A 115,343-nucleotide genomic window follows, 5' to 3' on the forward strand; every position below is an offset into this window, starting at 1 on the left:
TTTTAAAACAGGGAGCCCAAGTTTTAAACCTAATATGTAGCTTAATGTAATACCTAACATCGCACCAGCCATCCCGCTTAAAAAAGCAGCAGTTCCTGACATAACTCCTTTAGAAACGTTATAACCAACGAAGGTCAATAAAAACTCGTCTGGTATCGGTAATCCAACAATTCCACCGGCCAACGCTATAATAATTCCAAAATACCCATAATGCGCGATTAACTCGCCAATATGTTGTTCCATTCGGAAAACACATCCTATGCACGATCGTTATTCCACATTGTGCCCTTTCTATCTTTCAGACAAACATGGTATACATATTCACTATACATTGTTTTTATAATGAACTCTACTTCTATCCATTCCTTTAGCAGGAAGAAAGTGAACCATTAATCAGTGGTGATTTGTTCATCCTCACTAATTTTTAGCACACACCAATTGCGTGCACGACTCCCTCCTACTTCCCTTGTATTCACCGCTTTTTGAAGTGCTAGTCTTACTACACGCAAATAGCGGGATTAAAAAATAAAAATTCATATGCTTGTTTTTTTGTTACAATAAAGGAAAGTTACTTTTCGCAACGGTTTAACTCTCAGGAAAAATGATATATCTAGCAAAAACATAGTTTGGTCGATATAATGCAACTTCTACCTATTAAAAGAACATACACCCTTTACATACAACATCATTTTTCTAAATTATACAGGGGGAACGAACATGACCATTGAAAATCAATTTATCCAAAAGGTTTACTATAAAACATTTTTAACAGAAGAAACTTCTACTCCAGTATCAGAAGTACTCGGTGAAGCATATATAAATGAATCTACAAATGAATTCTCCAACATTTCTAATATCCGCTTTGCTCAAGGTGAATTTTATTACCAAAATAAAGACTTTGAAGCAGCGATATTTAAATGGGAGAAAGTAAATAACGAACTTGCACTTTGGGCAACCAAAAATATTGCAGATTCTTATTTTGAACTAGGATTCTTGCCAAAAGCAGAAGAGATTTATCAATCTATTCAAACGGAAGATACAACTCTTACAATGGAAGTTTCCTTACAACTTCTTTCTCTTTACATCGAACAAGAACGTTTAGGTCTAGCATTTAAGACAATTAGTGAGGCTGTTGCATTTCAACCTGACTATCCTAATATCACTGCAATTGCTCGCTCATTCTATGAAAAACAAGAAGATTGGAATAACGCCATAGAACTTGCCGTTCAAGAAGGAATTCGAACAAAATCATTACACTGGTTCGATACTTTAATCAATTATGTGAATCAAGGATTCACGAAACAAATCAAACCAGAATATTTCTATGAATCTTTAAAAGCTTTATATGCAATTGATCAAGTCCAATTTAAAGAACTTGTTATTGCGCTTTGGAACAGCTATCAAAATGAAAACTTGTATCTACCTTGGATTCAAACAATAAATCATTTATTCTTACATATTGAAACAGACAACAATGACGATTGGCATGAAATTGTTGAACGCTATCAAGATACGTACTTTGAGTTAATTACTGGTGAGCATTTCATGCATGAAATGCAGGGACTTGTACCAGATTTATTAACAAATTGGTTTAGTTTAACAAAAGCAAAAGATGCCCTATTTGTCTCTGCAGCAGTGTTAGCATGGAATGAAGTTTCACCTACAACTTTAGAGTCATTACTCGTAAAAAGTGCTGGAGCCCTACTTTCTAATTCAACAGCTGAAACAAATGTAAATATGGAAACAGTTTCTCATTTATTCGAAATAATTGCTGTATGGGCTGAAAAAAACGATGTGGATTTAAGTCATCAATTTACGTTACTCGTTCACGAACTGTGTGATTTAAATGTTACACAATTACTAATAGCGGGAACTAGTGACCAGGATAAATCATCATTCATCAATTCAATACTAGGAGAGAACATCTTAACTGAGACTGTAACAACTCCTATTCTATTTAAAGATGATAGCCAAACTGAAATAACAGAATTCACAGCGTTAGATGTACACAATATACCTAGCTTTGATGAATTCCATCAAAGAATGGCTACACCTTCCGAATCAGAACTTGAGAAAAAATGTATAGAAATTAAGTTACCAAGTAGATTTTTAAGAAAAAATAAATTTGCATTTCTTGTTACGCCACCTGTTCAAGGGCAAGTGGATAAAAACAGCTCATATTTTGAATACTTACAAGCAGCAGATAGCCTTATTTACGTATTAAATTCTGCTTCACCATTACATGGTGAAGAACTTGATACATTACTTTATTTACGTGAACAAGTGCCGAATTTACAAATTCATTTCGTATTACACACAAATAATACGACCAATAATGAAAAACTAATGAGTAAGATTAAAGTCCATTTCCCAAATGCACAGTTCTTCCCATACTCTCCTTCACAAGAGAGTAGCCAGCAACTTGGAGACGTGACAGAGTCTATTCTTTCTAATCTAGCAGAACGTAACATGGAACAAGAACGTATAGAAAAACTAATATGGTTTACTCAAAAGACAATCGCATACCTTGTAAATGAACGTGTGGAGTTAGAAAATACATTAGTGAAATCCGTACGCTGGAATAAACATATCTCAGTTAAATTAAATGGATTTATTAACAACCTTACTGCTCTTGAAAAAGATAAAATTCGTTCTATTACAGAATCTTATCTTTTAACGAAAGAAGAAATCACACGAGATATCCATTCTCAAATTCCTGAATTATTACAGAGTTGTTCTGACCTTGTTCAAGAAGATAGCGACTTCAAATTAGTTCATGAAGAATTAAATGCTGCGATGAACGAACGAGTTCAAAAACATGTACAACAAGTGCTTCTTCCTAAATTTACTGGTTCTATTCAAGAGTGGATTGAAACAGCTCATAATGAATTTATTCAAGCTCAATCTTATTTAGATGAAATGAGTGAAACGTTTAATAAATTATATAAAGAAGAACGCATGAAACTTCCTTGTGATTTCAAATTACTAGATGATTGGCATCGAGATGTTGTACGCATGACAAATAGAATTACAGTAACGAACATCAATATTTTATTACGCTTTACACCGACACAATTTTTCTTAAAAAGTGCGGGAAAACTATTTGGTAACATGCAAAAAAATCAGTCTATGCTCGCAAACAAATATAAACAATACATTGAAACGGAAGACTATACGGAAATTGCTCAAACAATCTCAAAACAATTCTTCCTTCAATTTGAAGTATTTGAAGGCGCATTAGAACGAGATATCATGATGTTCTTTAAAGATCCACTTAGCATATTGAAACAAAATGTAGAAGCAGCTCAACTTGAAATACAGGAAGACGAGCAAACATTAGCAACATTAAGAAGCAACCCAGAAACTTATCACGATCCGTTAGCATTCTTTAAACTGCAACTATTGCAACACAAATTCGTTTTAAGTACAAACAAAAACAATGAAGACGTCTATGAATTTAATGAGTCTCCTACGATTTAACATAAAAAACCAAGCAAATTTCAGTTTGCTTGGTTTTTTACTTTAATTCATTATTTTCATATGTTCAATTGGATAATAAATTGCCGCTAATTCTCCTAATACATCTTCTCTATCAATAAGTCCCAAACCATTTCTACTATCTCTGCTTATTAGGCGATTATCTCCCATAACAAAAATCTTATTTTTAGGAACTGTAATTGGTCCAAAGTCCTCTGTTAAATTCATAAGTTTTTTTTCAGCTTGTTTTTTATTACTATACAAATACGCTTCCTGTGTCACTTCATGATTCACATATAATTGATCATTTCTCACCTCGATTACATCGCCAGGCAAACCAATAACCCTTTTCACATAAAAATTATCCGTCTTCACAACAATAATATCTTCTCTCCCATAACTTTCAAACTGCTTTGCTAACTTATTAACAATCAGCTTATCCCCATCTTGTAACGTCGGCTTCATGGACGCTCCTTTTACAGTCGTAGGAAAAAACACAAAAATTTTCGCTAAAAACACTAACAAACATGCAATTGCAATTGTTCCAAAGAATTCACGCAAACGTTTTTTCTTTTGCATCATTCCACCATCTCATCATCTTTTTACTTTTATTATAAGGAATTCAACAGCTAAATTTCCACAAAATTCTGAATTGCAAAATTGTAATATTACAAAATTTTAAATAATAATATTCAAAAATGTATTATTTTGATATACTATATCTTGCATTTATTATTTTATATTTTTATTTACTTAGGAGGACTTTTTCTATGAAAGTTATGCTTAAAAATGAAAATACCGGCCAAATTAAACAAGCAAAAATTGGTTTTAGTTGGACTGTATTTTTCTTTGGTTTCTTCCCTGCTATATTCCGTGGAGATTGGAAATGGTTTTTAATTATTTTAATCGCTAGCATGTTTACGTTCGGATTCTCTAACCTAGTCTTCTGTTTTATTTACAACAAGCTTTACATCAATGATTTATTAGCTCAAGGTTATAAAGCAGCTGATGAATATAGCCTTTCTGCTCTACAACAAAAAAACATCGTAGCATAGTAACAAAAAAGATACTCTCAAAAATAGTGGATAGACTATTTTGAGAGTATCTTTTTATATTCCCACATATACAATACACATTTGAGCCGCTACATATGTAAACCAAATCCAAAGTGGTTCATACTTTAATTTGCGCCCTCCAATATCTGTCACGCCTATAATAAAATCAGAAATCACAAATAGTAAACCACCAAAAGCCGGTATCCACCATATTCCTGTATTCTCATAGTATAGGGCGAATGCAAAGCAAGCCATTCCTCCAACCCACAATCCGTAAATTAGAGCTCCTATCGTAAACAATTTATCTTGTTTATCATTTCGTATAAAAAAGAACCATCCTATAATTAGAAAGAGTCCGTATACGAGTAAACCAATCCAAAAACCATTCCATGAGATGCCTGTTTGCAAAAATGCTTTTACATAAAAACAATGAGCAAGCGCGAAAGTAATCATTCCTCCAATTAATCGATGACCAATTGGAATCAAACCTGCCATAAATAAATCTCCTACAGTTGATAACGTCATACCTAGTGCAACCCACGTACTATACGCTACTGATGGATCTTGTAACCATATCCAAATTGCACTCCCTGTTAAAGAAAAACTAAGAATAAGACGCACCGCTAAAGGTAACGGCATCTTATTTCTTGTTTTTTTTGTCTGTCCTATTGCGTACATTGCACCAATAAAAAAAAGAATGATTTGTCCAATTAACACCATGTAAAGTAGATTCATAACATGTTCTCCTCAATAAATGCTTTTTGTATCTTTTTTCGTTACACCTAGTCTATTATCCTTTTTCTATATAAAAAAAAGAAGAACAGTACTGTTCTTCCATTGTAATCGTTTTCCTATTATCTATGCTACTTGTTTTTCGTTCGCCCTTTTCTGCTTAGCTGTCGTCCGATTCACCACGATAATTCCCGCGGCTACACATGCCAAACCGAATAATACAAATGAATGAATTGCTTCTCCTAAAATCATGCTCGATAACAACACACCAAATACGGGTATAAAGAACATGTACATTGATACTTTTCCAACCTTGTTGTACTTCATAATTGTATTCCAAATGCAAAATCCTGCTGCTGATAAGAAAGATAAATAGATAAGCATAAGTATTGCATGTACACTAAATGTAAATGGCATAACTCCAACTTGCAGAGCTCCTATACATAATAGCCCGATAGAACCAAAAATCATTTGGTATGCCGTCATATAGCCAATATCTAATGTTTTACTACCTTCTTTCGCCAATATGTTTCCATATGAATACAACATTGCTGCACTAAGAAGTAATAAGCTGCCGATTCCGAAATGGAATGACAAACTACCATCACTCGGTACATTTACTAAAATGACACCACAAAAGCCGATAGAGACCCCTATTATTTTTCTCATATTGAGCGCATCATCTTTATATAAAAAGTGCGCAAGTAAAATTTGAAAGAAAGATGATGTTCCTGAAATGATAGCTCCTTCAATGCCAGAACTATAACTCATTCCAATATAAAAACATATATATTGAAGAAATGTTTGAAATAAACCAATTTGTACTAACTGTTTCCCCGTTCCTTTTTTGAAGCTCATATCTTTTCCTAACACTTTAAAGAAGAATAAGAGCATAACTCCAGATAAAAAGAAACGATAACCAGCAAATAATATTTGCTCCCCAACTTCTTGTGGCTGAATTCCAAGTTCAGCATAACTTAATTTAATAAACGGGAATGCGCTCCCCCATAAAAAAGTCGCTACTATTGCAGCAATTAGTACGCCAATCGGATGGGTAAAAAATTTCTCTGTCTTCACTTGTTGTCTTCCTTTCCGATCTTTTTATGAACAATATTCATATATACCAAAGGAAGTGTGAAAACACAAGTTTTCAGTTTATACGCAAACAAAACATATCATCTAACGAAAACATATGCTATACTATAGAATAATTATAACATAATAACTATTAAAATCAGATTCAACAGAAATGCTGCTATCCATTATGGATGGCAGCTTTCGTCGTTTTATAGGGCTTTCGATTTTGATTCTTTTTCTCAATAAGAATTTGGAAGGAGCGAGTAGTAATGAACTCAGAAGTAAAAACATTACAAGTACAAAAGTCTATTTCTCATCCCTCTTTATGGGATACATTAAAGAAACATTATGAACTTATATTTGCAATCGCATCTGGTATTTTTATTTTAGCTGGTTGGTTATTCACAAAGAACGATGCAATGAATGTAGGCATTACTTGCTATATCCTTGCTTATATAGTTGGTGGATATGCAAAAGCGAAAGAAGGTATTGAAGATACCATTGAAGAGAAAGAGCTAAATGTCGAAATGCTCATGCTCTTTGCTGCTATCGGTGCTGCAATCATTGGCTACTGGGCAGAAGGTGCAATTTTAATCTTTATCTTCGCACTAAGCGGTGCGATGGAATCTTATACATTAAGTAAAAGTCAAAAAGAAATTTCAGCGCTTCTTGAGTTACAACCTGAAGAAGCATTACGTATTTCAAATGGAACGGAAGAACGTGTTCCTGTTGGACGATTACAAATTAACGACATTATTTTAATTAAGCCAGGTGAGCGCGTTCCTGCTGACGGTACGATTCATAACGGTGAAACAAATATCGATGAAGCAGCAATTACTGGAGAACCTATTCCAAATGAAAAAAAACATGGCGATGAAGTATTTGCCGGTACTGTAAATTTACGCGGTGCTATCGAAGTTAAAATTACGAAGCCGAGCGATCAAACATTATTCCAAAAGATTATCCGTCTCGTCCAAAGTGCACAAAGTGAAAAATCACCATCACAACTATTCATCGAAAAATTTGAAGGAACATATGTAAAAGGGGTACTACTCGTTGTTGCGCTTATGATGTTCGTCCCTCATTTCTTACTTGACTGGAGCTGGAATGAAACATTTTATCGCGCTATGATCTTACTTGTAGTCGCATCTCCTTGTGCACTCGTTGCTGCTATTACACCAGCAACGTTATCTGCAATTTCTAACGGAGCAAGAAATGGAATTCTCTTTAAAGGTGGCATACATTTAGAACGCCTAGCTTCAGTAAAAGCGATCGCCTTTGATAAAACCGGAACATTAACACAAGGTAAACCTACCGTAACAGATGTATATGTTCGAGAAAATATAACAGAAAAAGAAGTACTTTCTATTACAGCAGCAATTGAAAGTCACTCTACACATCCTTTAGCTGAATCTATCGTTAAATATGCACAACATGCGTATGACATTACATTAAAAAAACCAGAAAATGTTGAAGATGTAACTGGTTTTGGGCTAAAAGGAATATTCGAAAACAAAGCTTATAAAATAGGTAAAGCTGATTTTATTGGTGAAGAAACAAAGACATTTCATAATGGTATTTCTGTCTCACTTGAAAAAGAAGGTAAAACTGTCGTTTATATTAGTGATGAGAGAGGCATTCTTGGACTTATCGCTTTAAAAGATACGCTTCGCCAAGAAACAATAGCTGCTATTCGCGAATTACAAAGCATCGGTGTCGAAGCAATTATGATTACTGGAGATAATGAAGAAACAGCAAAAGCAATTGCCTCCGAAAGTAATATAAAGGAATATTACGCATCATGCTTACCAGAAACAAAAGTTGAAACAATTAAAAAGCTAAAAGAAAAATACGGGACGGTAGCAATGGTCGGCGATGGCATAAATGATGCTCCTGCACTCGCTACTGCTAGCATTGGTGTGGCAATGGGTGAAGGAACAGACGTTGCTTTAGAAACTGCAGACGTTGTACTTATGAAGAACGAATTATCTCGACTTTCCCAAGCAATCCGTTTATCAAAACGAATGAACCGTATTGTAAAGCAAAATGTAATCTTTTCACTAGCTGTAATTGCAATGCTGATTTGTTCCAATTTCATGCAATCTTTAGCTCTTCCATTCGGTGTTATTGGACATGAAGGAAGTACGATTCTTGTCATTTTGAATGGCTTACGATTATTAAAAGGAAACAAATAAAAACGGGTCCCTCATAGAGGACCCGTTTTTTTCTAGTGGTAGCTATTATGCCCGTTCGCACTACTACTCGTTTTATGCTTTGGATGCGAACTACTCTTTTGTTTATTGTTGTTTTTATTGTTGTGATTCTTTTTATTATTACTCATGAAATATCCCCCCTGTTCCCTTTTATTATGGAACAAGAGCTCACTTTTCATTACGGGAATTATTGTCACCCGTTCTATAATGATGGAGTAAACCATTAATTTCACCGCCAAGTAAAATTACCCATCCAGTTAAGTAAAACCATAGCATTAGAATAATAATACCACCGAGACCACCATATGTATTGGCGTAATTCGCAAACTTATCTACATAATAAGCAAATGAGTACGATACCACAATCCATCCTACAGTAGCAAATATTGCTCCTGAAATGACTTCTCTTCTTTTTAACTTTCGATCTGGTGCAAATGTATATAAAAAACTAAACAATGCAAATAGGACGAAGAAACTCGCTACTAAACGCGTAATACTCCACACGTAAGAAAAACTATCTGATAAACCAATTGCTTTAAATACCGCTGCCCCAATGACTTGTCCAAACACTGGAACAATTAGCGCAAACACAATCATAAAAATAATCGCTAATGTAAACACAATTGATAAAGCTCTCGTTTTAATAAAAGAACGTGTTTCTGTTACATCATACGCACGGTTAAAAGCATTCATAACCGCATTTACCCCGTTTGAAGCAAACCATAGCATTGATAATAAACCAAATGATAATAAACCACCATTTTGCTCATTTACAACTTTATCAACGTTTACTTCAATTAAAGACATTGCATCTTCTGGTACGTACGGTTCTAATAAATTGAGCACACTTTCTGTTTGAAGGTCAATGAATCCAAGAAGCGTAATTAAGAAAACAAGCCCAGGAAAAATCGCAAGCAAGAAGAAATAAGCGAGCTGTGCTGCCAAGCCCGCTACATCATCGCGCATCGTCCGGTCATACAAATCTTTACCAAACGAATAAGTACGATTTCTTCTCACCTTTTCTAAAATTTTTCTCATATATGTTTAAACGCTTTTCTTCTCTTCTTTATCTTGCTTCAATTCAATGTACGCTTCAGTTTTTTTTTCCTCTACATTAGAGTCTTTCATAAATAGTTCCCGCGCTTCTTTCATACCGCCATCTTCAGCAACTACTGGCTCTTCTTCTGCTTTCATCTCATCTACTTTTGAAGACACAGCTTGAATTTCAATCGTTTCTGGCTTCTCTGCTGACTCAACTTTTTTCTTACTAAAAATTTCTTTCGTTTCTTTTAATGTCTCTACAACAGACGGCGTCAACTTTTTAATTTCTGCTACTTTCGCTTTTACTACATTGAAGTCAGCGAGTTCACGTCCTTTATCTGTAACAGTTTGCACTTTTTCTTTGATTTTCGCATTTTCACCGATTTCAATCATCTTTGTTTTTGCTTTTTCCGCAGTATTTTTTACTTTTTCACGGTTTTCTTTCTTCAACATAGATACAGCTACACCTGCAGCTACACCAATCGCAATGTTTCGAGCAATATTATTTTTCTTTGCCATATTCCTTCACCCTTTCATTTCTTATGTTAGAAAGTATTTCTTTCTAAGCTTCCTCATATTCCTTGTTCATTTCGAATGAAAGCTAATAGCTTTGCACACCCTTCTGTTACAAGGTCATATACTTCTTGGAAATTCCCTGTATAGTAAGGGTCGGGAACGTCTGTCCAGCCACCGTCTGGAACAAAATCGGACAGCCTACCAATATAGCCTCCAGTTTTACCTAAACTTTTTAAATCTGCTATATTCTTGTTGTCCATGGCAATAATATAATCAAACTTTGTTAAGTCTTCTTTTTCTACTTGCCTTGCTTTAATTCCTTCAAAAGTGACTGCATTTTCTGTTAAAATTTTTTGTGTTCCTTTATGTGGCGGATGGCCAACATGCCAATCTCCAGTTCCTGCAGAATCAATGACAATTTTCTCTTCGAGTCCCTCTTTTACGACAAGATCTCGAAAAATCGCTTCTGCCATCGGCGAACGGCAAATGTTCCCAAGACAAACAAACAATACTTGAACCATATTTTTGTTTCTTCCTTTCTTGGTGCATTTCTTAATATATACTTATAGTATAAACAACCAATTATTAAATATAAAGGAAATCCCTACTAATTTAATAGGATTGAAAAGATTCATTAACGAAAATGATAAAAAATGTTAAGATATCCTTATGTTATTTTAAAGGGGGACACTTCGGTGGATTTATCCGTAAAGTCAGAAGAAAACGTTGAATATATGGTCGAAGCTATTAAAGAAAAATTACGTATGGTTAATGCTGGAGCGATGAGAGCTGCTAGCTTTAATGAAGAAATGTACGAAGACTTACGTGACATTTATGAGCATGTTATGAAACGTGAAACATTCAGCATTAGTGAAATGCAAGCTATTACAGAAGAATTAGGTACATTAATTAAAAAGTAAAAAGCCTCGCTTATGAGGCTCTTTTTTATTTCCAACAAATTCATGACAACTCTTCTCTTTCTCTCAACCAACTGTAAAATATTGTACAATGGAAGTAGAACCTCACCTTAGATTTTTTCTCCATACATACTACTCACAAATAATAGCAACACTACCATTGCTAATTGTTTTTACTGGAGGTGCTTACTTATGAGCAATTGGTACAGTAAGACGAAAGATCAAACATTAATCGACCTAGAAACAAACGAACAACACGGTTTAACAGATGAAATTGTAAATGAGCGTTTAAAGCAATACGGTTTTAATGAATTAGCTACAAAACAAAAACGCTCTTTATGGCAGCGTATTTTCGCCCAAATTAATGACGTCCTCGTATATGTCCTTATTATTGCTGCCCTTATTTCAGCCTTTGTAGGTGAATGGGCTGATGCAAGTATTATCGCGCTCGTTGTAGTTTTAAACGCTGTTATTGGCGTCGTCCAAGAATCGAAAGCAGAACAAGCTTTAGAGGCATTGAAAAAGATGGCGACACCTAAAGCTATCGTCAAGCGAAATGGTGAACTAAAAGAAATTCCATCTGAGCACGTCGTTCCAGGTGATATCGTTATGCTTGATGCCGGACGGTATATACCATGCGATTTACGACTTATCGAAACCGCCAATTTGAAAGTTGAAGAATCTGCTCTAACTGGTGAGTCTGTCCCTGTTGATAAAGATGCAATCTACCACCCTTCTATGCAAAGTGATGAGCAAGTACCATTAGGCGATCAAAAAAACATGGCCTTTATGTCTACTCTTGTAACATATGGCCGAGGCGTCGGTGTTGCTGTTGAAACTGGAATGAACTCACAAATTGGTAAGATTGCTACCCTTTTACATGAAGCAGACGATGATATGACGCCACTTCAAAAGAGCTTAGCACAAGTCGGAAAGTATTTAGGCTTTGTCGCTGTAGCTATTTGTATCGTTATGTTCCTCATCGGCTTTTTACAAGGACGAGATACACTAGAAATGTTTATGACTGCTATTAGTTTAGCCGTTGCAGCTATTCCAGAAGGCTTGCCAGCTATCGTTTCCATCGTTCTTGCAATTGGTGTGCAACGTATGATTAAACAGAATGTTATCATTCGGAAACTACCAGCTGTTGAAGCTCTTGGTTCTGTCACAATTATTTGTTCAGATAAAACAGGTACGTTAACACAAAATAAAATGACCGTTACTCACTTTTATAGTGATAACAAATACGATCACTTAGAAAATTTAAATGTAAATAATGATACGCAACGTCTATTGTTAGAAAATATGGTGCTATGTAATGATGCGTCTTACAATAACGAATCACAAACCGGAGACCCGACTGAAATTGCGCTTCTCGTTGCCGGAAGCACTTTTAACATGCAAAAGGATCATTTAGAAAAGATACATGAGCGCGTTAACGAGATGCCTTTCGATTCAGATCGTAAAATGATGTCAACCGTTCATACATACGATGAAAACTACTATAGCATGACGAAAGGTGCTATCGATAAACTCTTACCTCGATGTACCCACATATTTAAAAACGGTAAAATCGAGGTTCTAACAGATGCTGATAAAAATCAAATATTAGAAGCTGCCGGGGCAATGTCTCAAGAGGCTTTAAGAGTACTTTCATTCGCATTTAAACAATACAATTCAAACGATGTGGATATAGATCGTCTTGAAGAAAACCTCATCTTTATTGGTCTTGTCGGTATGATTGATCCACCGCGAACTGAAGTAAAAGATTCCATTACAGAATGTAAAAAAGCTGGTATTCGCACCGTTATGATTACTGGTGATCATAAAGATACCGCCTTTGCAATTGCCAAAGAACTTGGCATTGCTGAAGAAAAGTCTGAAATTATGATTGGAACTGAATTAGATAACATTTCAGATACAGAATTAGCAAATAAAATTAATCATTTAAATGTTTTTGCTAGAGTCTCTCCAGAACATAAAGTGAAGATTGTAAAAGCATTACGTGCAAAAGGAAATATCGTTTCTATGACTGGTGATGGTGTCAATGATGCTCCATCTTTAAAGCAAGCTGATGTTGGCGTAGCGATGGGCATTACAGGAACAGACGTTGCAAAAGGGGCAGCAGATGTCGTGTTAACAGATGATAATTTCTCATCTATCGTGAAAGCTGTTGAGGAAGGTAGAAATATTTATCGTAACATAAAAAAATCAATTCTCTTCTTACTCTCTTGTAACTTTGGAGAAATTATCGCTTTATTTTTAGCGATTTTACTCGGCTGGGCAACACCACTACGCCCTATTCACATTTTGTGGGTCAATTTGATTACAGATACACTACCTGCATTATCACTTGGGGTTGATCCTGAAGATCCAGATGTGATGAAAGAAAAACCACGACATGCGAAAGAAAGCTTGTTTAGTGGTAGCGTTCCTTTTCTTATTTTCAATGGGGCTGTCATTGGACTTTTAACGTTAGCAGCCTTTATCGCCGGGGCAAAATTCTATACCGGAGATACAAATTTATTTCCTCTCTTCCCAGAGAAAATTGATGAAGATGCTCTATTACACGCTCAAACGATGGCATTTGTCGTTCTTAGTTTTTCTCAGCTCGTTCATTCATTTAACTTGCGTTCAAGAACGAAATCCATTTTTTCAATTGGGATTTTTACAAATAAATATTTAGTCTTCTCCCTTCTTATCGGTGTTCTTATGCAAGTGTGTATTATCTCCATCCCACCTCTTGCAAATATATTCGGTGTACATGCATTAACGATGCGAGATTGGGGATTTGTTCTCTTATTAAGTATCATTCCACTTGTTGTGAATGAAATCATTAAATTAGTAAAGAGAAACTAAAAGGCAATGAGGATTATTCCTCATTGCCTTTTCATTTATTTCACTATTTGTGGGAGATGTCCCCGCCGATTAAAGTTTCACTTTATCCTTGTAATTCTTTTTTTATGTTCTCTGTTAACGTAGCCATACGCTTGCGGCTTTCTTCGCGCTCACGTTTATTTTGCTCTTCAATTTGTTGTGTTTCTTGCATACCTCTTGAAATAATGTTCCAAGTTTCCTCAAGTGTTTCCATCTTAATACTAGAAGAACCTGATAATCTCGCTACTTCCACACTTTGCGTTGCAATATTTTGTGCATTTTTCTTAAGTAATTCATTTGTGCGGCGATCAAGTTCAGCCATAGAATCTGCAACAAGCTTTTGACGTTTCGCATTTACCGCTTGAATAATACCATTTTTAAAGATAGGAATCGTTGTAATAAATGCTGTATTGATTTTACCAATTAATTTATTATTACCACGTTGAACCATACGAATTTGTGGTGCTGTAAGTAGCGCAACCATACGTGCTTTTTCTAAATCATCAATGCGCTGCTCTAAAATTTCAACAGAGTTTTTCAGTGATTCTAATTCAATACCTGCTAATTGGTCATTGTTACGCACACGCTCTTCGTACATTGGAACCAACTCTGTATTTAAACGCTCTAATAACATTTCCCCTGCTACCACATACTTTTCTAAGTCTAAATAATATTTTAAATTTTGCTCATATAAACCATCTAACGTACCGATTGATTTTTTCATTTCATCTTGATACTTTGTAATTTCTACGTATACTTTATCCATTTCGCGACCCATTGTTTGGTACTTACTAAAGATCTGTTCAATCATTTTATCAGCTTTTTTGAACATACGTGAGAAGAAACCGCTTTTCTCTTCCGCAAAGTCTTTGCTATCGAATCTGTCCATAATTTTACCAAGTTGTTTTAATAATTCTCCAGAGTCTTCTATTTTTGATAAAGACATTGTATGTAAAATTTGATCAGCGAAACGTGAAATTTCCATAGATGGTTCTTTTCCAAGCTCGATTAATTCTAACTGATCTTTAATATCTACTGCATTATAAATACGTTGTACTTCTGCATCTTGTCTAAGTTGTAAACGAACATCTTGTGCCGTTTGCTCATTTAATTCTGTTTTCGAATCTAGTATGACTGGGTTATTCATATGGCATTCTCCCTTTCCTTATAAAAATGGACGAAATAGTCCTTTTATTGTTTGTGATAAATTTTTATAGGCTGATGAGCCATGAAACTCAAGATCGAAATTAACTTCTTCAAGCCAATGGGAATCAAATGCTCCTGCTTCAATATACGGTTCAATATCATTTCTCCCCGTTGGATTAAAGTGGAATACATCTACCCCAATTTGATTTAAAAATAATAATAAAACAGCATCCGAACGGCTTAATTCTCCGCTCTTCTCATTATTAAATATAACAATTTTCGGTACTTCTTGCGAGTAATCAAATTTCTCAAGTTGCTCTAAAATGTTCGGCGGTATTTGAGAAAGCTGTGCGAAAACATACAGTGCTACATCTTGTTTCGTCTCTTTCGCAATGGGTTTACACATTTCACTCTCGCACGTATGGATGATTGCCTCTGCAATACCATGTTGCAATCCTTCTGGCAAACGTTTATGTGGCCACCAATGACTGTTCATAATTAAATCAGGGTGTAATTTCCCCCCGCGGTCTAACGCATCTCGGTAATGATATTGGAAATTCGCTTTTTGTTCTTTCGTAAACGGAAATGTATTAATTAATAAACTGTTATCAAATGATGTAATAGCCTTTAATCGCTGAAAATATTCTTTATCATTTTTTGAGACACCTGATATTTTCGCAAATAAAGAAGGGATATAAATGTGTTTATTTTCAACAAAGAATGTTGGACGCACAAATGCCTTTTCTTTCGTAATTAAAAAGAGTTCATCATACGTTGTTTTGAGCGTACGAGCTACAGGCGTATAGGAACGAAATTGCCATGGCTTGTACAGCAGTGAGTTATCATGGTGAAGTACTTGTTCAATTTCTTTTGAAGCCTGATACGCTACTGTCGCAACTCGCTCACGGCGGCGATCTGGAAATGGCTCAAGAGAAATCCGACCTGGATGAGACACAACAAAACTTCTTCCTTCCTCATCAACATTCTCAAATCCATCTTTTCCTTCTGGGTGATAATAAAGTACATCGCAACCGAGCATAATAAGAAAGTATAAGAAATATATACGGCTTTCCTGTGCATCACCGTACCAAATAATGCGCGGCATTTGTTTCTTATAATTAATCGTAGAGAACCACTTCGCTGCGTAATTGTCACTTAACTTAATCATATCGATTAAGAAACGACGGAATCCTTCTGTTTTTAATGATTGGTTATGTTGTTTTTCATACAATTTTAATACAGAAATAAACGTCGTATGTATATAATGCTGTAAGTCAGGATTGTCTACTTGTGGTAATAGTTGTTTTCCAGACAGATGGGCGACAAGCCTATTTACTGTAAGGCCATTCGGTGCTTCTTGATGTAATGTAAAAACCTCTTGAATATGGCGCAGTTTTTCGGGATCAATCACCTTATTTAAATTTTGTTCATGCAAAACCACGACCCCTTTCACTTCGCTATAATCAAATAGCTCATTGAAATATTCATCTACATCATTAGGAACACCAAGAATACGTGTTGCTATATAACTAAACTTCATCTCATTCTCTGTCAGTTCATATTGTGGGCGTTTTTCTAAAAGCGCTTCAAATTGCTTTAAATCTGATTCGTCTTTTAATGCACATGGTTGAAGTGTAAAACGTGAAAACACAACAGTTCACCTCCAAAAACATTTACTTTTTTTATAAAGTCTCTCTTCTATTATAAACTATTTTTAGTTATAAAAAATGGGCGCTCGCATAACGAGCAAACCCATTTCAATTATTTATGATTATTTTTAGTAGCTGCAACTTCTTCTTTAGCTTGTCCAGAATTCTTCATGTAGTGAAGTATAAACGTTGCTCCAAATGCTACAACTAAAATAATAAAGAATAGCTTATGGCTTACTTCAATATGAATAACAGACAATAACATTTTTGCTGCAATAATTAAGATTAAAATATATGCTGTCGTTTCAAGTTCTGGAATACGCTCTAACAATTTTAAGAATACGCCAGCGATACCACGCATCATTAAAATACCGAGCATTCCACCTAATAATAGAATCCAAACTTGATTTGATACACCAAATGCAGCAAGTACGCTATCTACAGAGAACGCGATATCCATTAATTCAACCATCGCAACTGTTCCCCAGAAGACACCAAACATTCTGAAGAGAATACTGTTTTGGTTCATACCATGAGCTTCTTCTTCTTCTGCATTACCTTTTCTTTTATCAATGAAGTATTTAACTGAAAGCCAAGCTAAGTAAAGTGCACCTAACACTTTTACCCACGCCAATTTAATTAAGAACATTCCAATTCCAATCGCAATAAAACGGAATACATAAGCTCCAATAAGTCCATAGAATAATGCTTTTTTACGCTTTTCTTCCGGAAGGTGTTTTACCATTACCGCTAATACAAGTGCGTTATCAGCAGATAACAACCCTTCAAGCACAACAAGTGTACCTATTAATCCCCAAGATACTGGATCTTGCAACACTTTAATCCACATGTCCAAGTCGAAAAACTGAGCATACGTATCAAGGATCCCTTGCAAAATACTCATCTTACCTTTATCCCCTATTCTTTGCTAGATTTATAGAAAGGTCAAAAAAAGGAAACGAATATCGTTTCCCTTCTTATGCATCCAAGCCATACGCTCTTACAAGCGCACCTAAGCCACCTTGGAAACCACTTCCTACTGCATTAAACTTCCACTGTCCATTATGACGGTATAATTCACAAAAGACAACTGCTGTTTCAATGGAGAAATCTTCCCCTAAATCAAAACGAAGAACTTCTTCACTCGTTTCTTCATTCGCTAAACGAACGAATGCGTTTCCAACTTGTCCAAAGTTTTGATTACGGCCTTCTCCATCATAAATTGTAACTGTAATAGCAATTTTGTGCACATCTGCCGGAACTTTCTTCAAGTCTACAACAAGTTGCTCATCGTCGCCTTCACCTTCACCTGTACGGTTATCCCCTGTATGTAGAACAGATCCACAAGGAGACTGTAAATTGTTATAAAATATAAAGTCAGTTTCCTTCGTGCATTTTCCATTCGCATCTAATAGGAATGCTGATGCATCTAAATCGAAATCTGATCCACCGTCATAAGATTTAATATCCCATCCAAGACCAATTACTGCTTTTGTTAAGCCAGGGCTTGTCTTACCTAAATCAATCTTCTGTCCTTTTTGCAATTGAATAACCATTTATATTCACCTCTATATTTTATATCTTAAAAAATATATCCATCAGTAAACACCTGTTTCACCGATAGATATATAAAATCTATTACTCTACATCTAAACCGAAATTATTACATAGAGACGCTAATCCGCCCTGGAATCCACTTCCGATTGCATTGAACTTCCAGTCACCTGCATGACGGTATAATTCCCCTACTACAACAGCTGTTTCAATAGAGAAATCTTCTCCTAAATCGTAACGAATTAACTCTGCATTCTTTTCTTCATCTAAAATACGTACGAAAGAGTTAGAAACTTGTCCGAAGTTTTGGCTACGACCTTCTCCATCGTAAATTGTGATTGAGAAACAAATACGTTCGATATGTGCAGGTACATTTTTTAAATCTACTTTAATCGATTCGTCATCGCCTTCACCTTCGCCAGTTCGGTTATCTCCTAAATGCTCGACAGCACCATTCGCACCCTTTGGGTTATTATAGAAGACGAAATCCTCTGCCCCTGAAACTTTACCGTTAGCACCTACTAAGAAAATACTAACATCTAAATCGAAATCGTTTTGTCCGTCATAACGATTCGTATCCCAACCAAGTCCTACAAGAACTTTTGAAAGACCTGGATTTGTTTTTGTTAAGTCTACCTTTTGTCCTTTTTTCAATGAAATTGATGCCATATTCAATTCCTCCTCGGTTTATTTTATTGATAACGTGATACAATCTCACTTAAGTTTTTATCTTGTGTGCCTTCTCCAACAGCTGAAAACTTCCATTCACTTCCGTGGCGATACATTTCACCTGCAATTAGAGTCGTTTTGCCAGCATAATTATCCGATAAATTATAGCGTGCTAATTCTTCACCAGTTTGCGGGTTTTGAATCCGAATATATGCATTACGAATCATCCCGAAATCTTGACGACGATTTACACAGTCATAAATATTTACAACGAATACTAAACGATTAATACGGCTCGGAACTTTATGTAATTCTACGAAAATTGTTTCGTCATCACCAGCGCCTTCACCTGTTAAATTATCTCCTGAATGAATAATACTACCACAAGTAGAAAGCTTGTTTCCGAAGTAAACTAAATCGTTTTTGTTTAAAAAGCGATCCCCTTCTAACATAACAACAGATGCATCACAATCTACATTCGGTTTACTTCCAAATAATGAAGACAGAAACCCACCTGATTGCCCAATTGGATCCCAGCCTAAGCCAACCTGTAGTTTTGCTACTCTCGGTTGTCCTTTCGTTAAATCGATCTTTTGTCCTTTTTCTAAAATAATAGGCATGAAGTTTCTTCCTTTCTACAAAGCATTTTCCTAATCGGAAAATATTGTATTCTTCTCTTATATTGTAGCATTATTTATCTATTGAGAAAAAGAATAAATTCTCAATTATATGAAAACACCTATATCATTTATTTATATTGATGTAAGAAGTGGTAAATCGAACCAATCATTCCTGCGTGATTACGATTTTGTGCGATTTTAATCTCGCAATTACTATAAATCTCAGGATTTAAATATTTTCGTACCTCTTCCTTTACTTCTTCTAAAAATCGATTACCTCTATTAGTAATCCCTCCACCAATAATAATTACTTTTGGATTGAAGATATAAGCAAGATTACTAATTCCAATGGCTAAATGTTTAAAGAATATTCGAACGGCATGTATAACTTCTTTATCCTTCTGATCATATAATTCAAAAATTTTTTCACCGTTCCAATTCCCGCTACCTTTATACTTCCGCACAAGAGAAATTAACCCTGAAATCGAGGCAACCTCTTCAAATTTTTTCCCTTCGATCAACATATTGCCCCATTCACCAGCACTAAATGAATGACCTCTGTACAGTTTTTTATTAATAACAATAGCTCCCCCTATTCCCGTTCCAAGGGTAAGCATAATGCAATTATTTTCATCTCTTCCAACACCTTGCCACATCTCTCCAAACAAAGCACAATTGACATCATTTTCAATAGATATAGGAACTTTTAATACAGCTTGTAATCTATCAATAATAGGAATACCAGCATAGCGTGGAATATGATCCACGCCGCCAGTTATGATTCCTCTATGAATATCTACAATTCCGGCTGTACTAATACCGATTCCAGAAACAACATGTTCATTCATTAATTGCACCGCCAAGCTAATAATCTTTTGAACGATTTGTTCCCCACCTAAATGGGCCTCTGTTAATGTAGTTTCGTGATTTAGTAATATCCCAGATTTTGAAATAATCCCATATTTAATCTGTGTGCCACCAATATCAAATGCGATATATTTTTTCACACTGTCACTTCCTCTAACATTATGAACTTCACTTTTCTGCATTGAAATGATGATGTTTTCCTTTAATAAGAGTTCACAAGATTTACAGATCCAGCTTTTACGTAGACACTGTTGTATTCTTTATTATCCGAGACAATTTCATAATACGATCCTTGTGGTGTATTAACTGTTTTCTTAATGGCTACCATAATGTTGCGAGATGTCATTCCAGTCTGACCTTCAGCCATACTTTTGAATATCGGAGAACCTGCCGTTAACGTTCCAAGTCGATATTTATTTAAATCTTTACTTCCATTCATTGCATCAATTCTATACATAAGCGAGGCAATTTGCTGTCCCCAATTTTCATCACTTGCATACATGACGTTCATTCCTTGTGCCTTATCTCCTAAGTTTCCACCATTATATGTATTTCCACTTGGATTTAAGTAATGCTTATCTATATATGCCGCACAAAAATCAATACCTTCTTCCCATGTTTTGAATCCAGTTGCACCATTGTATGGATCGGAATCTACCGCTCTAAAGCCAAATAAATTTTTCTTATCTTGCGCGATACGACTTGTTCCCCATCCTGATTCTAAAATTGCATGTGACACTAAGTAACCGGCATTCATCTTATATTTCTCTGCTGCACTTACAAAATATTTTCCTAATCCAATAAGTGGACTCTTTGCATTCGATTTACGTAAGAAATTATCAATTTCATCTCCTGTATAAGTAGATGTTGCACGAAGTGGCATATACTCAAAGTATTGATAACTATCTTGTCCTCCAATTTGCTTCTTATCAAAAGCCTCGTAACGCTCTCCTTCTTTTAAATGTTTCGGAGCATTACCAATTTGATACGTTGCATGTTTACCATTTTCCGGATTGTATACATAATGATATAACTTGCCATTTTTAGTTGCATAATACGACGTTTTCTCACCAGTCATTGTCGGATGTAATGTAACATCATTTATATTCACATAACCTGTCATACCATCAATTTGGACATGAATACGATCATCAACAGCTTTTACAAATTTCAGGTCAGCTCCACCCTTTACATATGTGAGCTTTTTACCCGTCGTAATATCATAAATATTAATAACACCATTTGCACGAACGAAACCTTGCTTCATATTTACAACTTTACCGTCACTTTTAATGTAAGCATCTTCTTTCATATTCTGCATAATTTGTGTTGCTTCCGCTTCATTTGGTTTTTGAACCTTTTGTGATGAGGTAACAATTTCATAAGAAGACGAACCTTGTTTAACTTTTAAGAACTGTAACGAAACATAACCCTCTCCGCCATTAAAACGGATTTTTGCCCAGCCATTTTCTTTTCCTATGATCGTAACAGTCTCTCCATTTTTCAAATGACCGACAGCTGCCGCACCTGTTGATGGACCTTTACGTACATTTAATAAAGACGCATTTACAACGGCTCGTTCTTCTATTACCTGTCCAGGGTTTGTTGGGTTTGTTGGATCTATGGAATCTTTACCAATCGTTATAAACTCTAACGACACATACCCTTCTTTTCCTTGATAGCTGATTTTCGCCCAGCCGTTTGCTTTTCCTAGTACTGTTACTTTTTCTCCATTTTTTAGGGTTCCTAAAATGGTGCTGCTCGTATTTGCCGCACTTCTTACTCGTAAGCTTGTCGCGTTAATCGTTCCTACTTCTTGCGTTCCATTCGTAATGTCTTCCGCTGGCTTTTCTTCTTGTTTTCCTGCTTCCAGCTTCACAAATTCTAACGATACATAACCTTCTTTTCCTTGGTAGCTTATTTTCGCCCAGCCGTTTGCTTTTCCTAGTACTGTTACTTTTTCTCCATTTTTTAGGGTTCCTAAAATGGTGCTGCTCGTATTTGCCGCACTTCTTACTCGTAAGCTTGTCGCATTGATCGTTCCTACTTCTTGCGTTCCATTCGTAATGTTTTCCGCTGGCTTTTCTTCTTGTTTCCCTGCTTCCAGCTTCACAAATTCTAACGATACATAACCTTCTTTTCCTTGGTAGCTTATTTTCGCCCAACCATTTGCTTTTCCTAGTACTGTTACTTTTTCTCCATTTTTTAAGTTTCCGAGGATCGAGCTACTTGTATTCGCTGCACTTCTTACTCGTAGACTTGTCGCATTGATTGTTCCTACTTCTTGCGTTCCATTTGTAATGTTTTCCGCTGGTTTTTCTTCTTGTTTTCCTGCTTCTAGCTTCACAAACTCTAGCGATACATAACCTTCTTTTCCTTGGTAGCTTATTTTCGCCCAACCATTTGCTTTTCCTAGTACTGTTACTTTTTCTCCATTTTTTAAGTTTCCGAGGATCGAGCTACTTGTATTCGCTGCACTTCTTACTCGTAGACTTGTCGCATTGATTGTTCCTACTTCTTGCGTTCCATTCGTAATGTTTTCCGCTGGTTTTTCTTCTTGTTTTCCTGCTTCTAGCTTCACAAACTCTAGCGATACATAACCTTCTTTTCCTTGGTAGCTTATTTTCGCCCAGCCGTTCGCTTTTCCTAGTACTGTTACTTTTTCTCCATTTTTTAAGTTTCCGAGAATCGAGCTACTTGTATTCGCTGCACTTCTTACTCGTAGACTTGTCGCATTGATCGTTCCTACTTCTTGCGTTCCATTTGTAATGTTTTCCGCTGGTTTTTCTTCTTGTTTTCCTGCTTCTAGCTTCACAAACTCTAGCGATACATAACCTTCTTTTCCTTGGTAGCTTATTTTCGCCCAGCCGTTTGCTTTTCCTAGTACTGTTACTTTTTCTCCATTTTTTAAGTTTCCTAGAACCGAGCTACTTGTATTCGCCGCACTTCTTACTCGTAGACTTGTCGCATTGATCGTTCCTACTTCTTGCGTTCCATTTGTAATGTTTTCCGCTGGTTTTTCTTCTTGTTTTCCTGCTTCTAACTTCACAAACTCTAACGACACATAGCCTTCTTTTCCTTGATAGCTGATTTTCGCCCAGCCGTTTGCTTTTCCTAGTACTGTTACTTTTTCACCATTTTTTAAGTTTCCTAGAACCGAGCTACTTGTATTCGCCGCACTTCTTACTCGTAAGCTTGTCGCGTTAATTGTTCCTACTTCTTGCGTTCCATTTTTAATCGTTGCATCTGATGTTTTCGGTTGTTCCGGCTTTTTTATCTCTTCTGTGTTGCCATCAATTTTCACAAACTCTAACGATACATAACCTTCTTTTCCTTGATAGCTGATTTTTGCCCAACCATTCGCTTTTCCTAGTACTGTTACTTTTTCACCATTTTTCAAGTTTCCTAGAACTGAGCTACTTGTATTTGCCGCACTTCTTACTCGGAGACTTGTCGCATTAATCGTTCCTACTTCTTGCGTTCCATTTCTAATCGTTGCATCTGATGTTTTCGGTTGTTCCGGCTTTTTTATCTCTTCTGTGTTGCCATCAATTTTCACAAACTCTAACGATACATAACCTTCTTTTCCTTGATAGCTTATTTTCGCCCAACCATTCGCTTTTCCTAGTACTGTTACTTTTTCACCATTTTTTAGGTTCCCTAAAACCGAGCTACTTGTATTCGCTGCGCTTCTTACTCGTAAGCTTGTTGCATTGATTGTTCCTACTTCTTGTGCTCCATTTTTGATTGTTGGTTGCAGTTGCTTTTGACCAGAAGTGTCAGGTGTTTGAATTGCATCTCCAAATTTTAAAAACTCTAAAGATACATATCCCTCTTTTCCTTTATATTCAATCTTTGCCCAGCCGTTCGCTTTTCCTAATACCGTTACTTTTTCATTTTTTTGAACATAGCCAATCATTGAACTACCTAGAGCTGGACTATTACGTACATTCAAACGAGTTGCCGTAACAATTCCCTCTTCTTTTTGTCCATTATTAATCGTTAATTGTTGTTTTTGTTCAACGTTTGGATTTCCATTCGAAAATCCTAAAAATTGTAATGTGACGTACCCCTCTTTTCCATCATGAGAAATTTTAGCCCATTCTTTTTCCTTACTTAAAACTTGTACATTTGTTCCCTTTTTTACTGTTCCTATAACTTTCCCTTGAGTTGTAGGTTGTTCACGTATATTTAAGTTTGTTGCATTTACTGTCGCTAAATTATCACTTTCTGCAAAGGCATGCGTCGAAATAAAAGATGTTGCTGTCGCTAGAAATGTACCTGTTATTATTTGTTTTGTTGTTTGTTTCATAATTTTTTATAAGAATATAAGAAATCCTATATTCTTCAGCCCTCCCTTTTTTATTCTTCTTACTATTAATCTTAACATATCATTCCGAAATATTTATTTTGAATATCTAAATATAGCCATAAAATTTGTGAACATCTTATCTATATAGTTTTTTGCATAAAACTATATCTCCTATGAAATATTACAAAGGGATGTATTTTAGATGGAATATTAATTTTTCAGGAGGAAAACAATGACGAAAATCTTCATTTTAGCATCAACACTTTCTTTATCTTTTTTTAGCGGCTTGAATATCGTTAATGCAGCCACGGAAAACTTCTCTCCAACAAACGCTATTGTACAAAACAGCGATCATTTAGCAGAAGTAAACTCAAAAGATAATAATAAACCTCCAGGAAGCAACGGTTCTGATGGCAGTGGTTCTGGTGGTAGCGGCTCTGATGACAATGGTTCTGATGGCAACGGTTCTGGTGGTAGCGGTTCTGGTGGCAGCAGCTCTGATGGCAACGGTTCTGGTGGCAGCGGCTCTGATGGCAACGGTTCTGGTGGTAGCGGTTCTGGTGGCAGCAGCTCTGATGGCAACGGTTCTGGTGGCAACGGTTCTGGTGGCAGCAGCTCTGATGGCAACGGTTCTGGTGGCAGCGGCTCTGATGGCAACGGTTCTGGTGGCAGCGGCTCTGATGGCAACGGTTCTGGTGGCAACGGCTCTGATGGCAGCGGCTCTGATGGCAACGGCTCTGGTGGCAACGGTTCTGGCGGTAGCGGTTCTGGTGGCAGCGGCTCTGGTGGCAGCGGCTCTGGTGGCAACGGCTCTGGTGGCAACGGTTCTGGCGGTAGCGGTTCTGGTGGCAACGGTTCTGACGGTAGCGGTTCTGGCGGTAGCGGTTCTGGCGGTAGCGGTTCTGGTGGCAGCGGCTCTGGTGGCAACGGCTCTGGTGGCAACGGTTCTGGCGGTAGCGGTTCTGGTGGCAACGGTTCTGGTGGCAACGGTTCTGGTGGCAATCGGGTTAAGGGCGATAGCAGTTTGCAAGATGGCAAAGGCTCCCAAGATGGCAATCGAGTTAAAGGGGATAACAGTTCACAAGGTGGTAACGTAAAAGATAATGCGACAAAACAAGGTGATAAGTTACCTAATACTGCAGCGCATTATCCTGCATCTATTTTAATAGGACTTTCAACATTCCTAATTGGTATGTTATTGTTTATTCGCCGTAAAAATGCAAAATAAAGACCAACATCCTTCCATCTAAAAAATACATGAAACCAATATAAAATGAAACTTTAATCAGTGGGGGTTTTGTTCATCCCCCACTGATTATTAGTTGAACCAATCGGGCTTTTACGGGCAGTTGATCCCCCACCTAACTTCTTTGCTTCCGCTGAATTTTGAGGTGGGGGTCTTACTGCCCGTTAATTCGGGATAAAACTAAAAAGGGCTTTGGATTGCAGTTTATTATGCAACCCAAAGTCCTTTTGGCATCTATAAGAAAGAGTATTAATATGCTTTTCCCCAATAGACCATGTGCTTTGCTTCTTTACTACAGCAAATACATTCGTCAGCTAAATGTTCTTGCTCAAAAGGCATACAACGTGAAGATACTCCAACTTCTTCTTTTAATTTCTCTTCACAAGCTAGTTCTCCACACCACATCGCCTTAATAAACCCTTGCTTTTCATCAGCTGCTTTTTTCATCTCTTCGAAATTCGTCACACTATACGTATTCTCATCGCGAAATACTTTTGCTTTATTAAATAAAGAATGATGAATTTCCTCAAGTAATGATGGAATGCGTTCTTCTAATTGATCCATTGATATAAATTCTTTTTCTTTCGTATCTCTTCTTACAAGTACAACTTGATTCTTTTCAATATCCTTTGGACCAACTTCTAATCGAATTGGAATTCCCTTCATTTCATACTCATTAAATTTCCAGCCCGGTGTTTTATTGCTAGCATCTATTTTTACACGCGCAACCTTCTGAATACGTCCTTGTAACTCTGTTGCTTTTTCTAACACACCTTCTTTATGCTGAGCAATAGGTACAATAACAACTTGTACTGGAGCGACTTTTGGCGGCATTACAAGTCCGTTATTATCACTATGGACCATAATAAGTCCACCTATCATTCTCGTTGATACACCCCACGAAGTCTGGTGTACATATTGCCACTTACCGTTACGATCTAAAAACTTAATATCAAATGCTTCAGAGAAATTTGTTCCGAAGTTATGAGATGTTCCTGTTTGAAGTGCTTTTCCATCATGCATTAAACTTTCAATCGTATAAGTTGCCTTCGCTCCCGCAAACTTTTCTTTTTCTGTTTTTTGTCCTTTAATTACTGGTATCGCTAAGTATTCCTCACAGAAAGAGGCATATAGATTTAAAATATGTAACGTTTCAGCTTGCGATTCTTCTGCCGTTTCATGAATCGTATGGCCTTCTTGCCATAAAAATTCAGTCGTACGAAGGAATGGTCTCGTTGTCTTTTCCCAACGAACTACTGAACACCACTGATTATATAACTTTGGCAAATCATTATATGATTGAACAATCTTTGAGAAATGCTCACAGAATAAAGTTTCCGATGTAGGACGTACACAAAGTCTTTCCGCTAACTTTTCATCCCCGCCATGCGTAACCCATGCTACTTCAGGAGCAAATCCTTCAACATGATCCTTCTCTTTTTGCAATAAACTTTCTGGAATAAACATTGGCATATATACATTTTCATGACCAGTTGCTTTTAACTTCTCATCCATAACTTTCTGCATATTTTCCCATAAGGCATAACCGTACGGACGTAGAATCATACATCCTTTTACAGTTGAATAATCAACAAGTTCTGCTTTTTTTACAATATCGGTATACCACTGTGCAAAATCCTCTTCCATCTTCGTAATCGCTTGTACTTGTTCTTTTTTCATAGTCAATCTTCCTCCTTTTGAAAATACAAAAAAGCCCGTGTCCCTAAATAGGGACCGAGCTTTGCCGGCGTTACCACCCTGATTCATGCACAAAAATTGTGCATGCTCTCTTTTTGATAACGGGAAATTCCCGCTGCATATGCAGAACTCAAAGGTAGGTTCCATATCGCCTTTTTAAGAATCTTTCAGCCTGGCGGATTCTCTCTCTGCTAAAAAGGTTGAACATGTACTAGTCCTTTTTCATCGTTATAACGAAATAAATTTGTTGATTATCATAATACAAATTCTTTTTTTAAACAATAGCTAATTTTCTAATTTTTATATATTCTTTTCATTTTCTGCAGTTTTATACGTAGCTCTTTCGCGAGATTTTTACAAGTTGATGTGCAATCATACCGATAAGTGTACCAAGTAGAACGAAGAAACCAATAAATCCATATCCCATTCCTTCCCATCCACCAATAACCATCATTGTGACGGGAAAGGATGCTAAGCAAAGAAGTATTAAACTAAGTGCAAATATAATATCGAACTGTTTGTTTGGAAACCGTTTCTTTAGTAAATACGAAATAGCAAATACAAGGATAATCGTAATTCCGCCAATGATGTAAAAGATACTAAATCCATCTAGCCAATCCATAGTATTCCCTCCTTCCATTCATTTCCCTATACTTAATTATATGTTTAATTTTTCTGAAAATAAATAATAAATTAATACCTAGAAATATATTTTTATTACTAGGTATTAATAGTAATATATAAGAATAAGCTTTATATAATCAGGAGGGAACTTTATGGATAAAGCATTAACAAATCATGTCATTATTTTATCTTTCGATTGCTTATCAGCTTTAGATTTTCCTATATTACAAAAACTTCCTAATTTCCAAACATTAATAAACAAGGGCGCGATTGCGAAAAAAGTTGAACCTATTTATCCTTCTGTAACATATCCAAGCCACTCAACAATCGTTACTGGAAACTACCCTAATAAACATGGCGTAGTTAGCAATACGTTACTTCAACCTGGACGTGAGTCACCAGATTGGCATTGGTACCGAAAATCCATTAAAGGAACAACGTTATACGATGAAGCACGTAAAGCAAATTTAACGACAGCTGCCCTTCTATGGCCTGTTACCGGCAGAGCAAATATTGATTACAATTTACCTGAAATTTTTCCAAATAGACCGTGGCAAAATCAAATTTTAGTTTCATTATTTAGCGGTAGCCCGCTATATCAATTAGATTTGAATCAGCGTTTTGGTCATATAAGAAATGGCTTATCACAGCCTGAACTCGATGATTTCGTACTCGCTTCCGCTGTGCATACAATTCAGACGAAAAAGCCGAATGTCATGTTTGTACACTTCACCGATTTAGACACCCAAAGACACTATTACGGCTTTGAATCCAAAGAAACAATAGCCGCAATTCATAGACATGATGAACGGCTAGGGAAAATTATTCAAGCTTTAAAAGACAGTAATCTATACGAAGAGAGTACAATTATCACTCTTGGTGATCATAGCGCTTTAAGTGAAAACAAAGCCATTCAATTAAATGTACTATTTCATCAAAAAGGGCTTATATCTATAAACTCAAAAGGAAAATTAATAGACTGGAAGGCCTATTGCCAAAGTTGCGACGGCTCTGCCTATGTATATGTGAAAGACAAAAATGATACAGATACAATTCGAAAAGTACAACTACTACTTGAAGAACTACTTCAAAATAAACAAAACGGTATTGAATTTATGCTTCATGATGAGGCTGCAAAAGACTGCGGTGCAGATGGTAATTGTTTATTTATGTTGGAAGCACAAGAAGGATATTATTTCACTGAAAACTATACAGGCGATTTTATAAAAGAAATTACTGAAAAAGATGTTACGCCTAGTAAAAAATATACATTTGGTACGCATGGATACTCTCCAACAAAACCTAACTATGAAACAATTTTTATCGCTGCTGGGAAAGGGATAAAAAGCGGCGTTACCATTCCGTATATGAGACTTATTGATGAAGGTCCAACTATCGCTAGACTACTCGGTTTACACTTAGGTGAAACAGACGGATCAATTGTAGAGGATTTACTTCAATTGTAAAGAACTGTGTATATATGTAAAAGTTATGTAAAAATCATCACTGTTTCTCTTTTTATAATTTTTATTTTTGTACACTGTTAGTAGAACAAATTTAAGGGGGAACATTATATGAAAAAAATGTCCAGACAAGAAAAAAGCTGGATATTATACGATTGGGCGAATTCGGTATATTCGCTCGTCATTACCACTGCATTATTTCCAATTTACTTTAAAGCAGCTGCAAAAGAAGCCGGACTATCTGGTGCAACTTCAACGGCATATTGGGGATATGCGAACTCTTTCGCTACACTTTTAATTTCTATACTTGCTCCTATTCTCGGCACAGTTGCTGATTATAAAGGATTTAAAAAACGATTTTTCACATTCTTCTTTGGACTCGGTATCGTATTTACAAGTATGCTAGCAGTCGTCCCAACGTCTCAGTGGTACTTATTATTAGGCTGCTATATGCTCGCATTAGTCGGTTTTGCGGGAGCAAACATTTTTTATGATGCATTTTTAGTAGATGTTACCTCTAAAGATAGAATGGACCGAATTTCTACACGAGGCTTTGCATTAGGCTATATTGGGAGTACTATTCCTTTCATCGGTTGTATCGCTCTTATTATTCTTGCTCAAAAAGGCACTATCCCTTTATCAGTCGGCATTGCCAGTCAAATTTCATTCGCAATAACAGCTCTTTGGTGGGGATTATTTACAATTCCAATGCTAAAAAACGTAGAGCAAACGCACTATATTGAACGTCACCCTAGACCAATTGCAATGAGCTTCAAACGCCTTGCTGATACTTTTAAAAATATTAAAGAATATAAAACTGTATTTATGTTCCTAATCGCTTACTTCTTCTACATTGACGGGGTCGATACAATTATTACTATGTCTACCGCTTACGGAACAGATCTCGGTATTAGTGCAACGAATCTATTAATCATCTTATTTGTCACACAAATTGTAGCTTGTCCATTCGCCTTATTATACGGAAAGTTATCAGAAACATTTACAGGTAAAAAAATGCTATACGTCGGTATTATTATTTATATCATTATCTGCATATATGCTTATTTCTTAAAAACGACACTCGATTTCTGGATTTTAGCAATGTTAGTTGCCACTTCTCAAGGTGGTATTCAAGCACTTAGTCGTTCCTATTTTGCAAAACTAGTACCAAAAGAATCTGCAAATGAATTCTTCGGATTTTATAATATCTTTGGTAAATTCGCGGCAATTATGGGTCCCGTATTAGTCGGTGTTACAACGCAATTAACCGGAAAAACAAACGCTGGTGTCCTTAGTATTATTGTACTGTTCGTTATCGGTGGATTCTTATTAACTAAAGTTCCCGAAAATGATACATCCGTTACACCACCTAGTCCAAAAACTAAAACGCTATAAGAAAAGATCCTCTTCTCATGAGAAGAGGATCTTTTTCTTTATTTTTAGCGATAACGTCTTACAATTAAAAATTCTACAGCCGGCTTTACAACTATCGCAGCGCATAACGCAAACAAAAGCGGTATGTTATGAAAATCAATCCATTTATTAAAACCTACCGATGCGAAAAACAAACCAAAAATTAATACAACAAGTACATAATACGTAACATTTGCACTTGTTTTTAATACATGTTTTTCTACATCTTCTTTCTCCTCCGTTGTCCCTTCCACATTATGCGATGCCAAACTTTTAAACATATAATGTAATGCGATGCTACAAATAAATAGTGCATACCAGTTTACTTGAAGTTCAGTTAACCAATAATAAAGTGCAAACACTAACGTACTTATAGCTACTAATGCCTTAACTACAAGGCTTATTTTCTCTTTCCCCAACAACTACTCCCCCTACAGCTTGTACAAAAATAGTTTATCAACAGTTGTTCCTAATACTTCAGCTAAACGGAATGCTAGCGCTAAGCTTGGATCATATTTATTATTCTCAATTGCATTTATCGTCTGTCTAGAAACTTTACACTTATCAGCCAATGCACCTTGTGAAATATTATTTTCAGTGCGTAATTCATAGATTTGATTTTTCACACCATTTCTCCTAACCTGTAAAATCGTTTTTACATCATCAGTATATAGTTGGGGCATTTCATTGTCAAAAGATTGCCACAAGAAAAGGGAGCAATCCAGCTCCCTTACAATGATTATTTCGAAGCTAACGAATTTGTTAGTTCCTCTTTATTAGCGACATCTTCTTTATTTATTTGCATGCGTAGAACTGGCCCTATTGCAAATAAAATAAGTGACATTGCTATACAAAATACAGTAACTAGTGAGGTCATCTCCTTCAATCCTCCAGCTAGTGAAGTTCCGATTAACATTGCCCCCATAAACAGTGGTAAAATTGTTCCATTTACTCTTCCAATCATACTTTCTGGGACAAGTTGAATCATAAGCGTACCGACAACGATATTAACACAGGCTAAACAAATACCTGTTCCAAACCTCATGAAACTAGTAATCCAAAATGATGTAGATAGCCCTTCTACTAAAAATGACATTGCTAATATGCTCATACCGAATACAAACATCTTTTTCGGGTTCACTTTTGAAGCGAAAACTGCAGCAACAATACCACCGATTAACATACCGATTCCATCAGCTGCGGCTAAATATTGAACTGCTTCCTTTTCCATTCCAAGGCGCTCTATTACAAGAAATACCTCTAATGGATTCGTTAGTCCAACAGCTACGCCCATAACGGTGAAAGTAATCGTAATCATACGTAAATTTTTCGTATGAAGAACGTATTTCCATCCTTCTTTTATATCATTTTTTAATGAACCTCTCGCCACTTGCTCTTGTTCCACCCATTTTGGTAAAAACGAAAGAGCAATAGCAGATAACAAAAATAAAATGATTAAGCTATATAGTGACGTAAATAGGCCAAGTTGTGTGTACACAAGCGATCCTACCACTGGTCCAAAAATCATAAATAATGACTGTAATGTTTGGTTAAATGCAATCGCATTTGCTACCTGTTCTTCTTTTACGTAGCGCTTAAATATACGCGAAGATGATGGCTGAGAAAATTGGCCTACGATCGCGGAAATGAGTGTTGCAAAAAATATAGCCTGCCAATAATCCAGCTTTAACAACAAGACAATTCCTACAATAGACAGTACACTTAATACATCTCCAGAAACCATCGTTTTTTTCGGATTCCAGCGATCAGCTAGCGCCCCACCGATAAACGAGAAAATAAAAATAGGTGCATATTCCATAACCGATAACAAAGAAACTGAAACTGGATCATTATTCGTTCGCTCCATTATGAAATACAAAAGAGCCATATTTCTGATCCAAATTGCAAATTGTTGTAAAATATCAGATGCCATAACGAGCATAAATGCTCGGTTTTTAAATAAAGCGTTCATTTTCATTCCCCTTCCATAAACCGACCGTTCGGTCTAATTTGTTTTGTAAGAAAAGCAACTGACTTATTATTCAGATGCCATTCCTTTTAACAATACATCTATTGCCTTTTTATAAATACGTTGCAGCTCTTTATAATCTAACTCGTAGTAAAGTACTCCAAGCCCTGATAATAATCCATTCACAATATACATAAGGTCGCGCGTATTATCTTCACGAAACTCTCCAGACTGTATGCCTGCTTCAATTAGTTTCTCAAACATAACATATGATTCTCTAGTTAAAGCCAATAGTTCATCCAAAATCTCTTTACTTACAACTTGGCTCATAGAGAATTCCTCTATTGCATTTGAAATGGGTTGCTGTATGTCCTCGACATGATATTCCGCGAGACCATATAGTTTTTCAGTATTCGTACTATACAACTTCTCTTTTTCATTCCATTTTTCAAGCCAATCATACGTATGCTGTTTTACTACAAATAAAAATAATTCTTCTTTACTTTTAAAGTGATAATAAATGCTTCCTTTACTTCGCTCTGTAATTTCACAAATCTCTTCCATAGATGTAGCTGCATAGCCCTTCTGTGAAAACAGAATTTCTGCTTTATATGCAATTTCTTTCTTTATCTCTTCTGCACTTCTTCTCATATTCACACCTCTTTTAAACCGACCGTTCAGTCTAATAATAACAAATTAAAAACCTCTATTACAAGAGGCTATATTCCTTATTTAAGAAAACGTACTCTCAAACCACGTTCGAATCATATGTATTATTCCAATTTTAAATCCTAATTTAACAAGAACTACGCCTCCCGCAGCTAATAAAAATAACGCTACTTTCCCCTTATTTTTCACTTTCGGTTCCCTTTTCATTTCCATTCCCCTTAGTATATTAAAAATATTTAATCAAACGTTTGTTTAAAAAGAAATACGCCCCCTATAGGGCGTATTCTCATTAATCACCGCCACCACCGCTGCTGCCTCCACTATCTCCGCCGAAAGATCCTCCACAATCATGTGAACCTCCATCGTGCGAGCTATCATTATCAGATCCAGCAAAGAAAAATAATGGTGATGAGTTGTTAGATGAATTATGAATGTTATTTTGTTTCGTAAGATTTACCTTCTTTTTGTTTGATCGAACTGCCGTTACGATCGTTCCAACTACAACAAATAATAGTATGACAATAATAAATTCCATATAAAAGCCTCCCTTAATCTTCGAATAATTGAATGGTTCTCTCTAAATTTTCAAGTGAAATAAAGCGCGATTCACGAAGGATCTCTTTTCCATTATAAAATAATAAAACTGTTGGCCCTGTAAATACTGCATATCGCCCCGCGATCTCTTGCATGTCTTGTAGTAATATTTCTACTTTCTCTACGTAATCATAATTCTCTAATACGCAATTTACTTTTCTTAACATAACATCACAAACACCACAATTTTCTGTTTTAATAAACAGAAGTACTAATTGTTGTTCTTCAATATATGTCGCTAACGCTTCTATCGTTTTAAATGTATTCATCTTATCCCTCTTAGCGTAATTTACGAAATACTTTACCCCGCATAACGGGGCAGTAAGACTCTCACCTCAAAATCCAGCTGAGACAAAGAAGTTAGGTGAGCGGTCAACTGCCCGTAAATGCCCGATTGGTTCAACTAATAATCAGTGGAGGATGAACCTCCCCACTGATTAAAGTTTCACTTTATCCTGATACATACGAAAAGCTGAACTCTCTTTAATCTTTCTCTTTTCCATTACTTGCTGAAAACGAAGCGTTTTTACTGTTAACTCTTCTTGTAATTTTTTTCGCTCTGCTTCATCATAACAGCAAGCAATTAAATCTTCTATTTTTAATATATCTTTTTGTAGTTCCATTTCTGGTGGAATCATACCCGCATTTTTTAAGATTTTATAACTCATTCTAAGTTCTGGAGGTACCATTGAAAGGTCTTCTAATTGTAGTGGTTTTCCTTTTCCCGGAATATGATCAAGGTCTCCATTCCGTATTGCTTGTCGAATTTTTTCTTCAGCAATGTTCAAAAAGACATCCACACCATTCGCTCCTTTACATATTTTTACTATTATTTTACATGATATTTTCTCATCTTGCTACGCTATTATAAATTGACTTTATACAATTTTTTCTCAAATTTAATTACAAGGAGCCTTTTCCTCCCTAATCAATATTTTATTTTCATGTGTAGTCTGTATTAGAGCCATTTCATATTGAGAAAATCTTTGCGAATCAAATAAAGCGTTTACACTAAATCTTACATTTGCTACGATTTAATCACCCCCAGCTCCCTTGTATAGACTTCGTGATGTCTGATCATTTTTATCTAGACGTTTCATACGTCTAGATTCACTTTGGTTTACTGGCGCATGCCTTTAAATATATCTTTTATTTTGAAAGGAGAAATGACTATGAGCTCCAAAAAATTCACACTGCTATTACTATCCCTACTACTCTTCTTACCTCTTTTTCTCACAAACTTTATTACTCCAAATGTTGCATTAGCAGATTCACCAAAGCAAGGTCAAAAAATTGTTGGGTATTTTCCTTCATGGGGCATTTACGGACGTAATTATCAAGTTGCAGACATTGATGCATCAAAGCTAACTCATTTAAACTATGCTTTCGCTGATATTTGCTGGAATGGAAAACATGGAAACCCTTCTACTCACCCCGATAATCCAAATAAACAAACGTGGAACTGTAAAGAGTCTGGAGTACCACTGCAAAATAAAGAGGTTCCTAATGGCACTCTCGTACTCGGTGAACCTTGGGCTGATGTCACAAAATCTTATCCGGGATCAGGTACAACTTGGGAAGATTGTGATAAATATGCCCGTTGTGGAAATTTCGGAGAACTGAAACGATTAAAAGCTAAGTATCCTCACTTAAAAACAATAATTTCAGTTGGTGGCTGGACTTGGTCTAACCGCTTTTCTGATATGGCAGCTGATGAAAAAACAAGAAAAGTATTCGCTGAATCTACAGTAGCTTTTCTTCGTGAATATGGATTTGACGGCGTTGATTTAGATTGGGAATATCCGGGCGTTGAAACGATTCCTGGTGGTAGTTATCGTCCTGAAGATAAGCAAAACTTCACCCTACTCCTTCAAGATGTTCGAAATGCATTAACGAAAGCTACTGCAGAAGATGGGAAACAATATTTACTAACAATCGCATCAGGTGCAAGCCAACGTTATGCGGATCATACAGAGCTAAAGAAGATCTCTCAAATACTTGATTGGATTAATATTATGACATATGATTTCCACGGTGGATGGGAAGCTACTTCTAACCATAATGCAGCACTATACAAAGATCCAAATGACCCAGCAGCGGATACAAAATTTTATGTAGATGGTGCGATAGACATTTATACAAATGAAGGGGTTCCAGCGGATAAACTCGTATTAGGTGTACCTTTTTACGGACGTGGATGGAAAAGTTGCGGAAAAGAAAATAATGGGCAATACCAACCTTGTAAACCAGGTAGTGACGGAAAGCTCGCTTCTAAAGGTACTTGGGATGATTATTCTACCGGTGACACAGGTGTGTACGATTATGGTGATTTAGCAGCTAATTATGTTAATAAAAATGGTTTTGTTCGCCACTGGAACGATGTAGCGAAAGTACCTTATTTATATAATGCGACTACAGGCACGTTTATTAGCTATGATGACAACGAATCTATGAAATATAAAACAGACTATATAAAGACAAAGGGTCTAAGTGGCGCAATGTTTTGGGAACTAAGCGGGGATTGCCGTACAAGTCCAAAATATAGTTGCAGTGGACCAAAATTACTTGATACGTTAGTAAAAGAATTACTTGGTGGACCTATTACTCAAAAAGATACTGAGCCCCCAACAAACGTAAAAAATATTGCTATTACAAATAAAAATTCAAACTCCGTTCAATTAAACTGGACTGCATCTACTGATAACGTAGGAGTTACGGAATATGAAATTACTGCCGGAGAAGAGAAATGGAGTACAACAACAAATAGCATTACAATCAAAAACTTAAAATCTAATACCGAATACACATTTTCAATAATAGCAAAAGATGCTGCCGGGAATAAATCACAGCCTACTTCTATTATTGTAAAAACAGATGATACTGATACAACACCTCCTGGTGGAAATGGTAATGCTACCTTTTCAGTCACTTCAAATTGGGGAAGTGGTTACAACTTCTCGATTGTAATTAAAAATAGTGGAACGACCCCTATTAAAAACTGGAAATTAGAATTTGATTATAACGGCAATTTAACACAAGTTTGGGATTCTAAAATTAGTAGTAAAATAAATAATCATTACGTAATTACGAATGCAGGATGGAATGGTGAAATTCCTCCTGGTGGATCCGTTACAATCGGAGGGGCAGGAACAGGCACTCCCGCCGAACTTCTAAATGCATCCATTAGCGAAAACTAAGCGTAACCTCCATTAATTATTTCACTAAAGTTTGAATTTAGGTTTGAGTGCTCTATCCTAAATTCAAACTTTTAATTTTATGAAAAATCACAAATTGTTATTACAATAACCTATTATAATTATATTTAGTTTCTAATATGAAGTTCATGTGAAGTTCATCTGAATTTTACATGAATTTCCTTTAAGTTCTATTGTCTTCCTATACTAATCACATTATCCTTTACATATAGGAATTATTTTCATTCCATTTCAAACTATCTATATATACAAAGAAAGATAGTCGCCTATTAGGGAAAGGCATCTAAATATAAACATAACATAAGAAAAAGCACGCTTATAAGCGCACCATAAGAGTGCTTCTTCATACAATTCTCATGTAAGAGTTCTCGAAAATCATGTTAATCACAGGGAAAAGGCATTAGCTTATACAAGCTAATGCCTTTTCTTTATTCATATCGTTCAGCATCCCATTCTTCTATATTCCATACTTTTGTTATCCATGCTTCATAGAAAGAAGGCTCATGTGAGACAAGTAAAATTGTTCCTTTATATTGTTGTAACGCTTCCTGCAAAGACTTCTTTGTTTCTGTATCCAAATGATTAGTCGGTTCATCTAAAATTAAAACATTGCTTTTCGTTACGATAAGTTCACATAAACGTACTTTCGTTTGTTCCCCGCCGCTTAATAAACGAATAGGTTTTAATACATGTTCTTCTTTCAATCCACACTTTGCTAATGCTTGGCGTACTTCTTTCTTTGTCATATCTGGTCGTTCTGCCCAAACTTTTTCTAATGGTGTTGTTTCTGAAGCAAATTCTTCCTGCGCAAAATAAGCAGGATTTACTCGTTCTCCAACAGAAATTGAACCGCTTAACGGCTTTATTTGACCTAATAACGTTTTTAACATTGTCGTTTTTCCAATTCCATTATGACCAACAATCGCTATCTTTTCTCCTTTTTTCACTTGCAAATTCAATTCTGGACATAACGGAGAACTATATCCTATCCTTAGTTTTTCAGCCTGTAATATGCGACTAACTGGCTCCTCATAAACATTGAAATCAAAACGGGATCGAGGTACATGATTAACCTTTTCAACCCTTTGCATTTTCTCCAATACTTTCTCTCGACTTTTGGCCTGTTTCGCTTTTCGAATTTTATTTTTTTGAATAAATGTTTCTAACTGAGCAATTTCTTTTTGCTGTTTCGCATGCGCCGATTGTAATTGTTTCCTTTGCAATTGATAACTTTGCACAAATTTTTCATAATTTCCTACGTACCGCTTCACTTTCCGTTCTTCTAGATGATAAATAACATTCGTAATACTGTTCAAAAATACTTCGTCATGTGAAATGATCACATAAGCTTTTTCATACAGTCTTAAATACGATTGCAACCATTCTATATGGGCTGTATCTAAATAGTTTGTTGGCTCATCTAGCAATAAAACATCAGCTTTTTCTAAAAGGAGCTTCCCAAGTAATAACTTTGTTCGCTGTCCTCCACTTAACTTTGAAACATCCTTTTTCAACCCTATTTCAAATAAACCTAAACCGATTGCTACTTCTTCAATTTCTGTATGAATTTGATAGAAATTAGAGCTTTCCAATATAGTTTGTAATTCTCCATACTTTACTAACAACTTTTCTACTTCTCCTGCTCCAGCCATCTCTTCTGTAATTTTTAACATTTCACATTCAATCGCATACAAATTAGAAAATGCACTTTGTAAGTATCCTTCAATTGTTATCCCCTCTTGTAAATCCATATGTTGCTGTAAAAAGCCTATCTTCACATGTGGAAACCATTCAATGTTTCCGTCATCATGTATAAGTTCTCCTGTTAAAATCCTTAACAAGGTTGATTTTCCAATTCCATTTTTCCCAACTAACCCAACATGCTCGCCCTTTAATAGTCGAAAACACGCATTATATAAAATGGTTTTCTCACCATACGAATGACTTAAATTTTCTACTGTTAATATACTCATTTTTTTCTCTCCTCTACTTATGGTTCATAAGCTAAATAGAGAGAGCAACAGTATAAAGCCTTATTTAATTGTATATATAAAAAATGGGTAAGGTGAATACACCTTACCCATTACATATTATCGTAAAAAAGGATTAAGGTTCTTTACCTGCTGTCTTCAATTTAGCTTAATCGTTAAAAATGGGCAGACTTCTCCCGCATCAAGCTAAAACCATTTGAAGAACAGTTGATAAAGTCATTGTATCCTTTCACTCCTTTAACATTTGTTATATTAAGAGTATAAACTACTCTGTTATATTCTATTCTCTATTTTTTCTTTTGTTCCTTCTCCGCTTTTCCATTTTCTGCGTAAATTTCTTTATACATCTTTTCTAATGCATATGGACTTGTAAAGATGAGCGTTAACGATTTCCACATATAAATTCTTCTTTGTAGTTCTACCCCATACTCTTTACTAACCATATTTTTCACTTCTGGAATATGTTCTTCGTTTTGAAATTGTTGTACAGATTTCAATTCCTTCGTCTTAAAATCCGTTAAAAGGCCTATTACAGTTCGTCCATGTTCCTGCGACCTTTCTTCTAAATCAAACTGGATCGAATGAACGAAACCTAAAACGTGAAAGATTTGAGCATGCAACCCGACAGCAGCACGCTGTTCCATTAAGTTGTAGCACTCTCGTTTTAACTCTTCTACCATTTCTAAAGAATTTCTATTAACTTTTCTTTTGCCAACAAACATAATTTTTACAATATGAGCGACTGCTCCCATACTTTTTAATACACTCTCTAAAACTTCTACCGCATCTTCCACATAACCATTTGAAATTATAGAATGAATAAATTCATCTAATAACACTTGAAATTTTTTAACTAAATGTAAATCGCGTAATTCTGGAACATCTTCTCTTAATTGATTCCGGCCTTGCACCCACTTTAAAACTTCTGTCATTTCTTCTTCTTTTAATTCATGATGTTCCATACCATACTTCATCAATAAAATATGATTTTTTAATAAGGACTTTCCTTCTTCAAGATTATCAGCTGTTAACGAATCAACTATTTGCTCTATAGATTTCATCTTTCTCCCCCTATATAAAAAAGCCTCTTAACAGCGATTATACCAAAAACTGTTAAAAGGCTTTTTCTATTTTTTCATATACGGAGCTAATACTCTCAGAATTTCTTCCTTATCCTTTTTTAACTCAAGTGATGTTAACATATCCATCGTTCTTGGTCTAGGTAATTTCACTTGCACCTCTCCAACTATTGATGCTGGTCTTTGAGATAAAATAAATACGCGATCCGACAGTAAGATTGCCTCATCTAAGTCATGTGTAACCATAACAATTGTTTGCTTCTCTTGGTGCCAAGAGTTTAAAAGCCAACTATGTACTTCCATTTTTGTAAAGGCATCTAATTTTCCAAAAGGCTCATCAAGTAGCATAATTGGCTTTTCACATAAATATGTGCGCAGAAAACTAATCCTTTGACGCATACCACCAGACAATTCATCTGGATAATGGTCTGCATATTCATCTAGTTCAAATTGCTTTAATGCTTCCATTCCTTCTGTTAGCCTTTGTTTTTTCGGTTTCCCTTCGATTTCCAACGGAAGAACTATATTTTGCAAAGCTGATCGCCACGGTAGTAATAAATCCTGCTGCGGCATATAACTTACAACATCTTGCTCTTGTACGTGCCTATCCTTATACGTTACATTCCCACTTGTTGGATTTTCAACATTTGCAATCATATTTAATAATGTGCTTTTCCCGCAACCACTCGGTCCTACAAAGGAAACGAACTCTCCCTCTCGTATAGAAGCACTAATATTTGCCAATACATTCTTTCCATCAAAAGCTTTTACGATCTCTTTTATTTGTAATCCACTCATTTTTCACTTGGAAGGAACTCATTTGTAAAGGCATCTTTCACATCAATTTTCTTCTTAATAACTTTGTTATCATATAAGAAATTCATGTAATTCGTCCAAACTTCTTCCTTCTGTACTCCCCACACTTTTGCATCATCTTGATACTTCGTACTTAACCATTTTTGACTTTCTTGTACTAATTCTTTATTCACATCTGGAACTGCTTTAATTAAAATATCAGCAGCTTCTTTCGGTTCTTTAATTGCAAAATTATAACCTTCTGTCGTTGCACTCATAAACTTTTTCACAAAGTCTTTATCTTGCTTCGTATGTTTTTCACTCGTAATAATAACAGGACTATAGAAATCAAGCGCTGGGTCTAAGTCTTTCACCATAATCGTATTTAACTCTTTTCCTTGGCGCTTCGCTTCAATTCCATCCCATCCGTAATATATCCATTCAAAGTCTGCATCACGACCGATTGATTTAAAGAAATCTGTTTGTCCTAAGATGATTTTTTCAACTTTATTAAAATCAGCTTGATGCTTCTCCATGATTGTCTTCAACGTTGCTTCTTCTGCTGGTCCTCCCCAGCCGCCGTAACGTTTACCTTCAAAATCTTTTGGTGACGTCATATTATCTTTTTTAAGTGATGCAAAAGCTGAAGTGTTATGTTGAATGATTGCTCCTATAGATACAACAGGAATACCTTCCACACGAGCCAACGTTACATTTTCTTGTGCGCTTATTGCGAAGTCAGCTTTTCCGGAAGCTATCATTTGCTCCGCTGTCACATTATCACCTGGCTGAATAATTTCTACATCTAATCCTTGCTTTTTATAATAATCTTTCGCTTGCGCTACATATAGGCCAGTATGATTCGTATTCGGAAACCAATCTAATACTACTTTTACTTTTTGATCTTTACTTGCACTTTCTTCTTTCTTCGCCGGATTACATCCAGCTACACCTACTGCTAATAAGGCAGCCAACATAACTTTTAAACCTTTTTTCATTTTCTGCCGTCCTTTCTATATATCCATGGTGCTGTTATTCTTGCCATAAACTCCACGATAAAATACAGACATAATGTCACCATAACAATAATTGCCGCCACACCAAATACTCGGGCTGTTAGAAAGGATTTTGTAGCTCTTGTAAGCATAACTCCTAATCCTTCGCTTGCACCGAGCCATTCCCCAATAATTGCTCCCATTACGCTATATGTAACTGCAATTTTTAAACCTGAGAAAAAGTATGGCAGCACTGCTGGAAACTTTACTTTCTGGTAAACTTGCCATTTCGTTGCCTTCATCGTTTGCAACAACTTCAACATATTTTTATCTACCGTTTGAAAACCTTCTAAAATGCTGAGCGCAATCGGGAAGAAACAAACGAGTATTACTACCATTACTTTCGGTAGCATTCCATATCCAAACCAAATAATAAATAACGGTGCAAGTACAACGATTGGAATCGTTTGCGAAATAACAAGCAACGGATTTATTAAAATACGAAATAAAGGGATAACATCCATAATAATTGCAATACTTGTCCCAATTAAAATCGCAAAAAACAGTCCGATTAGAACCTCTTGTAACGTTTGCATCGTATTCGGTAATAGTAAATCTTTCATTCCAATTAATTCTTGAACAATGGCAGAAGGCTTCGGTAAAATCCACGGTTCAATTTTAAATAATGAAACAGATCCTTCCCATATCGCTATGAGAAGGATAAGCCAAATTGTTGTAATTATTTTAGATTGCTTCTGGTTTTGCATATTCATCACGGTACTTCCAAACCTTTTCATCTATCGTTACACCAGTGCTTGGACGATAATGGATTTTAATAGAAGTAATCACTTCTTCTGCTCCAGCATCCACACAAGCTTGTTGCGCACGTTTAATGATATCAAGAAGTACATCTAATTCTCCTTCCAGCGTTGTTTCCATTGCCCCTACTTCATAACGAACTCCCGATTGTTGTACAACTTCAATTGCTTTATCAACAACAGAATACACATCTTTGTTCTTCGCTTGTGGTACTACTGAAAATGAAATTGTAACTTGTTGTGACATAGTAAAATCCCCCTTATAAAATGAAATATTAAAACAAGAAAAGGCTTTCCTACTGCGTAGGAAAGCCTTGTATGCAAGTTATTATAGAATAACATATGCTACATCACTTTAAGTAACTCCCTACGCTGGCATTATCCAGATCAGGTTGAGGGTCGATGTTTGTTTACATCCTCTCAGCCAATTGGCTCCCCGGTCCTTAATTCGTTTTCATTGTAGCATGATTTATTTTATTGAACAAACAAAAGCACGTATAATCATTTCATTTAACTTTTGAATTCCCCTATTAACTCTTGTAACTCCTGTGAAAGCCAGCTTAAAGAACTAGCTAATTCAGCAATATCTTGTACAGACATTTCCTGTTCTTTCATACTTTCTTCAATATTATTACTACTATTTGCATACTTATTTGCAATAAGTGATAGTTCATTTACAACACGAACAATATTTTGGCTACTTTGCAATATATCACTTGAATTACTAGAAACAACTCTAACTTGACTTGTAACAGATTGTGCTGATTTTGAAATTTTTTCAAAGAAAGCACCACTACTTTGAAAAAGTTTAATTCCGGATTCTACTTCTTTTGAAGCTTTTTGTATTGAAACAACAGCTTCTTCCGTTTCAACTTGTGTTTCCCCTATTAATTTCGCTATATCTTTTGCTGATGCTTCCGTCTGCTCTGCTAATTTACGCACTTCATCAACAACGGCAAATCCCTTTCCGGTTGCCTCAGCACGTGAAGCTTCAATAGAAGCATTTAAAGCTAGCGAATTCGTTTGATTTGAAATACCTGTAATTACATTTACAATATCACTAATTTCTTTTGATCTTGTTTCCAAAGAATGAATGATAGAAGATAAATCTTGTACTGCATTTTGTATTATGTTCATTTGATTAATGGTCTGTTCAATAACACCATTTCCTTTTACTGAATGATGCTTCATACCTTCAGACTCTTTCGCCATTTGTTTTGCAATATTAGTTATCTCTTCCATCTTATCTTCCATTTTATATACAATACTTAAATACTTTGGTACTGAAGTTTCTTGTGATTGAACGCCAGCCCTTAACTCAACTATAGAACTTACAATTCCTTGGACTGCCATGCTATTCTCTTTCGTACTCACTGACAATTCTTGCGAAGATGAGGAAACCTGTTCTGCTGTCTGCTTCACTTTATCTATAATTCCTTTAAACTTCTCAATGGTATTATTAAAATACGCATTAATAATACCAATATCATCTGGTCTTTCCTCTAATTTAATACTTAAATCACCTTCACCGACTCTGCGCAATCCTTCACGTAAATCTCGCAATGGAGCAAGTGCGTTACGCACAATTAAGAATTGAATAAAAGTTGCAATTAAAACAGAAATACAAATAAACATTAAACCTTGTATAATGAACTTTTCTTTTGTACTAGGAACAATAGAAGCATCTACATCAGCTGCAACAAGTGCCACAATGTTACCTTCTCCATCTTTAATTGGCTCTAATATCGTTACCCATGTTCCTAATGCGTCTTCATATACTTCTGTCATGTTTGCTTTTTTTGTGCTCATTACTTTATCATATGCTTTCATCCAAAGGTCTGGTTGTTTATAATATTCTCCCGGCCTTACTTCAACAACATTTGCTAAACCTGTAGATAAATCAATGATTTGTAGCTCACCTTTTTCATTTTTTTTCGCTCCAACAATATAGGTTTGTCCAACACTGTTCAATTCTTCCGTTGATTCATCTAATTTCTCTGTTAACTTCTCTCTCTTTTCTCTTTCTGCCGTTGGGTCTTTTGCAACATCTCTCAATATTTCCGCGTCTAATTTATGTAATACCGTATCTCCTGTTTCAAAAGAATGCCTTTCAAACATAGACATCATACTATTTTGAAACATGTTAAAACTTAACGCTCCCATAGTACCGACAAGCGTCAAAATAACTAACACAGTTAACAATACATTTTTTTGAAGAAATGATAGCTTATGCCAATATTTTCTCATTAACATCACCTTTCTTAATTAACTTACTATAAAGTAACGCTATTAAAATATAAACCTTATTAATAAACGATAACGGTTCTCATTTGTTTATAAACAAAAAAAAGACCAATGAAAAGAGCATTGGTCAAGACCAACCCTATCCGTCCGGTAACTGGCTAGCATAACCTTTCGGCCTTAGCTCCTGTAGTTTTGCGTCCTAATGTTTCCATCAGTTTGCCTTTCTCGCTGAACGAGTTGAACGATATGGGAGTTCTATGAGAATTAAATTATTCTCTATCAAAGATTACAACATAAAAATTAAAATGTCTACCTATTTAGAGATGCAAATGTAAAGTCTCAATGCATTATTTTTTCGAAATAATTTAACAAAGTTCGTGAATGTTACATTTCTTGTGTTATATAATAAAAAATGTATATAACACAAGGATTATTTTGAGTATTTGTTTTAATTTTCTTTCAAATTAAATTATTCAAATATATCTTAACTAATGAATTTCGGAGGTAGTTTATCATGTTTTGGCTACAATTTCTTACGTTACTACTCTGCATTTTTATTGGCGCACGCCTAGGCGGCGTTGGTCTAGGAGTAATGGGTGGCGTTGGCATGGCAATACTTGTTTTCGTCTTCCACTTACAACCTACAGCTCCTCCTATTGATGTAATGCTTATGATTTTAGCAGTAATTACAGCTGCCGGTGCACTGCAAGCCGCTGGAGGAATGGACTACCTTGTTCATCTAGCTGAGAAAGCATTGCGAAAAAATCCAAAGCGTATTACATTCTTTGCTCCAATTGTTACTTATTTATTTACACTGTGCGCAGGAACTGGTCACGTTGCTTATTCTGTACTTCCTGTTATCGCAGAAGTCTCTCGCGAATCTGGGATTAGACCGGAACGACCAATGTCAATTGCCGTAATCGCTTCCCAACAAGCAATTACAGCTAGCCCTATATCAGCTGCAACAGTTGCACTTTTAGCAATGCTAGTTGACTATAAAATCACCTTATTAGATATTTTAAAAGTAAGTATTCCTTCTACCTTCATCGCTTGTATGGTAGCTGCATTTGTTGCTAGCAAAATGGGGAAAGAATTAAATGAAGACCCTGAATACTTGAAACGTTTAAAAGAAGGAATGATTCCTAAAATTGAAGAGAAGAAAGAATTTGTTGGTTTAAAAGGCGCTAAACTATCCGTTATCCTTTTCTTAGTAGGAACTTTCCTTGTCGTACTTCTCGGTTCATTTGAAGCACTTCGTCCAGGATGGATGGTTGACGGGAAGTTAATTCGTCTTTCCATGCCAAACACAATTGAAATGGTTATGTTAACTATCGCAGCTCTTATTATTATTTTCTGCAAACCAAATGTAGAAAGCATCGTGTCTGGTAACGTCTTTAAAGCGGGGGCAACAGCAGTTGTTGCTATTTTCGGTATCGCTTGGATGGGAGATACTTTCTTTAACGGAAACTTAAATATGATTCAAGGATCAATTCAGCACCTAGTAACAAGTGCACCATGGCTATTTGCCATCGCATTATTCATTCTCTCTATTTTACTATATAGCCAAGCAGCAACAGTACGTGCTTTAATGCCCCTTGGATTATCACTCGGTATTCCACCAGCACTACTAATCGCAATGTTCCCTGCAGTAAATGGATATTTTTTCATTCCAAACTATGGAACAATCGTTGCTGCCATTAACTTTGATCGCACTGGTACAACAGGCATTGGTAAATATGTTTTAAATCATAGCTTTATGATTCCAGGCCTAATCGCAACATTCACTTCTATCGGAATTGGAATGCTTTTAATATCAATTATGTTTTAAAGAAAAAGCACAAACCTACAATTTTAAAGGGTTTGTGCTTTTTTAATCAAACGTTTGTTTAAATATTTTTAACTGTCCATTCTGCCATTATGTTCTTTAATATTTGTGTGAAGTCCGCTGGGAAAAGATGACCCAAACCTTCTCTCACAATTAATTTACAGTTCACATTATATTTCTCGAACATCGACATTAATTGAAGCGTGTTTTCGTAAAACGGATCTTTATCTCCCGTAACAATATATCCTTCTACATTCGTTATATCATTTGATACGACTATACTTTCAATTGCCTCAACATCTCGAATAGCGGGTATAGCTGCAATAAATTTTTGAGTCTCTAACATATTCTTTAACGCTAACTCTATCGCTATATTCCCCCCTTGAGAAGCTCCCGCAAGGATGGTGTCTTCCAAGTCATATTTACCCATAAAATCATTAAAACTTTTCATAATATCTTTTATAGCTATATCATGATTATCCCAGCTATAAGAATTCATTCCATGTACTTGTGAGGATTGAGAAAAACCTAACATATACTCACGTAATATTTCTTCTCCATACCAATACGGTGCAAAATCATTTATGTTTGATCCTCTCCAATGTAAAGAAAATAGTCCTGTCTTCGCCTCTTCATTTCCATAAGTAAATAATTTCGGGTCGGCTGTTAGCTGCTGTTTCTTAAAGATTTCTTCACACTTTTTCACTATCATTTTAAAAGCTTCATTCTCTCGTAATTCCTTTAAATCTTCATCCTGCATAAGTGTATGTGGATTCCACCAAATTCCCTTTTCTAAAGCTTCATTTAAACTAACAATTGCTTCTTCATACTTCCCTTCTATCGAAAGTACACACGCTTCCCAAAAGCTAGTTTTATCCATCCTTTCAGGGAACTCTCTTTTCGCTTTATCTATGTATCTATAAATAACATCAAAGTCTCCTTGTTCGAATAAACGAAATAATTCATTTTGCAACTCTACAAACTGTTTACGTTTCAAACAATCATCTCCCTTTTTCTAAATATCAATATCAGAAAAAAATAAAAAGCTATGTAGCCTTTTAATACTACATAGCCTTCTTCTACAAACTGTTACTTACTTCCTCTACTAGCTTCTTCGTACTTTCATACGCAGATTCTGCTAAACTAATCGCGGAAATAACGGAAACACCGTCCGCACCTGCTTCTATAACTGAAGCTGTATTTTCAATTGTAATACCACCAATTCCGACGATCGGTATTGTAATTCCTTGCTCTCTAAAATGAGCTAAACATTTCGTTCCTTGCACAGCTTTCGTATCTTTTTTCGTACTCGTTGGGAAAATAGGGCCAACACCTAAATAATCAGCTCCGTTTTCAATTGCCCAACGTGCTTCTTCAATTGTATGTGTAGATACACCAACAATTTTATCCCCCATTTTTTCACGAACAGAAGTAATTCCTTCATCATCTTGTCCAACATGCACGCCATCTGCATCTAACTCGAGAGCTAGTTCCACATCATCATTTACGATGAATGGTACACCGTACTCCTTACAAATTGCTTGTAGTTCTTTTGCGAAACAAATGCGTTTCTCTCCCGTTAAAGCGCCTTCCCCCTTTTCACGAAATTGAAAAATTGTTATACCGCCTTCAAGTGCATCTCTCAATACTCGTAGTGGCTCCTTCGTACAATTGTTACTTCCCATAATAAAATATACTGATAATAACCTAGACATTTCAGCCTTTGTAATCCGCGACATCTAGTTCCCCTCCTTACTATATAATCTCAATCTTCCCATACTTCTCAATATCACCTGAAGTGGTATTCGCTAACTGATTTAAAAATTCAATTTGGAAACTACCCGGTCCCTTTTCCACTGTCTTGGCAGCTGCTAGTTCCGCAGCTACACCATAAAATGTTAATGCGGCTACCGCTGCCTTTACATAATCCTTTTCTATCGCTACAAATGCTCCTATTACAGAAGTTAGTAAACAACCAGTACCTGTAACTTTCGTTAAAATAGGGTGACCATTTTGAATAAGAATAGTTCGCTCTCCATCTGTAACAACATCTTCTTTTCCAGTAATTACCGCAACTGTATTCAATTCGTCTGCTGCCTGCTTTGCAATACTTACGACATTACCATTTCCAGCACCAGCGTCTACTCCTTTAATTTCCCATCTCTCATTAATAACATTCGCTATTTCAGCTGCATTTCCGCGAATAATCGCTAACTCGATTTCAGCTGGAATATGTCTCGCAACTTCTGTTCGATACGATGTTGCTCCTGCACCAACTGGATCAAACAGTACTGGTACATTGTTCACATTTGCTGATTTACCTGCAAGTAACATTGCTTCTACTTCTTCAGGGCGAAGTGTCCCCATATTTAATACTAACGCTCCAGCAATGCTAGCCATTTCTGCTACTTCTTCTTTTGCATACGCCATTACAGGCGATGCCCCTAACGCTAACAAACCGTTAGCTGTAAAATTTGTTACAACGACATTTGTAATATTATGAACGAGCGGATTAGATTCTCTCACCAAATCCACTACTTTACTAATTTCTTTTATATTCATCATTCTCATCCCCTAACTATAGTGATGGGAGATACACAAAAAGACACTTTGCGCGTACGCAAAGTGCCTGAACATGTGCTTTTACACTCTCCCTACGCTGGCATTATCCAACAGGTTCAAATGGTCAATGACGGATTAGTCATACTCTCAGTTTGCATCCACAAACTCCCATGTGTTTAGTATTCTTCTACTTCAAAGTCTACTCTTATTCTAGTAAAATAACAAGTTCTTTACTTTTCTATTTAATATAGAAGCAACTAATAAAACAATACGTATAATAAATAAGTATCTATTTCTCATAGTCTCATCATGGTGCATATTATGTTCTGTCGCCATCATTCACTTTCAAACAGATGTTATCCCACTAAAAAACGTTCAAATCTGGAGCGAAACTGAATCTCAAGAAGATGTATGCTATAGTTAACGTATGGAAATTTGAAAGGATGTTTTAAATATGTCAAAAAGCGTTGTAATCGCTGAAAAGCCTTCCGTTGCACGTGATATTGCTCGCGTACTGAAGTGCGATAAAAAAGGAAACGGCTACCTTGAAGGTAGTAAATATATTGTAACTTGGGCTTTAGGTCATCTCGTTACATTAGCAGATCCAGAAAGCTATGATGTGAAATATAAAAAGTGGAATTTAGAAGATTTACCGATGCTACCAGAGCGTTTGAAATTAACGGTGATTAAACAAACAGGGAAACAATTTAATGCTGTAAAAAGTCAGCTTCTTAGAAAAGATGTAACTGAAATTATTGTAGCAACAGATGCTGGACGTGAAGGAGAGTTAGTCGCTCGCTGGATTATTGATAAGGTTCGAGTTAACAAACCAATCAAACGTCTATGGATTTCATCCGTTACTGATAAAGCAATTAAAGATGGCTTCGCTAATTTAAAACCAGGTAAAGCATATGACAATTTATACGCTTCTGCAGTTGCACGTTCAGAAGCTGACTGGTATATCGGTCTTAACGCGACTCGAGCTTTAACGACTCGCTTTAATGCCCAGCTGAATTGCGGCCGTGTTCAAACACCTACTGTCGCTATGATCGCTAATCGTGAAGATGAAATAAAGAACTTCAAAGCTCAAACTTACTACGGCATCGAAGCTCAAACAACGAATCAGTTAAAACTAACTTGGCAAGATGCAAACGGCAATAGTCGCAGTTTTAATAAAGAAAAAATCGATGGTATTGTAAAAGGTTTAGATAAACATAATGCTACTGTTGTAGAAATTGATAAAAAACAGAAGAAGTCATTCTCTCCTGGTCTTTACGATCTAACTGAATTGCAACGTGATGCAAATAAAAAGTTCGGTTATTCTGCGAAAGAAACATTAAACATTATGCAGAAATTGTATGAGCAACATAAAGTGCTAACGTACCCTCGTACAGATTCACGCTATATTTCATCTGATATCGTTGGAACACTCCCAGAACGTCTAAAAGCATGTGGCGTTGGAGAGTACCGTCCTTTAGCACATAAAGTATTACAAAAGCCTATCAAGTCTAATAAGTCATTTGTTGATGATAGTAAAGTAAGTGATCATCACGCAATTATTCCAACAGAAGGATACGTTAACTTCTCGGCCTTCACAGATAAAGAACGTAAAATTTATGATTTAGTTGTAAAACGTTTCTTAGCCGTTTTATTCCCAGCATTCGAATACGAACAACTAACGCTACGCACAAAAGTTGGTAATGAAACGTTCATCGCACGCGGAAAAACTATTCTACATGCCGGCTGGAAGGAAGTATATGAAAATCGCTTTGAAGATGATGATGTAACCGATGACGTAAAAGAGCAACTTCTACCTCACATTGAAAAAGGCGATACATTAACTGTGAAGTTAATTATGCAAACATCAGGTCAAACAAAAGCACCTGCACGTTTTAACGAGGCGACTTTACTTTCAGCAATGGAGAATCCTACAAAATATATGGATACGCAAAATAAACAACTTGCTGATACGTTAAAATCAACTGGTGGATTAGGTACTGTAGCGACACGAGCTGATATTATCGACAAGCTATTCAATTCATTCTTACTTGAAAAACGTGGTAAAGATATTCACATTACTTCAAAAGGTCGTCAGTTACTCGATTTAGTGCCAGAAGAGTTAAAATCACCTACGCTAACTGGTGATTGGGAACAAAAGCTCGAAGCAATTGCGAAGGGTAAACTGAAAAAAGAAGTATTCATTTCAGAAATGAAGAACTATACGAAAGAAATTGTTTCTGAAATTAAATCGAGTGATAAAAAATATAAACATGACAACATTTCAACGAAGTCTTGTCCAGACTGTGGTAAACCAATGCTGGAGGTAAACGGCAAAAAAGGAAAAATGCTCGTTTGCCAAGACCGTGAATGTGGTCATCGTAAAAATGTATCTCGTACAACAAACGCTCGTTGCCCACAATGTAAGAAGAAGTTAGAATTACGTGGTGAAGGCGCTGGCCAAATTTTCGCATGTAAATGTGGCTATCGCGAGAAATTATCGACATTCCAGGAGAGACGTAAAAAAGAATCTGGAAGCAAGGCTGATAAGCGCGACGTTCAAAAATATATGAAACAACAGAATAAAGAAGAAGAACCATTAAACAACCCGTTCGCAGAAGCATTAAAGAAATTAAAATTTGATTAAACAAAAAGGTTCCTACCTCTATCGGTAGGAACCTTTTTTTATTAATGAATAATTTTACTTCCTTTTGCGTTCTCAACAAACTTTTCACTCGATTTGTTAATTGGTGTTTTCAATAATAACGCAGCGATAACGATGACTACTACGAACACACTTAATACAAGTAAATCTCTAATAACTATATCCCAAAGCATGCCACCTACTGTTTCACGAATTGCACTAATTGCATATGTGAATGGTAAGAACGGATAAATTGCTTGGAAGAATGGTGGTGTCATTTGAATTGGGAACGTACCACCCGATCCTGCTACTTGAAGCACAAGTAAAATGATTGCCATCGATTTCCCAACGTTTCCGAAAATAGAAACGAGTGAGTACACGATACAAACAAATACTCCGCCAATAAATAAACTAAATAACACAAACCAGAATTTATCGACTACGTACGTACCGAGTAAGAATATATCCCCCATCGATACGATAAATGCCTGCGAAAGACCTATCGTTAAGAATGTTAATAAACGTCCAAAGTATATTTCATGGCTCTTATAATTCGCGCCCTCTTCATGTACTTCTACCGTTAATAACGAAACCATTAATAGTGCGCCTACCCATAATGCAAGCACTGTGTAGAATGGTGACATCGCTGAACCGTAGTTCGGCATTGCAAATAACTTATTCTCTTTTAAATTTACTGGATTCGCGAAGTAATCACTTTGCTTTTCAACATCATTTTTCAATAAGCGTATGATGTCTTTTATATCCTCTTCTGATTCAAAATCACGAATTTTATTTGCTAAGTCTTTAATCTTTTTCTCAGTAGCTGGCATTTCAGCTTTAATATCTGCAATTTTCTTTTGACCATCTACTAAGCCTTTTGATGAGTCTTCAAGTAATTTTTTCACATCTGGAAGCTTCTTATCTGCCTCGCCTAAAATTTGAGATGTATTTTTAGACATCTCTTTTGTACGAGCAATTGCTGCATTGAAATTCGGAGTGATTTCCGAGTCATATTTAGCTAAAATGTCACCAATTTGGCCCGAAACATTTTTAGACACTTGATTAATACTTTCAATAACATCTGCTGCTGGTTTTTGACCTTTATTAATAGCGTCAATTCCTTTATCAGTTAAATCCATTCCTTTTTGCAAACCATCTTTTGCTTTATTTAACTTAGCAATTGTGCCATTAAGATTTTTATCACTATTCACATCGCCCAAAACTTTATTTGTACTTTCCATAACCGGAATCATATCATTAACTAAATTCCATCCTGCTTTGAACTGTCCATTTAACTCATTTAAGGCTACTTTTGTAGAATCTAATCCATTAACACCTTTGTTACTTAAGTCTTCTCTTGCTTTTTCAAGCTCCGTTTTTAATCTGCTGTAATCATTTACAGCCTTATCATATTTTTCTCTACCATTGTCTAATGCTTCATTTGTTTGGTTTACTAAATCATTTGCTGCTTTTATATCTTGATTTAAATTCCCTCTTAACTGCTGAGCGTCTTCTTTTACATTTTCAGCTGTGTTTTTCAATTGCTCAGCTGTGCTTACTGCTTTTTCGAAATCTGCTACAAATGTTGCATTATAATCCTTTTCAGCTTGATTTACTAAATTATTTACTGTATCTAATTTTTGATTCACAGCATCTCGCACATCTTGTTTAACTTCTTGTCCGGAACTAATTAAATCTCCTACATGCTTAACTCTATTGTTAACATCCACCATAGAATTTTTAAGCACCGTTAAACTTTCTACTCTGTTCCCAAAGAACTGTTTACCAAAGTCCGTTGAAGCTGATTCTTTAAAAGTTGTAAAGAAATCAATTAAATATGAAACACTATCAATACGGTCTTGGAGAAGTTTTGAAGCATCCTGAACGTTTTTCTGTGCTACAGCTGGATCCACGCCCTTATTTTGAAGACCATCCATAACACTTTTCACATATGCCGTTCCAACACGAGTAGAACTAAAAACATTATTTACAGTTTGATCAATATTTTTAGCAATATTTTTATACCCCTCACCATTCACTTGCGGTAACGCTGGAATTTCTGGTATTTGTGGTACGTGCGGAATAGTTATATTAGGCAACACCGGGAATTTAGCCGGATCTGGAAGTGTCAGATTAGAATCAAATGATGGATTTTTTAAGAAATCCGTAATTGCTGCCGCACTATCTAAACCTTGTTGCATTATAATTAAATTATTCTTAATTGTTCCAGGTGCACGTTTCAATGTTTCATCATTTCTCGCAAAGAAGTTATCTAAATTCCCTAACGCTTCTTGCCCATCATTCATAACACTTTCTACAACTGGCAACTCTTTTTGCGCTACTTTCACAACATCTTCTGCCCGAGTCGCATCATCTAATGCCTTATCCACAAGTGTATTCATTTCTGGGAATTGTGCTTCTAACTTAAAGACAAGATCCTTGACCTTCTCAATACTCGGTAAGTTAGTTTCTAAATCGATTCCAAGATCGTTGAAGATTTCAAAAATCTCGCCGTTTGCTGTTTTAACAAAGTTTTTACTAATCTCTTCTGTCAGCCCCGATGCACCTTTAGCTGTAATCTTCGGCGCAATGGCATTTACCTTTTCATTTACGTAATACTCAATTTCTGGTTTCTGTGGATTTTCATCCAAGACTGTTGCAATCTTTTCAGAAAAATCTTTTGGAATAGTAATACTTGCAGAATAATCTCCACGCTCTACCCCATAAATCGCTTGCTTTTCATCGACAAACTTCCACCCAAAATTTTTGTCCTTCTTAAGTGAATCTACAATTTCTTTCCCGATGTTAATATCTTTCCCTCTTAAATTTGATCCAGCATCTTGGTTAGAAACTGCAATCTGGATTCCTTTTGTATTTCCATAAGGATCCCAGGAAGCTTTAATGTTAAACCATGCATATAACGATGGTAAAATCATTAATCCTAAAACAATAACAATTGCAGCCCAATGTTTAGCTACATTCCGTAAATCTGTCTTATAAATACGCCAAATTTGTTTCATAGAATTTATCACCTAATTATATATTTTTCCTTCTTTAGAAAATGATACATACATTTTGCAATTATATCACTTTCTACATCGTGGATTAAACGAAAATACACTATTTTTCCCATTAAATATTTCACTTACTTCATTATATAACGAAGTAAAAAAAGTATGCATACAAAATGACCAAATTAGTTTTACATTCAATAATAACAAATATATAGGAAATGTCATAAAAAATACAAGTATTTTCTCTTGGCAATACTTGTATTCCTCAAAAAAATCCTCACAGCTTTTCATCATCTGTGAGGATTTCTTCTATTATATATCTACTTGTACTTCTACACCGAAATGATCTGAAATTACATTTCTGTTCGTACCATTAAAAATGACTTTTGAAGAACGAACTTTTTCACTTTGGTTACACAATATTAGATCGATTCGTAAGTTATGTTTATTTTCATCCCAACCAGCAATCTCACCTTGGACAGTTGTTCCTTCATCCTTCTCTATTGCTAGTTCATATGTGTCATACAAACCTTTTTGCATCATATATTCATAACCTTCACCTTGTAAACGGGCGTTATTATTAAAATCACCCATTAAGAAGGAAAGTTCATTACTATCTACACGCCCCATCAAACGATTAACTTGATCTTTGAATGATTCTTCTTCATCATTCCACCAACCGAGGTGGCAAGAGTAAAACGTTATGTTCTTATCATTATAAGCAATTGTCGCACTTACAATTTTGCGTGTTTTCCAATACGTTGTATCCTTATTTTCTGAAATAAAGAACGTATCTTCCTTTACAACATTATGCTTCGTTATAATCGCTAATCCTTCTTCATACACATCATAACCAATATGAGAGAAATCCCAAGTAATATTGTAATCTTTTACATGTAACGCTTTTAACTCTTCTAATAGTAAAAGTCCAAAATTATCTTCTTTCTTGTTACCGCATACATTTCCAGCTTGTATCGACTGACTTACTTCTTGCAATGCGATGACATCGTACTCTTCTTCTTGAATGACTTTAGCAAGATATTTTATCTTTTCCATTTGATTCTCTTCTTGCCAAGAGTGACAGTTTAAAGTTAGCAATTTCATCTTATTACGCACCTAACATATCTTGAATGTCTGACTTTAATACGTCAGCTTTCGGACCATATACTGCTTGTACACCTTTATCTTTTACGATAAGTCCTAAAGCACCATTTTGTTTCCACTGTGCTTCTGGTGCAACAACATCTAAATCTTTTACTGTTACACGTAAACGCGTCATACAAGCATCTACGTCAGCAATATTTTCTTTACCACCTAATAAATCAATAACTTTTGTTGCTAATGAACCATCCTGTACATTTCCTGTTCCTTCTGATGACTCATCTTCATTATCAATATAGTTACCTGCACGTCCTGGTGTTGGTAAATTGAATTTTTTAATTAAGAAATTGAATAATGTAAAGTTCAGACCGAAGAACACTAATGAAACGATAACGAAATTGATTAAATCTCTAGTTAGTCCTGCATTAACCATCATCGGTGTACGAGTAATTAATTCAATAAATCCAAATGCGTGAACACGTAAGTTAATTAAATCTGCTAATGCGAATGCAAGTCCTGTTGTAATTGCATATACAACATATAATACTGGAGCAATAAACATGAACATGAATTCAATTGGTTCTGTTACACCTGTTAAGAATACTGCTAATGCAGCCGATAAGAACATTGGTTTATATTTTGCACGTTTTTCTTTATCAACATTACGGAACATCGCGAAAGCAATACCCATTAACGCTGCTGTTGAACCAATAACTTGTCCAGCTTTGAAACGAGCTGGTACAACGTTATTTAATAAATCGTTATATGCTTTCGTATCTCCATTTGCTAGTAAATTATTTAAGTCTGTAATCCATGCAAGCCATAAAGGATCTTGTCCTGCTACAATTTGTCCAACTTTTGAACCAGTTAACATCGTATATGTTCCGCCTAGCTCTGTGTAGTTCATCGGAATCGTTAACATATGATGTAAACCGAATGGTAATAGTAAACGCTCTAACGTTCCATATACAAATGGTGCAACAACTGGTGCACTATCTTTAGATGCTGCAATCCAGCGACCGAATTCATTTAATCCACTTTGGATGAACGGCCATAAAAGTGATAATACAATTGCAGTGACTGTAGACCAAACAATTACAACGAATGGTACGAATCGTTTTCCGTTAAAGAATGCTAATGCCTGTGGCAGTTTATTATAGTTATAGTATTTGTTATATAAAGTAGCTCCTAAGAAACCTGTGATAATCCCTACGAAAACTCCCATGTTTAATGCTGGTGCACCAAGTACAGAAGTAAAGTAATCTTTTACAACTAAATCTCCTGCTAATACTGAAGAAACTGTCGCTTTTGAATCCGCTAACATTTCAGCGTTTACGCCAAATATAGCTCCTGTAATTCGGTTTGTTAAGACGAATGCTAATAGCGCTGCAAATGCACCACCTGCGCGATCCTTCGCCCAAGACCCCCCAATTGCTACTGCGAATAAGATGTGTAGATTTGTAATAATTGCCCAACCTATGTCTTCCATTACGCGAGCGATTGTATGAACTGCGTTAACATCCCCAGCAGACATCCCAATTAACTTACCGATAGAAATCATTAAACCAGCTGCTGGCATTACAGCTACAACAACTAATAATGCTTTTCCGAACTTTTGCCAAAAATCAAAAGACGTAATTTTCATCTGTTCTTCCTCCCCTTTATTTATAACAACATAATGATTTAAATTATAATTTCTAGTTTTTTTATGAAAACGATTCCTTATGTTACTTCATTTTTATCTTTACGCAACCGTTTTCATAAATCTATTTTAATAAAAGCGTTTTCACTTTGCAATAGAAATTTATTTTTTTTCATAAAAAAAGATGCTCTAAGAGCATCCTTTTTTATTATGAAATGCGATAAACCCTTGTTTCATAAGGCTTTAACGTGATTGAAGTTACTTGTTCATTTTCCGCAACTTTATAGTTATTTAAAAGCAAACGTTTGCGTTCTAGTGCAAATGAACCCTCATTATACACAGCTTCCTCTTTTGAGATATTGCTAATTACAACGATTTTTTCATCGTTTAATGTACGAGTATATGCATAAATTTGCGGATCGTCTTCTAGAAGTAAATCGTACGTACCGTAATTCAGTACATCGTGCTCTTTTTTCAAGGCAATCATTTTTTTATAGAAATTGAAAATAGAGTTCTCTTCATTTTTCTGCTTTTCAACATTAATTTCTTTGTAGTTTGGATTCATACCAAACCAAGGTGCACTTGTTGTGAAGCCAGCATTCGTCTCATCATTCCACTGCATAGGTGTACGTGAATTATCGCGGCAAGAAGCCCATATAATCTCCATCATTTCTTGATGTGATACGCCCTCTGCAATTTTCTCTCGATATAAATTTTTAATTGCTACATCATCGTAATCTTCAATATTTGGGAATTGAACATTTGTCATACCAATTTCTTGTCCTTGATAAATAAACGGTGTACCGTGCATAAAGAAATACATCGCTCCAAGAGCTGTTGCACTTTCACGCCAATATTGTTTATCATCTCCCCACGTTGAAACGATACGTGGTTTATCGTGATTCTCGATATATAAAGCATTCCACCCTTTATTTTCTAACCCTTTTTGCCATTTTGTTAATACCTTTTTCAACCCTACAACATCAAGGTCTTTCTTCTTTTCTGCATCCCATAAGCTTAAATGTTCAAACTGGAATACCATATTGAATTTACCTTGCTCTTCTCCAACCCAAAGCTCAGCATCTTCAATCTTAACGCCATTCGCTTCACCAACAGTCATAATATCGTACTTAGAAAACGTATTTTCTTTTAACTCTTCTAATAAAGGTTGAATGCCATCCACATTCATATGTTTATCAAAAGATGGTACATACTTTAGTTCTTTTGGATTTGGCATATCCTTAAAACCATCTTCTTTTTTAATATGGCTAATTGCATCCACTCGGAAACCATCAATTCCTTTATCAAGCCACCAATTCACTGTATCGTATAATACTTCGCGAACTTCTTTATTCTCCCAGTTCAAGTCTGGTTGTTTACGCGAGAATAAATGTAAATAATATTGTCCTGTTACTTCATCATATTCCCATGCCGAACCATTAAAAATACTTTCCCAGTTGTTTGGTTCCGCACCATCTTTACCATCATGCCAAATATACCAATCACGCTTCGGATTGTCTTTAGATGAACGAGATTCAATAAACCATGGATGTTCATCACTCGTATGATTAATAACTAAATCAATAATAAGCTTCATATCACGCTTATGAACTTCATCTAGTAAAGCATCAAAGTCTTCCATCGTACCAAACTCATCCATGATATCTTGATAATCACTAATGTCATAGCCATTATCATCATTAGGTGACTTATACATTGGACAAATCCAAATTACATCTATACCTAAATCTTTTAAATAGTCCAACTTTGCAATAATACCTTGTAAATCTCCAATACCATCACCATTTGAATCCATAAAGCTACGTGGATAAATTTGATAAGCAACCGCTTCTTTCCACCATGTCTTATTCATACTAATTCTCTCCTTTTGCATCCCATCAGAATTTTATGCAAACGTTTTCGTAACACTATCATAACAAAATATGAATAGTTTGCAACTGTTTTCATTGAACTCTATGTAGATTCCTTATTCTTATGCTTTATTTATTTCTCACAAAAGCAAATCTCATTCCTCACCTGCTCTTGTCCACGCACGTTACATATGCTCGGTTAAAGATTTACGAGAAAGCTTTATCAATTGGCCCGATATCGACATTAAAAATTGGCAAACTAGTTATTACGGCCCTAACTTTCAAAGATTGCGTAAAGTGAAAACCATATATGATCCTTGCAATGTTTTTCGTTTTCAACAAAGTATCCCTCCTTTTCATACGTAAAAAAGGAAGAACAGAATGCTGTTCTTCCTTTTTACATTGAAAATCGTTCAATTGTTTGTTTCAGGTCCGCTGCTTGCTTCTCTAAATCCTTTAATAATTGATCGATTACTACCATATTTTTAGATTGTTGCAACGTCACACGTGCCACTTCTTGTGAACCAGCTGATGTTTCCTCAGCAATTGCTGCTACAGCCTTTGTTTGTGCTCCTGTTTGATGAATGTGACTCACTTGTTCATTCATATAACTACTAATTTGCTTCGTTGCATCAGCCACTTCCATAACACTTGATGACATCTCTTTTAAAATTAATTCCGTAGCTTCTCCACGTTTTGCCTCTTCTTTAGCTATTTTCACTTGTTCTGTCATTTTCATTGCAACTTGTTGTACTTCATCTTGCATATTTCGTAATAACTGCGATATGTTTCTTGCAGAATGATCGCTTTCATCGGCAAGTTTACGTACTTCTTCAGCTACAACTGCAAAGCCCCTTCCATGTTCTCCAGCACGAGCAGCCTCAATAGAAGCGTTTAGTGCTAATAAATTCGTTTGACTAGCAATCTCACTCACAACAGAAACAATATGTTCTACTTGTTTCATTCGTTCTTCTAACTTCTGTACATTTTGCATTGAATCTTCATTTTCTTTTGCCAATGTTTGAATACCTTGAATTAAGGAAGTAAAGACACGAGTACTATGCCCTAAAGCTTGAACCATTTCTGAAGACAACTCATCAGACTGTTTCGCTTTCTCTTCTACTTCACTTGCAATAGAAGTTGTTGTATCAACGGCAGACACAATTGCCTGAATGGAAGCGGCCGATTGCTCAGCTCCAGAAGAAATCTCTGCAAGTGTCTCAGAAACACCTCGCGCTTGTTTCGTTGCTTCGCCTGTTTGTTTTCTAATTTGCTGTACTTGATTGTTTGTATACGAAAATGTTGTATCAATATTCTTTACCATGCCCCTTAAGTTTCCTAGCATCATATTAAATGCAACACTTAAAGATTTAATCTCATCATCTGTTTTTGGTAATGGAACATCTTCACGAATATCTCCTTCAGCCGCCTTCCTTGCAGCCTCCTCTAACTTTCGAAGTGGTTTAATTAAAAAGATTGCTGCTCCATATGCTAAAATTCCAGACCATACTACACCTAATAACATAACGATAATATTATAAACAGTTTGACTTACATAACTTTGAAAATAATCGTATATCACGTAAATAAAAAATATACTTGTTGAATATGTAATAAAAGCTAAAACTGTAGTAAATAGCATAAGTTGTGTACGTAAGCCAAAGGAAAATGTCTTCCTTTCTTTTTCCATCTCTTCTTTCCCCCTTTTTATAAGCAATATAAGTACTACCTATATATTATTATCCATATTTTCGTTATAGAAAGATATAGGGATTTTAAAAATCATTATTCCCTTGAATATCAAATCACCCGAAAAAAATAAAGGATTCTGAAAATTTATGACTAATAACAGAAATAAGGGGCAACATTTGTAAAATATATTTTGACTGGGGGTTTTGTATGATTCAGGTTCGAAATCTAGTAAAATCATTTGGCTCACTTGATGTTTTAAAAGGAATTGATTTAGAAGTGCAAGAAAAAGAAGTTGTTGTTTTAATTGGTGCCAGTGGTTCCGGTAAAAGTACATTACTTCGCTGTCTTAACTTTTTAGAAATGTACGATGAAGGTGAAATTCACTTACAAGGTGAACGAATTGATCCAAAGCATTCAAATTTAAACAAAGTCCGTGAAAATGTTGGTATGGTTTTTCAGCACTTTAACCTCTTTCCCCATATGACCTCACTAGAAAACATCATAGAAGCACCTATTCATGTAAAAAAATTAGAAACAGCAAATGCAAAGGAGATTGGAAATCAGCTTTTGCAAAAAGTCGGCCTACAAGATAAAGCAGATGTAACTCCCCACCTCCTGTCAGGTGGTCAAAAACAGCGCATTGCCATTGCACGAGCTCTTGCTATGAATCCTAAAATTATGCTATTTGATGAACCTACCTCAGCCTTAGACCCTGAACTTGTTGGAGAAGTATTGCAAGTTATGAAAGAACTTGCTGAAGAAGGAATGACCATGGTGATTGTTACTCATGAAATGAATTTCGCAAGAGATGTAGCTGATCGCGTCATTTTTATGGATGATGGAAAGATTGTAGAGGACGCTCCACCAGCGCAATTCTTTTCAGCTCCATCACATGAACGCGCAAAACAATTTTTACGCAACGTTCTATAATGTAACTTCTGTTTCAAACGAAAAGAACTACATTCATACGGTGCACAAAAATATCTCAATAACATACTTAAAACCATCCGTATGATCAATATATAGGAGGGGTTTTATGAAAAGAAAACTATTAACCATTGTTGCGAGTATTACATTATGTACATCCTTCATACTAGGAGCCTGTGATAAGGAAAGTGCTACTACTTCTTCAAATGGTGAAAAAGAATTTCGTTATGCGATGAGTGGATTATACAAACCTTTTAACTATAAAGAAAATGACGGAAAGCTTGCCGGATTTGATGTGGAAATTGGTGAAGCTCTCGCAAAAAAGATGGGAATGAAACCCACTCCCATTACAAATCCATGGGAAACGCTAATTCAAGGTCTACAATCAAAAAAATATGATGTGATATTAGGAAGTATGGCCATTACAGAAGAACGATTAAAAGCTGTTAGTTTCTCAAATCCATATTATCGCTCTGGGGCCCAGATTTTCGTAGCTAAAAAGAATACATCTATCTCTTCTCCAGAAAATTTGAAAGGTAAGAAAATTGGTGTTGTAAAAGCTAGCACCTTTAAAGATCTTGTTGCAAAACATACAGATCAAATTACAGAATATGATAGCGATATTACTGCACTTATGGACTTAGAGCCTGGACGTATTGATGCAGTAATCACTGATCAAATGGTTGGTTTACGTATGATCAAAGAAGGTAAATCAAATATAAAAGAAGCTGGAAAACCATTAAATCTTGATGAAATGGGAATTGCTATTCGTAAAGATGATAAAGAAATGGTTGAGAAAGTAAATAAAGCTTTAGATGAAATCATTAAAGATGGTACGTATGAAAAAATCAGTAAAAAATGGTTTGGGCGTAATATTCTCGGCGAAGAGGAAAAAACGAAGTAAATTAGCTAGTCAAATGTTTCATACATTATGCCCCACTTTTTATGTGGGGTATTTCATTCCCTACCAAAATCCATACAATATGAGGTGACACATATGTTTGAAATTTTTATGTCTACTTATCCCACACTCTTAAAGGCTACTATTGTCACATTACAATTAACACTAACATCCCTATTACTTGGTTCACTAATTGGATTACTATTCGCTTTTTTTCGAATCTCTAACAATAAGATTTTAAATAGTATTGCTCATGTATATATCGCCATTATTCGTGGTACACCTTTAATTGTTCAAATTGCCATTCTCTATTTCGGTATTACATCGATTATTGTCTTCACTCCTTTTTGGGCAGGAGCAATTGCTTTAGCAATCCATAACGGTGCATATATTACTGAAATTTTCCGCGGTTCCATTCAATCTGTCGACCGTGGACAATTGGAAGCTGCTCGTTCTTTAGGTATGCCTTATCCTTTAGCAATGCGCCGTATTGTATTACCGCAAGCATTTCGTCAATCTCTTCCTCCTTTAGGAAATCAGTTTATTATTGGATTAAAGGACTCCTCTCTCGTTGCATATGTAGGATTGTCCGAATTATGGGGATCAGGTTTATCAATTGCTGCAAGTAACTTCCAACAATTAGATACATACATAATTGTTGGTTTATATTACCTCGTACTTGTTCTTCTATTTACTTATTTTGTTAATCTTTTAGAAAAACGATTACAACGAAAAGAAACAAATTCAGTTCAATTTAGCAAAAAGAATAAAAAAGAAGTCTCTTTATAAAAAAAAGCAAGCCTGAAATGGCTTGCTTTTTCACTGCAAAATATATCAATTTTTACTGATTTATTTTTTTAATACTCTCTTCTTCCTCTATATGGTCCTCACGATATGAAATATTATGAGGATCTAGTCCATTTCCTAAAGAACCATAGAAATGCTCTCTATGCGGATCCACTAATTCACTTCCTTGATAATACACACGTGGTGTATTCCATAGCGCTGCCAAAGCTTTTGTCATTGGCATCTCATGATAGCGTTCCGGCCACATTTCTTTAATTTTCTCTTTTACTAACGGATAGTATTTAGAGCTCATAGCAGGGAACAAATGGTGTTCTGTATGATATGAGAAATTGAAATGTAAAACGTCTACCCAGCGCGGCACTGTTACTGATAAACAGTTCGCTAACGGATCATTTACTGGAACAATTGGATTTAAGCGATGATTTGTTGCGATATATGCCATTACAATAAAGTTAGCAATTAACAATGGAATTACATATGCAAATAACCATTTTCCAGGTCCCATAATAAACAATAAACTAATCCAAACAGTCCAAGGCAAAAGAAGTTGAAGCCATACAGATTTTTGATTGGATGACTTAAAATCCTTTATAAAATGAAAGAACATTCGAGTCGAATGTAACGTAAATTGAATGGTTAGTGACAGAAAACTAAAGAATGAACGAACATGAAGAGGCATGTGATATACCCAGCTTAAAAACTTACTCTTTTTCAGTTTCTCAAGTGTAGGCCATGCATCTGGGTCATTCTCTTCATGTTGTGTATGAACATGATGCGTTGCATTATGCCACTTTCTCCAAAGCTTCGGGCCAGTTGATAATGGCATAAATGCTATCGCGCCTAAAAAATCACGAAGCCATGCTTTTCTTACAACAGTTCCATGTAAAATTTCATGTCCTAAAAATCCAAGTGAAGCAAAACATAATCCAAGAACAATCGCAATTCCTAGATTCGCCCACACATTCAATTCAAATACACCAATCGATATTAACCCCGCCAATGCCACAAGCAAATAAGCGAGTCCACCAAATAAACGAGTAGGAACTGGTTTAAATGCTTTTTTCGGCAAATGTGGTGATACACGTGCTGCATACCACCCAAACGTATGAAGCTCCTTCATCCTTTTGCCCCTTTCTTATGCCGCGCCTTGCGCAACTTACATATATCAATTCTTGCTTCCAGATTGATGTTACTAGGTGATTAAAAAAGCATCTATTATAAGGAAAATATACTCACTCTATCGTCACTTATTTTTCGCTTTTATTATCAATGAAAAACATTTCTCTTTTTACTCTCTATCAACCTTTCCACATGATGAATCATATCAATAGAATTTCCATATTGTCAATAACTTTTATGACCTAGTAATAAAAGTTGGTTATATTTTTATAATCATACTTTATTCCACTAAAGAAAAAACATAGATTTTATAAGGTTTTACCCATTATGCATATACATATGCTGACATACTATTGACTCTATCTTATTCAAGAAACCTCGGTGTAAACAACAAATAAACTCACCTGAATCTAGCTTTACACAACTCCTATCTCTTCATACCGATAATATTAAATAATTATATCAAAATAATTATATCTTTCTTTTAATAAAAATAGACTCTTTCTAAAACAGCACACATGAATTTCATATCATATGGAAATATTAAAAGGAAAATTGTTCTAAAATCGGGAGGTTTCTATAATGAAAAGCGATACATTTCCACAACTGCCCTTATCTTATTGGATTGAATCTACTCAGGTCCCTGCTTTTCCCCATTTATCTGAAGATACAAAGGCAGAAGTTGCTGTTATCGGAGCTGGTATTACAGGTATTACTACTGCCTATTTACTTGCAAAAGAAGGTATGAACGTTGTTTTAATTGATTCTGGTCTTATTTTAAATGGAACGACTGGGCATACAACAGCGAAGGTAACAGCACAACATGATCTTATTTATGATGAATTAATCAATCATTTCGGTGTGGAAAAAGCGAGACTTTACTATGAATCAAATAATCATGCTCTACAATTTATTAATGAAACTGTGCAAACATATAAAATCAACTGTAATTTCTCAAATGAAGATTCATTTTTATATACAACTACTGATAATGGATTAAGAAATTTATCGAAAGAATATGAAGCCTATCAAAAATTAAATATACCTTGTGACTATGTTCAATCTCTATCGATTCCAATTCCAGTACAATCTGCACTTGTCATGAAAAATCAAGCCCAATTCCATCCCCTTCTTTATTTGAAAACACTTTTAGAAAAGTTTGTAGAGATGGGTGGAAAAGTTTATGAACAAACAACAGCTATTGATGTGGAAAAGGGTGATTATCCACAAGTCATTACAAAGGGCGGACATCGCATCACTTGTGAATATGTTGTCTCTTGTTCACATTTTCCTTTTTATGATGCGAATAGCTTTTTCTTTACGCGAATGTACGCAGAACGCTCTTATGCTCTTGCCATTAAAGCAAAAACAGATTATCCAGGTGGCATGTATTTAAGTATTGATGATCCAAAACGCTCCTTACGCTATACAACAAATAATGGAGAACAATTAATTTTAATTGGCGGAGAAAGTCATAAAACAGGACAAGGAATAAACACGATGCTTCATTACGAAGCACTGTATTCTTTTGCGGAAGCAACGTTTGGAGTAGATGAAGTTCCCTATAGATGGTCAGCACAAGATTTAATCACGCTAGATAAGCTTCCTTATATCGGACATATTAACGAAAGAAATCCAAATATATTTGTTGCAACTGGATATCGTAAATGGGGAATGACAACTGGAACTGCTGCCGCTCATTTACTGAAGGACTCCATTCTAAAAGTCCACAATCCCTATAAGGAACTGTATGCACCATCACGCTTCCATGCAAATCCAGATATAAAAACATTCCTCTCCCAGAACATTGATGTTGCGAAACATTTAATTGAAGGAAAGATTGAAACCGCATTACGTAAGCCAGAAGATCTCGAAGTTGGTGAAGGATCTGTCGTACATGTTAATGGGAAACGAGCAGGTGCTTATAAGGACAAAGATGGTAAATTACATATTGTCGATACAACTTGTACACATCTCGGCTGCGAAGTTGAATGGAATAATGGTGATTGTACTTGGGACTGCCCTTGCCATGGTTCCCGCTTTTCAATTGAGGGAGATGTTATGGAAGGTCCAGCAGATCAACCGTTAAAACGAGTTGATAATGAGTAAACAAATAAAGAAGTTCAACAGGATTCCTGTTGAACTTCTTTATTTGTTATAAAACCTTTTCAGATAAACTTCGACATAAGAAGGGAAATATTAACATCAAATAAAATAATATATTTATCTATAAATAAAAGGAGGGAATATTATGCAAACTTCAGCTCCACCTTATCTAGAATCTACAAAAACTATCTTTTCAAGCTCTATTACAAAACTTGTTGTTTTTATTTGTTGGCTAGCCATTCTAGCTGATGGATATGATTTAGGTATTTACGGTGCCGTTCTGCCAAAGCTCCTAGAAGACAAAAGCTGGGCACTTTCACCGGCACACGCTGGTACAATTGCTAGCTATGCTTTATTTGGGATGTTTATTGGCGCTATTCTAGTTGGAACCATTACAGATCTAATTGGACGAAAATGGACGCTTATATGCTGTTTAGCACTTTTCTCCATCACAATGGGCCTTGCTGCACTTGCTCCTTCCCCTGAATTATTTGGTTTATCTCGATTTATCGGAGGAATCGGATTAGGCGGTGTTATTCCAACAGCTTCAGCACTTACTGTTGAATATTCACCAAAAAAGCGACAATCTTTTATTTACGCTCTTATGTTTACTGGCTATCCTTTAGGTATCGTGTTAGGTGCTATTTTGTCTATGTTTATGTTAGAAGATTTCGGATGGAGAATTATGTTTGGCATCGGAATGATTCCACTACTCCTCATTCCTTTCATCATTCGTTATTTACCTGAATCCATTCAATTTTTGTTATCACGTAATCGCCAAGAAGAAGTGGACCAAATCCTTAATCGTTTTCAAATTGAAATCAATGCAAAAGAGGAAACTCATCAAGCCCCATCTAATATAAGAAAAAAAAATGGATTTCTTACGTTATTCTCAAAAGAGTACATAAAAGCGACGCTGCTTTTTTGGATTACTTATATAATGGGCATGTTTTTAATATACGGTTTAAACACTTGGTTACCGCAGATGATGCGCCAAGCAGGATACCCTCTTGGATCTAGTCTATCATTTTTACTTATGCTAAATATTACTGCCGCAATCGGTGCATTATTTGCTGGAGCAATCGCGGATCGTATAGGGGCTAAAATTGTTATTAGCATCTCCTATCTTATGGCAGCTATATGTATTGGACTATTAACAATTAAACCATCTGTTACAATCATTTATCTTTTAATCGGCCTTGCTGGAATTGGATCAGTCGGTATTACTCAAATATTAAATGCATATGTAACACAATACTTCCCATCCCATATCCGAGCTACCTCCTTAGGCTGGGGACTTGGACTTGGCCGAGTTGGTGCGATTGCTGGTCCTATTCTTGTCGGTATTATTATGACAATGCAATATGACTTAGCATGGAATTTTTACTTATTCTCATTCGCGGGTCTTCTTGCAGCTATATCTGTTTTCTTTATTCCTACAAAATAAAAAAAGAGCACAAACTCACTTGTGCTCTTTTTCATATACTTCAAACAACATATCTCGAAACAATGTATTTAAACTCTCAATATCGATTCCTGATCCCTTTTCAATTCCTTTTACATATTGCTGATAGTAATGAATTTGTTCTTCTAAAAATTGATTCAACACCTCAATTTTTAATCCAACATCTAATTCAGTACCTGCCTTTTTCTTTATTAACAACTGCTCAATTTCATTTAATACGCTACGTTCTAACGATAATTCTGTAATCAATCGATCGAATTCTACAGGTGGTAAAGTTGTTTTCTCCTCTAGCCACTTACAAGCTAAAATAGGACGCAATACATAAAAGTATTTTTTCAATTTTACGTTCTCACCTTGCAAAAATTCACGATAATTTTTTGAAGCCATATGTAAGTAATGATATATCGTTGCTTTTGGATCAAAGTGCTTATCACTCATTTGCTGAAGCTGTTCTGGAAAATGAGAGTTTTTCGAATAGAAAATCGGTGATCGAATCCATTCGAGTAAAGCTGGGTTTGACTTTGCGAATAACTGTAACGCCTTTTTAATATCCCATCCGCTTATATCTAAATCATCACTAATCGGATACTCAATTACATCTCGTTTATCATGAATTGATAAATACCACTCTACCGGATGCATATAGACAAATCTAACATCATAATCACTATCTTTCGATGGAAATCCCCAAGCACGACTCCCTGATTCCACTGCAAATAAAATTTTCACATCATTCTCTTGTTCAATTCTTGCTAACTCCACTCTAATTTTCTCTCTCATTTCATACCCTCTCCATTTTTTGATTATTTCCTTGGAAATTCGACAAATATACTGCTAATTTTACTACATACTAAAATAGCTGTCAGAAAATTCCCGACAGCCTACTAAAATCCTTTATTTTTTACTTGTTCTTTTCTGTTACACTAACCGCAATTCGTTCAAACTCTTTTTGAATCTCCTCTTTATATGCATCTACTTTTGAAAAATCCATAGCAGCAATATATATTCGTTCTAATTTATCACGAACTGATTTCGCTTTCGCTAAGAAAGACATCGCTTCATTCATTTTTGCTTTATATTGAATCGACACGTCACGAATTTCTGTCGCATACTTCTCATCTGTCCCTGGTGTCACAATCAAGGCATACATATCTATAATTTCATCACCTTCGCGGCTCGGAAAATATTCATGTGGTGCGGTGCTATCAAAAATTGCAAACCCTAATTCTCTTACGATAACCATATCAAGACTATTTGGATCAAATCCACAATGATATACTTCAACTTCAAATCCTTTTTCTTCTGCTGCCTTAGCTAATTTTTTAAGCATTGTTGATTTCCCAGATCCTGGGCGTCCTTTTATAAAATAACGATGTGGTAATCCCTCTGTTAAATTAGGAACAAAATCAACTGCTCCTTTCGGTGTAGCTGCCCCTAAAAACCGATGTTTCACAAGCGATTGTTTCCCGCCTTTATCTGTAAATAACTTCTGAATCAGCTGATCGGTTAGTTCATTTGCTTTATTAAAATCAATATTATTAATATATATTTTCTCCCACTCGTCATGTATAACTAGTGCCTCGTTAAAACAAGCGTAAGCAGTTTGAAAAGCCTTGCTTGCTTCTGAAACAAATCGTTCAATTTCCACCTTCTGCTTTCTTAATTTATCTGAGTCCCAAGCAACCCCTAAATTAATATACTCTTCGACAACTCCTGGCATTTTCGGCTCAATAACATGCGGCGATGTTCCATCAACAATTCCTACTTTTAACTTCGGGATAATTACACCATCAACCGATTTATTATCAGAAGAACAGTGCAAAAATTCAATATCATATCCTTTTTCAACCCACTCACGGCCTATTGCTTTGATTAAAGAAGATTTCCCGGTTCCAGGACCCCCCTTTAAAATAAATAACCTGTTTAGCCCTTTTAAATTCTCGTCGTATAAATTATGAAATCCTCTAGCTGTATTTCCACCAGCGTAATAATTCAATACATTCCCTGTCACTGCACTCACTCCTTCGCAGCATTCTATTTACATAAGCTACAATATGCGAGCAACTTTATTTGGGTGAATACCTATTTTGTATTGCGCGAAAAAAGGAAATGAATTACAATTTAAAAGTAGTGAATATTCAGAAACGAAAACTTAATATGTCTTTATCAAGAGAGGCAGAGGGACCGGCCCTTTGACGCCCAGCAACCTCAGTTTATACAAACTGAATAGGTGCTAATTCCTGCAAAATGCATTGCATTTTGAAAGATAAAACGTAACTATTGTGTACAAAACTCATCTTTCTTGATTATGAAAGGTGAGTTTTTTATTTCAAAACATATATTGGAGGTATTTAAAATGAAAGTAATTGACCTATCACAAACATTTGAAAACAATATGTCCCAATTCCCTGGAACACCAAAAATCAATTTAGGAGCCATTACAAGCGTTGAAGAGACAGGCTATCAAGTTACAGATTTTCATTCTGTCGTTCATGTTGGCACGCATTGTGATGCTCCTGCTCATTTCATTTCAGGCGCAACGACTATTGATCAATTACCCCTAGATCAATTTATAGGCGAAGCTGTTCTTATTGATGTAACTCATGTACAAGAACGAAAACTACCTAAAGAAGTATTACACAACGCTGACATAAAAGAAGGTGATATTGTCATTTTCCATTCCAATCTATCTACGAAATGGAATACAGAAGCATATGAGAAAGAAGCTTTTTATCTTTCTGAAGAATTAGCTGAAGAACTAGTTCAATTAAAAGTAAAATCTGTCGGTTTAGATTTCATCTCTCCTGATGAGGTAACGACAGAAACATCGCCAATTCATCACATACTACTTGGGAATAATATTTATTTAATCGAAAACTTAACCAACTTAGATGCAATTAACACGAAACGTTTCTTTTTCTCAGCGGCACCTTTAAAAATTAAAGATAGCGACGGTGCTTTCGCAAGGGCATTCGCTGTAATTTTTTAAACAAACTATACAAAAAAGCAAAGATCATCACTGACCTTTGCTTCTATTTTTTTTATTTAAACTAAGAAAGAATTGCTCGACACGAGGACGTAACCAAGCTAAATAATCTTTCTCTTTCTTCTTTGTACAAGCTATTTCTTCCCCATCTACCATTCCGACAAGCTCTAGCTCTAACAGTTGCCTCGTAAATGCTAACATATTTATTTCTTCGTCTGGATACTCTTCTTTTAATTTCTCCTCAATTTCCCCCAATAAAAAACCGTCACGCATCATTGCCAATGCATCAATCCAAAGTGGCGGCATTTCATATTTTTCTCCTGTAATTGTATCTTTTACAATATAATTCTTTTGCTCTTTTCGAAATTGAATCGTGTGTAAACATACAGTCGAATTTAATGTTAATTCCATCATACCACCTCTTTCATAATATCTGCATAGAAAAAAGGATGCGCGTGCACCCCTTCTTTCTCTAACACTACCGAACCGTTACATGAATAACAAATCTCATGTCGATATTTTCCTCCATTATAAACGAAGTATTTTATAAAAAAAACCCTTCTTGAAACATTTTATAAAATGTTTATATTTACACAACAAGAACACTTTTCTGAAAAATATTTTCCTCTAGCACATTATGCTGTCGGTAAAAAAAATTTCCTCTTTCGTTCCTATTCCCATGCTACTTTGAATCGCGATACTTCCTTGATGTTCCTCAATGATTTTATATGTAATCATTAACCCCAGTCCCGTACCATTCTCCTTTGTTTTGTAAAAAGCTTTACCGATTTTCTCTAACAAATCCGTTAATTTTTTTAAATACTTTAAAAGCTTCTCTTTCCTCATATATCAAGCTTTTAAATTTGTTCATATAAATACTCCTCATACTCAATACAAAAGCTCTACATATTATCTCCTTAAATTATAAGTATGAAATTGCTTTCAGGGTAAGATGTAACCTTATCATACGAAAAGGAAGGAGATTTCCCCTTCCTTTTCGTCACAACTTATATCCATCTTACCCGATCATGTAGCAATCCATCCGTAAAGTCATTTCCGCCCACTACAAAATCCTTCATATATAAATTCAAATATTCCCCGTACTTACTCTCTGTATTTAATAATAATTCCTCTACATAATAGGCACCTTGTTTAAAGTTATCGAACAGTAAACTACACAAGCCAGCATAAATTCCGCATCCTACTTGGAAGTAAGTCGCATTCGTTTTATATTTATGAAAAACTTGACTGCTATTCATCACGTTATACATATATGTCTCGCTATTTTCATAAACGAGTAATACACCTACTAGATCCTCGCCCGCAATCTCTTCTTCGGCTGGATTAAATACTTTACGATTCCAATTCCATAAATCTTCTACTTGATCTAAGTTCTGTCTAATTACATTAGTCGTATACTCATTAATTCGGTAAAGAAAACCCACTTCCATATTGAAGTTTTTTCCTAAAATTAAAACTTCCTCATGTGGCATTAAACAGCCATAAAACTCTTTCTCTCCTAACTTTACTTTATACTCTGAAGCATATACATCTTCATAAAAATAAAGAGGACGATGCTGACTCATATACATCGGATAACTCCATATCGCTTCATCTAGAAATCGCTCTACTGCCCATGAAGCATAAAGTGTATGAGGCTTTATCAGTGCTGTATCATTCAAAAATGACGTATCATGTTCTACTATATAGCATGCTCTTGGCTTTTCTTTTGGCCGCTCCTTCATAAGTTCAACAACCATCCATTGAACAACACCTGGATTCATACCTGAGCCTATAATTGCTTTTGTATTTGTAAATTTCTCTTTCTCCTTCTCAAACCTCGTATATCTTTCCGTAAGCTGAAAGCCGATTAAACTATCGTCCTGATCTACTTCCTCATTTTCCAAAGCTGAATTAATATAACAAATTCCAAGTTCATTACAACAACTTAATACTCTGATTGTATCTGCCCCCGAAACATCAATAACAACACCCGTGCTTTTTTCTTTCAAATGTTGTTTGAATTTCACTACATCTTGAAGGTCAATTTCATATAAAAACAATTGATCTTTCAAATTTGGAAACAACTCACCATAATAAGCCCTATCTTTTTGTTTTATATCAACCAAATGAAATGTAACATTCTTTATCGCTTCATAAATCGGGTCTTTTTCATTTACTATCGCTTGATTTAAAATTGCTAAAACTGCTTTTGCTGCTCCACCAGCACTACCAAGTAATGTAATCGATAACGAATTTGGAAACTGCTCCACAAACAAAACCCCTTTAATATATTAGTTGAGCAGTTCTCCCTCAAAAAATAAATTGAATATATTACAAGATGGCTCGTACATATTTTTTATAATTTCGCACAAGATTAGCTCTTCATAGATAAAGCTAACATATTTATATTCAATTCATTTTTACCCTCATATTCAAATCAATCTAAACAAATAGGCTCGACCTTTTCTTCTACATATAAAAGAAAAAGCCAGCCCTTTCAACTCGTCTACGGACAATGGACAGATTTCACATGTTGAATATTCACATACATTTTTGCATCACGTGCTTTTAATATTTCAATATGCCCCTCATCAATCTTCGCCATCTTTCCAATCTTATTAGACTCCTCACCTAAATCGAACACCATAATTTTTCCAGCCATTTTAATAAGCTGCTCTTCAAATGTTCTAGCTAACGTAATATTTAACGGATTCACGGGGAGTTCATTTTTATTGAGGGCATACGGAACTTGATTTTCTTTATACGGAATTAACCATTTCAAATGCTTTAAAGATATATATACTGTTTTATAAACTGGACTATAAAAAACAATATAATCGTTCATTACACTTGTAACATAACCGTGTATTGGAGCATTTCCTGCTACATAAACTTCTGTAAAAATCCCTTTAGAAGTACTTAATACTTTTCTCAAAGAAATGGAAGGGGATTCCCTCTTAATTACAGAATCCACATCTGGTTTTGATATCTCTTCATCATATGGTCTTAAAAACTTATAATATTGTACATGGTATAAAGATATATATACGTAGTCTTGTCCATTGTAAAGAACAACAATATCATTTCCTACGTCTATTAATACACCTTTAAATCTTTTTTCACCAATTAATTTAACATATATATTTTCTCCAATACTTTTGTTTAACTCATTCATCTGTATCCTCCTTCCTATGAATTTTTACTCTCCTATTCTCCATTTCAAAAAATAACCAGGGGCAATGTTCTGTTTTTTAATAGTAAGAAGCCCTTTTTCATATATCCAAAAATAATTACAGAGAAATATGAAATCATTCTTCACTTTCAATCATAATGCCCCTTTTATTTATTAAACATTATTCTTCTTCAGTCTTTTTGTTTTTAACTATTTGACTCACGCTCTTAATATGGGAATTAATCACATAAATGACCTCATCACCGTTAACTAGTGTAATATTTCCATCATGTATATCACTCAATAAACCTTCCACACACTCTGGTCCACCACGATTAATCTTTATCCATTTATACTTCAAGTCATTTAATACATCTAAAAAAGTATCTTCTTCCGCATAAAAACATGAACCATATTCTCCTTGTGCCTCTTTTACTTTTCTGACTAGACTCTTCACATGTTTCAGCTGATAATACACTAATTCTCCATGAGGTAATTGTAGTGTAAGGTAATCTTTTCCTAACAATGACAGTACACCTACTCGACTTTCCGGTCCACGAAGATTTACTTTTACATTCTCACCAACTAAACCTTTGATTTGATCACAGCATAATACATCCTTCAAATTCATACCCTCCTTTCTGTTTTATCTTCCTCTACTTGATTGTCTTAGTGCGCGAGCTCGACTTGAATTATTGCTGTTTTCATTACTTTTCTCATTGCTACTCTCATCACTCTCTCCACTTACAGATGCATTATAATTAACACTCTTAATATGAGATAGTGTAATTAATACAACTTCTTCTTTAATAATCAATGTTACATAACCGCCAGAAACATCTTGTAAAATACCTTCAATTTTCTCTGGTCCACCACGGTTAATTTTCACCCAGCGGTATTTGAAGCTTTGAAGTAGCGTTTCAAAGTCTTCTGCAATGTCTTCTTCTCCCCATTCTAAATCACCTACTCCACCATCTTTCGTATTTTGGGTAATGCTTTTCAGATGGCGAAGCTGGTAGTAATGGTTCTCTCCTTTTTCATTCTCTAATCCGAAGTAGTCCACACCTAATGATACTATTGTTCCTTTTTGAGATTCTGGTCCACCTCTGTTTACTCTTACATAAGATCCAATTAAGTCTTTCAAAAAATCCCAATGAAATAAACTCACGAGAAAACCCCTTCCATTAATTTATAAGCTTTTGCACTGATAGTATATGTATCTGTACAGGTTACGTTCTCTATGTTTGTCCTAGCTAGAAAAAAATATGCTTTTAACCTGGTAGACTAATACCTATCAAACTCCCGAAAAGCCCTGGAGATTCCTTAAAATTTTGATATCTTGAAACAAAAAATCCCGTATGAAGATACATTTCTGCATATCTTCATACGGGATCTCCCATAGTTTAATCTTCGTCTTTAACATCCATATCTTCTGGAATTGGTTCGTTCAATATATCTTCCACTAATTGCTTATATTTTTCCATTTGTTCTAAATGTGTATTGAATTGTTCTTTATTTAATAAATATTGCTCTCCATCAAATAGTGCACGAATTTTCTTTTGCTGAATTAGCTCTTCAATATACGATTTTGGTAAATTCAAATACTCCGCAGCTTCTTCTACTGTTATATACAACGCGTTCATTCCTTTATTATTTTTTTCATATATACTGTATCTTACTTTATTTTTGTAAACAAATAAAAAAGATTTTGTAAATGCAATTTAAAAAGAAGGTGGATGCATTCCATATATTGTATAATAATATAGTAAGGATTTTTTAAATATATAATGGTATTACCCATTTACACAAAGGAGAGTTAACATATGGCTACTCGTCACATCATTACAATGTTAGAAAAAACATTACAATTTGAAACAGAAAACACAATTTCTCATTTAACTACATCTTTATCTGATCGTATTCTTTCTCAAAGCGCAGTAATACATGAAAACAATTGTTACCATACAATTGGGGAATGGTACAAAAATCACTTTTTATTCCAACAAGATGATTTCCTTTGGGCTAAATACGTTTTCTATGACGCATATTGTGAAGCTATAAAGGAACAAGGACATCTTACAAAACGCGTCCGTCAAATATTAGAATCATTAGCTCGAATGCATGGAAAACAGTACATTGCTTCTATATTAAATATGCCATTTCCTAACGAACGAGCTAAAGGGACAGCATAATGTAATACTGTTCTGCGGCAGCAAAACATAGATTCATTGTTTTCTAGGGAGATTTACAAATAAAACGTTCATATCACATGAACTGATGAAACCGGTGTCATTACAATGATTGAAAATATAGTAAACAGGAAAACCCCCATTTACCTCTCTCGTCACTCGAAAAGAGAAGTAAATGGGGGTTACTTGTTTCTTTATCCTGCTATATTAGTGCGTAGCCATAATCAGCGGAGAATAGCCCCACTGATTACAGTTTCACTTTATTATTTCATCATCTGCTTGATCAATTCACGATTTCTCTTCGTAAATACTTCATTATGCGAAGAAACCATTCCGTACTCACTTGCATCAGGTTGAATAAATTGTTTCGCTTTATTTACAGCATTTCCAGCATCTTGGAATGCTCCCGCAATTAAGTGTAATTTCCCTTCGTGTTTTAAAATATCTCCCGCAGCATATAATCCATCTACAGAGGACTCACTATTCGCATTACCTGCAATATAATAATTATCTATAATTGCAACGTCTAACTCACTATTTTCTAATAACGTAATGTCACGTTCATATCCATGGTTAATAATCACTTCATCAATAGGTAAATGTGAAATTTCACTTGTTTCATGATTCGTTAATTCTACATATTCGATCGCTTCATGATTATCACCAGCAATGAGTTTTGTAATCGATGTATTAAAGAAACACTCCGCCGAGCTGTTCAGCAGTTGTTTTACTTGTGCTTCATGACCAGATAATTCTTCTTTTCTATATGTTACATACACTTTTTTCGCAATTGGTTCTAATTCATTTGCCCAATCAACAGCAGAATTTCCTCCGCCGGAAATAATGACCGTCTTACCTTTGAAACGCTTTAAAGATTTCACTGTATAATTTAAATTAGATACTTCAAATCGCTCAGCACCTTCAATTGATAACTTTTGAGGTTTCAATATACCACTTCCAGTTGCGACGATAACTGTTTTTGAAAAATGTTCTTCTCCAGTGCTTGCTTTTAACGTAAAAGTGCCATCTTCGTTACGAATAATCGATTCTACTTTTGTACTTAATACCACTTCTGGCTTAAATGTTAGCCCTTGCTGTACAAGTTGTTCAATTAATTTATCACCTGTAACTGGCAGCAGCCCTCCTACATCCCAAATCATCTTCTCTGGATAAACATGTATTTTCCCACCTAACTGTGGTTGAAATTCTATTATTTTCGTTTTCATCTCTCTGAGTCCACTATAAAAAGCTGAATAAAGCCCTGCAGGTCCTCCGCCTATCACAGTTACATCAAACAATTCTTCTTGATTCATTCGTGTCACTCCTCAGCCACTAGTCATTGATTATCATTCTCAATAAAATATAACCTGTTTCCGCAAAATTTACAATCAAAATTACTATTGACAATACACCTATATAAAATTATATTATTTAAAGAATCAATAGTGATAATCATTATCAATTTGTTAATAATTAGCAAATTTGAGATTACATCTTCTTTTATTAATATGGTTAATACTATATTGTAGAATCTCATATTCAAGATTTTTAATAAGCATTTTGCATTACCACTACTCTTTCAAAAAGATTACAGTTAAACAAATTGTTATATACACATATCATCTATGTTAAAGGAGAAAAACAATGAAAAAGTTATTTATTTCACTAACAGTTCTTTTCGTTCTTGTTATGAGCGCTTGTAGCAATGGCTCTACAGACAAAAAGAACGATGCAAAAGGTAGTAAATCAGAAACAATTACATACCAATCTGAAAATGGTAAAGTAGAAGTTCCTGCAAATCCAAAACGTGTTGTTGTTTTATCATCATTCGCTGGTAACGTAATGTCATTAGATGTAAATCTTGTTGGGGTAGATTCATGGTCTAAACAAAACCCACGCTTTGATAGCAAACTGAAAGATGTTGCTGAAGTATCAGATGAAAACGTTGAAAAAATCGCTGAACTAAATCCAGATTTAATCATTGGTTTATCAAATATTAAAAATGTTGATAAGTTAAAGAAGATCGCTCCTACTGTAACGTACACTTACGGAAAAGTTGATTACTTAACACAGCATTTAGAAATCGGTAAATTATTAAACAAAGAAAAAGAAGCAAAAACTTGGATTGATGACTTCAAGAAACGTGCACAAGACGCTGGTAAAGAAATTAAAGCAAAAATCGGTGAAGATGCAACAGTTTCTGTTGTAGAAAACTTCAACAAACAACTTTATGTATACGGCGAGAACTGGGGCCGTGGAACAGAAATTCTGTACCAAGAAATGAAATTAAAAATGCCTGAAAAAGTAAAAGAAAAAGCATTAAAAGAAGGTTACTACGCATTATCTACTGAAGTATTACCTGAATTTGCTGGTGATTACTTAATCGTAAGTAAAAACAAAGATACTGATAACTCATTCCAAGAGACAGAATCATATAAAAACATCCCAGCAGTAAAAAATAATCGCGTATACGAAGCAAACATGATGGAATTCTATTTCAATGATCCACTTACATTAGATTTCCAACTAGACTTCTTCAAGAAGAGCTTTCTTGGTAAATAATACAAACATGAGGAATTCTTAATTTAAGAATTCCTCTTCCTTTATTCTATGAACAGAAAAGATGTGAAACGAATGACAAAAGATCACGACAATCCACGTTCTATAGCTTTTACATACAAACTAATTTTGAGTATAATTGCATTCTTTCTTATTTTTATGGTAGCAATGGTATTAGGTGCTGCAGATACTTCAATAAAAGACGTATGGTTAGCACTTACTTCCTCCGCTAAAGGGGACAAAATATCTATTATTCGCGAAATACGTTTGCCACGTGAAGTTGCTGCTATTTTTGTAGGAGCTGGACTTGCTGTTTCTGGAGCAATTATGCAAGGATTAACACGAAATCCACTTGCAGATCCTGGATTATTAGGGCTATCTGGTGGAGCAAATGCTGCACTTGCACTGACACTTGCTTTCAATCCTTCCATCAGCTATCTTTACTTAACATTTGCTTGCTTTATCGGTGCTGCAATTGGCGCAATTATGGTATTTGGAATTGGTATGGTGAAAAAAGGCGGGCTGTCCCCTCTTCGAATTGTATTAGCCGGTGCTGCCGTTTCAGCATTTCTACTCGCAATTTCAGAAGGAGTCGGCATTTACTTCAAAATTTCACAAGATGTATCGCTTTGGACTGCTGGGGGCGTAATTGGAACTACTTGGAGCCAATTGAAAATTATTATTCCAGTCATTTCAATTAGTATCTTTATCGCTATCTTACTAGCAAAAAAATTGACAGTTCTTAGTTTTAGTGAAGAAGTGGCTATTGGACTAGGTCAAAAAATTATTGTTATTAAAACCATTCTATTTATCATTATTATCTTACTTGCTGGTGCTTCTGTAGCGCTTGTCGGAAATATGGCATTTATCGGTTTAATGGTACCTCACATGGTACGCCCAATTGTCGGTCCAGATTACCGATTTGTTATACCGATGTCAGCAATTGCTGGAGCTTCCTTTATGCTACTTGCAGATACAATCGGACGTACTATTAACGCTCCATACGAAACACCAGTTGCCGCTATTGTCGCAATTGTAGGGCTACCATTCTTCCTATTCGTTGTACGTAAAGGAGGAAAAACATTCTCATGATGCAATCTATTCTAAGAAAACAACGTCTTATTATACTCGCTTTACTAATACTGACCATCACCACCATTGTAGTTGGAATGGGACTTGGTTCAGCATCTTTATCCTATGATCGACTACTCCCAACATTAATGGGACAAGGGACTTTTAAAGAGGAGTTTGTTTTATACTCTTTAAGACTACCTAGAATTGTTATTACATTATTAGCTGGTATGGCTCTCGCTTTATCAGGGGCTATTCTGCAAGGAATTACTCGAAATGATTTAGCTGAACCTGGTATTCTCGGAATCAACTCTGGGGCCGGTGTTGCTGTTGCTATTTTCTTTTTATACTTTCCAATAGATGTAGGTTCATTTCTTTACTTACTACCTGTCGTTGGATTTATCGGGGCATTTCTGACAGCTGTTCTAATCTACGTATTTTCATACAGTAAATCAACTGGACTTCAGCCGGTGCGATTAACATTAACCGGTATCGGTTTTGCATTTGCACTATCTGGAACGATGATTGTCCTTATTTCATCCGCAGATCGTATGAAAGTAGACTTTATTTCAAAATGGATTGCCGGAAATATTTGGGGAGATGACTGGATCTTCGTTTTAGCAATGCTCCCATGGTTAATCGTATTAATTCCGTTCGTTTTCTATAAAGCAAATCGATTAAACATTCTAGCATTAAACGAACCAGTCGCAATCGGTGTTGGAATTGAAATTGAAAAAGAACGCAGATACTTATTAGTTGCAGCCGTCGCGCTTGCAGCTGCAGCTGTTTCCGTAACAGGAGGAATTAGCTTTATCGGACTAATGGCTCCTCATATCGCGAAATCTTTAGTAGGTCCAAGACATCAAATTTTCATGCCTATCGCCCTTTTAATCGGCGGATGGCTATTGCTATTTGCTGACACAATCGGAAGAAACATCGTTGAACCTAATGGCATCCCAGCAGGTATTGTCGTTGCTTTAATTGGTGCCCCTTACTTTATGTATTTGTTGCTTAAGAAGGCGTAAAGAAACCCCCTCAAGATTTTTTCTTGAGGGGGTTTTTATTTCATTCTACTGCTGTCCATACCCTTCAAACTTCTTCGCCAAATTCGCCATCTCATCTTCTGGCAATAGCTTCGGCTCTCCGACGCTTTTCGTTTGATAATAAATTTGCGCACAAAACTCAATTTCTTCTGCAACAGTAAACGCCATTTTTATGTTATTTGCACCTGCAATTAAACCGTGGTTCTCAAGTAAAACGGCACGGCGATCAATCATTCCTTCAAAAGCAGCATCTGCCAGTTGCTTCGTACCAAATGTTTCATACGGTGCACAGCGAACATTCGGGCCTGCGAAAGCAATTAAATATGATACAGCAGGAAGCTCCCACCCTAATGATGCAATCGTCTTTGCATAAGGTGAATGTGTATGCACAAGCGCATTTATATCTTCACGATTTCTATAATAAATAAGGTGCATATCGAGCTCGCTTGACGGTTTTCTCTCTCCCTCTACCACTTCACCATCTAAGTTTAATATAACTACATCTTCAGGTTTTGTTTCATAATACTCTAAACCACTTGGGCTAATCGCAACAAGACCTTGTTCACGATTAAAAATACTAATATTGCCGCCTGTCCCCTTTGTTAAACCGCTAGAAATCATTTTCTTTCCATACGCTACAATTTCTTCTCTTTCTTTTTGTAATAACATATACATCCCCCTAAGTATGAAGCTTATGATGACTGACTTTTTAAATCTATCTACTTATTGAAATAGATTTTTTAAGTTCTCCGTAAACGGTGCTTTTACAATCCCTTTTTCCGTAATAATCGCTGTTACATTTTCATGTGGTGTGACATCAAATGCCGGATTATATACTTTACTTTCTTTCGGAGCAGAATATTGTCCGAAGCGATTAATCACTTCAGAAGCATCTCTTTCCTCGATTGGAATTTCTTTTCCTGTCGGTGTTTTTAAGTCGATTGTCGGTGTTGGTGCTGCTACATAAAACGGAATGTTGTAGTATTTCGCTAGAATAGATACGCCTAATGTCCCAATTTTATTTGCTACATCACCGTTTGCTGCCACACGGTCACATCCAACGATTACCGCATCAATCTTTCCTTGTGACATGACCATAGCCGCCATATTATCCGTAATAACAGTAACATCAATCCCCGCTCGTTGTAGTTCTAATGCTGTTAACGTTGAACCTTGTAATCTTGGACGTGTTTCATCTGAAAAGATTTTTAAGTCCCATCCTTTTTCTTTCGCTAAGTACATTGGAGCTGTCGCAGTCCCATACTTAGTCGTCGCTAACGCACCAGCATTACAATGTGTTAATACACCCATTCCATCATGGAATAACGTTAATGCATGTTCTCCGATTTGACGGTTAATTTCTTCATCTTCTCTATGAATCTCTTTTGCCTCTTCTAGTAATCTATCTTTCAACTGAGCGATTGATAAGTGCGCGTTCTCTGCCACGACTGTCTCCATTCTTTCAAGTGCCCAAAATAAATTTACTGCTGTTGGCCTTGATGTTGCCAAATATACACATACCTTTTTGACTTCCTCTATAAAGTCTTCCATCTTACTTTGAGTAACTTCCTTTGTTCCTAAATACACACCATACGCTGCCGAAACACCAATCGCTGGTGCTCCTCGTACTTTCATTACTTGAATGGCATCCCACACACTTTCAGCTGTCTTGAAAGATTCATAGACAACCTCATTCGGTAATAATGTTTGATCTAATAAAACTAAAGCATCATCTTTCCACTGAATGGGTATTAATTGCTCTTCCATCATCTTCTCCCCTTACTTCGCGTAGTGCATTGACTGTTCTTTTAACGTTTCTACAAAACTTGTGCCTGTTTTATATTGATTAGCCCGTAAAATAAATTTCTTCGCTACTTGAAGACAAATGCGTTCTGCTCTAGCACGTGCTTCCTCATTCTCGATACAAGTAATATCCTTTACTTTCGCTAGCCCAACAATACGACGAATTAACTCAAGGCCCGTCACTGCAGCTGTATCCTCTAATACAGATTGTAAATATACTTCGTTAAAGCCTTCTTCCTTCGCCATAATCTCGGTCACATGAATATTCCAAGCATCTAAAAACTTCTTCTTAAATAAATCAATTACCTCTACCATTGTCGATTGTAGCCAACCCATATACGTATCTTTCTCAGCTCCAAGCGCCATGGTCGCATCTGCATTCACCCAAGCAAACATTAAATTCGCCATTACATTCCCAACGTCATATCCCATTGGTCCATAAAAGGCAAACTCAGGATCAATAATCTTCGTGGAATCATTTTTCACAAAAACAGAACCAGTATGCAGATCACCATGAATAAGCGCCTGTGCATTCGTCATAAAAGAAAACTTAAGTTTTGCTACTTCTAAACGAAGCTCTTTATCACTATAAATATGCTCTCTAATCCATCCTTCATTTAACAGAAATAACTCGTTACGCTTATTATGATTTGTAAATGGCTCAGCGTAGACGAGGTCTTCTGTAATCTCACATAATTCAGGATTTATATAATTCTTCACAAGTTCCTTCTTCTCTTTATGATTCATTACAACATCCGATGTTAATAAGAGTGTGTTTACCAAAAAAGTCGTTACATCGTCAGCAAGCCTCGGAAATATTTGATGATTTATAAGTGCTGTACGTAATATTGTATGGTCCGATAAATCTTCCATTACGCAACAATTCATCACACTATCAAACAAATATACCTTTGGAACAAGCCCAGGTGCTAACTCCTCCTCTAACTGCAAAACATCCGATTCTATACGAATACGATTCGTCGACAACTTAAACTCGTCTGAAATGCGTGCTGTATGCCCAGCTTGCTTTACAATGACAGAAATCTTCTTCTGTTCATCCCAAACACGGAATACATAATTTAAATTACCATCGCCTATTTCTTTACACTGTAACCCCTTTGCATCCTCAAACTTACATAATTTCTCTTTCACATATACAATCACATCTTTAGCTTCCATTAAAAAATACTTCGTGAACTTAGACATGGTTTCCCCTCCACACTAATTGTAAGCGTTTTCTAAAAGCTATAAAAAATAATAGGGTGAAATTTTTTCAACCTATATTATATCTCCTTCTTTTTGAAAGGTATATCTAGGTTTTATTATATCTTGTTAACATCTTGAGTCAATGTTTCTATATTACTGCAATATGCTTCCTAATTATATATTTGAGATGACAAAAAATGTTCAAAAAGATTCTAATTCATTTTATTTTATTTATCGCACAATTCTTTGTAAAATAGAAATAAGCAATCCTTTTCAAATCCACAACTTCTAAGAAATATTCCCTTCCTAACAATTTATACTTACACCATGTCTCTAACATACGCACTACTCTTTTACATACTCGTTGAAAATCGATTACATGAAAACTACCTTTTAATTCTCTAACAACCTTAATTGAGAATAAATATTAATTAAATTGATATAAAGTTGGTTTATTCTCTTGACAAAATAACCACTTCTATATGATAATTAATATCGAATTAGAATTATTATAGTTAATTAAAAAATATATTTTATGAGCACACTATTTTTTGATGCTCAAAACCAACATTTAGGAGGAATTTTAATATGTTATTAATCGGCACAGAAGTAAAACCGTTTAAAGCTAATGCTTACCATAATGGAGAATTTATCCAAGTTACTGACGAAAGTTTAAAAGGAAAATGGAGTGTAGTTTGTTTCTACCCAGCTGACTTCACATTCGTTTGCCCAACTGAACTTGAAGACTTACAAAACCAATATGCAACTCTTAAAGACTTAGGCGTTGAAGTATACTCTGTATCTACAGACACTCACTTCACTCACAAAGCATGGCATGATAGCTCAGAAACTATCGGCAAAATCGAGTACATCATGATTGGTGACCCAACTCGCACAATCACTACAAACTTCAACGTTTTAATGGAAGAAGAAGGTCTTGCTGCTCGTGGTACATTCATCATCGATCCAGACGGCGTTATCCAATCTATGGAAATCAATGCTGACGGTATCGGCCGTGACGCAAGCATTCTTGTTAACAAAATTAAAGCAGCTCAATACGTACGTAACAACCCAGGTGAAGTTTGCCCAGCTAAATGGCAAGAGGGTTCTGCAACACTTAAACCAAGCCTTGACCTTGTAGGCAAAATCTAAGGAGTTCGATCAAAATGATACTAGATGCAGATATAAAAACACAACTATCCCAATACCTTCAGTTAATGGAGAACGATATTTTACTTAAAGTAAGCGCTGGAGACGATAACGTATCTAAAGATATGTTATCTCTAGTAGACGAATTAGCTACTATGTCATCTAAGATTACAGTAGAAAAAGTTGAATTAGAGAGAACACCAAGCTTTAGCGTAAATCGCCCTGGTGAAGACACTGGTGTCGTATTCGCTGGTATTCCATTAGGACACGAATTTACTTCATTAGTGTTAGCTTTACTACAAGTAAGTGGACGCGCTCCAAAAGTTGAACAAAAATTAATCGATCAAATTAAAAACATTCAAGGCGAATATCATTTTGAATCTTATATCAGCCTAAGTTGTCATAACTGTCCTGATGTTGTACAAGCTCTTAACGTAATGAGCGTTCTAAACTCTGGTATTACACATACTATGATTGATGGCGCTGCATTCAAAGAGGAAGTAGAAAGCAAAGACATCATGGCAGTACCAACAGTTTTCCTAAACGGCGAATCTTTCGGAAGCGGTCGTATGACACTTGAAGAAATTTTAGCTAAAATGGGTAACGGTCCAGATGCATCAGAGCTTTCTGATAAAGATCCATACGATGTTCTTGTTGTTGGTGGCGGCCCTGCTGGTGCAAGTGCAGCGATTTATGCAGCACGTAAAGGTATCCGCACTGGTATCGTTGCTGAGCGCTTCGGCGGTCAAGTAATGGATACTATGGGTATTGAGAACTTCATCAGCGTAAAACGCACTGAAGGTCCTAAGCTAGTAGCAAGTCTTGAAGAGCACGTAAAAGAATACGACATCGATGTAATGAATCTACAACGTGCGAAACGTTTAGAGAAAAAAGAACTTATTGAAGTGGAACTTGAAAACGGCGCTATTCTGAAAAGTAAGAGCGTAATCGTTTCAACAGGTGCTCGCTGGCGTAACGTTGGCGTACCAGGTGAAGCCGAGTTCAAAAATAAAGGTGTAGCATACTGCCCACACTGTGACGGTCCATTATTCATCGGAAAAGACGTAGCAGTTATCGGCGGAGGTAACTCTGGTATTGAAGCAGCTATCGACTTAGCTGGTATCGTTAAGCACGTAACTGTTCTTGAATTCATGCCAGAATTAAAAGCTGATGCTGTATTACAAGAGCGTCTTAACAGCTTACCAAACGTAACTGTTCTGAAAAACGTTCAAACGAAAGAAATCACTGGTACTGATAAAGTAAACGGTATTTCTTACATCGATCGTGAAACTGAAGAAGTTCATCACGTTGAATTACAAGGTGTATTCGTACAAATCGGTCTTGTGCCAAACACAGACTGGTTAGGCGAAACAGTTGAACGCGCTCGCGGTGAAATCGTAACAGACAAGCACGGCGCTACAAACGTACCAGGAGTGTTTGCTGCAGGTGACTGTACAAATAATCCGTACAAACAAATCATCATCTCTATGGGTTCAGGTGCAAACGCAGCTTTAGGTGCATTTGATTACTTAATCCGTAACTAATTTATAGACGTGAGTAAAGAAAAGCAGGTGCCAAGGCACCTGCTTTTTTATATTCTTAATGTATACACTAAAAATCTTTCATTCCCATTTTTCTCATAAGCACCAGGCAACCTTACTTCCCTCTTCAATTCAAACGCAGTCTGATTCTCCAAGAAGAAAATATAATCTTCAGAAGGATAGTATAAAATAATATCCACTTCTCTCTCTGTTTCCTCTACCGAAAGCAAAATGTTATTTACTACATTCATAAACACTTGTATAGAAAATGGATTAAAGAAATAAAACCGATTATCACGTGGATTAATCTCATATTCCTGCGCTAAACAACATTCAAACCGAATTTTATCTTTACTGTTTCTTACCTTTCGTGCATAACGATCAAGATTATCCATGGCTTCTTTATAGAACTCTTCATTCATTTCAATTCCAACCGCTGAAGCACCACACTTATGGTGCATGTAAAAGTTTAATCGTCCTTTTCCGCACCCAAAATCTACAACCTGATCGCTACTTCTTATTTCATATTGATTCAATAACTCATCTAATCCGCTATATGGCGTCGGTTCATAACGGTGATAATGCATAGATTTATTAAAGCCCTTTTGCTCACCGACAGTTTTTATATGTAATACTGCATCGTAATATTGTTCGTTCATTCGTCTTCTCCTATTAGAAAATGGTACTTATTATTATACACCATGTACTGGAGACTCATTTTGCATCAAGCTAACTGGTACGTGAAATTATATCAACGTTTTTTTCAATATATCGATGTTTCAACAAGGAATATCGACTTACCGACAAATTCCTACAAAAAAACAGGAGCTATCTAGCCCCTGTCCTCTAATACTTTCAATACAGTTTGTTTCAATATTTCTACTCCATCCATAATACAACTATGATCGAACTTCATATATGGATGGTGTAATCCAGGTTGTAGGTTGGCCCCTAGTCCAAGCATGACAGCTTTTAAATGTGGTCTCTTCACTGTGTAGTAATGGAAATCATCGCTTCCTGTCGTATACAGTGGTCCAGTGCATCCCTCTTCTCCGTACACTTCAAGAATGCCTTTTCGCATAAAGCGCTCAGCTTCTTCTGACACTTCAGCTCCTGGCGCGAGATCGATCCACTCATAAGATACTTTAGATCCCATTGATTCCGCTGATAGAATTACTCGCTCTATTTTTTGCTTCAATTCATTTAGTAATATGTTATTTTTTGCTCTTACATCTAAACTAAAATGCCCGTTACCTGGAATGATATTTAAATTATCTCCACCAGCTTGACACCTTGTCATCTTCACTGAGTATGAACTTTGCGGTGGTAGCCATATATTTTTCAAACCGATATTGATCATAGAAATGACATCAATTGCATTTATCCCTTGATGCGGGCGTGCCCCATGTGCATCATCTCCATGAATCGTTCCTTCTAAAAATCCTGCTGCTCCGTGACGAATAGATGGGGCAGCTTGTTTCAAAGGTAGTTCTTCAATCGGTCTTAGATGAACACCAAATAAGAAATCAGCATCATCCACAGCACCCTTCTCTACCATCTTTAAAGAACCATTTCCTTTTTCCTCTGCCGGCTGAAAAATAAATCTAACCGTTCCACTATCCCATCTCATATTTTTCAATTGTAAAATAAGCCCCATCACAATTGTCATATGAGCATCGTGACCACATGAATGATTCGCTTTAAACTCTCCGTCCACTTCTTGCCAAAGTGCATCCATATCGGCACGAATTGCAATAACTGGATTTCCGCTTCCAATTTCAGCAATCACGCCTGGGCAATCATCAAATATTTTATATGAAATTCCTTCTTCTTTTAAAAAGTTAGTAATATACGCTGTCGTTTCATACTCTTTCCAACTCACTTCAGGGTTTTCATGTAAATGCTGAAAAATTTCAATTAACCGCTCTTGTAATTCTAATGTTTTCAAAGCTACATTCTCCTTCCCAAATTTCAAAACCATTCAGGTTAATTATACTTATGAAAAACAGATGTTTTTATGAACATATTGAATTTTAAGAAAAAAGTCAATTGTTTATTTTTAAATACGATCGACAACTTATTTCTATTCACTTTATAACGATAGAACATTCCTTATTTTCTGTTTTTTTATTGACGCTCATATCAATTTTTAGTTATTATAATTTAATAACGTCTATTTTGCGACAATTCTAAAAATACAAACATACATAATGAGGAGGCAATTTATGAAAAAAGAAATACCTTTTGGCGTAGCAATAATCCCTATTATCATTACAGTTGCAGTTATGATGGTTACAATTGTTGTATTAAAACAAAGCCCTCACGTCCCACTTATTATCGGTACAACCGTTGCTTCTATCGTTGCTTGGCGTTACGGTTACAAATGGAACGACATTGAAGAAGCAATGTATAAAGGAATTCGCCTCGCATTACCCGCTATCGTTATCATTATTCTAGTAGGTTTAACGATTGGTGCTTGGATTGGCGGCGGAATCGTCGCAACAATGATTTATTACGGTTTAAATCTTTTAACTCCATCACTATTTTTAGTTTCAATTACAATTATTTGTTCTATTGTTGCATTAGCTATCGGTAGCTCTTGGTCTACAATGGGAACAATTGGGGTTGCAGGAATGGGAATTGGCCTAAGTATGGGAATCCCCGCTCCAATGGTTGCCGGTGCTATCATTTCCGGTTCTTATTTCGGCGATAAAATGTCACCGCTTTCAGACACGACAAACTTAGCTGCAGGATTAACAAATACAGATCTATTCACACATATTCGTCATATGTTATTTACTACAATTCCAGGTTTAATTATTACTCTTATCGTTTATGCGTTCTTAGGAAGAAGCTTCGGCGCTAACGATATTGATGCACAAGGTATCGATCAAACGTTACAAGTATTGCAACAAAACTTTGTTATCTCACCTTTCCTATTAATCATACCTGTAGTTGTTATGGTATTGGTCGCTAAAAAGGTTCCTGCGATCCCGGCTATTCTCGTAGGTATTATTTTAGGATTTTTATCACAAGTCTTTATTCAAGGTGGTTCTGTCTCCGCATCTGTCGGTGCACTCCAAAATGGGTTTGTCATAGACACTGGTAACAAGCTAGTAGACGAACTCTTTAACCGCGGTGGCTTAAATTCGATGATGAATACAGTTTCTATGACAATTGTCGCTATGACTTTTGGAGGAGTATTAGAACATACTGGCATTCTTCGCTCAATTGTAAATCAAATTTTAAAATTAGCGACATCAGCAAAAGGACTTATCGCTTCTACTATCGCATCTTGCTTTGCAACAAACCTTACTTGCTCTGAACAATATATTTCGATTGTTGTTCCTTCAAGAATGTACGCAAATGCATACACAGAAAAAGGACTACATTCTAAAAATTTATCCAGAGCATTAGAAGATGGCGGAACATTAACTTCTGTTTTCGTACCTTGGAATACATGTGGTGTATTTATACTCGCAACACTTGGAGTTGGCGCATTCGAATATGCTCCTTATGCTATATTGAATTTCATCGTACCTATTATTTCAATCATTTACGGCATAACTGGTCTCACAATTACGAAACTATCAGACATTGAAAAAGCAGAACTATTAAAAAAACAAAAGGCACAACTAGAAGCTTAAAGATACCGGTAAATTCATTTCATATATTGCGCGGGGGCGCCCTTGTTGATAGGGCATTTCCTCGCCGCAAATATGAGCATACCCATAATCAACTAGTTTCTTTAATAACCTTTCTGTCGATCGCCGAGTCACTTGTAAGTATTCAGAAAGATCCGCTGCTGTAAACTTCAATGACGGATGTGATTGACTAAATTGAATAATTTTTGATAAGTTTGCTGGACTCAGTTTCGTTTCCTTCGCTATTTTCATGAGTTCCGGGTTGTCATTCTTCAAACTTTGTACTCTCTGTTCTTTCGGGAACGGACCAAATAGTTCTTTATCACTTGTTAGTATATAAAAACAGTGGTCTATTGGATTATTCTTCGCAAAACTTTGAGCGATTTTAGCATTTTGCTCTGCTTCCTTCACAGTTTTTCCGTAACCAAATCCAATAGCTATCGTTCCTTCTATACTCGCAAATAAATTATTTATCATATTTGTTTTTATAATCGATTCAATATCACCACGAGTCGTATACAAAATGAACGTCATTTCATCAACTTTTTTAAATGAACCACGTAGTTCTTTTGAAATGACATCTAATTGCTCAAGCATACCTTCTCGTAATTCTAAAGAAGAAATCATACAAGCACCAACAGTAGCTGAATGGCTTTTTGCTAACTCAGCTTTTATTTTCGCATCTTTTAACCCATGTATAATGGATTGCTTCGGATCTATCATACGCTCTGAAGGAATACCTATTTTTTGAAGTTCATCATAGACAGCGTGAATGCTAGTTAAAGCTAAATGAGCATCTCCAGATTGATATTTAGCTACATGAAAATCAATAACTCTATTTATTTCATCTTTACTCCACAGCATATTTTCATAATCTAACACTTGTGGACTTTCTTTTATACCGATATCATGGAACACATTTGTAATGAATGAGCGGTCTACTAAATCAATTGAAATGTTATGTGGTTGAATACGTTGATGATACATGACAGAAAGAATGGAAGATGCGACAGTTGTCTCGTCTTGCTGTAAGTACGTACTTGGAATTCGTAATTGTTCTCTTATTTCTTTTGCCATATAATAAGGTAAAGCACCTGAGAAAAAGATGAAATCACAAGGCTTTAAACGCTTCAAAAGTTCAGAAGATTCCGCCGGATGGAGGTAAATGTATGAATCAATCTCTATTTCTTCTAGTTTATGAGCAATAGGTAAAAGATTCTCCATAAACTCCTTTGAACCGACAACTGCAATTTTTATCATCATTTTCTCTAACTCCTTATCATTAATTAACGACTATTTAACGTCAACTATATCAAATGTACAAAACTATTGTAAACAGGAAGGGGTTTCTATTCAATGAAAATTACAGCTATTCATCTTTACGCAATTCGTTTACCACTTCGCAATCCGTTTGTTATTAGTTATGGTTCTTATTCTGATATGCCTTCTATTATCGTCAAAATGGAAACAGATGAAGGCATTATCGGTTACGGTGAGGGCGTTGCTGATGATCACGTTACAGGCGAATCATGGGAAAGTACTTTCCATACTTTAAAACATACACTTGCACCTGCTCTCATCGGACAAAATCCAATGAATATCGAGAAAATACACGATATGATGGACAATACAATTTACGGTGTGCCTACTGCGAAGGCCGCGATTGATATTGCTTGTTTTGATATAATGGGCAAAAAATTAAATCAGCCTGTATATCAATTAATTGGCGGGCGCTACCATGAAGACTTTCCTGTCACTCACGTCTTAAGTATTGCTAATCCAGAGGACATGGCAGAAGAAGCTGCCTCTATGATTCAGAAAGGTTACCAATCTTTCAAAATGAAAGTCGGTACAAATGTAAAAGAAGATGTAAAACGTATTGAAGCTGTACGTGAACGTGTAGGAAGTGATATCGCGATTCGTGTTGATGTAAACCAAGGGTGGCAAAATAGTGCAAACACATTAACGGCCCTTCGTTCATTAGATCATTTAAACATCGACTGGATTGAACAGCCTGTTGTCGCAGACGATATTGACGCAATGGCTCACATTCGCTCTAAAACAGACCTTCCGCTTATGATTGATGAAGGATTAAAAGGTTCTCGTGAAATGCGCCAAATCATTAAATTAGACGCGGCTGATAAAGTGAATATAAAACTAATGAAATGCGGCGGCATATATCCCGCTGTAAAACTCGCTCATCAAGCAGAAATGGCCGGCATTGAATGCCAAGTGGGATCAATGGTCGAATCATCTGTTGCCTCTTCCGCAGGGTTTCATGTCGCTTTCTCAAAGAAAATCATTACGAGCGTTGAACTTACAGGTCCATTAAAGTTCACGAAAGACATCGGAAACTTACATTACGACGTACCATTTATTCGCTTAAACGAAAAGCCAGGACTCGGCATTGAAATAAATGAAGATACATTACAAGAACTAACCGTCTTTCAAGACGTTGTACGCTAAAGGAGGACTATCATATGACGGTTCTATACGAAGGAACATTAAAACAAAATAACGAATCATTTCATGTTACATTACTATCACTAGAGCACATCGAACAAATTTTATCACTACAAAACATCGTAGTGGAAGCACTAGAAGATAAAAGTCGTTTACAACCACTCTCACAAGAAGAATTTCAATACATTCTAGAAGGAAACGGCATGATGATCGGTGCTTTTATCGAAAACGAACTCATCGCATTTCGCGCTCTACTCGTCCCTCCTATCGATGATGAACATTTAGGGCTTGATATTGGCATAGCAGAAAGCGAACTACATCGCGTCATCTATCAAGAAATTTCAAATGTTCACCCGAATAGCCGCGGAAATGGGATGCAAAAAATATTAGCGACAGTCATCATGGACGAATTACAAAAAGAAGATAGCAAATACGATTACGTTTGCTGCACCGTTGCTCCTTTTAACATTCCAAGTTTAAAGGATAAATTTGCGCAAGGAATGGAGATTGCTGCATTGAAGAAGAAATATGGCGGGAGTATGCGCTATGTTTTTGTGAAGGAATTGCGTGGGGACAAGGAAAGAAATTGGACGGATGTTAAGAGTGTTCCGATGAGTGACGCTGTTGGACAGCAGGCGTTGCTTTCGGAAGGGTATCGTGGGTATGAGATGGTAAAAATAGACGATACTTTTATTGTGAAGTTTGGACGATAATCTATAAGTAAAAAGGAAGGGGTATCCCTTCCTTTTTACTTTCTCTTCACCAAACGATTCTATGGTAACTGAAATTATATCAACGATTTTTCGAGTATATCTATCATTACTCACAATATATCAACGATTTTTCAAATATATCTATCGTAACTTACAATATATCAACGATTCGACGATAAATTTCGATTTACCGATAAAAATCGATATTCCTTACTAAACCGTCATCTTCCAACTAGATAACGCTAACCAATTCTCCATTTCCTTATAATCGGGCATTATCTTCCCGACAAGACGCCAAAAAGAGCGATCATGATTTAAATGAACCATATGGCACATTTCATGAACAACTACATAATCAATTACTTGCTGTGGTGCCATCGCTAACTTCCAATTAAATGTTAGCTGTAAATTTGAATCACAAGTTCCCCACGTACGACTACTATCTGTAATACGAATAGAACGTGGTTTTGTTTTGAAGTTACTTTGATGCACTTTAATACTCTTCTCTACTAATGACTTACACTGCTTATAGTAAAATCGTTTTAAAGCCTGCTGGACTTTCTCATCCTTAAGCTCTTTCACATAAATATGTAGCTTATTACCTTCAAACACTGCATTGTCTTGCGTAATACTTGCATCTTGAGAAATCTGTATCGGATACGTATTCCCTAAATACAGAAAACCCTCTCCTTGATCATAATCCTTTTCCTGTGGTCCAAGCGCTCGCTCTTGCATTTCCTTACATGTTTTCTGAATCCAATCCCACTTCTCCTCCAGCAACTGGACTAAGTATTCAACAGGTGTCCCTTTCGGAGCCTGCACTTCCACATTTCCGTACGAATCTACAAAAAGACGCACCGACTTTTTCTTTTTATAAGTTATATGAAAATTAATTGTCTCACCTAAATATGTATGTACCATTTCATCACCTAGCATATTATTTTTACAAATAAAAAAGAGTAGGCTACAAACGCCCTACTCTACCTATTATATCATTTGCTGCTTTAACAAACTCATTACCCTCTATACTTTACACCTAATCCCTTAATGAAATTCCTTGCGTATCTATCGCCGCACTCTTTGTAATTTTTATGGCCTTTCTTTCTTAATAGGGCTCCTAATTCTCCCTTTGTTACTATAACGCCTACGCTATCTAATATATCAAGTACATCCTCACTCGTTAAAGATAGTGCAATTTTCATTTTCTTTAGAAGAAGATTATTCGCACTCTCTTTGCTTTGTACAGGTGCCGGTTGTCCTGGTTTCGGATCTTGCTTCCCTCTTTTTAAAGTAATAAATCCATTGAAAAATGCCTCTAACATCATCATATCGCATGTTTTTACGTACTCATCTTCGATTACATCATCATTTTCAGCTTCATGCTGAGGAGCTCTCTTTATTTTTGTAAGCATATCAACTACGTCTTCTTTCGTTACTTCCATACCACCAAGTTTAAAGATTTCTACCATATCTATATCTCTTATATCTAAAGCGTACCTTACTCTTTTTAATATATCGTTGTTGCTCATTGCCATTGTTTTGCCTCCTGAAATGTTAAATATAATAATGCTTTTTAGCATGTATAAATTAATGTCGTCAAATTACTACTTTAACATTTTAGAGGTAGGTTTTGTAGTCTTAGGTGGATTAATGCTTGTGGGGATGATTTTATTTATTATTAAGAGATACTTCTAATAACGAATTTATTGTATTAGAAATTAAGAAAGGTCCTATCGATAGAAACACCTTCAATCAAATACTGTAAAGAGTATTTTAGTTAGTAGTGGGATAGCTCCTTCCTTTGAGGATGATATTAATAAAGCAAAAAAGGATGGGGATTTACTATTAATTAACACACTAAAAAATGGACTAACCTGATATAGGTTAGTCCATTTCTTTTTATGCAACTCTAATTTAGTAGGCAACTCAAACGTAAATGTTACGCAAAATTCAGGTGAAATAGATTGATTATGTTTACTTAGGTTTTACTTTTTATTTGTGGTACGGTTCACCTTAATTAAAATGAAACAGTGTAACTTTCAAAAGTTACACTGTTTCACTACCTTCTACCACATTAACACTCGCCTCAAACTTATCAAGCAACGCACGCACTTCATCAGTCGATTTCGTACTCATCAATTGATTTCTTAGTTCAGCAGCTCCAGGGAAGCCTTTTACATAAATTTTGAAGAAGCGATGTAATCCTGTAATGGAGCGTGGTAGTACTTCTGCATATTGATCTTGAAGATCAAGTTGTAGTCTTAAAAGATCAAGGTGTTCTTTACTGCTATGCTCTCTTGGCTCTTTTTCAAAAGCAAATGGATTTTTAAAGATGCCTCGTCCAATCATTACGCCATCAATACCGTATTTTTCAGCAAGTTCCAGCCCCATTTTACGATCAAGGATGTCTCCATTGATTGTTATTAGCGTATTTGGTGCAATGCGGTCACGTAATTTTTTTATTTCCGGAATTAGTTCCCAGTGCGCATCTACTTGGCTCATTTCTTCTCTTGTACGTAAGTGAATAGAAAGGTTTGCAATATCTTGTTTGAAAATGTGCGTTAACCAATCTTCCCACTCGCTTAACTCTTTAAAGCCAAGTCGTGTTTTTACGCTGACAGGTAGTCCGCCCGCTTTTGCTGCTTGGATAAGTTCTGCCGCAACGTCTGGACGTAGAATAAGGCCACTCCCTTTTCCTCTTGATGCAACGTTCGGTACAGGGCATCCCATATTAATATCGATACCTTTAAATCCTAGCTCTGCCATACCAATACTCATTTGGCGGAAGTATTCAGGGTTATCTCCCCAAATATGTGCCACGATCGGTTGTTCATCTTCTGTGAAAATTAAACGGCCACGTACACTTTTCATACCTTCTGGATGACAATAGCTATCCGAGTTTGTGAACTCTGTGAAGAATACGTCTGGGCTACCAGCTTCACTTACTACGTGACGAAAAACAACGTCTGTCACATCTTCCATTGGTGCAAGTACGAAAAATGGTCGTGGTAAATCACGCCAAAAATTATCTATCATTTCAAATTCAAATCCTCTCACTATGAATACAATTTCAAACTCTCAATTTATAATTTGTGAAAATCAGCAATATTTATTTTAACTAAAATCGCTTATAAATGGTATTTTTGTAAACCAAAAAGCAGATGGTATAGATTTTCCTATATCAACTGCTTTTCTATTATACCAACTTAAGCCAAGCTACACACTCCACATGAGTCGTATGCGGGAACATATCAACAGGTTGTACTTCCTGCGTTTTATATCCGCCTTCTTCTAGTACTTTTAAGTCACGCGCTAATGTTGCTGGGTTACATGATACGTATACGACGCGTTTTGGTTTCATGTCGATGATTGTGTTTAGTAGTGCATCATCACAACCTTTACGCGGTGGATCTACGACCATTGTGTCGGCGATTATGCCTTCTTTGTACCATTTTGGAATAACTACTTCTGCTTCTCCTACACCAAACTCAGCGTTTGTCATGTTGTTTAGTGCTGCGTTTCGGTTTGCGTCTTCGATTGCTTCCGGGACGATTTCAACGCCGTACACTTTTTTCGCTTTTTGCGCTAGGAATAAGGAAATTGATCCAATTCCGCAATAGGCATCAATTACTGTTTCGTTGCCATCTAGTTTTGCATATTCTAACGTTTTATCATATAGCACTTTCGTTTGCTCTGGGTTTACTTGATAGAATGAACGTGCTGAAATTGCAAATTTAATGTCACCGATAAAGTCATAAATGTATTCTGATCCGTACAGTACTGTCGTCGTGTCTCCGAAGATTACGTTTGTACGTTTCGTGTTTACGTTTTGAACAATCGATTTTACTTCTGGGAATTTCGCAGCAATTTCTTCAATGATTGCTTTTTTGTTTGGTAATTCTGCTGTACGAGTAATGAAGACAAGCATAATTTCCCCTGTTACTTGTCCGTGACGAGCCATTACGTGGCGAAGTGTTCCTTTGTTACGCTCTTCGTTGTATGCCGAAATACCGTGTTTTTCACAAATACGCTTTACTTCCTGGATTAATGCATCGTTTTCTTCTGCCTGAATTAAACATGATTCCATATTAATAATGTCATGTGTTCCTTGGCGATAGAAACCAGCGACAAGTCCACCTTCACGTTCTCCAATTGGTACTTGTGCTTTGTTACGGTATACCCATGGGTTCTTCATACCAAGTACAGGGTGCACAGGAACATCGCTTAATCCGCCAATGCGCTGCATAACGTCACGTACTTGTTTTTCTTTCGCTTGTAATTGTCCTTCATATGTTAAGTGCTGAAGCTGACAACCGCCGCACTGATTGTACACTGGGCATTCTGCATCTTTACGATATGGGCTCTCTGTATGAAGCTTCATTAAACGACCGAATGCGAAGTTTTTCTTCACTTTAATAATTTTAATTTGTGCTTCTTCACCTGGTAATCCGTTTTTAACGAAAATAGGATAGCCCTTTACTTTCGCAACACCGGCACCATCATGTGTTAAATCTTCAAATACTACATCTATAAACTCGTTTTTTTCAACTGGTGGCGTCATTTTTATACTCATTTTCCGACCTCTCTTTTTCATAACACTGCGTTACATTTTATCATACTTATATGGTCTATTTCTATCGGAAGAAAAAAAGCTATTGACGATAGTTCTCTGTTAATGTTACGCTACTACTAATTTAATACGGACGATGTTACCTCATATATATTCGATAATATGGATCGAGAGTTTCTACCCGGCAACCTTAAATTGCTGGACTATGGGGAAAACTAATGAATATTAGCCTATGTGCAAAAAAGGACTCATATTGATTAGCTTTCTCTCATAGATGAAAGTGAATCCATATGGGTCTTTTTTTATTTTTATTTTTCTAAAAGGTCAGACATCTTACGTATGACATAAAACCTCTTTGTTTTATTTTTAGTAATATAACGAGCGTTTTATGTACAAACTTTATACGAACTTCTGAAAGGGGCAACTACATGCAATATGTAATGAGCATTATCGGTATTCTTGTCGTTTTAGGTTTATGTTTTGCTTTGTCAAACAACAAAAGTAAAATCAACTTCCGTGCAATTGCTATTATGATTGGTTTTCAAATTTTAATCGGTTGGTTTATGTTTGGCACAAAGATTGGTCAACAAGTCATTATTTTCATTGGTAAAGTTTTCAACAAACTAATTAAACTTGGTACGACAGGTGTCGATTTTCTCTTTAATGGAATTCAAAGAGATTTTGTCTTTTTCTTAAATGTATTATTAATTATCGTATTTTTCTCAGCACTACTTTCTATCTTTAGTTATTTAGGTGTTTTACCATTCATCGTTCGCGTTGTCGGCGGTGCCATTTCAAAAATTACCGGTTTACCACGCGTCGAGTCATTCCACGCAGTAAACTCTGTATTCTTCGGTTCAAGTGAAGCGTTAATCGTTATTAAAAATGATTTACAACATTTTAACAAAAACCGTATGTTTATCATTTGTTGTTCTGCAATGAGTTCCGTTTCTGCTTCTGTTACAGCATCATACGTAATGATGTTAGATGCGAAATATGTACTAGCAGCTCTTCCATTAAACTTATTCTCAAGCTTAATCGTTTGTTCGCTATTAACACCAGTTGATACGAAGAAAGAAGATGAAGTGATTCAAAAATTTGATAGAACTTTATTCGGAGACAGCTTTATCGGCGCAATGATTAACGGTGCGCTTGATGGTTTAAAAGTAGCTGGTATCGTTGCTGCATTAATGATCGCCTTCATCGGTGTGATGGAAGTTGTAAACTACGTAATTAGCGCAGCTTCAGGTGCAATGGGATATGCTGTTACGTTACAACAAATCTTCGGTTATATACTTGCTCCATTCGCATTCTTAATGGGTATTCCAACTCAAGATATTATCCCAGCTGGTGGTATTATGGGTACGAAGATTGTATTAAACGAATTTGTAGCAATTCTTGATTTAAAAGATGTTGCATCAACATTATCTCCACGTACAGTTGGAATCGTTACAGTATTCTTAATTAGCTTCGCAAGTATTAGCCAAATTGGTGCGATTGTCGGTACAATCCGTGCCCTTTCTGAAAAACAAGGAAGCATCGTTTCTAAATTCGGCTGGAAAATGTTATTTGCATCAACACTTGCTTCTATTTTATCTGCAACAATCGCTGGATTGTTTATATAATAAAAAACTCCACCTTACTTCTCCTTTTTCAAAAGGAAATTTAAGTGGAGTTTTTTTACTTTCTTCTATATGTATTTTTATGTAAACTCCACCAGAAAAATATAAAGTGTTTTTCCGAATTATTCCAAAAATGTATTCCCCTCTATATTCTATAGTGATATGATGTACAAGGGTATAATTCAAATTTTTAAAATCGAAAATTTGAGTTAGTGTCACTTATACGAATGATAATTTCAAGACATAAGTGATGATAATTAAAACACAATAGAAGGATGATAGAATGAAAAAATATACATATATCGCTTTACTTTCTTCTGCTATTCTCGTAGGTTGTAACACTAGTAGCACTAGTGATAAACAAATAAAAGAAGCAACGGCGAAACAAACAGTTGAACAAAAAAAAGCGAAAGCGGTTGAACTGCCTTTAACACAAGGGATTATTACATGGGATCCTTATGAATATAACGCACAAAACACCACGCTTTATACCAAAGATTTAAGAGATTCATTCACACAAGTACGTTACAATATTTGGCGTACTGCTGATGGTCCTGAAAGCAAACAAACTTTTACTTCACAAGAAAAAGATCGTGACTTTGCCCTCCCACTACATTTAAAATCATTTCATTTAAAACGTGGCGAATTTCAAATTGAAACAGTAGGAATCAAAGAAGATCATACTGAAACAGATCTAGTAACATCTAAAATTACATTCCAGCAACATGTACCCGTATTAATGTACCATGCGATTGAAAAATACCCTGGACCAAGTGATGGGGATTACGGCTTATACGTACCACCTGAGCAATTCGAAAAGCATATGCAATATTTGAAAGATAACGGTTATACGATGCTTACGTTTGAACGTTGGAATGATATAAATCGTGTAAATAAACCTATTTTTGTAACGATGGATGATGGTCGAAAAAATAATATGAATGCTCTTCATATTTTACAAAAATTAAAGGATGATAGATTCCAACCTACGGCTACTGAATTTCTTACTGCAAATGAGATAGACAAACCAAATCGTCTATCAACAGATGAGATAAAACAAATGATGGATTCAGGCATTTTTTCTATTCAATCGCATACTGCTAATCATACGATGATGGCTCATTCAAGTAATTATGATGAGGAATTACGTAGTTCGAAAGAAAAAATCGAAGCCCTTACTGGTAAAAAAGTCATTGCTCTCGCCTATCCAGTAGGTTCTTATAATGATCCAGCTGTTGAAGAAACAAAAAAACATTATGAATTCGCAGTAACTACTGATCATGGTAATCACATTACAAAAGGGATGCCAAACGAACAGTACTTAATTAAACGCCATTTTGTAGGGCCTAATACATCTATGGAAAAATTCATATCTCTTATAAAGTAAACTTTACTAAAAGACGAAAGAATATTTCTATCGAAAGGCACTAACCTATCTCATAATTAAAAATGATATGATGAACAAGGGTATGTCCCCACCTCTCTTACAGCGGTGGGGATTTTAAATACGTATGCAACATAATACACAATAGAAGGTGATTTTATGAGAAAATACGCAGCAATCGCTTTATGTACGTCTGCCATTCTAGCAGGTTGTAATACTAGCAATGTAAGTCAAGATCCTAAAAAAGAGAAAAAGGTTCAAGAGACTAAGAAACAAGAAGTGACCGTACAAGAACAAGGTAAAATTTCTTATCTTCCTATTACACACGAATCTACAAACACTACTATTCATATGGCAGATATAAAAGATACTTTAGCTGAAGTACAATATAAAATTTGGCGAACTGCTGATGGAAAGGAAACTGCTAAATCTTTGTCTTCTAAAGAAAAGGAAAAGCAATTTTCACTTCCTTTTGACATAAAAGAATTTGAAGGAAAACGCGGTGAGTTTCAAATTGAAGCAATAGGAAGGAAAGAAGATGGGAAAAACATTCCACTCACAAAATCTACTATTACTTTCCAGCAAAAGGTTCCCGTTCTTATGTACCATGCAATCGATGATTATCATGGACAAGGCATTAAAGATTTATTCGTATCACCTGCTAATTTTGAAGCCCAAATGAAATATTTAAAGGACAACGGCTATACATTACTAACTTTTGAACGTTGGGGCGATATTAATAAAGTAAATAAACCTATCTTTGTTACATTTGATGACGGTATGAAAAATAATATGAATGCATTTCATATTTTGCAAAAGCTAAAAGACGATACGTTTAAACCAACAGCAACAGAATATATGATTGTTAATAATGCCGATGCTGACGGATCTCTTTCTACATCCGACATAAAAGAAATGGTTGATTCGGGTATTTTCTCCATGCAATCTCATACTGCAACACATGCAGACTTACCGAAGATTACAAACTATGAAGAAGAATTAAAGGAATCGAAAGAAAAGCTAGAAAAAATAACAGGTAAGCCTGTTATCGCAGTTGCTTATCCATTCGGTCATGTAGATGATAAAGTCGTTGCAGAAACGAAGAAGTATTATCAATTTGCGACGACAACAAAGCCCGGAAAGTTCATTACGAAAGGTGAACCCGATGAGCTGTTAAAAATGAAGCGTGTTCGCATACACAATACGACGACAGTAGAACAATTTGCTTCTTCGATTAAATAACGATCAGAGCTCAATATATTTTGAGCTCTCTTTTTACGCTATATTTATATATATTTTTTGAATTTTCTTGTATTATATATAGTAAGAAATCTTTCAAATTAAAGGAGATTATACATATGTCATTTGAACAAACGTTAGAGAAATATGCTGCTCTTGCAGTCAATGTTGGTGTTAATATTCAACCAGGACAAACATTATCAATTAGTGCACCTCTTGAAGCTGTACAATTTGTACGCCTCGTTACAGAGAAAGCATATAAATCTGGTGCAAAACACGTATATGTTGATTGGAATGATGAAACGTTAACACGCTTAAAGTTCGATCTAGCTCCTGAAGAAGCATTCTCTGAATTCCCTTCTTGGAAAGCACACGCTCGTGAAGAATTAGCAAAAGAAGGCGCTGCATTTATGTCTATTTATGCAGAAAACCCTGATTTATTAAAAGGTGTAGAATCAACGCGTATCGCAGCTGCTCATAAAGTAGCCGGTGAAGCAATGAAAGTATATCGTGATTACGTACAAGCTGATAAAGTAAGCTGGTGTGTCATTTCTGTTCCTACGAAAGAATGGGCTGCGAAAGTATTCCCTGACGTTGCACCAGAAGAACAAGAAGCAAAACTATGGGATGCTATCTTTAAAGCGACTCGCGCTGATTTAGAAAATCCTGTAGAAGCATGGAAAGAACACGATGAAACGTTACATACAAAAGTTGATTACTTAAACGAAAAACATTATAAAGCTCTTCACTATACGGGTCCTGGAACAGATTTAACAATCGAACTTCCAGAAAAGCATGTATGGGCTGGTGCTGGTAGCTTAAATGAAAAGAACATACCATTTATGGCGAACATTCCAACTGAAGAAGTATTTACAATGCCACTTAAAACAGGTGTAAACGGCCAAGTATCTAGTACAAAACCGTTAGCATTTGCAGGTAACATTATCGATAACTTCACGTTAACATTTGAAAACGGACGTATCGTAGACTATAAAGCTGAAACTGGTGAAGAGGCTTTAAAACATTTAGTAGAAACAGATGAAGGTTCTCACTTCTTAGGAGAAGTGGCTTTAGTACCTCATGACTCACCAATTTCAAACACAAATATTTTATTCTACAATACGCTATTTGACGAAAACGCATCTTGCCACCTTGCAATCGGAAGTGCTTATGCATTCAACTTAGTTGGCGGAAAAACAATGTCTAAAGAAGAACTTGCTGAAAACGGAGCAAATACTAGTATTACACACAACGACTTCATGATCGGATCAGCTGAGCTTGATATCGATGGTATTACAGATGACGGAAGACATGAACCAATCTTCCGTAAAGGTAACTGGGCATTTTAATAAAAAACAAAAGGCTATCTCCCGCACCGGAAGATAGCCTTTTATGATGCCGATGAAACCTTAAGTCCAATTACTCCTAAAACAATAAAGAGAATACAAAATGCTTGGAATAAGCTAATGTGCTCTTTAAAAAAATACACGCTAATGATTGTAATAAGTAATGTTCCTACACCAGACCAAATGGCATAAGCGATACTTAAATGAATTTTTTTGACAACGATTGCAAATACGCTGAAACAAATTCCATAAAATACGAAAATCAGTACACTTGGAACGAGCTTTGTTAAACCGTTTGATAATTTCATCGCAATTGTTCCAGCTACTTCAAAAATAATTGTTACGAGTAATAATAGCCAATATACCATACTAGAATCTCCTTCTCTGTTACCTTATAGAGATTCTAGTATACTACTTATAGTCCTAATGAAATATATTTAATTTCTAAATATTCCTCGATACCGAAATGCCCTCCTTCACGGCCAATACCACTTTCTTTAAAGCCACCAAACGGTGCTTGTGCAACTGATGGAAGTCCATCATTTAATCCGATAATACCGTACTCTAATGCCTCGCTAACTTGGAATGCTTGACTAATATCTTTTGTGAAAATATAAGCAGCTAAGCCATATGGTGTATGATTTGCACGTTCGATTACTTCTTCAACCGTTTTAAATTTCGCAACTGGTGCTACTGGTCCGAATGTTTCTTCATTCATACAAAGCATCGTATCGTTCGCCAATCCAATTACAGTTGGTTGCATAAAGTGTCCATCTAGCTCTGCAACCTTTTGGCCACCATATAAAACTGTTCCACCCTTTTGAATAGCATCTTCAATATGTTCCTGTACTTTCGAAACTGCATTCTCGTCAATAAGTGGTCCTACAGTCGTTCCGTCACCAAAGCCGTCTCCTACTTTCAACTGCCCTACTGCCTTTTGAAACTTCTCTGCAAATACTTCATACACTTCTTCCTGAACAAATACTCGGTTTGTACATATACACGTTTGTCCTGCGTTACGGAATTTCGAACCGATTACCGCCTCTACAGCTTTATCTAAGTCCGCATCATTCATAACAATAAACGGCGCGTGACCACCTAACTCAAGTGAAACCTTTTTCATCGTTTGTGCAGCACTAGCCATTAATTCTTTCCCAATCTCAGTTGATCCTGTAAAGGAAACTTTTCGAACACGTCCATCTTCCATCCACGTATCAGCAATTGCTTTCGCACTACCTGTTACAATGTTTATTACACCTTTAGGAATGTCCGCTTCATGGGCTAATTCAGCTAATTTTAACGCAGTTAACGGCGTTTGACTTGCAGGTTTTACAACCGCTGTACATCCTGCTGCAAGCGCTGGAGCTACCTTTCTCGTAATCATAGCAGCCGGGAAATTCCAAGGTGTAATAGCTGCCATAACCCCAACTGGTTGCTTCATAACTAAAATACGTTTATTTGGATGAGAAGCAGGAATCATTTCACCGTATACGCGTTTTCCTTCTTCTGCATACCATTCAACAAAGCTATTTGCATAATTCACTTCACCAAGTGCTTCTGCAAACGGCTTTCCTTGTTCCCTCGTCATGATCGCTGCAATCTCTTCTTTATTTTCATCAATAAGTGTGAACCATTTTTTTAACTTCACTGCACGGTCTGCCGCTGTTAACTTAGACCATGATTTAAAAGCTTCATGAGCAGCATCAACAGCTTGCTTTGCCTCTGTTACCCCGCCCTTTGGTACCGTCGCAAATATTTCCTTCGTTGCTGGATTATTTACTTCGATTTGTTCTTGCAATGTAATCCACTCACCATTTATATACATCGCCTTTTTCTCTACATTTACAAACGTCGCTTTTTTATCCAATGTTTTCTTCCTCCTCTATAAGTTTCTTTATCTTCCTAGTGGCAGCAGATTGACTTATTTTTAAAAACTCCGCTACTTTATAACTCGATCCATATGTTTTATATGCTTTCAAAATAATATTACGTTCTACTTCTTCTAACATTTTATAGAGACTTTGGCCGGACTGTTCAACCGTTGATTCTTGCATCGCTATTGGCAAATCTTCTATCGTAACGATATCATCAGCAGTTATAACAATTCTCTCAATCACATTTTCAATTTCTCTATTATTTCCTTCCCACGGGTAACCAACAAACATTTGTAATGTGCTAGGTGCTAATTTTACATTCCGGCCATATTTCTCGTTAAAGTGCTGTAAATAATGATAAATGAGCGGCAAAATGTCTTCGGTTCTTTCCCTGAGTGGCGGAATTAAAATTGGAATGACATTCAGACGATAATATAAATCTTTCCGGAATGTTCCTTGTTTCACCATCATACTTAAATCTCGATTTGTTGCCGCTACAATTCTAACATCCACTTTTTTTAATTCTCTTCCGCCAATAGGGCGGAACGTTTTTTCTTGCAACACTTGCAAAAGTTTCGCTTGAATTTCAAGTGGCATTTCGCCAATTTCATCTAAGAAAAGAGTTCCTTTATGAGCTGATTCTAATAATCCCTTTTTCCCTTCACGATTCGCACCTGTAAAAGATCCACCTGAGTATCCAAAAAGCTCTGATTCAATTAAATTCGTTGGCAATGCCGCACAATTAATTTCATGGAAACTTTCATTCTTCCTGTTACTCACTTCATGTAAATGACGTACTAATCGACTCTTCCCTACTCCTGTCTCACCTAAAACGAGAACTGTACTATCTACCACGGATACTTTCTTGATTGTCTCGACTATTTTTTGCATAGCGATACTTTTAAAAATAAGTCCTTCATGTTCATATGTTTCTCTTAATTCTTTTTTATATGTTTTTAACTGATTATCCATCTCCTCTACCTTTTGACGTAATTGGTAGAGTTCTGTAAGATCACGAGAATAACTAATTACCCTTCTTAAATTTCCCTCATTATCAAAAACAGGCCTTGTACGAACGTGTAAATACTCTCCTGATTTTGTCGTTTGAACGAGTTCAATCGGTCTCTTTTTTTCAATTACTTCTAACGTTGCCGATGGATAAAAGATACCATCCTTTTGTAGTTCTTTTACATGCTTACCTACTAACTCTTTAGCAGCTAGTTGATAGTGCCTTTCACATGTACTATTTACACGCACAACGATTCCCTTTTCGTCAGTCACAAAAATTTCGTCAAACGCATATTCAAATACATCTTGTAAATCCATTAACACTCGTTCCTTTTCTCCAACCATCCTAGCCACCCCTAACTTCCAATCCATCGATTCACTTCACTACCTTTATTATAAAGTGAATTTTCTGCATTTTATATAGAGTCAGCTAGAATGTTTGCGATTTATTATTTAGCTTTTAAACACGAGCAGTATTTGCTTTCTCATAACAGACTTGCAATGATTCTTCAATTATTGTTAATCCTTCTTCAAGTTGCTCATCTGTAATAACTAATGGCATTAATACACGAATAACATTACCATATGTCCCTGCTGATAGTAGGAGTAATCCGCGTTTATTTGCCTCTGCGCACAAATTAGCTGTTAACGTTTTATCAGGTGCTTTCGTCTTCCGATCTTGAACGAGCTCAAATGCACACATCGCTCCTAAACCACGCACATCACCGATGCAATTATATTTATTTTTCATCTCTTCGAATCGGTTCATTACGACTTTTCCTAATTCTATCGCTCTATCATTTAAATTCTCTCTTTCTATTACATCAAGTACTGCTAACGCTGCCGCACATCCTAGTGGGCTTCCTGCATACGTTCCACCAAGCTCTCCCGGCGCAGATTCATTCATAATTTCCTTGCGCCCAATAACACCACTAATCGGTACACCAGCGCCTAATGATTTAGATACCGTAATTAAATCTGGAACGACATCATAATGATCAATGGCAAAGTATTTTCCTGTACGGCTAAATCCTGTTTGAATTTCATCCGCTACAAATAAGATGCCGTGTTCTGAACAAATATTGCGTACTTCTTGAACAAACTTCTTACTTGGAACGATAAATCCACCTTCCCCTTGAACAGGTTCCATTACAACAGCTGCAATTGTTTCTGGTGCTACTTCTGATATGAAGAAATTCTTAAACTCTTCAATCATATAGTCATCGTACTGCTCTTCAGTTAGTCCTTCTGGGCGACGATATTCGTAAGGGAATGGCGCTTTATATACTTCCGGTGCAAATGGGCCAAATCCAAATTTATATGGTTTTACTTTACTTGTCATCGTCATTGTCATTAATGTACGTCCGTGGAAACCTTTAGAAAATGCGATAATACCAGGTCTTTTTGTATATTTACGAGCGATTTTCACCGCATTCTCAACCGCTTCTGCACCACTATTTAAAAATAGTACTTGCTTATCAAAACTTCCTGGCGCTAATGCCGCAAGTTTTTCTGCTAATTCAATATATGGCTCATACATCATGACATTAAATCCAGTATGAATGTATTGATCTACTTGTTTATGAAGCGCTTCTTTAACAGCTGGATGACAATGTCCTACGTTAATTGTTCCAATTGCTCCCGCGAAATCAATGTACTGATTGCCATCAACATCTGTTACAAGAGCACCATTTGCAGATTGTACAAACGTTGGGATGCCGTTACTTACTCCTTTTGGTACTATATTTTGGCGGCGTTCTAATAAAGACGCTGCTTTCGATCCAGGAATTTGTTCATTTACTTTAGCAAATTTTTTTATGTTCATTACGTACCCCATCCTTTTCTTTACATTGTTTTCTCTTTTCATTGCAAAATGTATGCCAACATTCTTTTCCAACATTCATCCTACATGCCTTCTATGTCGACATAAAAAATAAGTCTATAAAGACTCTTTAAGAGTCTTTATAGACTTATTTTCCTTACACATTAGACTTTCCTTGTTCCCAAATCAACTCACCCGAATGAGAAATAAACTCCCCAACAGATTGTACTACTAAATCCGCAAGTGGTTCTAACGTTTGACGATCTCCTGTACCAGACAGTACTCCGATTGCATAGCAATCGCCACCGTTCTTAGCTAAATACAAATCTGTTGGCGTATCCCCTACGACCGCTACTTCACATGCCTCTAAATGAAACTTTTCACAAAAGGATTCTACAATTCTTTTATCAGGTTTCTGTGCCGGAAACGTATCTGAAGCCACAACATAATCAAAAAAAGATTCTAATTGATATTGTTTTAAAAATAATTCTGTCGGCGCGAAATCATCCGCTGTAACAACACCTAAAATAAATCCTCTATCCTTTAAACCTTGTAAAATTCTCGGTAAATCTGCTGTCATTCTCATATGGGAGCGGTACTCGTACATAAGCGAAAATAATTTTTCACTTACCCACTCATGCATCTCCTCTTCCTTAGATGACGCAATATACTTACAAAGCCCCTTTGCTACATCGAGGCTTGTTCCAGCAGCTATTGCACTACGAGGGTTCACAACCACCCCCTCCACGCCGATTTCTTTTAATAAAGTAGGCTGCATTGACTGTGGAAGTTGATATAATTTTATACATTCAGCCACAAGTTCTTCAGCTACTTTTATCCAAATTGAGTGAAAATCCATTAATGTTCCGTCTTTATCAAATAGTATTGCCTTTACCTTCTCCATAGCATCCTACCTCTCGTTTCTTATCTCCTCCAGTGTATCAATAAAGTATGGATATAAAATAAACGAATTGTAAAAATACCATAAAAATCAAACTAACTTCCAATTTACAATTCCTCTATATAATAAAAAGGATGCCTTTACAGGGCATCCTCTTGTTGTTCAGGAACAAATAGTTCAAGACAATGATATATATTTTCGAATTCCATCGGTGCATCTCCACCGTATTCACCATCTAAGTTAATCATTAGTTTATCTGGTGAATGCACTTTAATTCGATTTGCTTGTGTGTATAGCACTTTTGGGTTATTAATATGTTCACCACGCTGCGCTTGTGTTGCTGCTTTAATTAAGTCAGCGATAGAACCTTTTTTCAGCACTAATAAATCAAATAATCCATCATTAATTGATGCATATGGTGCTACTTTTTCAAAACCGCCCACTGAACGAGTATTCGTAATTAAAAACATCGTAATTTCTTCTTGTAGTAATTTTCCATCATACTCAATTTCAACATATGTTGGATGTAATGACGGTAACATTTCAATACCTTTTAAATAATAAGCAAGTTGTCCTAATACTGTCTTTAGCTTACTTGGTACTTCATATGTTAATTCTGTAATACGGCCGCCACCAGCGATATTAATGAAATATGTATCATTTGCTCTACCAAGATCTAACGGAACTGTTTTTCCTTCACAAATAATATCCGCAGCCTCTTCAATAGCACGAGGTACACCGATCGCACGCGCAAAATCATTGGTCGTTCCAACTGGAATAATTCCAAACTTTGGACGATGTTCATGTCCTACTAAACCGTTCACCACTTCATTTAATGTACCATCACCACCAGCTGCGATAACAACATCAAACTTACGATCCGCAGCTTGCCTAGCTGCCACAGTCGCATCTCCAGGACCAGTTGTCGCATGACAAGACGCTTCATATCCAGCTTGTTCTAATTTTTGTAATACTTCCGGTAAGCTCTTCTTAAATAGCTCGCGCCCAGAAGTAGGATTATAAATAATTCTTGCTCGTTTCATCATTTATTAGCACAGGAAATTTCTTTATATATCAAAAAGAACATACCGAACTTCTATTCAGTATTCCTATGCCTACCTCCTCTCATCTTCCTATCCTTCTTTTATCCCGCTCAAACAGGCAGTAAGAACCCGATTCGTGTAGTCCATCAAAAGTAAATATTCATTTCAATGGTTTTGTTTTATTTGACAAAAAATTTATGTCTATCTATTTCCTCACAACAATTTACATATAACGAATAATAATTATCTATTATTTCATGAGATGAAAAAAAACCTCTATGTCTAGATTTATCATTATTCCCACCTTTTTGCAACTATCATACCATAGTTGCTATACAAACATTTTTCCACTTTTGACAGTTAATCAAACGTTTGTTTAAACGATCTTCTCTCATTTAAACAAACGTTTGATTAACCTAGAAAAACACCCATGTACGGGTGTTTTTCTGCTTAATCTTTAAAAGTTACTACTATTATCGCTTATTAATCTCTTCAAGTAAGATTTTGTTAACAAGCGGCGGATTTGCTTGTCCTTTTGTAGCTTTCATAATTTGACCAACTAAGAAGCCAATTGCACGGTCTTTACCGTTTTTAAAGTCTTCGATAGATTGCTCATTATTATCAAGAATTTCTGTTACAACTTTACGAAGTGTACCCTCGTCAGAAATTTGAACAAGACCTTTCGCTTTAACGATTTCTTCTGGGTCTCCACCTTTTTCAATTAATTCGTTAAATACTTTCTTCGCGATTTTAGAAGAAATTGTACCTTTTTCAATTAATTGAACCATTTTAGATAGACCAGCAGGCGTTAATGCAACGTCTTTTAATTCTTTTTGTTGTTTGTTTAAGTATGCAAGCACTTCACCCATTAACCAGTTTGATGTTAATTTCGCATCAGCACCGTCTGCAATTGCAGCTTCAAAGAAATCAGACATTTCTTTCGTTAATGTTAATACGTGTGCATCATAAGCAGGTAAGCCAATTTCTGCAACGTAGCGAGCTTTACGTGCATCTGGAAGTTCTGGAATCGAAGCACGAATTTCTTCTTTCCACTCATCATCGATGTAAAGTTCAACTAAGTCTGGCTCTGGGAAGTAACGGTAATCGTCAGATCCTTCTTTCACACGCATTAAGATTGTTTTCTTCGTTGCTTCATCATAACGACGTGTTTCTTGTTGGATGATACCACCAGATAACAATTCCTTCTCTTGGCGCACTTGCTCGTGCTCAAGACCTTTTTGTACGTAAGTGAATGAGTTTAAGTTTTTCAGTTCCGCTTTTGTACCGAACTTCTCTTGTCCAACTGGACGAAGGGAAATGTTCGCATCACAACGCAAGGAACCTTCTTCCATCTTACAATCAGATACGCCAGTGTATTGAATGATTGATTTTAACTTCTCTAAGTATGCATATGCTTCTTCTGGCGTACGCATATCTGGCTCAGATACGATCTCGATTAAAGGCATACCTTGACGGTTGTAGTCTACTAATGAACCATCAGCTGTATGCGTTGATTTACCAGCATCTTCTTCTAAATGAAGACGTGTAATACCGATACGTTTCTTTTTACCGTCTACTTCAATTTCAATCCAACCATTTTCACCAATTGGCTTATCGAATTGAGAAATTTGGTAAGCTTTCGGATTATCTGGGTAGAAATAGTTTTTACGGTCGAACTTCGTTTCCGTTGCGATTTCACAGTTTAATGCCATTGCAGCTTTCATTGCAAAGTTAACTGCTTCTTTATTTAAAGTAGGAAGTACCCCTGGGTATCCTAAGTCAATTACACTTGTTTGTGTATTTGGCTCCGCTCCGAATTCTGTTGGACTCGCAGAGAAAATTTTCGAATTTGTTTTTAACTCAACGTGAACCTCTAAACCAATAATTGTTTCTAAATTCATCTATGCTCGCCTCCTTACAGACTTGCTTTTTTTGTATGATAGTCTGTTGCTTGCTCAAACGCATGTGCAACGCGGTAAATTGTCGCTTCATCGAAGTGTTTACCAATGATTTGTAGACCAAGTGGCATGTTGTTAGCACCGAATCCACATGGAACAGAAATCGCTGGAACACCCGCTAAGTTTACTGGGATTGTTAAAATGTCATTTGCATACATTGTCATTGGATCATCAACTTTTTCGCCCACTTTAAATGCCGGAGTTGGCGTTGTTGGTCCAATAATAACATCGTAGTTAGCAAATACATTTTCAAAGTCGTTTTTAATTAATGTACGTACTTGTTGTGCTTTCTTGTAGTACGCATCATAGTAACCAGAGCTAAGTGCAAATGTACCAAGCATAATACGACGTTTTACTTCATCACCAAAACCTTCGCTACGTGTGTTTTTGTAAAGGTCTAATAAATTATTTACATTATCAGAACGAACACCGTAACGTACGCCATCAAAGCGTGAAAGGTTAGCAGATGCTTCAGAAGAAGATAATAAGTAATACGTTGCTAGAGCGTATTTAGAGTGTGGAAGAGATACTTCCTCCCAAGTTGCGCCCATACCTTCTAATACTTTTAAAGCAGCTAGTACTGACTCACGAGCTTCTTCGCCAACACCTTCTCCTAAGTATTCTTTCGGTACAGCAATGCGTAAACCTTTAACGTCGCCTGTTAAACCAGCTAAGTAGTTTCCTACTTCAACGTTAGCAGAAGTTGCATCCATACGGTCAATACCTGAAATAGCTTGTAATAAGTATGCATTATCTTCTACTGTACGTGTAATCGGTCCGATTTGGTCAAGTGAAGATGCGAATGCTACTAATCCGTAACGAGATACGCGTCCGTAAGTTGGTTTTAAACCTACAACGCCGCAATATGCAGCTGGCTGACGGATAGAACCACCCGTATCAGAACCTAGAGAGAATAATACTTCTCCTGCTGCTACAGCTGCTGCAGAACCACCACTAGATCCGCCTGGAACGTAATCTAAGTTCCATGGATTTTTCGTAGCGTAGAAACCTGAGTTTTCATTTGAAGAACCCATTGCGAACTCGTCCATATTTAACTTACCGATTGTAACTGTGTCAGCAGCTTTTAGCTTTTGCACAACTGTTGCATCATAAATTGGATCAAAGTTTGCTAACATTTTGCTCGCACAAGTTGTACGAAGACCGTTAGTTACAATGTTATCTTTTACACCAATTGGCATACCGAATAATAAACCATTATCTTCAGCACCAATTTTTGCGTCTAATTCTTTCGCTTTCGCGCGTGCGTTTTCTTCATCTAATGTAAGAAAAGCTTTTACGTTATCTTCAACATCCGCAATACGTTTGTAAGATTCTTCTACTAAATCCGTAACGGAAATTTCTTTGTTGTTTAATTTCTTATGTAACTCTGATACTGAATGATCAAATAATGACATCGAAATTCCCCTCCTCTATTCTAATACTGCTGGAACACGGATTTGATTATCTTTGTGATCCGGTGCATTTTTTAATACTTCTTCAACTGGTAAACCTTTTTCTGGTACATCTTCACGCATAACATTTTTCATAGTTAATACATGAGTTGTTGGTTTTACATCAGTTGTATCTAATTCATTTAACTGTTCTGCAAATGTAACAATTGCATCTAGTTGTTTTTGAAATTTTTCAGCTTCTTGATCAGTAATTGCAAGACGTGCTAAATGTGCTACGTGCTTTACATTCTCAACGGAAATTCTTGACACGGCTAGGCCACCTCCATAATATATCGTTCAATCTACAATACTATTGATGATACCAAATTTTCAGTACTTCAAGCAAGTCAACACACGGCACTTACTGCATTTTTA

99 protein-coding genes, 2 pseudogenes, 5 riboswitches and 1 other annotated feature (1 of these 107 only partly in view) are annotated in these 115,343 nt (G+C 35.9%); of the genes and pseudogenes, 31 read left to right on the forward strand and 70 right to left on the reverse strand.

Features of this window, described 5'->3' with window-relative positions:
- Positions 1-243: the start of a DedA family protein gene (locus QEP67_RS25575; protein WP_000434853.1), read on the reverse strand. Its footprint begins 351 nt before the window's first position; the window shows 243 of its 594 coding nt (coding positions 1-243); its start codon is at positions 241-243; its stop codon lies beyond the left edge, outside the window.
- Between the two features lie 474 nt (positions 244-717).
- On the opposite strand from QEP67_RS25575, the gene QEP67_RS25580 reads away from it, so the two are divergent.
- Positions 718-3,480: a hypothetical protein gene (locus QEP67_RS25580; protein ID WP_000151445.1), complete on the forward strand. Its 2,763-nt coding sequence runs from the start codon at positions 718-720 to the stop codon at positions 3,478-3,480.
- Between the two features lie 42 nt (positions 3,481-3,522).
- Here the strand turns inward: QEP67_RS25580 and lepB are convergent, their stop codons facing one another.
- Positions 3,523-4,059 carry a signal peptidase I gene (gene lepB, locus QEP67_RS25585; RefSeq protein WP_000983292.1) on the reverse strand — a complete coding sequence of 179 codons (537 nt, stop codon included), beginning with the start codon at positions 4,057-4,059 and terminating at the stop codon, positions 3,523-3,525.
- 188 nt (positions 4,060-4,247) lie between these two features.
- Between lepB and QEP67_RS25590 the strand changes: the two genes are divergently transcribed.
- Positions 4,248-4,532 carry a hypothetical protein gene (locus QEP67_RS25590; RefSeq protein ID WP_000867040.1) on the forward strand — a complete coding sequence of 95 codons (285 nt, stop codon included), beginning with the start codon at positions 4,248-4,250 and terminating at the stop codon, positions 4,530-4,532.
- Positions 4,533-4,586: 54 nt separating this feature from the next.
- Here the strand turns inward: QEP67_RS25590 and QEP67_RS25595 are convergent, their stop codons facing one another.
- Both QEP67_RS25595 and QEP67_RS25600 read right to left on the reverse strand, forming a co-directional pair.
- Entirely contained in the window at positions 4,587-5,267 is a 681-nt protein-coding gene (locus tag QEP67_RS25595) for a lysoplasmalogenase (RefSeq protein ID WP_001051055.1), read from the reverse strand.
- A gap of 123 nt (positions 5,268-5,390) precedes the next feature.
- Entirely contained in the window at positions 5,391-6,341 is a 951-nt protein-coding gene (locus QEP67_RS25600) for a DMT family transporter (protein WP_061672576.1), read from the reverse strand.
- Between the two features lie 269 nt (positions 6,342-6,610).
- On the opposite strand from QEP67_RS25600, the gene QEP67_RS25605 reads away from it, so the two are divergent.
- Positions 6,611-8,536 (forward strand): heavy metal translocating P-type ATPase, encoded by a 1,926-nt coding sequence (locus QEP67_RS25605; RefSeq protein ID WP_001083776.1) that lies wholly within the window; start codon positions 6,611-6,613, stop codon positions 8,534-8,536.
- 186 nt (positions 8,537-8,722) lie between these two features.
- On the opposite strand, the gene QEP67_RS25610 is transcribed toward QEP67_RS25605, so the two are convergent.
- From QEP67_RS25610 to QEP67_RS25620, 3 genes are read right to left on the reverse strand one after another with little or no spacing between them, the layout of a single operon-like run.
- Positions 8,723-9,592, reverse strand: coding sequence for a YihY/virulence factor BrkB family protein (locus QEP67_RS25610; RefSeq protein WP_001226528.1), 870 nt, complete (start codon positions 9,590-9,592; stop codon positions 8,723-8,725).
- A gap of 6 nt (positions 9,593-9,598) precedes the next feature.
- Positions 9,599-10,114, reverse strand: a complete 516-nt coding sequence (locus QEP67_RS25615) for a DUF4075 domain-containing protein (RefSeq protein ID WP_001085390.1) — start codon at positions 10,112-10,114, stop codon at positions 9,599-9,601.
- 53 nt (positions 10,115-10,167) lie between these two features.
- Positions 10,168-10,632: a low molecular weight protein-tyrosine-phosphatase gene (locus QEP67_RS25620; protein WP_000250911.1), complete on the reverse strand. Its 465-nt coding sequence runs from the start codon at positions 10,630-10,632 to the stop codon at positions 10,168-10,170.
- A gap of 174 nt (positions 10,633-10,806) precedes the next feature.
- Here QEP67_RS25620 and QEP67_RS25625 point away from each other — a divergent pair, with 174 nt between their 5' ends.
- Together QEP67_RS25625 and QEP67_RS25630 are read left to right on the forward strand one after the other, a co-directional pair.
- Positions 10,807-11,031: a DUF1128 domain-containing protein gene (locus QEP67_RS25625; protein ID WP_000366197.1), complete on the forward strand. Its 225-nt coding sequence runs from the start codon at positions 10,807-10,809 to the stop codon at positions 11,029-11,031.
- A 189-nt stretch (positions 11,032-11,220) separates the two neighbouring features.
- Positions 11,221-13,887, forward strand: a complete 2,667-nt coding sequence (locus tag QEP67_RS25630) for a cation-translocating P-type ATPase (protein WP_000073675.1) — start codon at positions 11,221-11,223, stop codon at positions 13,885-13,887.
- A gap of 82 nt (positions 13,888-13,969) precedes the next feature.
- Here the strand turns inward: QEP67_RS25630 and QEP67_RS25635 are convergent, their stop codons facing one another.
- The 8 genes from QEP67_RS25635 to QEP67_RS25670 form a co-directional block, all read right to left on the reverse strand.
- On the reverse strand, positions 13,970-15,052 hold the full coding sequence (locus QEP67_RS25635) for a toxic anion resistance protein (RefSeq protein WP_001064402.1): 1,083 nt from the start codon (positions 15,050-15,052) through the stop codon (positions 13,970-13,972).
- 18 nt (positions 15,053-15,070) lie between these two features.
- Positions 15,071-16,702 (reverse strand): YceG family protein, encoded by a 1,632-nt coding sequence (locus QEP67_RS25640; protein WP_000492831.1) that lies wholly within the window; start codon positions 16,700-16,702, stop codon positions 15,071-15,073.
- Between the two features lie 110 nt (positions 16,703-16,812).
- On the reverse strand, positions 16,813-17,604 hold the full coding sequence (locus QEP67_RS25645) for a TerC family protein (protein ID WP_000025697.1): 792 nt from the start codon (positions 17,602-17,604) through the stop codon (positions 16,813-16,815).
- 73 nt (positions 17,605-17,677) lie between these two features.
- Positions 17,678-18,256: a TerD family protein gene (locus QEP67_RS25650; protein ID WP_000236650.1), complete on the reverse strand. Its 579-nt coding sequence runs from the start codon at positions 18,254-18,256 to the stop codon at positions 17,678-17,680.
- An 82-nt stretch (positions 18,257-18,338) separates the two neighbouring features.
- Positions 18,339-18,923: a TerD family protein gene (locus QEP67_RS25655; RefSeq protein ID WP_000146727.1), complete on the reverse strand. Its 585-nt coding sequence runs from the start codon at positions 18,921-18,923 to the stop codon at positions 18,339-18,341.
- A 23-nt stretch (positions 18,924-18,946) separates the two neighbouring features.
- A complete protein-coding gene (locus QEP67_RS25660) occupies positions 18,947-19,543 on the reverse strand; it encodes a TerD family protein (protein WP_001121597.1) in 597 nt (198 codons plus the stop codon).
- A 128-nt stretch (positions 19,544-19,671) separates the two neighbouring features.
- Entirely contained in the window at positions 19,672-20,550 is an 879-nt protein-coding gene (locus tag QEP67_RS25665) for an ROK family protein (RefSeq protein WP_000759855.1), read from the reverse strand.
- A gap of 62 nt (positions 20,551-20,612) precedes the next feature.
- The gene (locus QEP67_RS25670) at positions 20,613-24,722 is read right to left on the reverse strand and encodes an SH3 domain-containing protein (RefSeq protein ID WP_353706466.1); all 4,110 of its coding nucleotides are present in this window, start codon (positions 24,720-24,722) and stop codon (positions 20,613-20,615) included.
- A gap of 232 nt (positions 24,723-24,954) precedes the next feature.
- Here QEP67_RS25670 and QEP67_RS25675 point away from each other — a divergent pair, with 232 nt between their 5' ends.
- On the forward strand, positions 24,955-25,950 hold the full coding sequence (locus QEP67_RS25675; protein ID WP_353706467.1) for an LPXTG cell wall anchor domain-containing protein: 996 nt from the start codon (positions 24,955-24,957) through the stop codon (positions 25,948-25,950).
- Positions 25,951-26,217: 267 nt separating this feature from the next.
- On the opposite strand, the gene proS is transcribed toward QEP67_RS25675, so the two are convergent.
- Positions 26,218-27,648 carry a proline--tRNA ligase gene (gene proS / locus QEP67_RS25680; protein ID WP_353706468.1) on the reverse strand — a complete coding sequence of 477 codons (1,431 nt, stop codon included), beginning with the start codon at positions 27,646-27,648 and terminating at the stop codon, positions 26,218-26,220.
- A gap of 46 nt (positions 27,649-27,694) precedes the next feature.
- Positions 27,695-27,901 (reverse strand) — a binding site (T-box leader).
- 93 nt (positions 27,902-27,994) lie between these two features.
- Complete coding sequence (locus tag QEP67_RS25685) at positions 27,995-28,288, reverse strand: YesK-like family protein (RefSeq protein ID WP_000383868.1); 294 nt, start codon at positions 28,286-28,288, stop codon at positions 27,995-27,997.
- A gap of 154 nt (positions 28,289-28,442) precedes the next feature.
- On the opposite strand from QEP67_RS25685, the gene QEP67_RS25690 reads away from it, so the two are divergent.
- Both QEP67_RS25690 and QEP67_RS25695 read left to right on the forward strand, forming a co-directional pair.
- Entirely contained in the window at positions 28,443-29,756 is a 1,314-nt protein-coding gene (locus QEP67_RS25690) for an ectonucleotide pyrophosphatase/phosphodiesterase (protein WP_353706469.1), read from the forward strand.
- Positions 29,757-29,864: 108 nt separating this feature from the next.
- A complete protein-coding gene (locus QEP67_RS25695; RefSeq protein ID WP_048560113.1) occupies positions 29,865-31,148 on the forward strand; it encodes an MFS transporter in 1,284 nt (427 codons plus the stop codon).
- A gap of 44 nt (positions 31,149-31,192) precedes the next feature.
- Here QEP67_RS25695 and QEP67_RS25700 read toward each other — a convergent pair whose 3' ends face one another.
- From QEP67_RS25700 to QEP67_RS25735, 8 genes are all read right to left on the reverse strand, one after another.
- Complete coding sequence (locus QEP67_RS25700; RefSeq protein WP_048560114.1) at positions 31,193-31,585, reverse strand: hypothetical protein; 393 nt, start codon at positions 31,583-31,585, stop codon at positions 31,193-31,195.
- A 12-nt stretch (positions 31,586-31,597) separates the two neighbouring features.
- Positions 31,598-31,849: a helix-turn-helix transcriptional regulator gene (locus tag QEP67_RS25705; RefSeq protein WP_002070345.1), complete on the reverse strand. Its 252-nt coding sequence runs from the start codon at positions 31,847-31,849 to the stop codon at positions 31,598-31,600.
- Between the two features lie 56 nt (positions 31,850-31,905).
- Positions 31,906-33,138, reverse strand: a complete 1,233-nt coding sequence (locus QEP67_RS25710) for an MFS transporter (protein WP_353706470.1) — start codon at positions 33,136-33,138, stop codon at positions 31,906-31,908.
- A gap of 66 nt (positions 33,139-33,204) precedes the next feature.
- Positions 33,205-33,786, reverse strand: coding sequence for a TetR/AcrR family transcriptional regulator (locus QEP67_RS25715; protein ID WP_353706471.1), 582 nt, complete (start codon positions 33,784-33,786; stop codon positions 33,205-33,207).
- A gap of 81 nt (positions 33,787-33,867) precedes the next feature.
- Positions 33,868-34,011, reverse strand: coding sequence for a hypothetical protein (locus QEP67_RS25720; RefSeq protein ID WP_048560117.1), 144 nt, complete (start codon positions 34,009-34,011; stop codon positions 33,868-33,870).
- 82 nt (positions 34,012-34,093) lie between these two features.
- The gene (locus tag QEP67_RS25725) at positions 34,094-34,339 is read right to left on the reverse strand and encodes a hypothetical protein (protein ID WP_353706472.1); all 246 of its coding nucleotides are present in this window, start codon (positions 34,337-34,339) and stop codon (positions 34,094-34,096) included.
- Between the two features lie 13 nt (positions 34,340-34,352).
- On the reverse strand, positions 34,353-34,667 hold the full coding sequence (locus QEP67_RS25730) for a thioredoxin family protein (protein WP_001091335.1): 315 nt from the start codon (positions 34,665-34,667) through the stop codon (positions 34,353-34,355).
- Between the two features lie 168 nt (positions 34,668-34,835).
- Positions 34,836-35,198 carry a DUF1992 domain-containing protein gene (locus tag QEP67_RS25735; RefSeq protein WP_000382353.1) on the reverse strand — a complete coding sequence of 121 codons (363 nt, stop codon included), beginning with the start codon at positions 35,196-35,198 and terminating at the stop codon, positions 34,836-34,838.
- 372 nt (positions 35,199-35,570) lie between these two features.
- On the opposite strand from QEP67_RS25735, the gene QEP67_RS25740 reads away from it, so the two are divergent.
- Complete coding sequence (locus QEP67_RS25740; protein ID WP_000095624.1) at positions 35,571-37,595, forward strand: glycosyl hydrolase family 18 protein; 2,025 nt, start codon at positions 35,571-35,573, stop codon at positions 37,593-37,595.
- 446 nt (positions 37,596-38,041) lie between these two features.
- Here the strand turns inward: QEP67_RS25740 and QEP67_RS25745 are convergent, their stop codons facing one another.
- From QEP67_RS25745 to QEP67_RS25775, 7 genes are all read right to left on the reverse strand, one after another.
- Positions 38,042-39,586 (reverse strand): ABC-F family ATP-binding cassette domain-containing protein, encoded by a 1,545-nt coding sequence (locus tag QEP67_RS25745; protein WP_048567172.1) that lies wholly within the window; start codon positions 39,584-39,586, stop codon positions 38,042-38,044.
- Positions 39,587-39,891: 305 nt separating this feature from the next.
- Complete coding sequence (locus QEP67_RS25750) at positions 39,892-40,665, reverse strand: hypothetical protein (protein ID WP_000835395.1); 774 nt, start codon at positions 40,663-40,665, stop codon at positions 39,892-39,894.
- A gap of 66 nt (positions 40,666-40,731) precedes the next feature.
- Positions 40,732-41,481 (reverse strand): ABC transporter ATP-binding protein, encoded by a 750-nt coding sequence (locus tag QEP67_RS25755; RefSeq protein ID WP_000016074.1) that lies wholly within the window; start codon positions 41,479-41,481, stop codon positions 40,732-40,734.
- Positions 41,478-42,476 (reverse strand): ABC transporter substrate-binding protein, encoded by a 999-nt coding sequence (locus QEP67_RS25760; protein WP_000715550.1) that lies wholly within the window; start codon positions 42,474-42,476, stop codon positions 41,478-41,480. Before QEP67_RS25760 ends, QEP67_RS25755 begins: the two co-directional genes overlap by 4 nt.
- Complete coding sequence (locus tag QEP67_RS25765) at positions 42,473-43,246, reverse strand: ABC transporter permease (RefSeq protein WP_001057159.1); 774 nt, start codon at positions 43,244-43,246, stop codon at positions 42,473-42,475. Before QEP67_RS25765 ends, QEP67_RS25760 begins: the two co-directional genes overlap by 4 nt.
- On the reverse strand, positions 43,218-43,538 hold the full coding sequence (locus tag QEP67_RS25770; protein WP_000082897.1) for an MTH1187 family thiamine-binding protein: 321 nt from the start codon (positions 43,536-43,538) through the stop codon (positions 43,218-43,220). The genes QEP67_RS25765 and QEP67_RS25770 overlap by 29 nt, the downstream gene beginning before the upstream one ends.
- A 100-nt stretch (positions 43,539-43,638) precedes the next feature.
- Positions 43,639-43,740, reverse strand: a riboswitch (TPP riboswitch).
- Between the two features lie 61 nt (positions 43,741-43,801).
- Entirely contained in the window at positions 43,802-45,538 is a 1,737-nt protein-coding gene (locus QEP67_RS25775) for a methyl-accepting chemotaxis protein (RefSeq protein ID WP_001234177.1), read from the reverse strand.
- 143 nt (positions 45,539-45,681) lie between these two features.
- A riboswitch (cyclic di-GMP riboswitch) is annotated at positions 45,682-45,766 on the reverse strand.
- A 283-nt stretch (positions 45,767-46,049) separates the two neighbouring features.
- Between QEP67_RS25775 and QEP67_RS25780 the strand changes: the two genes are divergently transcribed.
- The gene (locus QEP67_RS25780; protein ID WP_000498721.1) at positions 46,050-47,363 is read left to right on the forward strand and encodes an anaerobic C4-dicarboxylate transporter; all 1,314 of its coding nucleotides are present in this window, start codon (positions 46,050-46,052) and stop codon (positions 47,361-47,363) included.
- A 58-nt stretch (positions 47,364-47,421) separates the two neighbouring features.
- Here the strand turns inward: QEP67_RS25780 and QEP67_RS25785 are convergent, their stop codons facing one another.
- The 3 genes from QEP67_RS25785 to thiM all read right to left on the reverse strand — a co-directional run bounded on the left by QEP67_RS25785 (position 47,422) and on the right by thiM (position 49,922).
- Positions 47,422-48,357 carry a hypothetical protein gene (locus QEP67_RS25785; RefSeq protein ID WP_016089483.1) on the reverse strand — a complete coding sequence of 312 codons (936 nt, stop codon included), beginning with the start codon at positions 48,355-48,357 and terminating at the stop codon, positions 47,422-47,424.
- Positions 48,358-48,439: 82 nt separating this feature from the next.
- Positions 48,440-49,099, reverse strand: a complete 660-nt coding sequence (gene thiE / locus QEP67_RS25790; RefSeq protein WP_016089484.1) for a thiamine phosphate synthase — start codon at positions 49,097-49,099, stop codon at positions 48,440-48,442.
- Between the two features lie 16 nt (positions 49,100-49,115).
- Entirely contained in the window at positions 49,116-49,922 is an 807-nt protein-coding gene (gene thiM / locus QEP67_RS25795; protein ID WP_033659616.1) for a hydroxyethylthiazole kinase, read from the reverse strand.
- A gap of 72 nt (positions 49,923-49,994) precedes the next feature.
- Positions 49,995-50,104: riboswitch (TPP riboswitch) on the reverse strand.
- A gap of 272 nt (positions 50,105-50,376) precedes the next feature.
- Here thiM and topB point away from each other — a divergent pair.
- On the forward strand, positions 50,377-52,566 hold the full coding sequence (gene topB / locus QEP67_RS25800; RefSeq protein WP_016089486.1) for a DNA topoisomerase III: 2,190 nt from the start codon (positions 50,377-50,379) through the stop codon (positions 52,564-52,566).
- Positions 52,567-52,607: 41 nt separating this feature from the next.
- Here the strand turns inward: topB and QEP67_RS25805 are convergent, their stop codons facing one another.
- The 4 genes from QEP67_RS25805 to QEP67_RS25820 all read right to left on the reverse strand — a co-directional run bounded on the left by QEP67_RS25805 (position 52,608) and on the right by QEP67_RS25820 (position 60,193).
- Positions 52,608-55,583, reverse strand: a complete 2,976-nt coding sequence (locus tag QEP67_RS25805; protein WP_353706473.1) for a YhgE/Pip domain-containing protein — start codon at positions 55,581-55,583, stop codon at positions 52,608-52,610.
- Between the two features lie 306 nt (positions 55,584-55,889).
- Positions 55,890-56,681 (reverse strand): endonuclease/exonuclease/phosphatase family protein, encoded by a 792-nt coding sequence (locus QEP67_RS25810; RefSeq protein ID WP_000772009.1) that lies wholly within the window; start codon positions 56,679-56,681, stop codon positions 55,890-55,892.
- Positions 56,682-56,685: 4 nt separating this feature from the next.
- Positions 56,686-58,323: a PTS transporter subunit IIBC gene (locus tag QEP67_RS25815; RefSeq protein ID WP_000705564.1), complete on the reverse strand. Its 1,638-nt coding sequence runs from the start codon at positions 58,321-58,323 to the stop codon at positions 56,686-56,688.
- 205 nt (positions 58,324-58,528) lie between these two features.
- Positions 58,529-60,193 (reverse strand): alpha-glucosidase, encoded by a 1,665-nt coding sequence (locus QEP67_RS25820; protein ID WP_048567173.1) that lies wholly within the window; start codon positions 60,191-60,193, stop codon positions 58,529-58,531.
- 217 nt (positions 60,194-60,410) lie between these two features.
- Here QEP67_RS25820 and QEP67_RS25825 point away from each other — a divergent pair.
- A pseudogene (locus QEP67_RS25825) lies at positions 60,411-60,557 on the forward strand (BBE domain-containing protein); the annotation flags it as partial.
- Positions 60,558-60,588: 31 nt separating this feature from the next.
- Here QEP67_RS25825 and QEP67_RS25830 read toward each other — a convergent pair.
- Positions 60,589-61,881, reverse strand: a complete 1,293-nt coding sequence (locus QEP67_RS25830) for a methyl-accepting chemotaxis protein (protein WP_353706474.1) — start codon at positions 61,879-61,881, stop codon at positions 60,589-60,591.
- A gap of 209 nt (positions 61,882-62,090) precedes the next feature.
- Between QEP67_RS25830 and QEP67_RS25835 the strand changes: the two genes are divergently transcribed.
- The 3 genes from QEP67_RS25835 to QEP67_RS25845 all read left to right on the forward strand — a co-directional run bounded on the left by QEP67_RS25835 (position 62,091) and on the right by QEP67_RS25845 (position 64,500).
- Entirely contained in the window at positions 62,091-62,813 is a 723-nt protein-coding gene (locus QEP67_RS25835) for an amino acid ABC transporter ATP-binding protein (protein WP_048567175.1), read from the forward strand.
- A gap of 106 nt (positions 62,814-62,919) precedes the next feature.
- Positions 62,920-63,714, forward strand: a complete 795-nt coding sequence (locus QEP67_RS25840; RefSeq protein WP_000823728.1) for an ABC transporter substrate-binding protein — start codon at positions 62,920-62,922, stop codon at positions 63,712-63,714.
- Positions 63,715-63,807: 93 nt separating this feature from the next.
- Positions 63,808-64,500, forward strand: a complete 693-nt coding sequence (locus QEP67_RS25845) for an amino acid ABC transporter permease (protein WP_000461606.1) — start codon at positions 63,808-63,810, stop codon at positions 64,498-64,500.
- 52 nt (positions 64,501-64,552) lie between these two features.
- On the opposite strand, the gene QEP67_RS25850 is transcribed toward QEP67_RS25845, so the two are convergent.
- Positions 64,553-65,638, reverse strand: a complete 1,086-nt coding sequence (locus QEP67_RS25850) for an acyl-CoA desaturase (protein ID WP_000661211.1) — start codon at positions 65,636-65,638, stop codon at positions 64,553-64,555.
- Positions 65,639-66,219: 581 nt separating this feature from the next.
- Here QEP67_RS25850 and QEP67_RS25855 point away from each other — a divergent pair.
- Both QEP67_RS25855 and QEP67_RS25860 read left to right on the forward strand, forming a co-directional pair.
- Positions 66,220-67,746 carry an FAD-dependent oxidoreductase gene (locus QEP67_RS25855; protein WP_074651440.1) on the forward strand — a complete coding sequence of 509 codons (1,527 nt, stop codon included), beginning with the start codon at positions 66,220-66,222 and terminating at the stop codon, positions 67,744-67,746.
- Between the two features lie 142 nt (positions 67,747-67,888).
- A complete protein-coding gene (locus QEP67_RS25860; protein ID WP_001194846.1) occupies positions 67,889-69,190 on the forward strand; it encodes an aromatic acid/H+ symport family MFS transporter in 1,302 nt (433 codons plus the stop codon).
- 15 nt (positions 69,191-69,205) lie between these two features.
- On the opposite strand, the gene QEP67_RS25865 is transcribed toward QEP67_RS25860, so the two are convergent.
- Both QEP67_RS25865 and QEP67_RS25870 read right to left on the reverse strand, forming a co-directional pair.
- Positions 69,206-69,988, reverse strand: coding sequence for a nucleotidyltransferase domain-containing protein (locus tag QEP67_RS25865; protein ID WP_001208302.1), 783 nt, complete (start codon positions 69,986-69,988; stop codon positions 69,206-69,208).
- A 121-nt stretch (positions 69,989-70,109) separates the two neighbouring features.
- Positions 70,110-71,219, reverse strand: a complete 1,110-nt coding sequence (locus tag QEP67_RS25870; protein ID WP_000147454.1) for a PRK06851 family protein — start codon at positions 71,217-71,219, stop codon at positions 70,110-70,112.
- Positions 71,220-71,368: 149 nt separating this feature from the next.
- A riboswitch (SAM riboswitch) is annotated at positions 71,369-71,481 on the forward strand.
- An 83-nt stretch (positions 71,482-71,564) separates the two neighbouring features.
- Between QEP67_RS25870 and QEP67_RS25875 the strand changes: the two genes are divergently transcribed.
- Positions 71,565-72,197: a cyclase family protein gene (locus tag QEP67_RS25875; protein ID WP_000862970.1), complete on the forward strand. Its 633-nt coding sequence runs from the start codon at positions 71,565-71,567 to the stop codon at positions 72,195-72,197.
- A gap of 27 nt (positions 72,198-72,224) precedes the next feature.
- On the opposite strand, the gene QEP67_RS25880 is transcribed toward QEP67_RS25875, so the two are convergent.
- The 7 genes and pseudogenes from QEP67_RS25880 to QEP67_RS25910 form a co-directional block, all read right to left on the reverse strand.
- On the reverse strand, positions 72,225-72,605 hold the full coding sequence (locus QEP67_RS25880; protein WP_000424111.1) for a hypothetical protein: 381 nt from the start codon (positions 72,603-72,605) through the stop codon (positions 72,225-72,227).
- Positions 72,606-72,821: 216 nt separating this feature from the next.
- Positions 72,822-72,998: pseudogene (locus tag QEP67_RS25885) on the reverse strand (ATP-binding protein); the annotation flags it as partial.
- Positions 72,999-73,201: 203 nt separating this feature from the next.
- Positions 73,202-74,467 (reverse strand): hypothetical protein, encoded by a 1,266-nt coding sequence (locus tag QEP67_RS25890; protein WP_000434733.1) that lies wholly within the window; start codon positions 74,465-74,467, stop codon positions 73,202-73,204.
- A gap of 236 nt (positions 74,468-74,703) precedes the next feature.
- Complete coding sequence (locus QEP67_RS25895; RefSeq protein ID WP_001004278.1) at positions 74,704-75,372, reverse strand: hypothetical protein; 669 nt, start codon at positions 75,370-75,372, stop codon at positions 74,704-74,706.
- Positions 75,373-75,550: 178 nt separating this feature from the next.
- Positions 75,551-75,994 carry a hypothetical protein gene (locus tag QEP67_RS25900; RefSeq protein WP_000655885.1) on the reverse strand — a complete coding sequence of 148 codons (444 nt, stop codon included), beginning with the start codon at positions 75,992-75,994 and terminating at the stop codon, positions 75,551-75,553.
- 21 nt (positions 75,995-76,015) lie between these two features.
- Positions 76,016-76,537, reverse strand: a complete 522-nt coding sequence (locus QEP67_RS25905; RefSeq protein ID WP_000051644.1) for a hypothetical protein — start codon at positions 76,535-76,537, stop codon at positions 76,016-76,018.
- A 235-nt stretch (positions 76,538-76,772) separates the two neighbouring features.
- Entirely contained in the window at positions 76,773-77,012 is a 240-nt protein-coding gene (locus QEP67_RS25910; RefSeq protein ID WP_002006755.1) for a helix-turn-helix domain-containing protein, read from the reverse strand.
- A 180-nt stretch (positions 77,013-77,192) separates the two neighbouring features.
- Here QEP67_RS25910 and QEP67_RS25915 point away from each other — a divergent pair, with 180 nt between their 5' ends.
- Positions 77,193-77,561 (forward strand): hypothetical protein, encoded by a 369-nt coding sequence (locus QEP67_RS25915; protein ID WP_000235470.1) that lies wholly within the window; start codon positions 77,193-77,195, stop codon positions 77,559-77,561.
- Between the two features lie 260 nt (positions 77,562-77,821).
- Here QEP67_RS25915 and QEP67_RS25920 read toward each other — a convergent pair whose 3' ends face one another.
- Positions 77,822-78,871 carry an NAD(P)/FAD-dependent oxidoreductase gene (locus QEP67_RS25920; protein WP_001070940.1) on the reverse strand — a complete coding sequence of 350 codons (1,050 nt, stop codon included), beginning with the start codon at positions 78,869-78,871 and terminating at the stop codon, positions 77,822-77,824.
- A 331-nt stretch (positions 78,872-79,202) separates the two neighbouring features.
- Between QEP67_RS25920 and QEP67_RS25925 the strand changes: the two genes are divergently transcribed.
- The 3 genes from QEP67_RS25925 to QEP67_RS25935 are packed head-to-tail and all read left to right on the forward strand — an operon-like array spanning position 79,203 to position 82,213.
- Positions 79,203-80,120 carry an iron-hydroxamate ABC transporter substrate-binding protein gene (locus QEP67_RS25925; protein ID WP_000732568.1) on the forward strand — a complete coding sequence of 306 codons (918 nt, stop codon included), beginning with the start codon at positions 79,203-79,205 and terminating at the stop codon, positions 80,118-80,120.
- A 48-nt stretch (positions 80,121-80,168) separates the two neighbouring features.
- Positions 80,169-81,209 (forward strand): iron ABC transporter permease, encoded by a 1,041-nt coding sequence (locus QEP67_RS25930; protein WP_002096896.1) that lies wholly within the window; start codon positions 80,169-80,171, stop codon positions 81,207-81,209.
- Positions 81,206-82,213: an iron ABC transporter permease gene (locus QEP67_RS25935; RefSeq protein ID WP_000983747.1), complete on the forward strand. Its 1,008-nt coding sequence runs from the start codon at positions 81,206-81,208 to the stop codon at positions 82,211-82,213. The genes QEP67_RS25930 and QEP67_RS25935 overlap by 4 nt, the downstream gene beginning before the upstream one ends.
- Positions 82,214-82,258: 45 nt before the next feature.
- Here the strand turns inward: QEP67_RS25935 and QEP67_RS25940 are convergent, their stop codons facing one another.
- The 3 genes from QEP67_RS25940 to mtnK are packed head-to-tail and all read right to left on the reverse strand — an operon-like array spanning position 82,259 to position 85,240.
- On the reverse strand, positions 82,259-82,900 hold the full coding sequence (locus tag QEP67_RS25940) for an L-fuculose-phosphate aldolase (RefSeq protein WP_000926561.1): 642 nt from the start codon (positions 82,898-82,900) through the stop codon (positions 82,259-82,261).
- Between the two features lie 54 nt (positions 82,901-82,954).
- The gene (mtnA, locus tag QEP67_RS25945; RefSeq protein ID WP_000392489.1) at positions 82,955-83,998 is read right to left on the reverse strand and encodes an S-methyl-5-thioribose-1-phosphate isomerase; all 1,044 of its coding nucleotides are present in this window, start codon (positions 83,996-83,998) and stop codon (positions 82,955-82,957) included.
- 12 nt (positions 83,999-84,010) lie between these two features.
- A complete protein-coding gene (gene mtnK, locus QEP67_RS25950; RefSeq protein ID WP_000033235.1) occupies positions 84,011-85,240 on the reverse strand; it encodes an S-methyl-5-thioribose kinase in 1,230 nt (409 codons plus the stop codon).
- Between the two features lie 588 nt (positions 85,241-85,828).
- On the opposite strand from mtnK, the gene ahpC reads away from it, so the two are divergent.
- On the forward strand, positions 85,829-86,392 hold the full coding sequence (gene ahpC, locus QEP67_RS25955; protein ID WP_000924420.1) for an alkyl hydroperoxide reductase subunit C: 564 nt from the start codon (positions 85,829-85,831) through the stop codon (positions 86,390-86,392).
- A 14-nt stretch (positions 86,393-86,406) separates the two neighbouring features.
- On the forward strand, positions 86,407-87,933 hold the full coding sequence (gene ahpF / locus QEP67_RS25960; RefSeq protein ID WP_000599513.1) for an alkyl hydroperoxide reductase subunit F: 1,527 nt from the start codon (positions 86,407-86,409) through the stop codon (positions 87,931-87,933).
- Positions 87,934-87,980: 47 nt separating this feature from the next.
- Here ahpF and QEP67_RS25965 read toward each other — a convergent pair whose 3' ends face one another.
- Together QEP67_RS25965 and QEP67_RS25970 are read right to left on the reverse strand one after the other, a co-directional pair.
- Positions 87,981-88,589 carry a class I SAM-dependent methyltransferase gene (locus QEP67_RS25965; protein WP_001005615.1) on the reverse strand — a complete coding sequence of 203 codons (609 nt, stop codon included), beginning with the start codon at positions 88,587-88,589 and terminating at the stop codon, positions 87,981-87,983.
- A gap of 173 nt (positions 88,590-88,762) precedes the next feature.
- A complete protein-coding gene (locus QEP67_RS25970; RefSeq protein ID WP_353706475.1) occupies positions 88,763-89,878 on the reverse strand; it encodes a M20 peptidase aminoacylase family protein in 1,116 nt (371 codons plus the stop codon).
- 277 nt (positions 89,879-90,155) lie between these two features.
- Between QEP67_RS25970 and nhaC the strand changes: the two genes are divergently transcribed.
- On the forward strand, positions 90,156-91,577 hold the full coding sequence (nhaC, locus tag QEP67_RS25975) for a Na+/H+ antiporter NhaC (protein ID WP_000711534.1): 1,422 nt from the start codon (positions 90,156-90,158) through the stop codon (positions 91,575-91,577).
- Here nhaC and QEP67_RS25980 read toward each other — a convergent pair.
- Positions 91,566-92,837 carry a hypothetical protein gene (locus QEP67_RS25980; RefSeq protein ID WP_000972824.1) on the reverse strand — a complete coding sequence of 424 codons (1,272 nt, stop codon included), beginning with the start codon at positions 92,835-92,837 and terminating at the stop codon, positions 91,566-91,568. The two genes, nhaC and QEP67_RS25980, sit on opposite strands and share 12 nt — an antisense overlap.
- A gap of 93 nt (positions 92,838-92,930) precedes the next feature.
- Between QEP67_RS25980 and QEP67_RS25985 the strand changes: the two genes are divergently transcribed.
- Entirely contained in the window at positions 92,931-94,040 is a 1,110-nt protein-coding gene (locus QEP67_RS25985; protein WP_000704478.1) for a dipeptide epimerase, read from the forward strand.
- A 14-nt stretch (positions 94,041-94,054) separates the two neighbouring features.
- Complete coding sequence (locus tag QEP67_RS25990; RefSeq protein ID WP_000217545.1) at positions 94,055-94,750, forward strand: hypothetical protein; 696 nt, start codon at positions 94,055-94,057, stop codon at positions 94,748-94,750.
- 213 nt (positions 94,751-94,963) lie between these two features.
- Here the strand turns inward: QEP67_RS25990 and QEP67_RS25995 are convergent, their stop codons facing one another.
- The 4 genes from QEP67_RS25995 to rlmD all read right to left on the reverse strand — a co-directional run bounded on the left by QEP67_RS25995 (position 94,964) and on the right by rlmD (position 99,323).
- Positions 94,964-95,671 carry a SprT family zinc-dependent metalloprotease gene (locus QEP67_RS25995; protein WP_000233743.1) on the reverse strand — a complete coding sequence of 236 codons (708 nt, stop codon included), beginning with the start codon at positions 95,669-95,671 and terminating at the stop codon, positions 94,964-94,966.
- 95 nt (positions 95,672-95,766) lie between these two features.
- Complete coding sequence (locus tag QEP67_RS26000; protein ID WP_001251725.1) at positions 95,767-96,285, reverse strand: DUF1456 family protein; 519 nt, start codon at positions 96,283-96,285, stop codon at positions 95,767-95,769.
- A 511-nt stretch (positions 96,286-96,796) separates the two neighbouring features.
- The gene (locus tag QEP67_RS26005) at positions 96,797-97,786 is read right to left on the reverse strand and encodes a tRNA-dihydrouridine synthase (RefSeq protein ID WP_000566697.1); all 990 of its coding nucleotides are present in this window, start codon (positions 97,784-97,786) and stop codon (positions 96,797-96,799) included.
- A gap of 160 nt (positions 97,787-97,946) precedes the next feature.
- Positions 97,947-99,323, reverse strand: a complete 1,377-nt coding sequence (gene rlmD, locus QEP67_RS26010; RefSeq protein WP_353706476.1) for a 23S rRNA (uracil(1939)-C(5))-methyltransferase RlmD — start codon at positions 99,321-99,323, stop codon at positions 97,947-97,949.
- Between the two features lie 121 nt (positions 99,324-99,444).
- Positions 99,445-99,546: riboswitch (purine riboswitch) on the forward strand.
- 202 nt (positions 99,547-99,748) lie between these two features.
- Here rlmD and QEP67_RS26015 point away from each other — a divergent pair.
- The 4 genes from QEP67_RS26015 to QEP67_RS26030 all read left to right on the forward strand — a co-directional run bounded on the left by QEP67_RS26015 (position 99,749) and on the right by QEP67_RS26030 (position 104,914).
- On the forward strand, positions 99,749-100,945 hold the full coding sequence (locus tag QEP67_RS26015) for a nucleoside transporter C-terminal domain-containing protein (RefSeq protein ID WP_001200508.1): 1,197 nt from the start codon (positions 99,749-99,751) through the stop codon (positions 100,943-100,945).
- A 280-nt stretch (positions 100,946-101,225) separates the two neighbouring features.
- A complete protein-coding gene (locus tag QEP67_RS26020) occupies positions 101,226-102,329 on the forward strand; it encodes a polysaccharide deacetylase family protein (protein WP_000760994.1) in 1,104 nt (367 codons plus the stop codon).
- A 156-nt stretch (positions 102,330-102,485) separates the two neighbouring features.
- The gene (locus tag QEP67_RS26025) at positions 102,486-103,568 is read left to right on the forward strand and encodes a polysaccharide deacetylase family protein (protein WP_001233726.1); all 1,083 of its coding nucleotides are present in this window, start codon (positions 102,486-102,488) and stop codon (positions 103,566-103,568) included.
- A 116-nt stretch (positions 103,569-103,684) separates the two neighbouring features.
- The gene (locus tag QEP67_RS26030; RefSeq protein ID WP_000007377.1) at positions 103,685-104,914 is read left to right on the forward strand and encodes an aminopeptidase; all 1,230 of its coding nucleotides are present in this window, start codon (positions 103,685-103,687) and stop codon (positions 104,912-104,914) included.
- Positions 104,915-104,955: 41 nt separating this feature from the next.
- On the opposite strand, the gene QEP67_RS26035 is transcribed toward QEP67_RS26030, so the two are convergent.
- The 9 genes from QEP67_RS26035 to gatC form a co-directional block, all read right to left on the reverse strand.
- The gene (locus tag QEP67_RS26035; RefSeq protein WP_000263262.1) at positions 104,956-105,279 is read right to left on the reverse strand and encodes a multidrug efflux SMR transporter; all 324 of its coding nucleotides are present in this window, start codon (positions 105,277-105,279) and stop codon (positions 104,956-104,958) included.
- A 47-nt stretch (positions 105,280-105,326) separates the two neighbouring features.
- On the reverse strand, positions 105,327-106,778 hold the full coding sequence (gabD, locus tag QEP67_RS26040) for an NADP-dependent succinate-semialdehyde dehydrogenase (RefSeq protein WP_048567193.1): 1,452 nt from the start codon (positions 106,776-106,778) through the stop codon (positions 105,327-105,329).
- Positions 106,771-108,138, reverse strand: coding sequence for a sigma 54-interacting transcriptional regulator (locus QEP67_RS26045; RefSeq protein WP_000232669.1), 1,368 nt, complete (start codon positions 108,136-108,138; stop codon positions 106,771-106,773). Before QEP67_RS26045 ends, gabD begins: the two co-directional genes overlap by 8 nt.
- A gap of 115 nt (positions 108,139-108,253) precedes the next feature.
- The gene (gabT, locus tag QEP67_RS26050) at positions 108,254-109,618 is read right to left on the reverse strand and encodes a 4-aminobutyrate--2-oxoglutarate transaminase (protein ID WP_033658915.1); all 1,365 of its coding nucleotides are present in this window, start codon (positions 109,616-109,618) and stop codon (positions 108,254-108,256) included.
- A 154-nt stretch (positions 109,619-109,772) separates the two neighbouring features.
- Complete coding sequence (locus tag QEP67_RS26055) at positions 109,773-110,519, reverse strand: HAD family hydrolase (RefSeq protein ID WP_000416639.1); 747 nt, start codon at positions 110,517-110,519, stop codon at positions 109,773-109,775.
- Between the two features lie 137 nt (positions 110,520-110,656).
- A complete protein-coding gene (locus QEP67_RS26060) occupies positions 110,657-111,562 on the reverse strand; it encodes a diacylglycerol kinase (RefSeq protein WP_000977669.1) in 906 nt (301 codons plus the stop codon).
- Positions 111,563-112,032: 470 nt separating this feature from the next.
- The gene (gene gatB / locus QEP67_RS26065) at positions 112,033-113,460 is read right to left on the reverse strand and encodes an Asp-tRNA(Asn)/Glu-tRNA(Gln) amidotransferase subunit GatB (RefSeq protein WP_001047687.1); all 1,428 of its coding nucleotides are present in this window, start codon (positions 113,458-113,460) and stop codon (positions 112,033-112,035) included.
- 14 nt (positions 113,461-113,474) lie between these two features.
- The gene (gene gatA / locus QEP67_RS26070) at positions 113,475-114,932 is read right to left on the reverse strand and encodes an Asp-tRNA(Asn)/Glu-tRNA(Gln) amidotransferase subunit GatA (protein WP_000051449.1); all 1,458 of its coding nucleotides are present in this window, start codon (positions 114,930-114,932) and stop codon (positions 113,475-113,477) included.
- A 15-nt stretch (positions 114,933-114,947) separates the two neighbouring features.
- Positions 114,948-115,238 (reverse strand): Asp-tRNA(Asn)/Glu-tRNA(Gln) amidotransferase subunit GatC, encoded by a 291-nt coding sequence (gene gatC / locus QEP67_RS26075; RefSeq protein WP_000086999.1) that lies wholly within the window; start codon positions 115,236-115,238, stop codon positions 114,948-114,950.
- Positions 115,239-115,343: the final 105 nt, after the last annotated feature.

Origin of the sequence: Bacillus cereus group sp. MS39 (assembly GCF_040448665.1) — a bacterium.
Taxonomy (GTDB): domain Bacteria; phylum Bacillota; class Bacilli; order Bacillales; family Bacillaceae_G; genus Bacillus_A; species Bacillus_A wiedmannii.

Coding starts and splice junctions, on each gene's coding strand:
- QEP67_RS25720 (WP_048560117.1), bottom strand. CDS start 34,011: ATGAAAAGGGAACCGAAAGTGAAAAATAAGGGGAAAGTAGCGTTATTT.
- QEP67_RS25845 (WP_000461606.1), top strand. CDS start 63,808: ATGTTTGAAATTTTTATGTCTACTTATCCCACACTCTTAAAGGCTACT.
- QEP67_RS26055 (WP_000416639.1), bottom strand. CDS start 110,519: ATGGAGAAGGTAAAGGCAATACTATTTGATAAAGACGGAACATTAATG.
- QEP67_RS25610 (WP_001226528.1), bottom strand. CDS start 9,592: ATGAGAAAAATTTTAGAAAAGGTGAGAAGAAATCGTACTTATTCGTTT.
- QEP67_RS25920 (WP_001070940.1), bottom strand. CDS start 78,871: ATGAATCAAGAAGAATTGTTTGATGTAACTGTGATAGGCGGAGGACCT.
- QEP67_RS25740 (WP_000095624.1), top strand. CDS start 35,571: ATGAGCTCCAAAAAATTCACACTGCTATTACTATCCCTACTACTCTTC.
- QEP67_RS25605 (WP_001083776.1), top strand. CDS start 6,611: ATGAACTCAGAAGTAAAAACATTACAAGTACAAAAGTCTATTTCTCAT.
- QEP67_RS25910 (WP_002006755.1), bottom strand. CDS start 77,012: ATGAACGCGTTGTATATAACAGTAGAAGAAGCTGCGGAGTATTTGAAT.
- mtnA (WP_000392489.1), bottom strand. CDS start 83,998: ATGGAAGAGCAATTAATACCCATTCAGTGGAAAGATGATGCTTTAGTT.
- QEP67_RS25710 (WP_353706470.1), bottom strand. CDS start 33,138: ATGAACGCTTTATTTAAAAACCGAGCATTTATGCTCGTTATGGCATCT.
- QEP67_RS26015 (WP_001200508.1), top strand. CDS start 99,749: ATGCAATATGTAATGAGCATTATCGGTATTCTTGTCGTTTTAGGTTTA.
- QEP67_RS25980 (WP_000972824.1), bottom strand. CDS start 92,837: ATGATGATAAAAATTGCAGTTGTCGGTTCAAAGGAGTTTATGGAGAAT.
- QEP67_RS25985 (WP_000704478.1), top strand. CDS start 92,931: ATGAAAATTACAGCTATTCATCTTTACGCAATTCGTTTACCACTTCGC.
- QEP67_RS25935 (WP_000983747.1), top strand. CDS start 81,206: ATGATGCAATCTATTCTAAGAAAACAACGTCTTATTATACTCGCTTTA.
- QEP67_RS25875 (WP_000862970.1), top strand. CDS start 71,565: ATGAAAGTAATTGACCTATCACAAACATTTGAAAACAATATGTCCCAA.
- QEP67_RS25860 (WP_001194846.1), top strand. CDS start 67,889: ATGCAAACTTCAGCTCCACCTTATCTAGAATCTACAAAAACTATCTTT.
- QEP67_RS25765 (WP_001057159.1), bottom strand. CDS start 43,246: ATGAATATGCAAAACCAGAAGCAATCTAAAATAATTACAACAATTTGG.
- QEP67_RS25630 (WP_000073675.1), top strand. CDS start 11,221: ATGAGCAATTGGTACAGTAAGACGAAAGATCAAACATTAATCGACCTA.
- QEP67_RS25695 (WP_048560113.1), top strand. CDS start 29,865: ATGAAAAAAATGTCCAGACAAGAAAAAAGCTGGATATTATACGATTGG.
- QEP67_RS25650 (WP_000236650.1), bottom strand. CDS start 18,256: ATGGTTATTCAATTGCAAAAAGGACAGAAGATTGATTTAGGTAAGACA.
- QEP67_RS26045 (WP_000232669.1), bottom strand. CDS start 108,138: ATGGTTGGAGAAAAGGAACGAGTGTTAATGGATTTACAAGATGTATTT.
- proS (WP_353706468.1), bottom strand. CDS start 27,648: ATGAAAAAAGAACAAGTACAAGCGATTACGAAGATGGAAGAGGATTTT.
- mtnK (WP_000033235.1), bottom strand. CDS start 85,240: ATGTCTAAGTTCACGAAGTATTTTTTAATGGAAGCTAAAGATGTGATT.
- lepB (WP_000983292.1), bottom strand. CDS start 4,059: ATGATGCAAAAGAAAAAACGTTTGCGTGAATTCTTTGGAACAATTGCA.
- rlmD (WP_353706476.1), bottom strand. CDS start 99,323: ATGAGTATAAAAATGACGCCACCAGTTGAAAAAAACGAGTTTATAGAT.
- QEP67_RS25990 (WP_000217545.1), top strand. CDS start 94,055: ATGACGGTTCTATACGAAGGAACATTAAAACAAAATAACGAATCATTT.
- QEP67_RS26020 (WP_000760994.1), top strand. CDS start 101,226: ATGAAAAAATATACATATATCGCTTTACTTTCTTCTGCTATTCTCGTA.
- QEP67_RS25670 (WP_353706466.1), bottom strand. CDS start 24,722: ATGAAACAAACAACAAAACAAATAATAACAGGTACATTTCTAGCGACA.
- QEP67_RS25835 (WP_048567175.1), top strand. CDS start 62,091: ATGATTCAGGTTCGAAATCTAGTAAAATCATTTGGCTCACTTGATGTT.
- QEP67_RS25590 (WP_000867040.1), top strand. CDS start 4,248: ATGAAAGTTATGCTTAAAAATGAAAATACCGGCCAAATTAAACAAGCA.
- gabT (WP_033658915.1), bottom strand. CDS start 109,618: ATGAACATAAAAAAATTTGCTAAAGTAAATGAACAAATTCCTGGATCG.
- QEP67_RS25880 (WP_000424111.1), bottom strand. CDS start 72,605: ATGGAATTAACATTAAATTCGACTGTATGTTTACACACGATTCAATTT.
- ahpF (WP_000599513.1), top strand. CDS start 86,407: ATGATACTAGATGCAGATATAAAAACACAACTATCCCAATACCTTCAG.
- QEP67_RS25940 (WP_000926561.1), bottom strand. CDS start 82,900: ATGTTATTACAAAAAGAAAGAGAAGAAATTGTAGCGTATGGAAAGAAA.
- QEP67_RS25995 (WP_000233743.1), bottom strand. CDS start 95,671: ATGGTACATACATATTTAGGTGAGACAATTAATTTTCATATAACTTAT.
- nhaC (WP_000711534.1), top strand. CDS start 90,156: ATGAAAAAAGAAATACCTTTTGGCGTAGCAATAATCCCTATTATCATT.
- thiM (WP_033659616.1), bottom strand. CDS start 49,922: ATGAATATAAAAGAAATTAGTAAAGTAGTGGATTTGGTGAGAGAATCT.
- QEP67_RS25660 (WP_001121597.1), bottom strand. CDS start 19,543: ATGCCTATTATTTTAGAAAAAGGACAAAAGATCGATTTAACGAAAGGA.
- QEP67_RS25580 (WP_000151445.1), top strand. CDS start 718: ATGACCATTGAAAATCAATTTATCCAAAAGGTTTACTATAAAACATTT.
- QEP67_RS25925 (WP_000732568.1), top strand. CDS start 79,203: ATGAAAAAGTTATTTATTTCACTAACAGTTCTTTTCGTTCTTGTTATG.
- QEP67_RS25645 (WP_000025697.1), bottom strand. CDS start 17,604: ATGAGTATTTTGCAAGGGATCCTTGATACGTATGCTCAGTTTTTCGAC.
- QEP67_RS25855 (WP_074651440.1), top strand. CDS start 66,220: ATGAAAAGCGATACATTTCCACAACTGCCCTTATCTTATTGGATTGAA.
- QEP67_RS25770 (WP_000082897.1), bottom strand. CDS start 43,538: ATGTCACAACAAGTTACAATTTCATTTTCAGTAGTACCACAAGCGAAG.
- ahpC (WP_000924420.1), top strand. CDS start 85,829: ATGTTATTAATCGGCACAGAAGTAAAACCGTTTAAAGCTAATGCTTAC.
- QEP67_RS25840 (WP_000823728.1), top strand. CDS start 62,920: ATGAAAAGAAAACTATTAACCATTGTTGCGAGTATTACATTATGTACA.
- QEP67_RS26005 (WP_000566697.1), bottom strand. CDS start 97,786: ATGATAGATAATTTTTGGCGTGATTTACCACGACCATTTTTCGTACTT.
- QEP67_RS25635 (WP_001064402.1), bottom strand. CDS start 15,052: ATGAATAACCCAGTCATACTAGATTCGAAAACAGAATTAAATGAGCAA.
- QEP67_RS25730 (WP_001091335.1), bottom strand. CDS start 34,667: ATGAATACATTTAAAACGATAGAAGCGTTAGCGACATATATTGAAGAA.
- QEP67_RS25620 (WP_000250911.1), bottom strand. CDS start 10,632: ATGGTTCAAGTATTGTTTGTTTGTCTTGGGAACATTTGCCGTTCGCCG.
- QEP67_RS25615 (WP_001085390.1), bottom strand. CDS start 10,114: ATGGCAAAGAAAAATAATATTGCTCGAAACATTGCGATTGGTGTAGCT.
- QEP67_RS25830 (WP_353706474.1), bottom strand. CDS start 61,881: ATGGAAAAAGAAAGGAAGACATTTTCCTTTGGCTTACGTACACAACTT.
- QEP67_RS25930 (WP_002096896.1), top strand. CDS start 80,169: ATGAACAGAAAAGATGTGAAACGAATGACAAAAGATCACGACAATCCA.
- QEP67_RS25780 (WP_000498721.1), top strand. CDS start 46,050: ATGTTTTGGCTACAATTTCTTACGTTACTACTCTGCATTTTTATTGGC.
- thiE (WP_016089484.1), bottom strand. CDS start 49,099: ATGTCGCGGATTACAAAGGCTGAAATGTCTAGGTTATTATCAGTATAT.
- QEP67_RS25965 (WP_001005615.1), bottom strand. CDS start 88,589: ATGAACGAACAATATTACGATGCAGTATTACATATAAAAACTGTCGGT.
- QEP67_RS26060 (WP_000977669.1), bottom strand. CDS start 111,562: ATGATGAAACGAGCAAGAATTATTTATAATCCTACTTCTGGGCGCGAG.
- QEP67_RS25655 (WP_000146727.1), bottom strand. CDS start 18,923: ATGGCATCAATTTCATTGAAAAAAGGACAAAAGGTAGACTTAACAAAA.
- QEP67_RS25820 (WP_048567173.1), bottom strand. CDS start 60,193: ATGAATAAGACATGGTGGAAAGAAGCGGTTGCTTATCAAATTTATCCA.
- QEP67_RS25815 (WP_000705564.1), bottom strand. CDS start 58,323: ATGAAAATTACGTCTTTTGATTTTTGGCAAAAGTTCGGAAAAGCATTA.
- QEP67_RS25850 (WP_000661211.1), bottom strand. CDS start 65,638: ATGAAGGAGCTTCATACGTTTGGGTGGTATGCAGCACGTGTATCACCA.
- QEP67_RS25865 (WP_001208302.1), bottom strand. CDS start 69,988: ATGAGAGAGAAAATTAGAGTGGAGTTAGCAAGAATTGAACAAGAGAAT.
- QEP67_RS26025 (WP_001233726.1), top strand. CDS start 102,486: ATGAGAAAATACGCAGCAATCGCTTTATGTACGTCTGCCATTCTAGCA.
- QEP67_RS25915 (WP_000235470.1), top strand. CDS start 77,193: ATGGCTACTCGTCACATCATTACAATGTTAGAAAAAACATTACAATTT.
- QEP67_RS25745 (WP_048567172.1), bottom strand. CDS start 39,586: ATGAGTATATTAACAGTAGAAAATTTAAGTCATTCGTATGGTGAGAAA.
- QEP67_RS25750 (WP_000835395.1), bottom strand. CDS start 40,665: ATGAAATCTATAGAGCAAATAGTTGATTCGTTAACAGCTGATAATCTT.
- QEP67_RS25705 (WP_002070345.1), bottom strand. CDS start 31,849: ATGCCCCAACTATATACTGATGATGTAAAAACGATTTTACAGGTTAGG.
- QEP67_RS25895 (WP_001004278.1), bottom strand. CDS start 75,372: ATGAATGAGTTAAACAAAAGTATTGGAGAAAATATATATGTTAAATTA.
- QEP67_RS25805 (WP_353706473.1), bottom strand. CDS start 55,583: ATGAAACAAATTTGGCGTATTTATAAGACAGATTTACGGAATGTAGCT.
- QEP67_RS25775 (WP_001234177.1), bottom strand. CDS start 45,538: ATGAGAAAATATTGGCATAAGCTATCATTTCTTCAAAAAAATGTATTG.
- QEP67_RS25715 (WP_353706471.1), bottom strand. CDS start 33,786: ATGAGAAGAAGTGCAGAAGAGATAAAGAAAGAAATTGCATATAAAGCA.
- QEP67_RS26030 (WP_000007377.1), top strand. CDS start 103,685: ATGTCATTTGAACAAACGTTAGAGAAATATGCTGCTCTTGCAGTCAAT.
- QEP67_RS25685 (WP_000383868.1), bottom strand. CDS start 28,288: ATGGATTGGCTAGATGGATTTAGTATCTTTTACATCATTGGCGGAATT.
- QEP67_RS25760 (WP_000715550.1), bottom strand. CDS start 42,476: ATGAAAAAAGGTTTAAAAGTTATGTTGGCTGCCTTATTAGCAGTAGGT.
- topB (WP_016089486.1), top strand. CDS start 50,377: ATGTCAAAAAGCGTTGTAATCGCTGAAAAGCCTTCCGTTGCACGTGAT.
- QEP67_RS26035 (WP_000263262.1), bottom strand. CDS start 105,279: ATGGTATATTGGCTATTATTACTCGTAACAATTATTTTTGAAGTAGCT.
- QEP67_RS25755 (WP_000016074.1), bottom strand. CDS start 41,481: ATGAGTGGATTACAAATAAAAGAGATCGTAAAAGCTTTTGATGGAAAG.
- QEP67_RS25690 (WP_353706469.1), top strand. CDS start 28,443: ATGGATAAAGCATTAACAAATCATGTCATTATTTTATCTTTCGATTGC.
- QEP67_RS25595 (WP_001051055.1), bottom strand. CDS start 5,267: ATGAATCTACTTTACATGGTGTTAATTGGACAAATCATTCTTTTTTTT.
- QEP67_RS25675 (WP_353706467.1), top strand. CDS start 24,955: ATGACGAAAATCTTCATTTTAGCATCAACACTTTCTTTATCTTTTTTT.
- gatA (WP_000051449.1), bottom strand. CDS start 114,932: ATGTCATTATTTGATCATTCAGTATCAGAGTTACATAAGAAATTAAAC.
- QEP67_RS25725 (WP_353706472.1), bottom strand. CDS start 34,339: ATGGAATTTATTATTGTCATACTATTATTTGTTGTAGTTGGAACGATC.
- QEP67_RS26000 (WP_001251725.1), bottom strand. CDS start 96,285: ATGGCAATGAGCAACAACGATATATTAAAAAGAGTAAGGTACGCTTTA.
- gatB (WP_001047687.1), bottom strand. CDS start 113,460: ATGAATTTAGAAACAATTATTGGTTTAGAGGTTCACGTTGAGTTAAAA.
- QEP67_RS25810 (WP_000772009.1), bottom strand. CDS start 56,681: ATGAAATTGCTAACTTTAAACTGTCACTCTTGGCAAGAAGAGAATCAA.